The 84064-nt window shown below is 48.0% G+C and carries 67 protein-coding genes, 1 tRNA gene, 1 other RNA gene and 2 riboswitches (1 of these 71 running past the window's edge); of the genes, 55 read left to right on the top strand and 14 right to left on the bottom strand.

Annotated features, from left to right (window positions below; all coding sequences use genetic code 11):
- The 7 genes from grpE to C6Y40_RS09935 all read left to right on the top strand — a co-directional run.
- Nucleotides 1-295 carry the 3' portion of a nucleotide exchange factor GrpE gene (grpE, locus tag C6Y40_RS09905; RefSeq protein WP_105934458.1) on the top strand. 356 nt of this gene lie to the left of the window's left edge, so the window shows 295 of its 651 coding nt (coding positions 357-651); its start codon lies off the left edge, out of view; it ends in the stop codon at nucleotides 293-295.
- A gap of 87 nt (nucleotides 296-382) precedes the next feature.
- Nucleotides 383-2311, top strand: coding sequence for a molecular chaperone DnaK (dnaK, locus tag C6Y40_RS09910; RefSeq protein ID WP_105934459.1), 1929 nt, complete (start codon nucleotides 383-385; stop codon nucleotides 2309-2311).
- A gap of 228 nt (nucleotides 2312-2539) precedes the next feature.
- On the top strand, nucleotides 2540-3673 hold the full coding sequence (dnaJ, locus tag C6Y40_RS09915; protein WP_105934460.1) for a molecular chaperone DnaJ: 1134 nt from the start codon (nucleotides 2540-2542) through the stop codon (nucleotides 3671-3673).
- A 130-nt stretch (nucleotides 3674-3803) separates the two neighbouring features.
- Entirely contained in the window at nucleotides 3804-4274 is a 471-nt protein-coding gene (locus C6Y40_RS09920) for a c-type cytochrome (protein ID WP_105934461.1), read from the top strand.
- A gap of 361 nt (nucleotides 4275-4635) precedes the next feature.
- The gene (locus C6Y40_RS09925) at nucleotides 4636-7179 is read left to right on the top strand and encodes a bifunctional diguanylate cyclase/phosphodiesterase (RefSeq protein ID WP_105934462.1); all 2544 of its coding nucleotides are present in this window, start codon (nucleotides 4636-4638) and stop codon (nucleotides 7177-7179) included.
- A 145-nt stretch (nucleotides 7180-7324) separates the two neighbouring features.
- Entirely contained in the window at nucleotides 7325-9226 is a 1902-nt protein-coding gene (locus C6Y40_RS09930; RefSeq protein WP_105934463.1) for a propionyl-CoA synthetase, read from the top strand.
- A 142-nt stretch (nucleotides 9227-9368) separates the two neighbouring features.
- A complete protein-coding gene (locus tag C6Y40_RS09935; RefSeq protein WP_240621900.1) occupies nucleotides 9369-9695 on the top strand; it encodes a DUF3392 family protein in 327 nt (108 codons plus the stop codon).
- A gap of 93 nt (nucleotides 9696-9788) precedes the next feature.
- On the opposite strand, the gene C6Y40_RS09940 is transcribed toward C6Y40_RS09935, so the two are convergent.
- Nucleotides 9789-10355: a hypothetical protein gene (locus C6Y40_RS09940; RefSeq protein WP_105934464.1), complete on the bottom strand. Its 567-nt coding sequence runs from the start codon at nucleotides 10353-10355 to the stop codon at nucleotides 9789-9791.
- Between the two features lie 116 nt (nucleotides 10356-10471).
- On the bottom strand, nucleotides 10472-11155 hold the full coding sequence (locus C6Y40_RS09945; protein ID WP_105934527.1) for a cytochrome b/b6 domain-containing protein: 684 nt from the start codon (nucleotides 11153-11155) through the stop codon (nucleotides 10472-10474).
- A 219-nt stretch (nucleotides 11156-11374) separates the two neighbouring features.
- Between C6Y40_RS09945 and dapB the strand changes: the two genes are divergently transcribed.
- The 9 genes from dapB to C6Y40_RS09990 all read left to right on the top strand — a co-directional run bounded on the left by dapB (nucleotide 11375) and on the right by C6Y40_RS09990 (nucleotide 22173).
- Nucleotides 11375-12178, top strand: a complete 804-nt coding sequence (gene dapB / locus C6Y40_RS09950; protein ID WP_105934465.1) for a 4-hydroxy-tetrahydrodipicolinate reductase — start codon at nucleotides 11375-11377, stop codon at nucleotides 12176-12178.
- 307 nt (nucleotides 12179-12485) lie between these two features.
- Nucleotides 12486-13616 carry a glutamine-hydrolyzing carbamoyl-phosphate synthase small subunit gene (gene carA / locus C6Y40_RS09955; protein WP_105934466.1) on the top strand — a complete coding sequence of 377 codons (1131 nt, stop codon included), beginning with the start codon at nucleotides 12486-12488 and terminating at the stop codon, nucleotides 13614-13616.
- A gap of 12 nt (nucleotides 13617-13628) precedes the next feature.
- Nucleotides 13629-16850: a carbamoyl-phosphate synthase large subunit gene (carB, locus tag C6Y40_RS09960; protein ID WP_105934467.1), complete on the top strand. Its 3222-nt coding sequence runs from the start codon at nucleotides 13629-13631 to the stop codon at nucleotides 16848-16850.
- A 148-nt stretch (nucleotides 16851-16998) separates the two neighbouring features.
- Complete coding sequence (gene greA / locus C6Y40_RS09965; protein ID WP_105934468.1) at nucleotides 16999-17475, top strand: transcription elongation factor GreA; 477 nt, start codon at nucleotides 16999-17001, stop codon at nucleotides 17473-17475.
- A 74-nt stretch (nucleotides 17476-17549) separates the two neighbouring features.
- Nucleotides 17550-18104, top strand: a complete 555-nt coding sequence (locus tag C6Y40_RS09970; RefSeq protein WP_105934469.1) for an NUDIX domain-containing protein — start codon at nucleotides 17550-17552, stop codon at nucleotides 18102-18104.
- Between the two features lie 2 nt (nucleotides 18105-18106).
- A complete protein-coding gene (locus C6Y40_RS09975; RefSeq protein WP_105934470.1) occupies nucleotides 18107-18577 on the top strand; it encodes a GNAT family N-acetyltransferase in 471 nt (156 codons plus the stop codon).
- A 392-nt stretch (nucleotides 18578-18969) separates the two neighbouring features.
- Nucleotides 18970-19233: an OadG family protein gene (locus tag C6Y40_RS09980; RefSeq protein WP_105934471.1), complete on the top strand. Its 264-nt coding sequence runs from the start codon at nucleotides 18970-18972 to the stop codon at nucleotides 19231-19233.
- An 18-nt stretch (nucleotides 19234-19251) separates the two neighbouring features.
- The gene (gene oadA / locus C6Y40_RS09985) at nucleotides 19252-21036 is read left to right on the top strand and encodes a sodium-extruding oxaloacetate decarboxylase subunit alpha (protein WP_105934472.1); all 1785 of its coding nucleotides are present in this window, start codon (nucleotides 19252-19254) and stop codon (nucleotides 21034-21036) included.
- Between the two features lie 6 nt (nucleotides 21037-21042).
- Nucleotides 21043-22173, top strand: a complete 1131-nt coding sequence (locus C6Y40_RS09990; protein ID WP_105934473.1) for a sodium ion-translocating decarboxylase subunit beta — start codon at nucleotides 21043-21045, stop codon at nucleotides 22171-22173.
- A 4-nt stretch (nucleotides 22174-22177) separates the two neighbouring features.
- On the opposite strand, the gene C6Y40_RS09995 is transcribed toward C6Y40_RS09990, so the two are convergent.
- From C6Y40_RS09995 to pspF, 6 genes are read right to left on the bottom strand one after another with little or no spacing between them, the layout of a single operon-like run.
- Complete coding sequence (locus C6Y40_RS09995; RefSeq protein WP_105934474.1) at nucleotides 22178-22993, bottom strand: ATP-binding cassette domain-containing protein; 816 nt, start codon at nucleotides 22991-22993, stop codon at nucleotides 22178-22180.
- A complete protein-coding gene (locus C6Y40_RS10000) occupies nucleotides 22990-23985 on the bottom strand; it encodes an oligopeptide/dipeptide ABC transporter ATP-binding protein (RefSeq protein ID WP_105934475.1) in 996 nt (331 codons plus the stop codon). The genes C6Y40_RS09995 and C6Y40_RS10000 overlap by 4 nt, the downstream gene beginning before the upstream one ends.
- Nucleotides 23985-24878 (bottom strand): ABC transporter permease subunit, encoded by an 894-nt coding sequence (locus C6Y40_RS10005; protein WP_105934476.1) that lies wholly within the window; start codon nucleotides 24876-24878, stop codon nucleotides 23985-23987. Before C6Y40_RS10005 ends, C6Y40_RS10000 begins: the two co-directional genes overlap by 1 nt.
- Complete coding sequence (locus C6Y40_RS10010) at nucleotides 24865-25896, bottom strand: ABC transporter permease (protein ID WP_105934477.1); 1032 nt, start codon at nucleotides 25894-25896, stop codon at nucleotides 24865-24867. Before C6Y40_RS10010 ends, C6Y40_RS10005 begins: the two co-directional genes overlap by 14 nt.
- Nucleotides 25889-27511: an ABC transporter substrate-binding protein gene (locus C6Y40_RS10015; protein WP_105934478.1), complete on the bottom strand. Its 1623-nt coding sequence runs from the start codon at nucleotides 27509-27511 to the stop codon at nucleotides 25889-25891. The genes C6Y40_RS10010 and C6Y40_RS10015 overlap by 8 nt, the downstream gene beginning before the upstream one ends.
- Before the next feature lie 2 nt (nucleotides 27512-27513).
- Nucleotides 27514-28623, bottom strand: coding sequence for a phage shock protein operon transcriptional activator (gene pspF / locus C6Y40_RS10020; protein WP_105934479.1), 1110 nt, complete (start codon nucleotides 28621-28623; stop codon nucleotides 27514-27516).
- 206 nt (nucleotides 28624-28829) lie between these two features.
- Between pspF and pspA the strand changes: the two genes are divergently transcribed.
- From pspA to pspC, 3 genes are read left to right on the top strand one after another with little or no spacing between them, the layout of a single operon-like run.
- The gene (gene pspA / locus C6Y40_RS10025; protein WP_105934480.1) at nucleotides 28830-29522 is read left to right on the top strand and encodes a phage shock protein PspA; all 693 of its coding nucleotides are present in this window, start codon (nucleotides 28830-28832) and stop codon (nucleotides 29520-29522) included.
- Between the two features lie 55 nt (nucleotides 29523-29577).
- Nucleotides 29578-29817 (top strand): envelope stress response membrane protein PspB, encoded by a 240-nt coding sequence (gene pspB / locus C6Y40_RS10030; protein WP_105934481.1) that lies wholly within the window; start codon nucleotides 29578-29580, stop codon nucleotides 29815-29817.
- A complete protein-coding gene (gene pspC / locus C6Y40_RS10035; RefSeq protein WP_105934482.1) occupies nucleotides 29814-30257 on the top strand; it encodes an envelope stress response membrane protein PspC in 444 nt (147 codons plus the stop codon). Before pspB ends, pspC begins: the two co-directional genes overlap by 4 nt.
- Nucleotides 30258-30373: 116 nt before the next feature.
- Here the strand turns inward: pspC and C6Y40_RS10040 are convergent, their stop codons facing one another.
- Nucleotides 30374-33256 (bottom strand): M16 family metallopeptidase, encoded by a 2883-nt coding sequence (locus C6Y40_RS10040; RefSeq protein ID WP_105934483.1) that lies wholly within the window; start codon nucleotides 33254-33256, stop codon nucleotides 30374-30376.
- Nucleotides 33257-33459: 203 nt separating this feature from the next.
- Here C6Y40_RS10040 and phhA point away from each other — a divergent pair, with 203 nt between their 5' ends.
- The 6 genes from phhA to maiA all read left to right on the top strand — a co-directional run bounded on the left by phhA (nucleotide 33460) and on the right by maiA (nucleotide 40094).
- The gene (gene phhA, locus C6Y40_RS10045; protein ID WP_105934484.1) at nucleotides 33460-34257 is read left to right on the top strand and encodes a phenylalanine 4-monooxygenase; all 798 of its coding nucleotides are present in this window, start codon (nucleotides 33460-33462) and stop codon (nucleotides 34255-34257) included.
- A 144-nt stretch (nucleotides 34258-34401) separates the two neighbouring features.
- Nucleotides 34402-35958, top strand: a complete 1557-nt coding sequence (gene tyrR / locus C6Y40_RS10050) for a transcriptional regulator TyrR (protein ID WP_105934485.1) — start codon at nucleotides 34402-34404, stop codon at nucleotides 35956-35958.
- 203 nt (nucleotides 35959-36161) lie between these two features.
- Nucleotides 36162-37253 carry a 4-hydroxyphenylpyruvate dioxygenase gene (gene hppD / locus C6Y40_RS10055; RefSeq protein ID WP_105934486.1) on the top strand — a complete coding sequence of 364 codons (1092 nt, stop codon included), beginning with the start codon at nucleotides 36162-36164 and terminating at the stop codon, nucleotides 37251-37253.
- Complete coding sequence (locus C6Y40_RS10060) at nucleotides 37246-38376, top strand: homogentisate 1,2-dioxygenase (protein ID WP_105934487.1); 1131 nt, start codon at nucleotides 37246-37248, stop codon at nucleotides 38374-38376. The genes hppD and C6Y40_RS10060 overlap by 8 nt, the downstream gene beginning before the upstream one ends.
- Before the next feature lie 12 nt (nucleotides 38377-38388).
- Complete coding sequence (locus tag C6Y40_RS10065; RefSeq protein ID WP_105934488.1) at nucleotides 38389-39399, top strand: fumarylacetoacetate hydrolase family protein; 1011 nt, start codon at nucleotides 38389-38391, stop codon at nucleotides 39397-39399.
- A gap of 41 nt (nucleotides 39400-39440) precedes the next feature.
- Nucleotides 39441-40094 carry a maleylacetoacetate isomerase gene (gene maiA / locus C6Y40_RS10070; protein ID WP_105934489.1) on the top strand — a complete coding sequence of 218 codons (654 nt, stop codon included), beginning with the start codon at nucleotides 39441-39443 and terminating at the stop codon, nucleotides 40092-40094.
- A 25-nt stretch (nucleotides 40095-40119) separates the two neighbouring features.
- On the opposite strand, the gene C6Y40_RS10075 is transcribed toward maiA, so the two are convergent.
- A complete protein-coding gene (locus C6Y40_RS10075; RefSeq protein ID WP_105934490.1) occupies nucleotides 40120-40587 on the bottom strand; it encodes an Lrp/AsnC family transcriptional regulator in 468 nt (155 codons plus the stop codon).
- A 204-nt stretch (nucleotides 40588-40791) separates the two neighbouring features.
- Here C6Y40_RS10075 and C6Y40_RS10080 point away from each other — a divergent pair, with 204 nt between their 5' ends.
- Both C6Y40_RS10080 and ffs read left to right on the top strand, forming a co-directional pair.
- Nucleotides 40792-41850: a Glu/Leu/Phe/Val dehydrogenase dimerization domain-containing protein gene (locus C6Y40_RS10080; RefSeq protein ID WP_105934491.1), complete on the top strand. Its 1059-nt coding sequence runs from the start codon at nucleotides 40792-40794 to the stop codon at nucleotides 41848-41850.
- Nucleotides 41851-41930: 80 nt separating this feature from the next.
- An RNA gene (gene ffs / locus C6Y40_RS10085) (signal recognition particle sRNA small type) lies at nucleotides 41931-42027 on the top strand.
- A gap of 18 nt (nucleotides 42028-42045) precedes the next feature.
- On the opposite strand, the gene C6Y40_RS10090 is transcribed toward ffs, so the two are convergent.
- Nucleotides 42046-42318: a late competence development ComFB family protein gene (locus C6Y40_RS10090; RefSeq protein ID WP_105934492.1), complete on the bottom strand. Its 273-nt coding sequence runs from the start codon at nucleotides 42316-42318 to the stop codon at nucleotides 42046-42048.
- Between the two features lie 578 nt (nucleotides 42319-42896).
- Here C6Y40_RS10090 and C6Y40_RS10095 point away from each other — a divergent pair.
- The 10 genes from C6Y40_RS10095 (at nucleotide 42897) to C6Y40_RS10140 (ending at nucleotide 57424) form a co-directional block, all read left to right on the top strand.
- Nucleotides 42897-45890 carry a TonB-dependent receptor gene (locus tag C6Y40_RS10095; RefSeq protein ID WP_105934493.1) on the top strand — a complete coding sequence of 998 codons (2994 nt, stop codon included), beginning with the start codon at nucleotides 42897-42899 and terminating at the stop codon, nucleotides 45888-45890.
- A gap of 414 nt (nucleotides 45891-46304) precedes the next feature.
- Nucleotides 46305-49208, top strand: coding sequence for a TonB-dependent receptor domain-containing protein (locus C6Y40_RS10100; protein WP_105934494.1), 2904 nt, complete (start codon nucleotides 46305-46307; stop codon nucleotides 49206-49208).
- Nucleotides 49209-49295: 87 nt separating this feature from the next.
- Nucleotides 49296-50210: a class I SAM-dependent methyltransferase gene (locus tag C6Y40_RS10105; RefSeq protein WP_105934495.1), complete on the top strand. Its 915-nt coding sequence runs from the start codon at nucleotides 49296-49298 to the stop codon at nucleotides 50208-50210.
- Nucleotides 50210-51994, top strand: a complete 1785-nt coding sequence (locus C6Y40_RS10110) for a 2OG-Fe(II) oxygenase family protein (protein WP_105934496.1) — start codon at nucleotides 50210-50212, stop codon at nucleotides 51992-51994. The genes C6Y40_RS10105 and C6Y40_RS10110 overlap by 1 nt, the downstream gene beginning before the upstream one ends.
- 480 nt (nucleotides 51995-52474) lie before the next feature.
- On the top strand, nucleotides 52475-53239 hold the full coding sequence (locus C6Y40_RS10115) for a DUF3450 domain-containing protein (RefSeq protein WP_105934528.1): 765 nt from the start codon (nucleotides 52475-52477) through the stop codon (nucleotides 53237-53239).
- Between the two features lie 6 nt (nucleotides 53240-53245).
- Nucleotides 53246-54604, top strand: coding sequence for a MotA/TolQ/ExbB proton channel family protein (locus C6Y40_RS10120; protein ID WP_105934497.1), 1359 nt, complete (start codon nucleotides 53246-53248; stop codon nucleotides 54602-54604).
- A gap of 1 nt (nucleotide 54605) precedes the next feature.
- Entirely contained in the window at nucleotides 54606-55130 is a 525-nt protein-coding gene (locus tag C6Y40_RS10125; RefSeq protein WP_105934498.1) for a MotA/TolQ/ExbB proton channel family protein, read from the top strand.
- Nucleotides 55131-55141: 11 nt separating this feature from the next.
- Nucleotides 55142-55540 carry an ExbD/TolR family protein gene (locus C6Y40_RS10130; protein WP_105934499.1) on the top strand — a complete coding sequence of 133 codons (399 nt, stop codon included), beginning with the start codon at nucleotides 55142-55144 and terminating at the stop codon, nucleotides 55538-55540.
- Between the two features lies 1 nt (nucleotide 55541).
- On the top strand, nucleotides 55542-56153 hold the full coding sequence (locus C6Y40_RS10135) for an energy transducer TonB (RefSeq protein WP_105934500.1): 612 nt from the start codon (nucleotides 55542-55544) through the stop codon (nucleotides 56151-56153).
- A gap of 2 nt (nucleotides 56154-56155) precedes the next feature.
- Entirely contained in the window at nucleotides 56156-57424 is a 1269-nt protein-coding gene (locus C6Y40_RS10140; RefSeq protein ID WP_105934501.1) for a tetratricopeptide repeat protein, read from the top strand.
- 60 nt (nucleotides 57425-57484) lie between these two features.
- On the opposite strand, the gene C6Y40_RS10145 is transcribed toward C6Y40_RS10140, so the two are convergent.
- Nucleotides 57485-59602, bottom strand: coding sequence for a GNAT family N-acetyltransferase (locus C6Y40_RS10145; protein WP_105934502.1), 2118 nt, complete (start codon nucleotides 59600-59602; stop codon nucleotides 57485-57487).
- An 84-nt stretch (nucleotides 59603-59686) separates the two neighbouring features.
- Nucleotides 59687-61450: a helix-turn-helix domain-containing protein gene (locus C6Y40_RS10150; RefSeq protein ID WP_105934503.1), complete on the bottom strand. Its 1764-nt coding sequence runs from the start codon at nucleotides 61448-61450 to the stop codon at nucleotides 59687-59689.
- 150 nt (nucleotides 61451-61600) lie between these two features.
- Nucleotides 61601-61681: riboswitch (cyclic di-GMP riboswitch) on the top strand.
- A 46-nt stretch (nucleotides 61682-61727) separates the two neighbouring features.
- Here C6Y40_RS10150 and C6Y40_RS10155 point away from each other — a divergent pair.
- The 8 genes from C6Y40_RS10155 to rimI all read left to right on the top strand — a co-directional run bounded on the left by C6Y40_RS10155 (nucleotide 61728) and on the right by rimI (nucleotide 67599).
- Nucleotides 61728-62402 carry a hypothetical protein gene (locus C6Y40_RS10155; protein WP_105934504.1) on the top strand — a complete coding sequence of 225 codons (675 nt, stop codon included), beginning with the start codon at nucleotides 61728-61730 and terminating at the stop codon, nucleotides 62400-62402.
- A gap of 144 nt (nucleotides 62403-62546) precedes the next feature.
- A riboswitch (TPP riboswitch) is annotated at nucleotides 62547-62647 on the top strand.
- Between the two features lie 56 nt (nucleotides 62648-62703).
- Complete coding sequence (locus tag C6Y40_RS10160) at nucleotides 62704-64767, top strand: TonB-dependent receptor (RefSeq protein WP_105934505.1); 2064 nt, start codon at nucleotides 62704-62706, stop codon at nucleotides 64765-64767.
- A gap of 9 nt (nucleotides 64768-64776) precedes the next feature.
- Entirely contained in the window at nucleotides 64777-65031 is a 255-nt protein-coding gene (locus C6Y40_RS10165) for a YkoF family thiamine/hydroxymethylpyrimidine-binding protein (RefSeq protein ID WP_105934506.1), read from the top strand.
- Between the two features lie 6 nt (nucleotides 65032-65037).
- The gene (pnuC, locus tag C6Y40_RS10170; protein WP_105934507.1) at nucleotides 65038-65649 is read left to right on the top strand and encodes a nicotinamide riboside transporter PnuC; all 612 of its coding nucleotides are present in this window, start codon (nucleotides 65038-65040) and stop codon (nucleotides 65647-65649) included.
- A complete protein-coding gene (locus C6Y40_RS10175) occupies nucleotides 65619-66401 on the top strand; it encodes a phosphotransferase (RefSeq protein WP_170308453.1) in 783 nt (260 codons plus the stop codon). Before pnuC ends, C6Y40_RS10175 begins: the two co-directional genes overlap by 31 nt.
- 106 nt (nucleotides 66402-66507) lie before the next feature.
- Nucleotides 66508-66584, top strand: a tRNA-Trp gene (locus C6Y40_RS10180).
- A 65-nt stretch (nucleotides 66585-66649) separates the two neighbouring features.
- A complete protein-coding gene (locus tag C6Y40_RS10185; RefSeq protein ID WP_105934509.1) occupies nucleotides 66650-67120 on the top strand; it encodes a hypothetical protein in 471 nt (156 codons plus the stop codon).
- Nucleotides 67105-67599: a ribosomal protein S18-alanine N-acetyltransferase gene (gene rimI / locus C6Y40_RS10190; protein ID WP_170308454.1), complete on the top strand. Its 495-nt coding sequence runs from the start codon at nucleotides 67105-67107 to the stop codon at nucleotides 67597-67599. Before C6Y40_RS10185 ends, rimI begins: the two co-directional genes overlap by 16 nt.
- Here the strand turns inward: rimI and C6Y40_RS10195 are convergent.
- The gene (locus tag C6Y40_RS10195; protein ID WP_105934511.1) at nucleotides 67596-68909 is read right to left on the bottom strand and encodes an OmpP1/FadL family transporter; all 1314 of its coding nucleotides are present in this window, start codon (nucleotides 68907-68909) and stop codon (nucleotides 67596-67598) included. The genes rimI and C6Y40_RS10195 overlap by 4 nt on opposite strands.
- Nucleotides 68910-69594: 685 nt before the next feature.
- Here C6Y40_RS10195 and C6Y40_RS10200 point away from each other — a divergent pair.
- The 10 genes from C6Y40_RS10200 (at nucleotide 69595) to C6Y40_RS10245 (ending at nucleotide 83337) form a co-directional block, all read left to right on the top strand.
- Nucleotides 69595-70863, top strand: a complete 1269-nt coding sequence (locus tag C6Y40_RS10200) for a hypothetical protein (protein WP_105934512.1) — start codon at nucleotides 69595-69597, stop codon at nucleotides 70861-70863.
- A gap of 74 nt (nucleotides 70864-70937) precedes the next feature.
- On the top strand, nucleotides 70938-71714 hold the full coding sequence (locus tag C6Y40_RS10205) for a hypothetical protein (protein ID WP_105934513.1): 777 nt from the start codon (nucleotides 70938-70940) through the stop codon (nucleotides 71712-71714).
- Between the two features lie 499 nt (nucleotides 71715-72213).
- Nucleotides 72214-74463: a TonB-dependent receptor gene (locus C6Y40_RS10210; RefSeq protein ID WP_105934514.1), complete on the top strand. Its 2250-nt coding sequence runs from the start codon at nucleotides 72214-72216 to the stop codon at nucleotides 74461-74463.
- A gap of 9 nt (nucleotides 74464-74472) precedes the next feature.
- Nucleotides 74473-75423, top strand: a complete 951-nt coding sequence (locus tag C6Y40_RS10215; protein WP_105934515.1) for an alpha/beta hydrolase — start codon at nucleotides 74473-74475, stop codon at nucleotides 75421-75423.
- A 5-nt stretch (nucleotides 75424-75428) separates the two neighbouring features.
- Nucleotides 75429-76784: a prolyl oligopeptidase family serine peptidase gene (locus C6Y40_RS10220; RefSeq protein WP_105934516.1), complete on the top strand. Its 1356-nt coding sequence runs from the start codon at nucleotides 75429-75431 to the stop codon at nucleotides 76782-76784.
- Nucleotides 76785-76915: 131 nt separating this feature from the next.
- Nucleotides 76916-77947, top strand: coding sequence for an AraC family transcriptional regulator (locus C6Y40_RS10225; protein WP_105934517.1), 1032 nt, complete (start codon nucleotides 76916-76918; stop codon nucleotides 77945-77947).
- A gap of 219 nt (nucleotides 77948-78166) precedes the next feature.
- Nucleotides 78167-79519, top strand: coding sequence for an MFS transporter (locus C6Y40_RS10230; protein ID WP_105934518.1), 1353 nt, complete (start codon nucleotides 78167-78169; stop codon nucleotides 79517-79519).
- Nucleotides 79520-79531: 12 nt separating this feature from the next.
- Nucleotides 79532-80929, top strand: a complete 1398-nt coding sequence (locus tag C6Y40_RS10235) for an aldehyde dehydrogenase (RefSeq protein ID WP_105934519.1) — start codon at nucleotides 79532-79534, stop codon at nucleotides 80927-80929.
- Between the two features lie 75 nt (nucleotides 80930-81004).
- Nucleotides 81005-81844, top strand: a complete 840-nt coding sequence (locus C6Y40_RS10240) for a p-hydroxycinnamoyl CoA hydratase/lyase (RefSeq protein WP_240621902.1) — start codon at nucleotides 81005-81007, stop codon at nucleotides 81842-81844.
- A gap of 11 nt (nucleotides 81845-81855) precedes the next feature.
- Entirely contained in the window at nucleotides 81856-83337 is a 1482-nt protein-coding gene (locus tag C6Y40_RS10245; RefSeq protein WP_105934521.1) for an AMP-binding protein, read from the top strand.
- Nucleotides 83338-84064 lie beyond the last annotated feature (727 nt).

An 84064-nucleotide genomic window follows, 5' to 3' on the forward strand; every position in this document is an offset into this window, starting at 1 on the left:
AATGGCAGATACCGAAAACGAAGCTATCAAGCCGATGGTAGAAGGGGTTGAAATGACCCTAAAATCTTTCGTTAGCACAATTGAAAAATTTGGAATGGCCCCTATTGATCCGCAAGGCGAGGCGTTCAATCCAGAACTGCATCAGGCTATGTCGATGCAGGAAAGCGCTGACCATGAACCGAACACGGTAATGGCAGTGATGCAAAAAGGCTACGAATTAAACGGACGTTTGCTGCGTCCGGCCATGGTAATGGTTTCGCGTGCACCAAGTAGCGGTGTGGATACGCAGGCTTAACAGATATTTTTTAATGACAGGTATTGAAATTGGTGGTGAATAACCCCACTAATTTTGCAAGATTACAGAATTATACGGAGACACGTAATGGGTAGAATCATTGGTATCGACTTAGGTACAACGAATTCATGTGTCGCAGTTTTAGACGGCGACAAACCGCGAGTAATTGAGAACGCGGAAGGTGACCGCACCACGCCATCAATTATCGCTTACACTAACGACGGTGAGACCCTGGTTGGTCAGTCTGCGAAACGTCAGGCTGTGACAAACCCGGAAAATACATTATTCGCTATCAAGCGTTTAATTGGTCGTCGTTTTGAAGACAAAGAAGTACAGCGCGACATCGACATCATGCCTTTCAAAATTGCCAAGGCAGACAATGGTGACGCGTGGGTAGAAGTGAAAGGCGACAAAATGGCGCCACCACAGGTATCTGCCGAAGTACTGAAGAAAATGAAAAAGACCGCTGAAGACTATCTGGGTGAAGCGGTAACCGGCGCAGTAATCACTGTACCAGCTTACTTTAACGACTCTCAGCGTCAGGCAACTAAAGATGCCGGTCGTATCGCTGGTCTTGAAGTTAAGCGTATTATCAACGAGCCGACTGCTGCAGCCCTTGCTTATGGCATGGATAAAAAGCAAGGCGATAACGTTGTTGCGGTTTACGACTTAGGTGGTGGTACCTTTGATATCTCTATCATCGAAATCGATGAAGTAGACGGCGAGCACACGTTTGAAGTACTGGCGACTAATGGTGACACGCACTTAGGTGGTGAAGACTTCGATAACCGTGTTATCACTTACCTGGTAGATGAGTTCCATAAAGATCAGGGCATCAACCTGCGTAAAGATCCACTGGCGATGCAACGCTTAAAAGAAGCGGGCGAGAAAGCGAAAATCGAGCTGTCTTCTTCACAGCAAACGGAAGTAAACCTGCCGTACATCACCGCTGATGGTTCTGGTCCTAAGCACTTAGCGATCAAACTGACCCGTGCCAAGCTTGAGTCACTGGTTGAAGACATGGTGAAAGAGTCGCTTGAGCCGGTTAAGAAGGCGCTGGCTGATGCCGATCTTTCAGTAAGCGATGTTAATGACATTATCCTGGTAGGTGGTCAAACCCGTATGCCTCTGGTACAGAAGTACGTAACAGAGTTCTTCGGTAAAGAGCCGCGTAAAGACGTTAACCCTGACGAAGCGGTAGCGGTTGGTGCTGCGATTCAAGGTGGTGTTCTGTCTGGTGACGTGAAAGACGTACTGCTGCTGGACGTTACCCCGTTATCACTGGGTATCGAAACCATGGGCGGTGTAATGACTGCGCTGATTGAGAAGAACACTACGATTCCAACTAAGAAATCGCAAACCTTCTCTACCGCAGAAGACAACCAGTCTGCAGTAACCGTACACGTGCTGCAGGGTGAGCGGAAACAGGCACAGGGTAACAAGTCACTGGGTCAGTTTAATTTAGAAGGTATTCGCCCGGCGGCGCGCGGTGTACCGCAAATCGAAGTTACTTTCGATATCGATGCCGACGGTATCCTGCACGTCTCTGCCAAAGATAAGGACACCGGTAAAGAACAGAAGATCACCATTCAGGCGTCTTCTGGTCTGAACGAAGACGAAATCGAAAAAATGGTTGCCGACGCGGAAGCGAACAAAGAAGCCGATAAGAAGTTCGAAGAACTGATCCAGGCTCGCAACCAGGCTGACGGTATGATACACGCAACCCGTAAGCAAATGGACGAAGTAGGTGACGCACTGAGCGCCGACGATAAAGCGCCTATCGAAGAAGCCCTGAGCGCGCTGGAAACAGCGGCGAAAGGCGAAGATAAAGCGGAAATCGAAGCGAAAACTCAGGAGCTTATTCAGGCATCATCGAAGCTGATGGAAGCGGCTCAGGCACAGCAAGCAGCAGCTGGCGGTGCTGAAGGCGCGGATGCTGGCGCAAGCCAGGGCAAGCCTGACGATGACGTTGTTGACGCTGAGTTTGAAGAAGTCAAAGACGACGATAAAAAATAAGTAACACGAAATACCGGCGGTTCGCCGCCGGTTAGCGTTACCATCAGGCGCAGCAGCACACAGCTTGTTGCGCCTTTTTATGTAATACCCATTCCACAAACTATGTTGAAAGCCGGTATGGCCAACAGTTATTTAAAAGCACATGGTTGCTGAAATGGGTATAGTAACAATTAAGCAATCGGGCAATGCACACTGCGTTGCTGTTAACGGGTAGGAATAGCGAGCGATATGTCGAAACGAGATTACTACGAAGTGCTTGGCGTGGACAAAAGTGCCGGCGAGCGCGAGATAAAAAAAGCATACAAAAAACTGGCTATGAAGTACCACCCTGACCGTACTCAGGGCAACAAGGAACTGGAAGAAAAGTTCAAGGAAATTCAGGAAGCCTATGAGGTACTGACCGACGGCCAGAAACGCGCCGCTTACGATCAGTACGGTCACGCCGGCGTTGATCCAAACCGCGGTGGCGCAGGTTTTGGCGGTGGTGCTGATTTCGGTGACATTTTTGGCGATGTATTTGGCGATATCTTTGGCGGTGGCCGTGGTCGTCAGTCACGTGCACGTCAGGGTGCAGACCTACGCTACAACCTGGAAATGTCTCTGGAAGAAGCCGTACGCGGTAAAGAGGTTGAAATTCGCGTACCTACTTTAGTGGCCTGTGACTCTTGTCATGGCTCCGGTGCGAAGAAAGGCACCAGCCCTAAAACCTGTCCAACCTGTCATGGTCAGGGCCAGGTGCAGATGCGCCAGGGTTTCTTTGCGGTTCAGCAAACCTGTCCTACCTGCTCAGGTCGCGGCAAGATCATCAGCGATCCATGTAATGAGTGTCATGGTCAGGGCCGTAAGGAACAAACTAAAACCTTGTCGGTTAAAGTGCCGGCAGGTGTGGATACCGGAGACCGTATCCGCTTAAGCGGTGAAGGCGAAGCCGGTGAAAGCGGCGCGCCAGCAGGTGACTTATATGTTCAGGTACATGTACGCGATCATGATATCTTTACCCGTGATGGTAATAATCTGTACTGCGAAGTACCACTAAGCTTTACTACGGCGGCGCTGGGCGGCGAACTACAGGTGCCAACGCTAGACGGTAAAGTGAAGCTGAAAGTCAGTCCTGAGACGCAAACTGGTAGAATGTTCCGCCTGCGTGGCAAAGGCGTGAAGTCGGTACGCAGTGGCGCGATTGGTGACTTGTTGTGTAAGGTAGTGGTGGAAACCCCGGTGAATCTGTCATCCAAGCAGAAAGAATTGCTTAAGGAGCTGGATGAATCAATGGGCAAGGGCACAGACGCTGCCAAGCACCGCCCTAAAGAGCAGGGCTTCTTTGACGGCGTTAAAAAGTTCTTTGATGACCTGACTAATTAGTCATCCGGCTTTTAAAATTAAACATTTAACGGATCAACCCTTGTTGATCCGTTTTTGTTTGTCCAGTATAAAAAACAGTAATAACAATTTCGCTTACCAAGGCGAGCCTTTAATAACCGGAGACCAGGAAATGAAATCAGTAAAGGTATTTACAGTGGGACTAATGGCTGCAGGCATGTTAACTGCAGCTAATGCAGCAACCGTTGCAAAGTCAGAAAAACAGGCAGAAGCTGCAGTGGAGTATCGTCAGTCACTGTTTCAACTGGTAAAGAGCAACGCATCACCTATGTTTGGTATGGCTAAAGGCGCACTACCTTTCGATACCGAGGTTATGCAAACCAATGCCACGCGTCTGGAGCAACTGGCCGATATGATGGCTGACTACCTGCTGGTGGATACCACCGGTTTTGACGTGGATACCGAAGCCAAACCAGCTCTGTTTAGCAATGAGTCAGACGTTATGGCTAAGATTGCTAAATTTAAAGAAGCGGCCACGGGCATCAAAAAAGCCGCATTGTCAGGTGATGAAGGCAGCTATGGCAAGGCGATAGGCGCACTGGGCGGTGGCTGTAAGTCATGCCACGATGATTACAAAGAGTAATATAAGCTCATAGACGTGTTATTCAGGAAGCCGGCATCAGCCGGCTTTTTATATTCTGCAGTAAAGAACTCCTGCCTGAGTATTAATCTGCCTATTCAGTTTGAATAGCCGAGCTGTCGGTCAAAAAATACTGAGGCTTATTGAATTGCTAACCAGAGTGGAAATTTAGATAAATCGATACTTTCGTTTAGTATTTATGATTGGTAGTATTCTTAAAAGGTTCGAAATTTAGTGTGGCCGGCCGTTTTATAACGTCTATATTTGTTGTAATTCAGGGATAGTTTTCTAAGCTTAGTACCGGGCTCGATTATTAGCGACTGAATAGTAACCGTAAATTTTAGCAGGACGCATCAGACTCCTCATGTTGGAAAAGGTATCCGAACTCGATTTTTTCACCATTGCTGAGCAGGCAGTTTCTAAGTCTGAGTGCTCAGGCGTTGCCGTGTTTACCCTGAATGAGCAGGGCGAACCTGCTAATCTTATATTCTTAATGAATAACGGTGAAACCGTTGATGTGACAGATTTTGAGCTGTCGTTTAAGCGGTTTGACCGTCGCAATCAGGGAACACAAAAGGTTGAGCAGTTCAGCGTAAACGGCAGCAACCTTCTGAGCGATGTTGAGGGCGTGGCAAAAGTCCTACTGTTGGAGGATTTCAGTGCGGTAGGGGGCCTGGTATTTCTACTCGATAAACAAGGCGGTTCGGCCACTCAGGCTGAGCTGGCTATGGAGCTGGCCGTTGAACGGCTAAAGCTGGCCCTGGAGCGGACTCACACCTATAAATGCCCGGTTATCAGCACCAATACGCAGCTTAATCAGAAACTCGAACTCCTCAATGAAATTGGTTCCATTTCCAAAACCGGTGGCTGGGAAGTCGATTTGGCCAGTGGCGTAATTACCTGGACAGATGAAATGTTCCGGATTTACGGCCTACCCCACGGCTCACCAGTTTCTATTTCGACGGCCATGGCATACTTTCCACCGGAAACCAAAAAAGCCATCATGACATCCTTTGACAAGGTGGTAAGTGAGGGCAAGGAATATTGCCTCGAGGGCTTTCTGCGCCGCGCTGATGGTAAGGTCTTGCGCATTAAAGCCACCGGTAAGCCGCGCTACACCGGGAAAAAGGTTACACAGGTATTTGGCGCGCTGGAGGACATCACCGAACAGTACCGGCTACTGGAAACCGAATACAACTATGCAGCCTACCTTACCGCTATCCTCGACAACTTAAATGACGTGGTTGTCACTATCGATACCAGCGGCACTATCATTACCGCTAATAAAACAATGTCGACAATCTTTGGTTATGAACCCGAGGATATAATGGGCCAGGATGTCAGTATTCTGATGCCTGATCCGTATGCAAAATACCACAGCGAATTTCTTAAACATTACCTTGAAACCGGCCGGGCAAAAATCATTGGTGTGGGACGGGAGCTGCCTGGTTTACATAAATCCGGCCGGGTGTTTCCCATCGAGCTTTCCCTGTCAGAAGTGGTGCAGGACGGGCAGCGCCAGTTTATCGGTATTGTCAAAGATATTACCGAGCGTAAAAAAGCCATGGAAGAAATCTATAAGACGGCGTATTTCGATGATCTCACCGAACTGCCGAATATGCGTTCTTTTGAAATGGATCTGGCACGGGTACTCAATCAGGCGTCCTCACAGTTCAACGCCCTGGACATTTATTGCTGCCTGATCGATATGGATAATTTCACTCAGTACAACCTGAGCTTTGGCAAGCATGTGGGCGACAGAATCCTGGCCACCATCGGGCAGCGCATAAATGCGGCGATTGATGGGGATTTAAAAGTGTATCGCGGTATAGGTGATAACTTCCTGATCCTGTCTACCGCACCGGTTGACGGTGAGAATCGGGAAAACGAGAATATCATCAATACCCTGGAATGGGAGATCCACAAAGCCATTGTGACGCCCATCGCGGTGGATGATTTAATTCACTCAGTTACCGCCGCCATTTCCTCCTGCCGCCTAGAGGCCTCTAAAGCCAGTTACGAAAAGGTCAACGGTGTGCTGTCCTTTGGTAAAAAACGCGCCAAGAAGCAAGGGCCGGGCAGTGTGTTAACCCTCGACAACGCTGCGTTTGAGGATTACAACCGCTATAACACCATCACCCACTCTTTTCAGCGGGCATTGCAGAACAACGAATTTTATCTGATGTTGCAGCCGCAGTTTAACGCGTCTAATGAGGTTATCGGCTCCGAGGCGCTGATCCGCTGGGAGCACCCTGAATTAGGTATGGTCAGTCCGGTCGAGTTTATCCCGGTAGCGGAAGAAAGTGATACTATCATCGATATAGGCAACTGGGTAATAAACGAAGCCTGTCGCTTACTCCATGAATGCGAGCAGCTGGGTAAGCATACCCGCATCGCTGTGAATATCAGCGGCCGCCATATTGTGCGCGCAGACTTTGCCGAAACCATTACACAACTTATCGAGAAATGGGGGCTCGCGCCCGATACGCTGATGCTGGAGATTACCGAAACTACGCTGGTATCGAGCATTGATTTAGTGCGCGAGCGCATGGAAAAGCTGGGGGAACTCGGTTTCTCATTCTCTATCGATGACTTTGGTACCGGTTACTCCAGCCTGAGTTATCTGAAAGAATTGCCCATTTCAGAGCTTAAGATAGACCGCTATTTTGTGGATGAAATTAACTTTCATGATGACGAAGTGCCGATTGTGAATTCCATCATCGATCTGGCCCATGCACTGGGGGTGAGTAGTGTGGCCGAAGGTATCGAAAACGAGTTCCAGCGAAAGTATTTGCGCCAACGTGGCTGCGAGTATTTTCAGGGCTATTTTTATTCTCGCCCGCTGCCGGAGAAAGCCTGGCGCGACTTTATTATGAACAGCTCACTGAGTAAAATTGATTTAGATTAAAAAAAGCGCAATTAGTCTAAAGTTGTCGACATATAAGCCAATGGTCGTATGCGCAAACGGCCCGTTTTCTATTACTGTAATAGCATGTAGAAGCTTTCAGCGAAGATTTCAAACCGCATAATAATAGTGTAGGAAGTGAATTTGTATGTCATACCAAGCAGAATATCAGCGTTCAATAGAGCAACCCGCCGAATTTTGGGCAGAGCAAGCCAAAGCGCTGCCCTGGTTTAAAGCACCACAGGACATTCTTACCCAGGACAACGAGGGTATTTACCACTGGTTTGACGACGGTGAAATGAATACTGCCTACATGGCCGTTGATTATCACGTTGAAAACGGCCGCGGCGACCAGCCAGCTATTATCTATGATTCTCCGGTTTCTAACAGTAAGTCTGTACTCACCTACGCACAGCTGCAGGAACAAGTTTCGCTGTTTGCCGGGGTGCTAAAAGCCCAGGGCGTAGAGAAGGGCGATCGTGTTGTAGTATACATGCCAATGATTACTGAGGCCGTAGTGGCCATGCTGGCGATTGCCCGCCTTGGTGCCATCCACTCAGTGGTATTTGGTGGTTTTGCGCCGCATGAATTAGCGGTGCGTATTGAAGATGCTGAGCCAAAACTGATAGTAACCGCGTCATGCGGTATCGAAGTGGCCAAGGTGATTGAATACAAGCCGCTTGTCGACAAAGCCATTGAGCTATCGGCCCACAAACCAGAGTGTTGTGTGGTACTGCAGCGGCCACAAGCCAAAGCGGCGATGCATGAAGGCATGGATATCGACTGGGCAGAGGCAATGGCGAAAGCCACTCCAGCAGATTGTGTAGCAGTTAAAGGTACAGATCCACTGTATATTTTGTATACATCTGGCACCACCGGTAAACCAAAAGGTGTTGTGCGTGAAAACGGCGGCCATGCCGTGGCATTAAAATATTCCATGACGGCGGTTTACGATATGCAACCGGGCGAAGTGTTCTGGGCCGCATCCGATGTGGGTTGGGTTGTGGGTCACTCCTATATCGTTTACGGCCCGCTTCTGCATGGTTGCACTACCGTTGTTTATGAAGGTAAGCCTGTACGCACACCCGATGCCGGCGCATTCTGGCGAATGGTAGATGAATACAAAATTAAAGCATTATTCGCAGCGCCTACTGCGTTTCGGGCTATTCGTAAGGAAGACCCGGAAGCGGCGGAAATTAACAAGTATGATATCTCTTCCCTGAAAACTATCTTTATGGCAGGTGAGAGACTCGATCCGCCTACCTACCTGTGGACGGTAGATAAAACCGGCAAGCCTGTGGTTGATCACTGGTGGCAAACCGAAACCGGCTGGGCTATCTGCGCCAACCTGATGGGTATTGAACCCAAACCGGCCAAGCCAGGCTCATCAACCTTGCCAACGCCTGGGTTCAATGTGCAGGTTCTTGATGCCCGGGGGAATGAGTTGCCCGCTGGTGAGCAGGGCGCTATCGCGATTAAGTTACCTTTACCACCAAGCTGTCTGGCAACCATTTGGGGCGATTTTGAACGCTTTAAGTCAGGTTACCTCAGCGACTTCCCCGGTTATTACTGTTCTGGTGATGGCGGTTACAAGGATGATGAAGGCTATGTATTTATTATGGGTCGTACCGATGACGTAATTAACGTAGCCGGCCACCGTCTATCCACCGGTGAAATGGAAGAAATCCTGGCGGCTCACGATGCCGTTGCCGAATGCAGTGTTATTGGCGTTCATGATGCCTTAAAAGGGCAGGAGCCCGTTGGTCTGGTATTGCTCAAAGATGGTTACGACATCGACGAGGATGACCTGCAAAAAGAGCTGGTAGCCATGGTCCGAAAAGAAATTGGTCCGATTGCCTGTTTTAAGCGAGCAGTAGTGGTACCAAGGCTGCCTAAAACCCGGTCTGGCAAAATACTCCGTAAGCTATTACGTCAGATTGCCTCGAATCAGGAGGTGGCAGTGCCATCCACCATTGACGATCCGGCCAGTGTGCCCGAAATCGAAGCGATCATGAAAGAGCAGGGGCTGGTTAAGGAAGGTACTGATTAATCATAAAGTTTCAACATCAAAGTTGCTCTTGTACGTTCTTCGGGAGCAACTTTTTAGCCGGTGAAAGCCGGCTTTTTTCTTTGACTTCCCCGCAGCCCGCTTGCAAAATGCGGTCAGATCCATATCCGATAATGAGTAGTACGTGATTGCGTCTTTCACCACGCCTGCCAGTGATTTGCTGGCGAGTTATTTTAATGAAATGAGCCTGATGTTAATGGCAACCCTGCTGGTTGTTTATGGCGACATCATCAACAAGCAGGTTAAACGCAGCCTGAGCGGCCTGCACTTTATATTGCGCAGCGGCCTGTTTGTGTTGCTGTGTGCGTTTGGATATGGTGCGCTTACCTTATATGGTGCGCCACTGCTCCATCATATCTTTAAATTTGTGGCCTACGAATATCGCGGTGTGGCATTTATTGTCGCCTTTGTTGCGCTTGGTGTGGCCGCTGAACGCAGGCGGTACATCTGATAGAATGGCGGTAGTCCGGGTCTGCTGATCTCTGTGTTTATGTGAAACAACATTTCTGCACTACCGTTCAACAGCTCCTGATAGTGCGATAGATTAATCTGCGTTGCATTCCCCTTGGGAATTATCTTCAACGTCGTATTCTCGCGCTTCTTCAATAATGTCGATATCTTCGAAAAACAGCATGAAGCCATCGTCTTCTTTTGTTTGCAAAAACAAATCAACTTCAAGTTCATCAAATTGGTAAAGATTGCTAAAGCAACTACTCTCGAAGCCAATGGAAAATTCACTATATACTTTCGCGCCTTTTTCGCGATAACGTTTTACCTGTGCCAGTACATCTTTCATAGTGGCTGCATCTTTGTCATAAAACGTCAGAATGGTTATTTTTTCATTATCCTCAATGTCATCTTTAAGAATGGCCGGGATATTACTTGCTGAAGCTGATAGTACCTGTTCCTGTGGCTTGAACTCATACTCATGGTTGAAAGGGGGGAAGTTTTCGGCTTCATTGGTAAGCACGGCAACCTGAATTTCATCAGGATTCAGACTCAGAATAGATAATTGGGACACCTTGTACATGGTAGTAACAGGGATACTCATACACCCACTAAGTAGCGTAGATGTCGCCATCATTAAGAGGGCTAACACTTTAATATTCATAACACTCCTTGTAGAGAACAATTATTTTGCAATATATCGACTAAGCAACCCCGTGTAAGTTCAATGGCGTTTATTAAATTAAAAAGACCGCATCCATTAGCAGGCTTAGAGCAGTACTAGTAATACATATCCGCATCCACAGCCGGGGCGGGTGGGGCAATTTCAATGGCGTAGTACATTGCTGCAATCACTATAATGACCAGTATGAGTGCCAGTAATAGCCGCGAAGAAGATATACCCGCTTCGTTGGTGGGTTTCTTACCATGCAGCATAGCCGGTACCAGCATCTGCTTTTTAAAACGGGCATAAAATACTACTGCGATAATATGCAGCGCAATTGCTGCCAGCAGAATATTAAAGGCCGTATGGTGAATAGAATTCATGGTGTCGCGGGTGGCGTCGGACACGGCATCGTAATAAGGGCCGTTATTGATAATATCGTCGCCGATAAATAAGCCGCTGATACCTTGTAGCGCCACTAACAACAGCAGGGCGATAACCATCCAGCCGCCCATAGGGTTGTGCCCGGCATGTTCTGGCGAATTTGGGTTAGTCATGGTTTTCGCATAGGAAAGCACTTTGCCGGGGCCGGCTAAAAACTGGCTGAAACGGGCGTAGGTGGTACCTGCAAATCCCCACAGTAAGCGGAACAAAATAAGGCCCAGCGTGAAATAGCCAATTTTAAAATGCCAGTCAATGGCGTCGAGTACCTCAGCAGTTAAGTATTGTGCCACGATGCAGGCTACTAACAGCCAGTGGAAGAGGCGGGTCGGAATATCCCAGATAAGACGTTTTTCCATTTCTATAAGTCCTGTAACAAACCTTTTGGTGTTAAGTGTGATTAATTTTATGCGGCGCAATGGGTTCTCATTGAAGCCGGACAGGTATAAAAGTTCAACCATTTGTGGGTTTTCATCTGCACGGCTATCAGGCACAATTCGCCCATCAACAGTCACATTGCCCGGAAAACTGTCCCTACAGTCAACCAAGGGCACCTTAAATAAGCAAGCAGGTTTTCGATGAAAGTAGGTCTTTTTGGCGCCAATGGTCGGATGGGACGGGTATTGATTGAAGCGCTCAATGAACATGATACCGCCTCATTAAGTGTTGCATCGGTACGAGATGACTCTCCGTGGGTCGGTATGGACGTAGGTGAACTGGCGGGCATAGGAAAGCTGGAAACTGCATGTAGTGCTTTGTCTTCCATTGACCCGGCAGACGTCGATGTGATGATCGACTTTACTCTGCCTGCCGCGTTCGATAGTAACCTCAAGTGGTGTGTGACCAATAACAAGCCTGTAGTCATTGGCACTACCGGTTTGTCAGCCGCACAGCTGGACTTACTGGCTGATGCAGCAACCAAAATTCCGGTGGTATTTGCCGCAAATTACAGTGTTGGGGTGAATTTAATGTTATCCCTGGTAAAACAGGCTGCCCGTGCATTGGGCGCAACTGCGGATATCGAGATTTTAGAGGCGCACCACCGCTTTAAACAGGATGCGCCGTCGGGTACCGCCATGGCGATTGGTGAAGCTATTGCTGACGAGCTGGGTCGCGACCTCTCAACCTGCGCTGTGTATGGCCGCGAGGGCAAAACACCGCCGCGAGACCACAACACTATTGGCTTTGCCACTGTTCGCGCCGGTGACGTAGTGGGTGAGCATACGGCTTTGTTCGCGGATATTGGTGAACGCCTGGAGATTACCCATAAGGCTTCCAGTCGCCTAACTTTTGCCCGTGGTGCGGTGCAGGCTGCCATGTGGCTGTCGCAGCAGGATGCCGGCCAGTACGGCATGAATGACGTATTGTCTTTAAATCAATAATAAATAGAAACGGCAGAAAATGGCCCAATGAATTGCTTTTTTGGCATCTTTGCGTGAATTTATAGCTTTATGGGTTATTTTAATGATTTTTCCAGATCGGAATAGACCTTTAAAGTCTCTTAAGCTATAATCCACGGAATTTGCCAAAAATTAGTGTTGAAACCGCTGCTGCATTAGCTTTAGCGGCAGTTTGAGCACATATTCATTAGCTGCAAATTCTAGTAAACGGGATGTAAATTGAATATTACCTCCCGTTTTTTGTGAGTGTTATTTAAAACTCTCGGTTATCCTTAATTTGGAGGTTGACTTGGCTAATTCCGCCCTTCTGGTCTTAGAAGATGGTTCTGTGTTTAAGGGTACTGCTATTGGTGCTCAAGGTATGTCAGTTGGTGAAGTAGTATTTAATACATCAATGACGGGCTACCAGGAAATTCTGACCGACCCTTCTTACGCTGAACAAATTGTTACTCTTACTTATCCCCATATCGGCAATACCGGTACCAACCAGGAAGATGTTGAATCAAATAAAATCTGGTCAAAAGGTCTGGTTATAAGAGATCTCCCTCTCGTTGCCAGCAATTTTCGAAATGAACAAACGCTGTCTGATTATCTCAAAGCCAACAATGTAGTGGGCATTGCAGATATCGACACTCGTCGCTTAACGCGCATTCTGCGCGACAAAGGCGCGCAAAACGGTTGCATCATCTGCACCGACGCGCTGGATGAAGCGGCGGCGCTGGAAAACGCCAAAGCGTTCCCCGGCCTCAAAGGAATGGATTTAGCTAAAGTGGTTTCGACCACAGAAATCACCGAATGGACCAGCGGTGTATGGGAGCTTGAAGGCGGCTATAAAGACGGTGCGGATTATAAATACCATGTAGTGGCCTACGACTACGGTGCCAAACACAACATCCTGCGTATGTTGGTTGACCGCGGCTGTAAGTTAACGCTGGTACCTGCACAAACCTCAGCCGAAGACGTCCTGGCGATGAATCCGGACGGTGTGTTCCTGTCAAACGGCCCGGGCGACCCTGAGCCGTGTGACTACGCTATCGAAGCGATTAAAACCCTCGTCGACACAGGTTTACCGGTATTCGGTATCTGTTTAGGCCACCAGTTACTGGCTCTGGCCAGCGGTGCTAAAACGGTCAAGATGAAGTTTGGTCACCATGGTGCCAACCACCCGGTGAAAGACCTGGAGCGTGATGTGGTGATGATCACCAGTCAAAACCACGGTTTTGCGGTTGATGAAGCAAATCTGCCAGACAATCTTAAAGTGACGCACGTGTCGTTGTTTGATAAATCCCTGCAGGGTATTCATCGTATCGACAAACCGGCGTTCAGCTTCCAGGGTCACCCTGAAGCGAGCCCTGGTCCGCACGATGCAGCTGCATTATTTGATCACTTTATCGACTTAATCGAACAGTCAAAGCAGTAGGAACTTGCCCCAATGCCAAAACGTACCGACCTAAAAAGTATCCTAATCCTCGGCGCCGGGCCTATCGTTATCGGTCAGGCCTGTGAATTTGACTATTCAGGTGCCCAGGCGTGTAAAGCCCTTCGTGAAGAAGGCTACCGCGTAATTCTGGTTAACTCTAACCCTGCCACCATCATGACCGACCCGGAAATGGCCGATGCCACGTACATTGAGCCGATTCACTGGGAAGTGGTGCGCAAAATTATCGAGAAAGAACGTCCTGATGCGATCCTGCCTACCATGGGCGGCCAGACTGCTCTGAACTGTGCGCTGGATCTGAACCGCGAAGGCGTACTGGACGAATTTAACGTAGAACTTATTGGCGCCACGGCTGATGCTATCGACAAAGCGGAAGACCGCGAACGTTTCGATAAAGCCATGAAGTCTATTGGCCTTGAGTGCCCGCGTGCAGAAATTGCCCACTCGATGGAGCAGGCTCACGATGTGTTAAGCCGTATTGGCTTCCCATGTATCATCCGTCCATCATTTACTATGGGTGGTTCCGGCGGTGGTATCGCGTATAACATCGATGAGTTTAATGAAATCTGTAACCGCGGTCTGGATTTATCACCGACCAACGAATTGTTGATTGATGAATCACTGATTGGCTGGAAAGAGTACGAGATGGAAGTGGTCCGCGATAAAGCCGACAACTGTATCATCGTTTGTACCATTGAAAACTTCGACCCGATGGGCGTGCACACCGGTGACTCGATTACCGTAGCACCTGCGCAAACCCTGACCGACAAAGAATTCCAGATTATGCGTAATGCAGCAATGGCTGTACTGCGTGAAATCGGCGTGGAAACCGGTGGCTCAAACGTACAGTTTGGCGTCGATCCGAAAACCGGCCGTCTGGTAATCATTGAGATGAATCCACGGGTATCCCGCTCTTCTGCGCTGGCTTCTAAAGCAACCGGTTTCCCGATTGCTAAAGTAGCAGCTAAGTTGGCTGTAGGTTACACCCTGGACGAACTAGCAAACGATATTACCGGCGGTTTAACGCCTGCATCGTTTGAGCCGGCCATCGACTACGTAGTCACTAAGATCCCACGCTTTAACTTTGAGAAGTTTGCGGGTTCTAATGACCGTCTGACTACTCAGATGAAGTCAGTTGGTGAAGTGATGGCGATTGGTCGTAACCAGCAGGAATCACTGCAAAAAGCCCTGCGCGGCCTGGAAGTGGGCGCGACGGGTCTTGACCCAATGCTTGACCTTGACGATCCGGAAGCACAGAACAAGCTGGTTTACGAACTGCGTCAACCGGGTGCAGAGCGTATCTGGTACATCGGCGATGCTTTCCGTTCCGGCATGAGTGTAGAAGAAGTCTTTAAACTGACTAACATTGACCGCTGGTTCCTGGTGCAGTTAGAAGAACTGGTGCTGCTTGAACAAAAAGTGGCTGAGCTGGGTGTGGCCAATATCGATGACAATCTGATGACCACCCTCAAGCGCAAAGGTTTCTCTGATGCCCGTCTGGCAGACCTTACGGCAGTAGCCGAAAGCGACGTCCGCGACCTGCGTTTAGGCATGGGCATTAAGCCGGTGTACAAGCGCGTTGATACCTGTGCCGCTGAGTTTGCTACCAGCACAGCCTACATGTATTCAACTTATGATGAAGAGTGTGAAGCTGCGCCTTCTGACAAAGAAAAGATCATGGTATTGGGCGGTGGTCCAAACCGTATCGGTCAGGGTATCGAATTCGATTACTGCTGCGTACACGCGGCGCTGTCGATGCGTGAAGACGGTTATGAAACCATTATGGTTAACTGTAACCCGGAAACCGTGTCTACCGACTACGACACCTCAGATCGCCTCTACTTCGAACCGGTAACGCTGGAAGATGTACTGGAAATCGTTGCCGTTGAACAGCCTAAAGGCGTTATCGTGCAGTACGGCGGTCAGACCCCGCTCAAACTGGCCCGTGCCCTGGAAGCTAACGGTGTACCCATTATCGGTACTTCACCAGAAGCCATCGACCGCGCTGAAGACCGTGAGCGTTTCCAGCAAATGGTTAATAAACTGGCCCTGAAGCAGCCTGCTAACGCAACTGTTAGCAACATGGAACAGGCGCTTGAGAAAGGCAAGGAAATTGGCTTCCCGCTGGTGGTTCGCCCTTCTTACGTATTAGGTGGTCGTGCGATGGAAATCGTCTACGACTTAAAAGACCTGAAACGTTATCTGAACGAAGCGGTGAAAGTGTCTAACGACTCACCGGTATTGCTGGACCGCTTCCTGGACGACGCTATCGAAGTTGATATCGATGCAGTATGCGACGGTACCGACGTAGTGATTGGCGGTATCATGGAGCACATCGAACAAGCCGGTGTTCACTCTGGTGACTCTGCCTGTTCACTGCCTCCGCACTCACTGCCAAAAGACATTCAGGACGTAATGCGCGAGCAGGTTAAGGCAATGGCTCTTGAGCTTGGCGTAGTTGGCCTGATGAATACCCAGTTTGCGATTAAAGATGGCGAAGTCTACCTGATTGAGGTAAACCCTCGTGCTGCGCGTACCATTCCGTTTGTATCAAAAGCCACAGGCGTGCCTCTGGCCAAGATTGCAGCGCGGGTAATGGCGGGTAAATCTCTCAAAGAACAAGGCTTTACTGAAGAAGTTATTCCACCGTTCTACTCGGTGAAAGAAGTGGTACTGCCATTTGCTAAGTTCCAGGGTGTGGATCCGCTGTTAGGCCCTGAAATGCGCTCAACCGGTGAGGTAATGGGCGTAGGTGATACCTTTGAGGAAGCCTATGCTAAGGCAAACCTTGGTGCTGGTGCACCGCTGCCTGCTTCAGGTAAAGCGTTGTTATCCGTGCGTCAAACCGATAAGCCTAAACTGGCAGAACTCTCCAAAGCGTTAATCGCGAAAGGCTTTACCATTGAGTGTACCAGCGGTACCGCAGAATCTCTGCGTGCGCAGGGTATTGAGGTGTCAGTGGTGAATAAGCTTTCTGAAGGTCGTCCGAATATTGTGGATGCGATTAAGAATGGTGAATATTCTTACATTGTAAACACAACGGAAGGGCGTCAGGCGATTACCGATTCGGTCTACATTCGCCGTGAAGCGTTGCTAAATAAGGTGACCTACACCACGACTATGAATGCTGCGTTTGCCACTGTTCAGGCAAAATCGGCTGACGATCGCGGTAAAGTCACCTCGGTGCAGGAGTTGCACGCCAGAATAAACGGATAATGACAAAAAGCAGGATTCTGTGTATTCTTCTTTAACGCATTAATTCGTTATTAACTATTGAAAAAAAAGGGGTCAGAGTACATTAATGCTATTCATTAATGTACTCTGACCCCTTTTTATTAATTTACAGGTAAGTGAGAATAACAACATGACTCAATATCCTATGACTGCACGTGGTGCTGAGATGCTTCGCGAGGAGTTGAATCAACTTAAATCGGTCGAGCGTCCTAAAATTATCGCCTCCATTGCGGAAGCCCGTGAACATGGCGACTTAAAAGAGAATGCCGAATACCACGCCGCTCGTGAACAGCAAAGCTTCTGTGAAGGCCGCATTCAGGACATCGAAGGTAAACTGTCTAATGCACAAATCATTGATGTCACCAAAATGCCTAACAACGGCAAGGTTATTTTTGGTGCTACGGTGACCATTCTTAACGTTGATAACGATAAAGAAACCACTTATCGCATTGTGGGTGACGATGAAGCCGACATTAAACAAAACCTGATTTCTGTTAACTCGCCCATCGCCCGCGGCCTGATTGGTAAAGAGCTCGACGATATGGTTAACATTCAAACGCCGGCTGGCACCGTTGAATACGAAATCATAGAAGTCGAATATATTTAAACATTTATAAGAGCTGCTTTCGCAGCTCTTATTTTTTGCCCCTTTGATTTACGCCCTGTATTAAACGGATTTATATGAAAGACACCAACACCGACGAAATTCAAACCCTCGGCTCCAAAGTGGTTTATCAGAATCGCTGGATGACCGTGCGTGAAGATACTATTGGCCGTGATGACGGTTACCGGGGGATTTATGGGGTTGTTGATAAGCCTGACTTTGTCGTGGTGATCGCCATTGATGGCGACGATGTTTACCTTGTCGAACAATATCGTTATCCGGTAAAAGGCCGTCATCTTGAATTTCCACAAGGGGCTAAAGAGGGCGCAGAAACCTTTGACGCACTGAGCGTTGCTAAGGCCGAATTAAGAGAAGAATGCGGTTTGCTGGCAGCCGACTGGCAATACGTTGGCGAACAGTTCCTGGCCTATGGTATGTGTTCCCAGCGTTATCATATTTTTGTGGCGAAAAATCTTACCAAAACGGCTCAGGAACTCGAAGAAGAAGAGCAGGGACTTACCGTGCATAAGTTGCCGCTGGCAGAAGTTAAAGCTCGCATCATTAACGGTGAAATGATGGATTCAACCACCTGTAATGCGTTTGGACTGGCAACGCTTAAAGGCTATCTTTAATCATGCCAGCCGAGTCGCTGCAAATCAGGGTAGATGATTTATCCGGTGGTGATGTGATTGCGTTGCTCGAGGAACATCTGGCTGATATGTATGCCACATCGCCACCTGAGTGCGTGCATGCTCTCGACGTTGATAAACTTAAAGCGCCGGACATTACCTTTTTTGCGGCCCGTTGTGGGCATAAACTGCTGGGCTGCATCGCACTAAAACATCTTAACGCCGCTCAGGCCGAAATAAAATCCATGCGAACACCAGCCAGTGCACGGCGTACCGGTACTGGCAAAAGATTGCTTGAGCATGTTATTGATTATGCAGCGAATACTGGTTATCAAAGCTTGTGGCTGGAAACTGGCAGCATGGACTTTTTTGCCCCGGCCAGGCAGTTATATCAGCGCTATGGATTTCAATTTTGTGGGCCATTTGCTGACTATCAGGCCGATCCTAACAGTTGTTTTATGTGTAAAACTTTATAATCGCCTGCCGCTATAGATTTAACCGGACGGCCTCACAGAGCCCTTAAACTCTTTTTCCATTAATTCAGATCAAGCATTGCTGAACTTTACCTTGTGTTCGTCAATGCCCTCCAGCACACTCATTTACAGGCGATATATTAATCACTTATACGAGCTATAAACACAGTTTATGGGTAATGAGGTGATAATAGAATGTTAATTTAATGTGATATAAGCATTCATGAGATTTATAGGTTACATAAATAAAGCTTAATTTTATGCAAAAAATAGAATATATATTGATATTTAGTCGTAAAAATTGATTTTTTATGCAATTCAAACAGTTGTTTATATTGTCTTTTAGCAACTGCCGTGATACTAATCTGTTTCCAAAATAATGCCCGGGAAAAGCAATGACTACACCGATTTCAGAATTACTAATGGAAGCTGGCAATTTACTGCTGGTGGGAATGGGCTTTGTTTTTGTGTTTCTGACAATCCTTATTTTCGCGGTAAACGCGCTCAAGGCTTTTTGTGAGCGTTTCCCTGGTCAGGAGCCGCAGTCGCCGGTAAGAGCGTCGGGCACGAAAGCCACTTCAACAGCCGCCGCCGATAACAATGTTATCGCTGCCATTTCTGCTGCTGTGCACGCGCACAGAAACGCAAAGAATAAATAACACACTTTAGGAGAACACATGTCTAAGCCACTGGCGATTACCGAACTGGTGCTTCGGGATGCGCACCAATCATTGCTAGCAACCAGAATGCGTCTGGACGATATGCTACCCATCGCTGAAAAGCTTGATAACGCGGGTTATTGGTCGATTGAGTCCTGGGGTGGTGCCACCTTCGATTCGTGTATTCGTTATCTGGGTGAAGATCCCTGGGAACGTATCCGTGAGCTGAAAAAAGCCATGCCAAAGACCCCGCAGCAAATGTTACTGCGCGGTCAGAACCTGCTCGGTTATCGCCATTATGCCGATGACGTGGTTACCCGCTTTGTTGAGCGTGCGCACGACAACGGTGTAGACGTATTCCGTATTTTCGATGCCATGAATGATGTACGTAACCTTGAAACGGCCATCAAAGCCGCAGTAAATTGCGGTGCGCATGCTCAGGGTACTATCTCTTACACCGTGAGCCCTGTACATAACCTCGAGTTGTGGCTGGACATGGCGAAAAAGCTCGAAGATATGGGTGTTCACTCTATTTGTATTAAAGATATGGCCGGTCTGCTCAAGCCTTATGAGTGTGAAACACTGATTACCGAACTGAAGAAAACCGTAGATGTGCCGATTGCCATGCAGTGTCACGCCACTACCGGCCTGAGCACCGCCACTTACCAAAAAGCCATAGACGCTGGTATCGACATTCTGGATACCGCAATCTCGTCAATGAGTATGACGTATGGTCACTCTGCCACCGAAACCATTGTGTCGATTCTGGAAAGTACCGAGCGCGATACCGGCCTCGACTTACCGGAGCTGGCCGAAATTGCCGCATATTTCCGTGATGTGCGTAAGAAGTATGCTAAGTTTGAAGGCAGCCTGAAAGGCGTTGATGCACGTATTCTGCTGGCTCAGGTGCCTGGTGGTATGCTTACCAACATGGAAAGCCAGCTCAAAGAGCAGGGCGCAGCCGATAAATTTGATGAAGTACTGCAGGAAATCCCGCGCGTTCGTGAAGATCTTGGCTTTATTCCTCTGGTTACACCCACCTCGCAAATCGTTGGCACTCAGGCGGTACTCAACGTACTGACCGGCGAACGTTATAAGAGTATCTCTAAAGAAACTGCTGGCGTCCTGAAAGGCGAATACGGCGCTACTGCTGCACCGGTTAACAGTGAACTGCAAGCACGCGTGCTGGATGGCGGCGAAGCAATCACCTGTCGTCCTGCCGATCTGATTGAAGCTGAACTGGAAAAACTTGAAACTGAACTCGATAGTCTGGCTAAAGAAAAATCCATCTCTCTGGCTAAAGACAAAATCGACGACGTGCTGACCTATGCGCTGTTCCCGCAAATTGGCCTTAAGTTCCTTGAAAACCGCAATAATCCGGAGGCTTTTGAACCGGTACCGACTGGTGAAGAAGCCGCATCTGCTGCACCGGCAGTCAGTGCTCCTGCCCCAGCATCAGAAGCGGCGGTTTATGATGTACGTGTTGATGGCAAGTTGTATAGCGTGGAAGTGGGCGCACAAGGCGAGTTAGGCGCTATTACTCCGGCGCCCTCTGCGCCGGCTCAGGCTCAGGCCGCGCCTGCACCATCCGGTCAGACCATTAATGCTCCACTGGCAGGCAACGTCTTTAAGATCCTGGTATCGCCGGGCGACCAGGTGGCCAATGGTGACGTGGTGATCATTCTTGAAGCTATGAAAATGGAAACAGAGATCCGCAGTGCCTTTGACGGCACCGTGTCTTCAATTCAGGTAAAAGATGGTGACAGCGTTTCCAGCGGTCAACCTCTCATCAGTTTAGGTTAACCGGCCATGGAACAATTAGCCATATTATGGGACAGCACCGCGCTAGCCCATTTTCAATCCGGCCAGTTAATTATGATGGCAGTAGGCGGACTACTGCTGTATCTGGCCATTGTTAAAAAGTTTGAGCCACTGCTGTTATTTCCGATTGGTTTTGGTGCCTTACTGACCAACATTCCTCTGGCCGGTTTTACCGAACCTGGCGGCATGTTGTATTACATCTACGAAGTGGGGATCCACTCCGGCGTTTTCCCTCTGCTCATTTTTATGGGCGTGGGGGCAATGACGGATTTTGGCGCGTTAATCGCCAACCCGCGAATGTTGTTACTCGGCGCGGCTGCTCAGTTTGGTATTTTTGCTACGCTGTTCGGTGCGATTGCGCTTAACTTTATTCCGGGCTTTGATTTTACCCTTAAAGATGCCTCTGCAATTGCCATCATCGGTGGTGCCGATGGCCCTACGGCTATCTTCCTGGCTTCGCGACTGGCGCCTGACTTACTCGGTGCTATAGCGGTTGCTGCCTATTCTTATATGGCACTGGTACCTATTATTCAGCCGCCTATTATGAAGGCACTTACCACACCGGAAGAACGCAAGATTGAGATGGCCCAGTTACGTCACGTTTCTGCCAAGGAGAAGGTGTTATTCCCACTGGCAGTGCTGTTCCTGACCATTTTGTTTTTGCCTTCAGCAACGCCGCTGGTGGGGATGTTCTGCTTTGGTAACCTGATGAAAGAATGTGGTGTGGTAGACCGCTTAAGCAAAACTGCGCAAAACGAGTTGATTAACATTGTGACTATCTTCCTGGGGTTAGCCGTTGGTTCTAAGCTGTCAGCGGATAAATTCCTGACGGTTGAAACGCTGGGTATTCTGGGGCTGGGCGCCATTGCCTTTGCGATCGGTACTGCAACAGGTGTGATCATGGCCAAAATCATGAGTAAGGCCAGTGGCGGTACTATTAACCCGCTAATTGGTGCCGCCGGGGTATCAGCTGTGCCTATGGCTGCCCGGGTTGTTAACAAGGTTGGTCTGGAAGCTAACCCGCACAACTTCCTGTTAATGCATGCTATGGGGCCAAACGTTGCCGGTGTGCTCGGGTCTGCTGTGGCCGCAGGTGTGCTGTTAGCTTTGGTGGGCTAATTTATTAATCGGCTTCCCGCATGGTTTGTTGCGGGATCAACGACTGATAAGACATCACCAGTTTCTTGGTCATTTCCTGCTGAGGCCATCGAAAGATGGTCTCGGTTTTACCACTCTCAATAATCTGCCCCTTATCCATCACAATCACCCGGTCGGCGATGTGCCGGACAATCCCCAGGTTGTGCGAAATAAAGATAAACGCCAGCCCCATCTCTTTTTGCAACTGCAGGATCAGGTTGACCGTCTGGGAGCGGATGGTGGGATCCAACGCGGCAAACGGTTCATCGGCAATCAGTACCTTGGGGTCGGGTAATATGGCTCTCGCCAGTGAAACACGCTGTTGCTGGCCGTCAGAAAGCATATGACGGTAAAAATAAATATGTTCCCGTAACAACCCTACTTTAACCAATGTATCGCCTATGAGGGCTTTACGCTCGTCCTCGGCCATGGAGGAATTTAAGCGCAGGGGTTCATCGAGGATTTGACCCACCGTAATCCCCGGATTAATCGACTCACTGTTATGCTGAAAAATCATGCGGATGCCGGTTATGTCGGCTTTTTTACGCGCCACCCGGTGTTTTACCGACCAGTATCTTTCTTCCTGCAACTGAATATGGCCTTCATCGGGTTCCACTGCACCGGCCAGCATTTTTGCCAGTAACGATTTACCCGAACGGTTCTGACCAATAATGGCAATGGTTTCGCCTTTGGTCACCTGCATATCAATCGGGCCGAGAGAAAACACCTCCGGCTTTTTCAGCCAGCGCTTTTTACTGCTGTGGCGAAAGGTTAAGCCGCTGACATTGAGAATTTGCGTCATACTTTCTCCCGATGTAGTGGGAAATGGCAGCTATAGCTATGGTCATGAATTTTACGCACCGCCGGTACATTTACGCAGGCGCGCTGGGCGCGCGGGCAACGAGGCCCCAAACGGCAGCCGATAGGCAGATGCTGCAGAGTAGGGATGGTACCGGCCAGGGTGGGTAACTGTGACTTGGGCGGTAAATCCTTACTGAAACTAGGCGCGCTGTCCATTAACGCCTTGGTATAAGGATGCAGCGGTCGTTTACGGATATGCTTCATTTTGCCGGACTCAACGGTCTGACCGCAATAAAGCACCGTCATGGTATGCGACATACTGGCAATGGCCAGCAAATCGTGACTGACAAATAAAATCCCTAATGAGCGGGTCTGGTTCAGACGTGACAATAACTTTAGTACCTGCACTTTGGTGGTGGTTTCCATGCCCCGGGTCGGGTCATCGGCAATCAGCATTTTCGGCTGGCTGATGAGTGCCATGGCCAGCATCAGTTTCTGACCAATATCGGTCGGGATTTGATGAGGATAAGCACGCAGATACTGTTCGTGGTCTTTGATGCCCACTTTGTGCACGGTGTTAATCACCACCTTGCGTCGCGACTGTGCCCGCTGCCAGAACCAGTTACCTTCAATTAGCTGATCCGGCAGGGATTCTTCCAGTTGTTCACCGAGAGTGACCGACGGGTCGAGCGAGGCAATGGAATGTTGAAATACCACCCCGATATCCTTACGCAGGATTTGACGGCGCTTTTGCTCAGACATCGACAGCAGGTTATTACCGTTCCAGCTCATGCGGTCGGCGGTGATGCTCCAGTTTGGCGGTGTTGCCCCGGATATCGCCTGTACAATCAGACTTTTGCCTGAGCCAGACTCGCCTACTAACGCGCGAATTTCGCCCGAGTTAACGGTCAGGTTAATTTTGTCGAGGGCTTTAATTACCTGGGTACCGGTATCGATTTCCAGGGTCAGGTTTTTAATATCCAGTAAAGGCATTAGCGATTCACCCGTTTGCGCAGTGCAGAGCGTAGTCCGTCACCTACTATGGTAATTGACAATACCATCAGAAAAATCGACACACCAGGAATAGCAATATTCCAGGGAGCCAGATAACCGGCGTCCAGGCCTGTGGCCAGAATAGCCCCCAGTTCTGGTAGCGGCGCTTGTGCGCCAAGATTTAAAAAGCCCAGTGCGCTGATATCGATTACTGCAATAGACAGGGCCAGAGTGCCCTGTACCACCAGCATTTCAATCATATTGGGTAAGATGGAGTAGTAGAAAAGCTGCAAGTTGCTGGCGCCATCCAGCGTAGATGACTGGATGTAGTCTTTTTTCATTTCGCCCCGCACAAAGGAGCGGGTATGGTGCACAAACTGCGGGATCAGCGCCAGCGTAATCGCCCACATGCTGTTAACCAGACCACTACCCAGAATGCCAACAATAATAATCGCAATTAGCAGGGTAGGGATGGCCATCAGCGCATCCAGCAGGTGGTTAACTACGCTGGAGCGGACTCCGCTTAGCATGCCGGCGATGGTGCCAATAGTGACGCCAACCAGCATGGCAATAATGACAACCAGCAAACTGGTACCGAAGGTAACCCGGCAGCCATACATAATACGTGAGAATAAGTCCCGGCCCAGCGCGTCGGTACCAAACAGATGAGCAATCGAACCGTTAGGTGCCCAGCTCGGTGGGATCAGTAATGCTTCGGTATTCTGGTAAGTAGGATTATAAGGCGCAACCAGTGGTGCAAAGAAGGCGAAAAATACAAATAACAACAAGACGGCCAGCCCGACCAAAGCAATATGACTGGATTTAAACGCCCGCCAGGTGTGTTGCCACGGCGACGGATGGGCTTCATCATCGTAGAGGCTAAATCGTGACACTTTCGTATTTTTCCCTGCTTGGATCGATTAAACGGTTAAATAAATCTATGGCAATGGTGATCATTACTACCAGCGTCGAAACGGCCAGCATGCCCATACGTAATGCAGAATAATCCCGCTGATAAATGGCCTGAATCAGCCAGTTGCCAATGCCGGGCCAGGAAAACAAGGTTTCCACAATCATTGCATTGGTGATTAGGGTGGTGATCTGCATGGCCATCAGCGGCAGAATGGGTAGCAGAGCATTTCTAAGTACATGGCGGAAAAATATCTGCTTGCTGGATAATCCTTTGGAGCGTGCGGCAATGATAAAGGGCTTGTTCAGTACATCAATAATAGAGCGTCGGGTGATTCTGATCATTGAAGCGGTAGAAATAAACGCAATCGATAATACGGGTAGGATCATATGTAACAGAGCATCGCTGAATGCCGCTGCTTTATCAACGTTTTCGGCCAGCAAAATATCAATCATCAGGAAGCCGGTTTTCGGCGGAATATCAAATAACAGGTTAATTCGCCCGGACAGCGGTAACCATCCGAATTGCAGGCTAAAGGTGAGTATAAACAGCACTGCAAGCCAGAATACCGGCACTGAGTATGCCGTTACACTAATAGAGTTAATGGTAAAATCAGTGGCGCTGTAGGCACGCAAACCGCTGTAGCAACCCAGTGGTATGCCCACCACAATAACAATAAACATGGCACAGGCACTGAGCTCGATGGTGGCGGGTAAGGCCAGCATAATTTCTTCTGACAGAGGCTGCCCGGAAATCAGACTGACCCCCCAGTTACCGGCAAACAACTCGCTGAGATAGTCGGCGAACTGCACAATAATGCTGTTATTCAGATGATACTGATTCATCAGCGCTTCGTGCTGTATCAGGTTTTGTGGCGTGATACCGGTTAAGGTAGTCACCGGCTCTGCCGGGAACAAATAGATCAGTGAAAACGACAGGGCACTCAGTGACAGTAAAGTCAGACTGAATAAAATAGAGTAGCGAAACAGGATCCTAATCACGTTGTTTGGTTACTCCGCCCAGTCTGACTCCGCCGTAAGGATTGATAACCATGCCATTCAGCTCTTCCCGATAAGCCTGATACCGCAAAGCATGGGCGATTGGCACCATTGGCAGTTTATCAAACAGCAGTTCGTTGGCCTGAAAATATAATGCTTTGCGGATATCTACGTCTTCGGTCTGTAATGCCCGGTCGAGGATCTCATCATAGGCCGGATTACACCAGCGTGCGCGATTGGTTCCCGAGGGAATGGCATCACAACTTAATAATGGCCGGTAAAAATTATCCGGATCGCCGTTATCTGCCGACCAGCCAATCAATACCGAGTCGTGATTGCCCTGACGCAGTTGGCGGCGGAAGGTAGACCAGTCGTAACTGACAATATTCACCTCCACCTCAATATCGGCCAGGTAACGCTGAATCAGCTCTGCCATCTTCTGCGCATTGGGATTATAGGCCCGCTCCACCGGAATTGCCCAGACAGACATGGTGAAGCCGGGCTCTATGCCAGCTTCATCCAGCAGTTGCCGGGCCAGTACCGGGTTATAGCCGGTATCCTGGGCATCGGCCTGGTAAGCCCAGCTGGCAGCTGGTAATAGCGATTTAGCCCGGGTTGCACTGTCAAAATAGACCGCTTCAATCAGGGTGTTTTTATCGATCGCGTAGGCGAGGGCTTTACGGACAGAAGGGTTATCAAACGGCGGACGCTCGGTATTGAAAGCCCAAAAACCAATGTTCAGGCCAGGTTTTTCGGCCAGCACCAAATCTTCCCTCTCACGGATGATTTGGTGATCAACCCGGGCCGGAAAGGCCACCGCGTCGCATTCGCCGGTCATTAGTTTTGCCAGGCGCAATGAACTCTTGGGAGTAATATCAAATATCAGCGCCTTGCTAGCTGGCGTGCCTTGCCAGTAATTATTATTTACATCATATCGAATATAGTGGTTTTTCTGATAATCGGCATACTGATACGGGCCGGTGCCAATGGGGAGTCGGTCGATTTTTTCCGGGATGCCCTGGGACATCAGCACATCGGCATATTCGGCAGACAGGATCACTGAGAAATCACTGGCAATGTTAGCCAGGAATGAACTGTCCCGTTGTTTTAGGCTAATTTCCACTTCGTAGGGAGAGATGGCTTTAATATCGGCAATATTGTCGGCCAGTCCCAGTGATTCAAAGTAGGGGTAGTAGCCGCCTGAGACATTATGAAAGCTGTGCTCGGGTAACCGCCAGCGATTAAACGAAAACAGCACATCACTGGCATCGAAAGGGCGATTTGGCGTGAAGTAATCGGTGGTGTGGAATTTAACATCCCGGCGCAGTGAAAAACGGTATAGCAGCCCGTCATCGCTAACCGACCAGCTGGAAGCCAGCGACGGGCGAATGCGACCGCTCTCGGTATCAAATTCAAGTAATCGGTCGTAAATCTGATGGGCAGTGGCATCGGCGGTTGTGGTTGAGGTATCGAGTTGCGGATTCATCGAAATGGGATCGCTTTCTGAACAATACACCAGGCCATTAGTATAGTTAGCGCTGTATTTTTGCGGCGAGCAGCCACCCAGTAATGTAATCAAAGCTGTTGAAATCACCGGCCAGACCAACCACTTTTGCATGATTACTCTTCCTCAGCGGCCGCGGAGTCGAGCAGGTTGTACTTTTTAAGGTAGCCCCGCAACTGGTGATAAGTCAGGCTGAGTTTTTCAGCGGTTTTCTTTTGATTGTACTGACTGTCAGCCAGGGCTTGCTGAATCAGTTCGATCTCATACTGCTGAGACAGATTTTTCAGATCCACCGGATACTCCGAGGCAGGTTTTACCGGTGCCGCCGGCGCCACTGGTTCAGCAGCAACCACAGCGTCGCTGGCGGCGCTGATCGATTTCGCTTCTGTCTGCTCGGCAGGCGCAGAGATTCGGTCCTGGGTTTTAACTCGCCCTTTTGGCCGAAAAGCCGATTCAAAAGGGTCGAGAATAATTTCGTGGACCGGTAAATGGGGGTTGTTACAGCGATATACGGCGCGCTCCACGACATTTTTAAGCTCACGGATATTACCGGGCCAGTCATATTCAAGCAGGGTTCGTTTGGCTTTTTCGGTAAAGCCGCTGAACAGCTCCATTTCGAGTTCCCGCGCCATATTAATGGCAAAGGTTTCAGCCAGTAACATAATGTCTTCCTGGCGCTCACGCAGTGGTGGAATGGTAATTACATCAAATGCCAGCCGGTCGAGCAGGTCGGCCCGAAACTCGCCGCTGTCGGCCAGCGCCGGGAGGTCTTCGTTAGTGGCGGCAACTAAGCGCACATCTACCTTGAGAGTTTTGTTACCCCCCACACGCTCAAATTCACCGTATTCGATAACTCGCAGGAGTTTTTCCTGAATCAAACCAGACGTATTGGCCAGTTCATCAAGAAACAGGGTGCCGGTGTGGGCCAGCTCGAACCGACCTTCACGGCGTTTACCCGCGCCGGTAAAGGCACCGGCCTCGTAACCAAAGAGCTCGCTTTCCAGCAAATTCTCATTCAATGCGGCACAGTTTAGTTTTACATAGTTTTGATCCCAGCGCTGCGACAAAAAGTGCAAACGCGCTGCAATCAGCTCTTTACCGGTACCACGTTCACCGATAATGAGCACCGGTTTATTGAGCGGGGCAATTTGTGAAACCTGCTCTAAAACCTCTAAAAAACTGTTAGCCTGGCCAAGTAAATTATCTTGCTGGCGAAAACGACTCATTAATTCCCTCAAAAAGTAGCCAAATCGACCAATTAATAGTGTAGATTAAAAACATTATTGATTACAGCGTTTATTGGTATTAAATATTCGCCAATAAATTCAATGCTTTAGTTTATTTTTGTGAGTTGGCGCGGTATTTGTATGTGTTAGTACAAGTTGAAACCAAGTTAATCCACATGTTTAACACGCGCTAGAGGTAAATAATTATGGGTATCTTCTCTCGTTTCACAGACATTGTGAACTCAAATATTAACGCGTTACTGGATAAAGCCGAAGATCCTGAAAAAATGGTTCGTCTGATTATTCAGGAAATGGAAGACACACTCGTTGAGGTTCGTTCTGCGTCTGCTAAGACCATCGCGAACAAAAAGGAAATAGCTTCTCAAATCAGCAAAATGGAAGCGGACGCTGCCGACTGGCAGAACAAAGCGGAGTTTGCTCTAAGCAAAGACCGCGAAGATCTGGCCCGTTCAGCGTTGCAGGAAAAGAAAAAGAGTCAGGAAGCTGCTGATGTGCTTACCGCTGAGTTAAGTGCGGTAGAAGAGCAAATTAGCAAACTGCAGGACGAAATCGTTCAGTTGCAGGAAAAGCTGGCTGATGCCAAAGCCCGTCAGAAAACTATTCTGATGCGCCAGAAAACCGCATCATCACGCCTTGAGGTTCGTAAAACCCTCGACAGCGGTAAGATTGATGAGGCAATGGGTCGCTTTGATCAGTATGAGCGCAAAATAGATGATATTGAATCGCAGGTTGAAGCCTATGATCTGGGCAAGAAAACGCTGCAGGACGAATTTGCCGAGCTGGAAGCCGGCGACAAAATTAATGATGAGTTAGAAGCGCTGAAGGCGAAGATGAAAAAGGCTGATAAGCCTGCTGCAAAGACAGCAAAATCTAAATAACTGATTATAATTTATTGGCTGGGGGAACTCAGCACTTCTGACCGGAGGTATTAAAATGGACGGAGATATTGTTGCACTCATACTGGCACCACTGATCATCTTTTTGATTTTTGTGGCCCCTATCTGGCTAATCCTGCATTACCGCAGTAAAAAGCAAGTCAGTCAGGGACTGTCAGCCGAAGAGCAGGTTGCATTGCAGGAACTAGCGGGCAAAGCGGAAGCGATGTCAGAGCGAATTCAAACGCTGGAGGCTATTTTAGACTCAGAAGCACCTGAATGGAGGAACCGGGCATGAACAGTAAGAAAACCATTTACCGTGACGCCAAGCACGGTCGTATAGCCGGCGTTTGCGCCGGCATCGCAGAGTACTTCGGTTTGGAAGTGTGGCTGGTACGAATTTTAACGGTAACCGCGTTTTTCCTACTGGCTGGCCCATTTGTTTTAGTAAGTTATGTAGCGTGCTGGTTCATTTTTGACAAGAAGCCGCAAAACCCGGAAGCGATGAATTACAGTCAACCGGTTGAAGTAAGTGGTAAAGGCTGGAGAAATTCCGGTTCTGGTAATAACGACAAAGTGGAAGTGAAAACCCGTGTGTGGCAGGCAGGAGAGCCGCCTCGTCAGGCCTTTCACGATATTACCAACCGCTTTCAAACCATTGAATCGCGGTTACGCAAAATGGAAACCTACGTGACATCACGTGAGTATCAGCTAAATCGCGAAATTAGCCGCTTGTAAAGCTAACCCAGATCAAGGGGGCAGGAAATAAAGGGGTCAGAGTACATTATTGGTAGCCAATAATGTACTCTGACCCCTTTATTGTAATTGACTCTGACCCCTTGATTTTTATTTTTTTAGATGGGGTTTACCGGCTCCCCGTGAATATCCAGTTCTACCGGCACACCGTAGCCAAGCTCTTTGATTCGCTCAAGCTGTGTTTCGGCATCACCTACCACCAGATAAATCATTTGTTGCTCATTAAGGTGTTGTTTAATGACATGATGAATATCCTTAAGCGATGCGTTCTGCACAAACTCCTGCTGGGTAGCGATGTAATTATCCTCTAATCCCAGACGGCTGATCTCCTCAAGCATGTTGAGCTGACTATCCAGCGTCTCAAAGCGTCTCGAGTTAGCTTTGATGACCATATTTTTGGCGGTGGCCAAGTCTTCTTCCAGATAGGTGGGCTGATACTGACCAATCAGACTTTTGAAAATTTGCAGTGATTCCAACGTCACATTTGTTCGCACCTGAGAGGCTGCAATAAAGGGCACCTGATATTGTGCGGCTGGTAAATAAGAATACGCGCCATAGGTATAACCCTTCTGGATACGCAGTGTCTGACCGAGGCGTGCACTCATTCCGCCGCCGAGTCGCTCATTAGCAAAGTCAATGGCAAAAAAGTCACGATCGGAAGCTGGTAATACCGGCTTGCCAACATAAATCACCGATTGTTTGGCATCTGGTACATCAACAAAGTAAACCACTGGTTTATCTACCGTTGAAACTTCAGGTTGTGCTGGCAGTGATACGGCTTCCCCCTGCCATTGCTTCACAGGTGCTGCTGCCGTTACAGCTTCCTCCGGGCTCAGCGCGCCTACCACATGCAATGTAGCCTGCATCGGTGACATCACCTTCTCGTAATAGGCCTTAACATCAGCCAGAGTAATGCTCTCAACACTGGCCTGAGTGCCACCCATAGGCTGCCCGGCAACATGGTTATCGCCATACAGCAGGTGAGCAAACACGTTGCTGGCAATCCGCGCGGCATTTCCTTCATCCCGTTTAATCCTGGTTAAGCTGGCCGATTTAAGGCGTTCAAATTCATTCTCATCCCAACGTGGTGATAACAACATTTCTGCTGCCAGATCCATCAGGGCGGGGTAATGTTTGGCTAAAACACGGCCGGATAACTCAATGCTTTCTCGATCGGCAGAGATGGAAAGTTGTGCGCCTAACTGGCCAATTGCCTGTTCCAATTCCTGTGGCGTTTTATTCGCCGTGCCTTCGTTAAGTAATTGCGCCATCAGCGATGCAGTACCGGCTTTCCCTTTGGGATCCAGCCACTGTCCGCCATCGATTGTCAGGGAGAAGTTAACCACTGGCAGCTCGTTGCTGGTAATACCAATCACCTTCACGCCATTATCCATTGACTGATGCCAGATATCTGGTGTGGTAAGGGTCGGCAGCTCAGTCAGAGCCGGCTCTGAGCGGTCGTGTTCGGTAGGCGTTTTAGTATACTCGACCGGTTTTTCCTCAAATTCCGGTTCGCTGCCCGCAACAATTTCTTCTTCTTCCACCGGTGCTTTGTTGGAACCAGTGAGAACCAGGTCTGGCTGTTCCTTAGGTACAAAAGATGCCACGATGGCTGGCTGGTTATAAACGTACTGAGTAAACACGCGCATGATGTCTTCGCGGGTCACCGCCTGAATATTGGCAATGTCCTGCTCGATAAAGCCTGGTGAACCGGCGTATTCGTTGTAAATACCCAGTTGCAGTGCTTTATCCAGAATACTTTCAATATTGTAATAGAATGCGGTTTCCTGTTCCGCCTTGATGCGCTGCAGCTGAGCGTCAGTAAAGCCGTTTTCAGCAAAGTCATCAAGGGCCTGCTGGATCCCGGCATATACCTTATCGAGAGGCACATCGGCATTAGCCTGCACGTTAATCGCAAAACTGCCGGCGATCTCATTGGTGTCAGACCAGGCGCTTGGACGTGGCGCCAGTTTTAGCTCTTCTACCAGAGTTTTATAAAGCACGGCATTTTTGCCATCGCTGAGCAGGCGGCCCAGGGCATCCAGTGCATAAGCATCATCGGTATATTGTTCAATAGTAGGATAGGTAAGACGTAGTAGTGGAAGTTTGGCAAAATTGTCTAAATGATAGAGTTTTTTGTCGGCTTCAAGGCTTACCGGTTGTGGCTCAAGGGCAGGGCTCGGCTCGCCTGATTTGATTTCACCAAACCACTTAGCCACTTTTTCTTTAGTTTGTGCAATATCAATGTCACCGGCGATAACTAAAGTGGCATTGGCTGGCATATAAAACTGATTGTAAAACTCACGAACGTCGTCCAGCGTGGCCGCCTGCAGGTCTTCCAGGTCGCCAATAACTGTCCAGTTATAGGGATGGCCGGTTGGGTACAGGGCTTTTCTGACCACATGGCCCATATGACCATAGGGGCGATTGTCTACCCGTTGGCGCTTCTCATTTTTAACTACCTGTTTTTCGCGTTCCAGAGTGCCCTGATCTACCGTATTTATCATATAACCCAGGCGGTCAGAATCTATCCACAAAAGCTTATCAAAGGCGTCTTTTGGTACCACTTCGTAGTAAATAGTGCCGTCACTCCAGGTGCCGCCGTTGCGAGTACCGCCGAGCTCGGGGATCATTTTACGGTTAGCCCCTTTAGGCACATTTTCTGAGTCGTTAAATGACATATGCTCAAAGAAGTGGGCAAAGCCGGTGCGGCCTGGCTTTTCCCGGTTGGAGCCGACATGCACCACGGTGGCCATGGCCACAATAGGATCAGACTTATCGACGTGTAGCACTACCGTCAGGCCGTTATCCAGTTCATAACTTTCATAATCCACACTCAGTGATGCTGATTCGTTATCAACAGCCTGTGTAGCGGCTGCTTCCGGGGCCGTAGTGCTTTGCTGCGTCGTCACGGTACTGTCGCTGCAGCCGAGCACCGTCATTATGCTCATGGCCAGTAAAGTCGTTTTTATTTTTAACATTGTTTTTTCTGATATTTCCGTCGTTATGGATAAGGCAGCATAAACAACCTGTTGGGACGTTTCAAATGCCGTGATAAGCGCTCTGTGAATTCTCATTTGTAAAATTAATGTTACATGTTGGAGCGGTGTAACCTCATCCTAAAGGTTTAGTGTGACGTTTAAAGGGGTAAACTTGAGCGGTCTTTAATAACCAAATTTGGTCTATGTCTAAACAATCAAAATATAATTCAAAAAATCCAGACATTAACGGAATGATTCAATGGAGTGATGAGGAAAACGCCATTTGGGGCGAGTTGTATCAACGCCAGATGGCCCTGTTACCCGGGCGCGCATGTAAAGAATACTTTGATGGCCTGGACATGTTGGGGCTCTCTCCTCAGGCTATCCCTCAGTTACCGGATATCGACCGTGTGCTAAAGGCGTCTACCGGATGGCAGACCGCCGCAGTGCCGGCTTTAATCAGTTTTGGAGAATTTTTTGAGCTGTTGGCCAGTAAACGATTTCCGGTAGCGACCTTTATTCGCAGCCGGGAAGAGTTCCACTATCTTCAGGAACCGGATATTTTCCACGAGGTAATGGGCCATTGCCCACTGCTTACCAATCCATCCTTTGCTGCATTTACCGAGACCTACGGCAAACTGGGGCTGAATGCCAGTAAAGAGGAAAGGGTGTTTCTGGCACGCTTGTACTGGTTTACCGTGGAGTTTGGTCTGGTAAAAGAAAATGGTGAGTTGCGTATTGTCGGCGGCGGTATCCTCAGTTCACCGAAAGAAACCTGCTATGCGCTTGAGAGTGATGTGGCAGTACGGCATCCGCTGCAAGTGCTGGATGCGCTGCGAACCCCTTACCGTATTGATATATTACAACCGCTTTACTACGTGCTTGAAAACTTCAGCCAGTTAATGGAAATCTCCAGAATGGACATTATGCCGCTGGTTAAACAGGCACAGCAACAGGGCCTTTTTGAACCGCTTTTTACCCCTAAACAACGGGCTGGCTAGACGCCACCTATTCGTATCCAAGTGCTGTATTTTGCGCTAATTGTTGGGTAATTGAACAATTAGCGCCGGTTTCGCGTATTAAACTTTAAAAGTAACCATTTTGTGATATCTTGTAAAATATAGTTTACAGTTATTGAGTGTTCAATGCGTTTAGAAATCAGCTGTCAGGACCGTCTTGGGATCACCCAGGATGTGTTAGATATTTTAGTGACCCATAATATTGATCTCAGAGGTATCGAGATTGATGAGGGTGGCAAAATATTTCTTAACTTCCCCAATATTAAATTTGAAGATTTTCAGCATTTAATGCCTAAAATACGTCGTATTGAGGGTATCGAAGACGTAAAAACCACTTTATTTATGCCCGGTGAGCGGGAACGCAATCAGCTCTCCGCGATTGTGCAAACCCTGCCGGATCCGGTGTTCTCCATTGATAACAAAGGCAAGCTTCTGTTGTGTAACGACGCCGTTACCAGTGGCCTGGAAATGGATATTAGTGAACTGCTGAACACTGAAATCAGTGAGTATGTGAAAGGCTTTAATTTTGGTCGTTGGCTGGAGGGCAAAGCGCCCGGTCATAAAAGCACCAAAGTAAAATTTATTCAGCAGGATTTTGTTGCCGATATTTTACCTATCACGGTTCCCGATGCGGCCGATACCACCATTCTTGCCGGCGCCGTGGTGATGCTCAAATCCGAAGTCAGGCTGGGTCAGCAGATCAACGTGTTCCATCAGCACGGTACTGACAGCTTTGATAAGCTGGTGACCCAGTCACCGGTTATGCAACAAACTATCAGTGAGGCAAAACGTATTGCCGACCTGGACGCCCCCATTCTTATTTTTGGCGAAACCGGTACCGGTAAAGAAATGCTGGCCAAAGCCTGTCACCAAAGTAGCCGCCGCGCAGATAAGGCGTTCCTGGCGCTTAATTGTGGCGCGCTGCCCGATAATGTGGCCGAAACAGAGTTATTTGGTTACGCCGCCGGAACCTTTAATCAGACCGAAGGTAAAGCTGGCCTGCTGGAACTGGCTGCGGGCGGTACTTTATTGCTGGATGAAATTGCCGATATGTCGGTGCATCTACAAGCAAAGTTATTGCGCGTATTGGAAGACGGGGAGTTTCGCCGGGTAGGGGACGTAAATCCGGTTGCGGTTGACGTGCGCTTTATTTGTACCACCTGCCAGGATCTGGGCCAGTTAGTTGATGAGGGTAAGTTCCGTAAGGAATTGTATTACCGCCTTAACGTGCTCGGGTTGGTGGTGCCGGCGCTGCGTGAACGTCGTTCAGACATTGTACCGCTGTCAGAATCCTTTATTTTGCAGCACAGCGCCAAGCTGGGTCGCAGACCAGCCAAACTGAGCAAATCCTGCGTTGAGTTTCTCCAGCAGTATCCCTGGCCAGGTAACGTCAGGCAGTTGCAGAATGCCCTGTTCCGAGCGTTGTCATTGCTGGATGGTAACGAAATCACCAAAGAAGATATTCAGTTACCCAGCTGTACGCCGAGCATGACCTACGTTGATGAGAATTTTGAGGGTACGCTCGACGAAGAGGTGAAAAAATTTGAACGGGATTTGCTGCGTAAGCTTTATCCTTCTTACCCAAGTACCCGACAACTGGCCAAAAAGCTGGGCTTGAGTCATACCGCGATTGCCAACAAACTGCGCGAATATGGTATAAATAAGGCCACTGTAAAGCTTTAATTACATTCTATTCCAACCAGGACGGGCTGCCAGAGGCAGCCCGTCTGCGTTTCTGTCTCCTGATTTTTGCAGCCTCGCTTGCGTCATGTTTTATTTACAAAAAGTGTAAACGCCACGGTTTGAGTCTGTCTCCGCGTAAGCTATCCGCCAGCCCATTTCTCTGATTATATATGTTGCATAATTGTTAAATGGAGAAAGTGAACATGGCGAATAGCAATAATTATAATCCTCTGGGTACCGATGGCTTTGAGTTTGTTGAATATACAGCGGCAGATGAAGAAGGTATTGAGGCGCTAAAACACTTATTCAGCTCGTTAGGCTTTGCCGAGGTAGCTGAACACAAATCGAAACGCGTGTGGTTGTATCGTCAGGGCGATATTAACTTTATCGTCAATGCCGAACCCGCCTCCCAGGCAGAGGAGTTCGCTCGTCTACGCGGCCCAAGCGTTTGTGGCATGGCTTTCAGGGTTAAGGATGCCCGCGCGGCTATTGAACATGCCAAACAGCATGGCGGCAAAGAATTCCACGGCAACTTAGGGCCTATGGAACTCAATATCCCGGCCATCTATGGGATCGGTGAGAGCACGCTGTACTTTGTTGATTTATACGGTAAGCACAGCATTTATGATGTGGATTTTCGTTTTTATCCGGACTGGCAGGAACGTATGGACAGCGCTGGCGCTGGCCTTAAGCTGGTGGACCACCTTACCCACAACGTAAAACGCGGCAACATGGCTGTGTGGGCGGAGTTTTACGAGAACATTGGTAACTTCCGCGAAATCCGCTACTTCGATATCGAAGGCAAGCTGACTGGTCTGGTGAGTAAAGCCATGACGTCTCCCTGCGGTAAAATCCGTATTCCGATTAATGAGTCGGTGGACGATCATTCACAAATCGAAGAGTTCATTAAAGCGTATAACGGCGAGGGCATTCAGCACATAGCGCTGGCTACCGATGATATCTACCAAACAGTTACCGATTTGAAGAATCGAGGCCTGGCGTTTATGGATACGCCGGATACTTACTATGAAGCGGTTAACGACAGAGTAAAAGGGCACGGTGAGTCCATTGAGCAATTAAAGGATTTGCGGATCCTGATTGACGGGGCACCAGAAAAGGACGGTATTTTACTGCAAATTTTCACCGACACGGTAATCGGTCCGGTGTTCTTTGAAATCATCCAGCGCAAAGGCAATGAAGGCTTCGGCGAGGGTAACTTTAAAGCCCTGTTTGAAAGTATCGAACAGGATCAAATTCGCCGTGGCGTGCTGAATGTTGAGGACGGCAATGCGTAACCCGGCGCGTTTTCCGCTTAAGGAAGGCCTGCATTCCCGGCAGGCCCATGCGGACTTACCTGAGCAGGCGATCTACGAACGGGAAGTGGGCCGCGAGGGCTTTTTCGGTCCGGCCTCACATATTCACCACAAACATCCGCCTACGGGCTGGGTGGAGTGGGAAGGTGAGCTGCGCCCCAGAGCCATGGATCTGAACCAGCTTAATGAGCTTGCCATGGCCCGGTCGCCATTTTCGGCGCCGGTGATCCTGCACAATGCCCACTGTCAGTATCGCTTCTGGCATTGCAATGAACCTATGACCGAACTGGCGCGCAACGCCGACGGTGATGATTTGCTGTTTGTCCATCGTGGTCAGGGTGAGCTGTTTTGTGACTATGGCCATATGTCCGTAAGCGAAGGTGATTACATTGTTATTCCACGCGCAACAATGTGGCGGCTAACGCCAGAAACTCCGATGCAACTGCTTATGATAGAAGCCACCGACGACAGCTACCAGTTGCCGGAAAAAGGCATGGTAGGCCAGCACGCGGTGTTCGATCCGGCAATGCTTGAGTATCCACGCATCAATGACACCTTTCTGGCCCAGCAGGATGAAAATACCTGGCGGGTAGACGTTAAGCGACACCAGCGTTTATCTCGCATTACCTATCCGTTTAACCCGCTGGATGCACAGGGGTGGCACGGTGATTTAACCGTGATGAAGATTAACTGGCGCGATATCCGGCCGTTAATGAGTCATCGCTATCATTTGCCACCCTCTGCGCACACCACCTTTGTGGCCAAACGGTTTGTTATCTGTACGTTTGTACCGCGCCCGATTGAAAGCGATCCCGGCGCGCTGAAGGTGCCGTTTTATCACAGCAATGACGACTTTGATGAGGTGCTTTTTTACCATGCCGGTGACTTTTTCAGTCGCGATAATATTGAAGCAGGGATGGTCACTTTCCATCCTGCCGGCTTTACTCATGGTCCGCACCCCAAGGCATTTGCCGCCGGCCAGGCACATGCCAAAACCTTTACCGACGAAGTCGCTGTAATGCTGGACACCCGCGATGCGTTGCAGGCAACGGCAGCGGCTGAATCGGTGGAAAACCCCGACTATGTATACAGCTGGCGGGGCTAGGAGGAGAGCAGTATGAAATTAGCAACTTATAAAAACGATTCCCGGGACGGGCAGTTAATGCTGGTCAGCCGGGATTTAAAACTCACCTGTAGCGCCGCACCGGTGGTAAAGACTATGCAGCAGTTACTGGATAACTGGGATGAACTGTTTGAACCGCTGAATGAAAGATATCAGGCGCTATGTTCAGGTGAACTGCTAGCTGAAAAATTTGATGCGCAAAAATGCCATTCACCACTACCCAGAGCCTATCACTGGGCCGATGGCAGCGCCTATGTGAACCACGTTGAGCTGGTCAGGCGCGCCCGCGGTGCAGAGGTGCCTGAAAGCTTCTGGCACGATCCGCTGATGTATCAGGGGGGCAGCGACGACTTTATCGGCCCTTATGATGATATCGAAGTGCCTGATGAAAGTATGGGCATCGATTTTGAGGCTGAAATAGCGGTTGTCACGGCAGATGTGCCAATGGGCACCGCAGATGACCACGCGGGTAACTTCATTAAGTTGCTGATGCTGGTAAATGATGTGTCGCTGAGGGGCCTGATCCCTGGTGAACTGGCTAAAGGCTTTGGATTTTATCAGTCCAAGCCGGCCAGCAGCTTTGCACCGGTAGCGGTTACGCCCGATGAGCTAGGCGACAGCTGGTTTGACAGTAAGGTGCATTTAGCATTGTTAACTCACTATAACAATGAACTGTTTGGTAAGCCCAATGCCGGGGTCGATATGACCTTTAATTTTAATCTGCTGGTGGCGCATGCGGCGCGCACCCGCAACCTTGGTGCCGGTACCATTATTGGCTCAGGTACGGTATCGAATAAACAAGGTACCGATCACGGGTCGGCCATCGTGCATGGCGGAGTTGGGTATTCCTGTATTGCCGAAGTCAGAATGATTGAAACGATCCGGGATGGACAACCTTCTACCGCTTTTATGAGTAATGGCGACACCGTTCGTATCGAAATGGCAGATAATGACGGCAGCAGTATTTTTGGTGCCATTGAGCAGCGCGTAAAAATTAAAAAATGAGTTATGCTTAAACATACAACAATGACAATAAGGTTGCGCATATGAGCTTAAAACTCTACGGCTACTGGCGTTCCTCGGCGACATACCGGGTCCGCATTGCTTTAAATCTGAAGGGTCTCGACTACGAATATGTGCCGGTGCACCTGGTAATGGAAGGAGGGCAGCAACATCAGGAAGCTTACGACCGGCTTAACCCGGCACACCTGGTGCCTACCTTTGTAGATGATGACGAAGACATCATTCTCAATCAGTCACTGAGTATCATAGAGTACCTTGATGAACGCTATCGCGAACCTTGTCCGCTATTGCCCTCCCACGCAGTGGAAAGGGCGCGGGTACGCTCGCTGGCTCAGGATATTGCCTGTGATATTCAGCCGCTGGCGAATCTGCGGGTGCTGAATAAATTGCAGGATGACTGCGGTTTATCCAGCGAACAGTCTGCAGACTGGGCCAGACAGTGGATAACCCGTGGCCTCACAGCCATCGAAAGACGGTTACAAACTCAGGCGGGACGCTACTGTTTTGATTTTGATGTCACACTGGCTGATGTTTGTTTGATCCCGCAGGTATTTAACGGCAAACGCTTTAATGTGGATATCAGTCAGTTTCCATTGATAAGCAAAATTTACGATCAGTGTTTATCGCTGGAGGCGTTTCAGAAGGCGCAGCCGGAAAACCAGCCGGATGCCCCCTAAACCTGCAATCAGTGAAGCGTTTGCTTCACTGGTTTTTTATCGGTAACGAGGTGGTATTTTTCACCTGCTTTAAGGCAAAAGTTGAACTGAGGTGATCAACACAGGGCAGGTGAGTAAGTTTGGTTTTTAATAAATATTCGTATTCTTCAATACTTTCCACAATCACTTTCAGCAGATAATCTTTTTCGCCGCTGGTGGTGTGGCACTCGACAATTTCTTCAATCGATTGCACTGCATTTTCAAAGTCGGTGAGTGAATCGCCATCATGATTTTTCAATGACACATAAATAAATACCGATACGCCCAAATTGAGCTTTTTACCGTTTAATAATGTGACTTTGCGAAGAATGATCCCCTCTGCTTCAAGGCGTTTAACCCGACGCCAGCAGGGCGTGTGAGAAAGGCCTACCTGTTGGCTTAAATCCGCCATGGAGATAGTCGCATTTTGTTGCAGCACGCGCAGAATTTCGCGGTCAAATTTATCCAGTTTCATTGAAGGGTGCCTGTGCCGGAAATGCTTCCGGTGATTATGATAGTTATTGTGCGTTACATTATAATACTAGGATAACCATCCTAGAAAGCGGTGTAGTAAAAAAAAGCGCTTGCGAGGTGTAAATTTAATGCCTGAAAGACGCAACGCTTGTCCTCACAAGGCTGCGCTACTATACACTTTTACTCTTAAGGAACTGTGAAGATAATGTCTGTGTTTGAACATTCAGAATTTGATGCCCATGAGCATGTTGCGTTTTACTCCGATCCAGTTACCGGACTGAAAGCGATTATTGCGATTCACAACACCAATCTCGGGCCATCGCTGGGTGGCTGTCGAATGTGGCCTTATCTTAACAGCAGCGAAGCACTTACTGATGTACTGCGCTTATCAAAAGGCATGACCTACAAAGCAGCAATGGCCAACCTGCAGCAAGGCGGTGGCAAAGCGGTGATCATCGGCGACCCGCGTAAAGACAAAAGTGAAGCCTTTATGCAGTCGATGGGGCGTTTTGTGGAGAGCCTGAACGGCCGGTATATTACGGCTGAAGACTCAGGCATCACTGTTGACGATTTGAAAGCTGTGGCTACTCAAACAAGCCATGTGGCGGGGACGTCTGCGCAGTACAATGCACTGGGTGAAACCCCTACCGGCAATCCTGCACCATCAACTGCTTATGGCGTTTTTGTCGGGCTCAGGCAAACGGTGAAACATGTGCTTGGTAGTGATCTGCAAGGCGTGAAAGTAGCCATTCAGGGCATGGGGCATGTGGGGTACCGGCTGGCTAAACAGCTGCATGCTGAAGGCGCTGAGCTTTATGTAGCGGATATTTTTCCCGAAGGATTGGAGCGTGCCGAACAAGAACTGGGTGCTACAGTGGTTGCACCAGAAGAAATCTTAACCCTGCCGGTAGACGTGCTGGCGCCTTGTGCCATGGGGTCGTCGATTAATGATGAGTCGGTGCCGGATATCCGCGCCAAAATCATTGCCGGTGCGGCAAATAATCAGTTAGCCCGGGAAGAGCTGGGAACGGTCTTACATAAAAAAGGCATTTGCTACGCGCCGGATTATGTTATCAACGCTGGTGGCATTATCGATATCTATCACCAGAAGCAGGCGGATAGTTCAGACCAGGCCATGCGTGAACATCTGGCGAAAATTGGCGATACGCTGATTGAGGTTTATGAGCGCGCTGAAGCTGAAAATGCACCCACCAATCTGGTGGCTAATCGTATAGCAGAAGAACGATTTGCAAAGCGGGGTTGAACTTTAGCTAACAAGTCGTCATAATGCGCCGCGCTCGTGACTTGTAACCAGGTCACGGCGCACAAGTTTCTATGGTGGGCTTTTGGTCCTCCCGCAATGATACTCTGTGAACCCGGTCAGGCCCGGAAGGGAGCAGCCGCAGCAGACGACTCATGTGCCGGGATGTGGCTGGAAGCCTGCCACCCAAATTCCTCTCTATTCTTTACGTGTTTTTGGCTGGTCGAGAAATTTAATTGCTTTTTCGATAGCATACTCAACGTTCATTTCCATTTGCTGACGTTCGCTTTGTGGCAGGTAAAATGCCATATCAACTTCATAACGAATGTAACGCGGTGGCACCTGATTTAGCGCCAGACAGCACAGATCTGCCAGATAATCACCAGACTTGGTTTGATCCAGTCCTAGTTGAGTGATGCGTTCCAGTACCAGATGTTCGTAATAATTATGAATATCGTCATCTAATTTCACGGTAATTTCCTATTTTCAACAACCTATCAGTATTCAGTTATAGCTATTCTGGCTCAGTTGTCGAGCATCTTTAAGACAAAAAAGTCAATTGGGCGCTGTATCACGACCGAGTGTTCTCTTAATTTCCGAATAACGACAATCTACCGTACATTTTGCTGCCAATAGCCTTGCAACAAACTGAAAAAATTCGCGACGGGTATATGGTGGAGATTTAGCCTTTCAGGCAAAAGTTTCATCATACAATTGGGTTATTTCGCTCGATGCGATTAATGACTGATTAGCGAGGGTAAACTGCCGGAACCCGTTTCCCTGTTTGGCCTTTCTGTTGTCCGTGTAAAATAAAAGCGTCTTCAATGTAATAAAAGTGTAATGCGGCGGAATAAATATAGTACAAATTATACTTTTTGATTAATTTTTAACCTCGACTATCCCCTCCTGAACCTGCGCAAAATTGTCTGCAGATAGGTTTGCTGCTTAGTATGACTTCGGGAAAATTCCCATTCTAATGTCATAAGTCGTTATAAAAACGGCAGTTCTTCCAACCGCTTTGGTTAGCAGGTTGGTCCAGGGAGATAGAAATGTTTAATATGAAAAAAAGCATTGCTGCAGTAGCAGTTGCTGCATCACTTGGCATGGGCGCAAGCGCTTATGCAGGGAACAACGATGGTGGTATCGTTGTAAGTGTCAGCGATGGCAGCGAAGCACCACTTTCCAACGTATCCATTGTTATTCGTAATTCAAACACCGGTTTTCGACGCTCGGTAACTACCGACAGTGACGGTAACCTTCGGGTAGGTCTGTTACCCGTAGGCGTTTACGAGGTTGTGGCCGAAAAAGACGGTTACGATACCGTATCGCTCGGTGAAGTTACGGTCAGAATCGGTCAGAACACCAACGTAAATCTGACTCTTTATCCGGACAACGTAGAAACCATCTCAGTAACCGGTTCTGCTATTGCCAGTATCGATTTCACTTCTACTGAATCAGCGCTTAACATCAGCGCCGTTGAGCTTGACCGCTTACCAGTGCCACGGAGCGTAACCTCTGTAGCTCTTTTAGCGCCGGGTACCACTCAGGGTGATAACCGTTTCGGTGGTGTGTCTTTCGGTGGTTCATCGGTAGCAGAAAACCAGGTATATATTAATGGCCTTAACGTTACCAACTTCCGAAACGGTCTGGGCTTCAGTAATCCCCCGTACGAATTTTATGACCAGTTCCAGGTTAAAACCGGTGGCTACTCTGCTGAATTCGGTCGTTCAACCGGTGGTGTGATCAACGCTGTAGTAAAATCTGGTACTAATGAATTCCATGCTGGTGCCAGTGCTTACGTAGTGCCTTCTGATTTGCGCGAACAGGCGCCTTCAGTGTTTGAGGAAGACGGCTCTTACTACACGTATCGTGACAACGATAAAAGTAGCACCATTAACTACAACATTTGGGCATCTGGCGCACTGATTGAAGATACTCTGTTTTTCTACGCGCTGTATAACCCGCGTGATGTTGAATCACGAAGCGACCGTACATTATCAGACGGTAACCTGAATGAAAGCAACGATGACAACGCGTTTTGGGGTGTTAAGCTTGACTGGAACATTACCGATAACCACCGTCTGGAATTACTCACGTTTTCTGATGACTCAGAAGACGTAACAGAAATCTCTAACGTCACTGAAGAAGGCGAAAAAATTCGTATTGGTTCTTCAACCTCTTACAGCGGTGGTACAAACTGGTCACTCAAGTATATCGGATATCTGACAGATGATTTAACTGTCTCTGCCATGTATGGTGAAAACAAATATGATCTGACTACAGAAACAGATTCTTCAGCAGATTGTGAGTTAGCGCTTGATTATCGTTATTACTATGGGTTTGCCACAGATATTCCGGGTACCGGTGTGGTAAGCAATGGTTGTGCGACAACCAGCAACTATTATCTGGAAGAAGGTGAAGATACCCGTGAAGCCATGCGGATCGATTTTGACTGGGCGGTTAGCGATGACCATTTACTGCGTTTCGGTATGGATAACGAGACAAATACCTCTTATGGCAATGAGTTTTATGCCGGACCGCGCGGCACGTATTGGTTAATTTACGGCGGCTTTGATGGAGAGACCGTCAACGATGTAGTGCTGGACGCTGATACTGACTACGCCATGGGTCGTACCCGAACAGTGGGTGGTAACTTTGAAACAGAAGCGTCTGCTTTCTACATCGAAGATACCTGGACGGTAACCGACGAAATTACGCTGACCTTAGGTTTACGTAACGAACAATTCGATAACAAAAACGCATCGGGTGAAACCTTTGCGAAAATCGATAACATGTGGGCACCTCGTTTAGGTTTTGCCTGGGATATCGGCGGTGTCGGCGAGCATAAAGTGTTTGCCAGTGTTGGTCGTTACTTCCTGCCTGTAGCAAACAACACTAACGTGCGCCTGGCTGGTAACGAAGCCGACCAGCGTAACTACTATGTGTTTACCGGATGGGAAGAGTTTACTTATAACGGCGGCACCTACTATGCGCCAGGACTGGGCGAGCAAATCGGTACTACCCGCGTAACTTCGACCGGTGAAGTACCTGATACCCGTTCAATCGTTTCGAATAACCTCGACGCCATGTATCAGGACGAAATCATCATTGGTTACCAGGGTATGATCAACGAAGACTGGAGCTGGGGAGTCAAGGGTACGCAGCGTAAGTTAAACGGTGCTATTGACGATATGATCATCGACCATGCTATTGCCGAGCGTTTTGGTTGTGGTGATGACTATCACCCGAACCAGTACGTTCTGGGTAACCCGGGTGAAAGCATGGAAGTATATACCGATACCGACTGTGACGGCAGCGTTGATGATTGGGCTACCTTTACGGCAGAAGAGCTGGTGTACCCGGAAGCAGAACGGACCTACTATGCCGTTGACCTGAACATCGCCAAAGCCTGGGATGGGGTATGGAGCCTAGATGCAACTTATACCTGGTCACACAGCTATGGTAACTCAGAAGGTCTGGTTAAATCAGATAATGGCCAGGACGATGCCGGTCTGACGACTGACTTCGACTTCCCTGAACTAATGGATGGTGCTTACGGTAACCTGCCTAATGACCGTCGCCATATGCTGAAAGTCTTTGGTTCATACGCTATCAGTGAAAACTTCACTGTAGGTATTAACTACTCACTGCAATCTGGTCGTCCGATTAATGCCTTTGGTGTTGCTCACCCGGGTCCAGATGGTGAAGTTGATTACGGCAATACCTATTATCTGTCTACTGACAGCGGTGCGGTAAATGATGAAGGTGCAATCATCTATGATTACGAACAGGTCACCCGAGGTTCTCAGGGGCGCACTCCATGGGTATCACGTGTCGACGTGAACCTGGCATACAGCACAGAGATCGCCGGACTGGATACGCGTTTCAAAATCGATGTATTTAATTTGCTCGACGCAGATAATGTTACTCGAATTAACGAAATTGCCGAAAGTGCCCAGGGTCAGGCAAGCCCGCGCTACGGACTTGCTCAGGCTTTCCAAACCCCTCGTTACGTACAAATTAGTGCTAACGTCACTTTCTAAATATAATAAGCCCCTGTTTTAAAGGGGCTTTTCTCTTTGAGTTAATAATGCTGTAGTAATAACCCAAAAGCACGATTTTGCGCAACAAGCAAACAAGTGTTTGAATAAAACGTTATTAAAGGCATAGGAGCTTGTGAATTTTTGTTAACACGCCGTAAGGAATTATTTACGATAAGAATTATTTATTAGGAAACTACTGGAACTTTTTGGAATACAAGTTCACCACCTAGTTGACCCTTCCTGCGCTATCTGGTTATTATCCACTGAGACGCGTTGCGTTTGTCGCTAATTATCGGCAAGTCGTCTGCTTTTCTTAAAGTAGCGTAGCGTCTGTAACAGGGTGCCGCGTCTATTAAAAAAGTCGTTATAAAGCGATAACCATATAAGTAAAATAGTGGTCCAGGGAGACAATTAATGTTTACAAATAATAAACTGGCTAAGTCAGTTAAGCTGGCTTTTGCCCTTAGTGCTGCGTCCGCAGCACTGATTGCACCTAACACAGTCTTGGCACAGGAATCATCAGAAGTCGACGAAGCTTCGGTTGAAAAAATTCAGGTAACTGGTTCAAGAATTCGCAAAATCGAATTTGCTTCAAATGCGCCAATTGCTACTGTGGGTGAGCAAGAATTCGAAATGACTGCAACGGTAAACACCGAGTCACTTCTAAACACAATGCCTCAGGTTGTTCCAGGCCTGGACAGAACTTCTAACAACCCAGGTAATGGTACTGCAACTGCCGACCTTCGGGGGTTAGGTGCAAACAGAACGTTGGTGCTTGTTAATGGTAAGCGTGTAACGCCAACAACCGCATCTGGTGTGGTTGATATCAACGCCATTCCTACCGCTATGATTGAGAACGTTGAAGTTCTGACCGGTGGTGCTTCAGCGGTATACGGTTCTGATGCGATTTCCGGCGTAATCAACTTTATCCTTAAAGACGACTTTGAAGGCGTTGATGCTTCTGTAGGTTATGAATCCACAGAAGAAGGCGATGCTGGTATCTGGAATGCTGACCTGACTATCGGTGGTAACTTCGATGATGGTAAAGGTAACGTTGTATTCAACATGGCCTACACTAGTCGTGAAGACCTTTTCCAAGGCGACCGTAGCTTCGCAAACACCGCATTATTTGATGATGGTGCCGGTGGTTTAGAGCCTGGTGGTTCTTCTGGTGTTCCTCAAACTGCTATTTTTGCTGGTGGTTTCTCAGATTTTTCTGATAGCTCAGGCATCATTTTTGGGCAAGACGGCAGCGTTCGCCCATTTGTAACCTCAGGTCAGGTTAACGATTATTATAACTACGCGCCGGTTAACTACATTCAGTTACCTCAGGAACGTCACCAGTTTTCTGCATTAGGTCACTATGAAGTTACTGATAACATGGAAGTTTACGGTAGTGCGATGTTTACCGACAGTAACGTTCCTTCTCAGTTAGCTCCGACTCCGATTTTCCAGACCAGCACGTTTACACTGGATGGTAACCCATTCATTTCACCAGAGGCGCAACAAATCATTTCTGGTGCGATTGGTTTAGGCGTTGATACTGATGGTGATGGTATTGACGATGAAGGTCGTGCACTGTTAAGACGCCGTCTTGAAGAGGTGGGTCCTCGTCGTTCTGAAGATACTTTTACCTCATTCCAGGTTATGGGTGGAGTACGAGGCTTCTTTGGCGATTCAAGCTGGAGCTACGATGTTTATTATCAAACTGGCCGTGTTCGTAATGCTAATGCCCAGTTAGGTAACGTTAACCGTGGTCGTTTCGATCAGGCCTTATTACTGGCCACTGACGAAAATGGTCAGGTCATCCTTGACGCAAACGGTAATCCTTCATGTGCTGACACTTCAAACAATGGTTCTACCGTGGGTTGTACGCCACTGAACATTTTCGGTGAAGGTAATATTTCTGAGAGTTCTGCAGCATTCTTGCGTACTGCGGTTTCTGCAACTTCAACCTTCGAGCAGCGCTTATTCGGTGCTAACATCACGGGTGATACAGAAGGTTTCTTCGAACTTCCTGGTGGTCCAATCGGGTTATCATTTACCTATGAACACCGTGAAGATGACTTCGAATTCTTGCCATCTCAGGACTTAGCAGCCAGTACTATTGCCGGATTTAACGGTTCTCCTGCGGTTGCAGGTGGTTTTAACGTTAGCAGTTATGCGGTTGAAGCTTATTTACCAATCCTGGTAGGCGCGCCTTTTGCTGAACTGTTAGATTTAGAACTTGCTTACCGTGCAGAAGATTACACTACTGCAGGTTCAGTAAGTGCATATAAAATTGCTGGTAGCTGGGCGCCGGTTGATAGTTTCCGTCTACGAGCTGGTTTCAACACGGCGGTAAGAGCGCCAAACATTTCTGAACTGTTTAGCCCTCAGGGTGAAAACTTCCCGGGTGCAACCGATCCTTGTGCGGGTAACGCTCCGGATGCATTTAAAACGGCAGAAGTGGCTGATCTGTGTGTTCAGACTGGTGTTCCTGCTGACGTAGTTCATACTGCGGCAATCAACCCTGCATCTGGTCAGGTTCGTGCGCTTAGTGGTGGTAACCCTAACCTGGTTGAAGAAGAAGCAGAAACCTTAACTGTTGGTTTCGTGTTCGATGCAACAGACGAGATATCTTTAAGTCTTGATTACTTCGACATTGAAATTGATGATGCGGTATCTTCTTTCGGTGGTGGTGCTAACAATATTCTTGATACGTGTTATGACTCATCTAAAGCCGGTTCTGGTTTAGGTGGTGCTTTCTGTAATGCGATTAATCGTCGTTCTGACGGTACTATCGACTACGTAGAAGCGGGTACTCAAAACGTTGCGTCAATCACTCTTAAAGGTTACGACTTAATTGCTTCTTACGAAACTGAAGTAATGGGCGGTGATTTATCTGTTCGTTACTTAGGTACATACACCACAGAAAGCGACTTCCTGCCATTTGACGGTTCTCCAGACCTGATTGAGTGTGCTGGAAACTTTGGCGCAAACTGCGGTGAGCCAGTGCCTGAGTACAAGCACAGAACTACAATGACTTACTCTGCTGACGACTATACTCTGCAATTATTATGGCGTTATGTAGGCGAAGTAAGTGATGACGATGATTCACAGGATTACACTGTTGAAAAAATCGATGGATTCAACTACTTCGATGTTGCCGGAACTTACTTCTTAACAGAGAACTTCCGCGTAACTGCAGGTGTCGACAACATGTTTGATAAAACGCCACCAATCATCGGTGGTAACGACGAACAGTCAAACACCTACCCGGCTACCTATGATGTATTCGGCCGTACTTACTACGTGAACTTCCGCGTATCGTACTAAGAATCATTATGTAATAAGATAAAAAAGCCTCCTTCGGGAGGCTTTCTTGTTGGTGAAGTGCTCGAAAAATAAGAGAGTTGATACAGAATGAATAAAAAGAAAAAATGGAATGAGTTCTGGGCAACGGAATCTGATTTTCATGAGGTCTTCGTTTGTGGAGGCGATGATAATAACAATGCCTTAAAAAAACTATGGCACTCTGTTTTTGCACAGTTTAGTAGCCAGGCAAGAATAATCGATATGGCCAGTGGAGCTGGTTCTATATACCGCTCGATAGAGGCTAAAAGTTTTTCAAATTTAGTTGCAGTCGATGGCTCAACTGCTGCGTTAAGCGCCTTATCTAAAGGTTTACCGGATGTCACCACGATTGAGCAGGATATTACAATATACAATCCTGAAGTAGAGCGTGCTGATCATGTTGTGAGTCAGTTCGGTATTGAATATGGTGGCATCGCAGCTTTCAAAGTTGCGCTTGCTATGCTCTCCTCAGGAGGCTCAGTACACTGCTTATGTCATGGGCAAAATAGTTCAATTCCGCTTCAACAACGACAACAACTGGAAGGAATTGAGTTGATAAGAACCACTGAGTTTTTATCGTTAGCGATGCACTGTATAGCAGCCATGTATAGAAATGATGTGCCCATGATCGAGAAGTATGTGGAGCAATTCAGGAAGGTTGAACCCTTACTTGCCAGGTTTGCCTCTGAATACCCACAAACGTTTGCTGCGCATATTCACGCGTCACTCAAAAAAATGATACTGCAGCTCAAAAGTTACAATGAAAAGGATGTGTTAGAGTGGTGCGAAAGCGCTATGGCCCAGTGTGATGAATTAGAATCAAGAGCCCGGGATATTGTGAATATTGCGCTTGATACCGATAAAATCCAACAGTTAGAACAGTTATTCGCACTGAAAAAAATGGAAAATTTCCAGGTCGAAGACGTTATAAATGAAAACAATGCCAGTGTAATTGGACTTCTTATTTCAGCAAGAAAACCTTAATGAATCCTCTGCAAACCATATTTACATTAATTAATCAAAAGCAGTACCCCGAGGGTAAGCAAGCCGCTACTTCATTGCTCAAGCGAAATAAAGACAGGCGCCATCAACCCATACTCTTGCGTTTAAGAGCTACGTGCTGTTTTGCCTTGCAAGAATATAAACAGGCGATCGATGATCTGCAACAAGCCTGTAAGCTGGGAATGGAAGACGGCGAAATTTATGTAAACCTGGCCAAAGCTTATTTTTTCATTGATGAAATTCCTAAGGCCTTTAACAATATCTCTAAGGCCCTATCGTATAAAGATCGTTTTTATTCTCAGGCAGTAATATTCCTGAATAAATCTCTTTTAAACCAACTTCATGAATCAGAACTCAGTGTTCTCTCAGGCTTTTTAAGTGCAGAATTGGTGATTGGCGACCAAGCTAAAAATGCATTAGCAAATATATTTTTAACGCAGGAAAAAGTAGATGAGGCCATGCAGGTATTGAGTTCTGTAGAATCTACTGGCTCCGCCGATATTGAAATGACCCTGGCCGTAGCGCAAAGGCTAAAAGGGGATAGCCAAAAGGCAGTGGCAAGGTTACTTTCTGTTAAAGACCAATTTGGCAGTCACCATGCAATTTTCCATCAACTTGGTAATTGTTATTCAGACTTAGGCGAACTTCGTACTGCCTGTCAGTATTATGAGGCAGCAATTGCGTTAAATGACCAGTACAGGTTTAGTCATTTTAATCTTGCCGAATTATTATATCAGCAGGGTTTGGCAGACAGTATGCTGACCAGCTATGATCTTCTGGATACAAAAAATCGATTTAATATTTACACATTTAAAGACTATCTGCAGTTTTTACTGAGGTTGAATGCTTATGACAAGGTCTTAAATGCCCTGGAACAGTATAAAGTACAATTTAAGAGCCGCTCGTTGCTGTATTACAGAGCTGAGGCGGAAAGGCTTAACGGAAACGAACAAAAAGCATTGCAAACCATTAAAGCTATAGAACCTGAATTACTCACTCACGACGAGTTATGCCAGCTGGCTCAGCACTTGATATCCACTAAAGAATACGTGTTAGCTCAAGCGTTTTTAGAGCGGGTTCTGTCATTGGACAAATTCAACCAGTGGGCTTTTTCGCTGTATTTTTTGTTGTCAAAAAATTCGGTAGTGCCTGCTCCTCAGGCACTAAGATATGAAGATTATATTTTTGAGTACCAGATAAAGGCTCCTGAGAGTTATGACAGTACTGAGGACTATCTCATAGCGCTCTCTACGCGACTGAATCGGATGCACTCTGTCTCAAAAAATAGCCCACTCAACCTGACAATTCAGGGGGGAACACAAACCCAGGCAAACCTATTTGCAGTAAAAGACCCTCTGATAACGCATTTAAGCTCTGAGTTTCATCGTTGTGTGAGCCAAACTTTAACGGAGATGACTAAACAAAAAGTACTCCACGAAGGCTTTTACCAGCAAGGTCAAACCTACTGTAGTGGTTCCTGGTCGATTAATACTAAGGAAGAAGGAAACCATTCGAATCATATACACCCAATGGGTTTAGTGAGCTCTGTTTGTTATATTTCGCTTCCTGAATGCATATCAGAGGATAATGGCGCAATACAATTTGGCGTACCGCCATTTTTAACATCATTCGTTCCTCAAAGCCTAACGTACAGGCCTCGCACTGGTGTCTTATTGGTTTTCCCTTCCTGTTTCTGGCACGGCACTCTGCCATTAAAAGGCGGAGACAACAGACTAACAGTGGCCGCTGACTTTGTTGTGAAATAACAAACTGAACAAATTGTTTACTCAGCTGTAGAATGCTGGGGCAAGATAATTCAACCCCCGAAGTTAATGTATCAGTTTCGATTTAATATGGTTGCTTACAAAGGTTCCATCAGAAATACCGTATGCAAAAAGGCTCCACAGGCTGGTCGGACTTTACTGATTAAATTGAATAACTGTTCACGAGATGTTGTGTATATTTTGTAATTTATTTACACTTTGAGAAGTTTTATAACATACCGCGAACAGCTGATTTGTATAATCACTGACCAAACAAAAGGGGATCCCTCAGGTGCAGGAGCTTGTTACTTGACTCCCTTATTGTTCTCGTGTGACTATAAGACGTTCGTAGTATTGGTGTCAGTCTGGCAAATACTACCTTCCTAAATATATTTATAAATTTTATACGCCCCTTGCGAAGCAGTATTTTTATTACAAGTCGCAAGGATTCAAATAAGAAATTGGTTGGGAACTATGTCCAAAATGAGCAAGAGAACTCTTATTGCTTCTACTATGATGGGTGCATTCGCACTGACTGGTAGCGCAGTCGTCTCTGCAACGGATCTGAAAGATCTTCACAATGAAGAAGCGAAGATTCATGCGGCTGCAGCGAAATCTCAAGAAAAGATCAACGCGCTTTTCGAACAGTCACAAGAACTGTTAGTAGAATACCGTGGTGTTGTTGATGAAACTGAAAACCTGAAGATCTACAACGATTATCTGGCAAGTCTGGTTGCTGACCAGCAGCGTGGTATCGACTCTTTACAAAAGCAAATCGACAGCATCGAAGATACCAAACAAGGTATCGTTCCTCTGATGTTCCGTATGATCGACAGCCTTGAGAAATTCATCGAGCTGGACGTTCCAATTCGTCTTGAAGAGCGTAAAGAGCGTATTGAAAGACTGCGCGACCTGATGGCTAACTCGAATGTAACCGTTTCCGAGCAGTTCCGTCAGGTGCTTGATGCATACCTAATCGAAACTGAATACGGCACGCGCATCGCGTCTTACCAGGGTACTCTGGATGATAACGGTACTGAAGTAACCGTTGACTTCTTTAACCTGGGCCGTACTGCAATGCTTGCTCTGTCTCTGGACCAAAAACACGCTTGGGTTTGGAACAATGACACCCGTTCTTGGGAAGCACTTGGTGACGAATATCTGGGCTCTGTAAACGAAGCTGTGAAAATGGCTAATGGTTTGGTCCCAGCAGAACTTATCAAACTTCCAATTAAAGCAGCGGAGTAAGCGTTAATGAAACCAGTATTTAAATCTCTACTCGCCGCTGCGACGGTAGCGGTTATGTCTTCTACTGCGGTAGCTCAGGAGCCTGCAACTCTGCAAGACCTGCTGAACTCTGTGAAAGAAAACCGTGCTTCTGAAGCAAAAATCAACGCACAGCGCGAAGCAGAATTCCAATCTGCCCGTGCCGACAAGCAAGCATTACTGCGTAAAGCTCAGTCTGAATTAAAAGCTGAAGAAGACCGTGGTGATCGTCTGCAACAACAATTTTCTGACAACGAAGTAACGTTGAACGAAAAAGCTGCAGAACTGGAACAGGCTACCGGTACTCTAGGTGAGATGTTTGGTGTGGTACGTCAAGCATCTTCTGAAGCTTACGGCCGTATCGCAACGTCAATCGTAAGTGCTCAGTATCCTGGCCGTGACGAATTCCTGGCTCGTATGTCTGAAGAATCTAAAGGTCTTCCTAACATCGACGAACTGGAAGAGCTGTGGATTTCATTGCAAACTGAAATGACTGAACAGGGTTCAGTAGTTAAATTTACTACTGACGTAATTAACCTGGACGGTGGTACTAACTCACAAGAAGTTCTGCGTGTTGGTACATTTAACTTAGTAGGTGACGAAGGTTACCTGACTTACGACGACGAGAACGACATCGTTCAGCCTCTTGGTCGTCAGCCAGACGGCTACCTGGTTTCTGCTGCTAAAGATGCACGCGAAGCAACTTCAGGTTTCGTACCTTTTTATGCTGACCCTTCACGCGGCCAAATCTTAGGTCTGTTGAAGCAGAAAGCAACTATGTCTGAGCGTTATCACGCTGGTGGCGTAGTAGGTTACGTAATCACTGGTATGCTGGCAATTGGCCTGTTAATCGGTCTGTACAAACTGATCACCCTGACTCTGATTGGTGGTAAGATCCGTTCACAGCTTAAAAATCCTTCAGCTCCTTCAGACAAAAACCCTCTGGGTCGAATCCTGAAAGTTTACAGTGAAAACAAAAACGTTGACGCTGAGAACCTGGAACTGAAACTGGATGAAGCTATACTGCGTGAACTGCCAAGCATCGACTCTGGCATTAACGTAATCAAAATCTTTGCGGCAATTGCACCTCTGCTGGGTCTGTTAGGTACAGTACTAGGTATGATCGCTACCTTCCAAACCATCACACTGTTCGGTACTGGTGACCCACGTATGATGGCAGGAAGTATCTCTATGGCACTTGTAACTACCGCGCAAGGTATTATTGCAGCGCTGCCATTAATCTTGACGCACAGCATCGTTGCCTCTAAGAGCAAGTCAATCGTTCATATCCTGGACGAGCAGACTGCAGGCATCATTGCTGCTCACGCAGAGTCGGAGAAAGCATAATATGGTTTACCTGATTGGATTATGGGAATCGGTCAGGGACTTTATCGCTACCGGCGGTGACGTGTTATACGCTGTTGCTGCCGCGCTCTTTCTCATGTGGGTATTAATGATTGAGCGCTACTGGTATTTGACGTCAGTGTTTCCAAAAATGAAAAAGCAAATTATTCAGGATTGGAACGCTCGTGCAGATACTAAGTCATGGTATGCGCATAGAATCCGTGAAGCGTGGATCTCCGAGGCTTCAGATAACCTGAACGCCAGAATGCTTATCATTCGAACCCTGGTAGCTATGTGTCCGCTAATCGGACTACTGGGTACTGTAACTGGGATGATCAGCGTGTTTGAGACTATGGCAACGCAAGGTACGAGTAACGCACGTCTTATGGCGGGTGGTATCTCGATGGCAACTATCCCGACAATGGCGGGAATGGTCGCGGCGCTGTCAGGGCTGTTTATCAGTACTCGTCTCGAGGCGAAGGTTAAGATTGCGCGGGAAAAGCTAGTTGATAGCTTGCCGTATCATTAGAGAGAGAGATTATGGCTCGAAAAGTCAGAACCGAAGAGGAAGATGCAGCGATTGATATGACGCCTATGCTGGACATCGTATTCATCATGCTGATCTTCTTTATCGTGACAACGGTTTTCGTTAAGGAAGCCGGTATAGAAGTTAACAAGCCCGATGCGAGCCGAGCGTTCTTACATAAAAATGCTAACATTTTCATTGCGATCACCGAAGATGGCGATGTCTGGTTAGATAAACGCGAGGTGTCTGTTGACAGCGTCAGGGCAAACTTAGAGCGATTACTTACGGAGCAACCAACTGATTATGTGTTTATACAGGCTGATATTAAGGCTAAACACGGGGTGGTTGTTGAAGTTATGGACCAGGTTAAAGCCGCAGGCATTGACCGTATTGCAGTAGCAGCGAGGAACTAGTATGGGTAGAATTATCGCCTCTATAGTCATCGGTGCAGCCGTAGCATTTGGTCTGTTCGTAGTAATGGCTAAACTTATTGAAAACTCAGCGCGTCCGGTTGATGAAATTCCGGATGCACCGGTTATCGATATCGTTATGCAGCCGCCAGAAGAGGATACGCAAACACGTACCCGTGTTCCGCCACCTCCTCCTCCTCCGCCACAACAGCCACCTAAAATGGAGCCTGTTGAGCCGGAAGAAGCTGAGCCGGATGCAGACGGATTCAGCCTGGATATACCAGGTGTCGATACCGGTGGTGTTGGTGTAAACATTGGTGGTGTTGGTGCGATGCAGAGTGATGGTGATGCGACACCTATCGTTCGTATCGATCCTAAGTACCCGCCACAGGCAGCACGTGATGGTAAAGAAGGCTGGGTTAAGCTTCAGTTTACTATCATGGAAGATGGCTCTGTTGATGACATCGATGTAATCGATGCGAATCCAAAGCGTATCTTCGACCGTGAAGCCCGTCGAGCTCTGGCGAAGTGGAAATACAAGCCGAAGATCGTTGACGGTAAGCCTGTTAAGCAACCAAATATGTTTGTACAACTAGACTTTAAACTGGAGCAATAATCATGTTGAAATCCACAATGTTTAAAAAGTCACTGGTAGTAGCGGCATTTACTCTGGGCTCAGCGATTGCGTTGCCAGCCGCAGCGCAAAGCTCGGCACCGGTAGTGTGCCCAGGCTACGAGAAAGGTACAACCAACCTGGTTGGTGAGCGTGTAGGTAAAAAAGTACAGAAGGCTTTTGAGGCTTATAACGAAGACCTGATTGATGACGCGATCACAATCCTGTCTGAAATTGAAGCGAAAGAAGACTTTGATAAAGCTTATGTAAACCGTTTCCTCGGTAATATCATGGCGACTAAAGACGGCATGGGGCCAAAAGCTCTGGAACTGTTAGTGTCGTCGGTAGAGACTAAGGTGTTAAACGACCTTGAGCACTCGCAAACGCTCAAGCTTGTTGCTGACCTTAGTCTGCAGGAAAAGGAATACGAGCAAGCGGTTAAGTACTATCAGGCATATCTCGACTTTACTTGTAAAGAAGACCCTGAAGTTTATACCCGTATGGCCAACGCTTTTTATGAGCTCAAGCAATACGACAAGCTTATCGATCCAGCTAACAAAGCTATCGCGTTATATGAAGAGCCAAACAAAAACCCGTATGTACTGAAGTTATCTTCGTACTATGAGCGTAAGATGTATAAAGAAACCGTTGGGGTTGCTGAGGACATCGTTAACACGTTCCCTGAAGAAGGTAAGTGGTGGGTTCAGTTAGGTCAGTTTTATCTGATGATCGAAGACTATAAAAAGTCTTTAGCGACATTAGAAATTGCATATAACCAGGGCTTTTTAGAAAAACCTAATCTGGTAAAAATGTTGTCTCAGTTGTACGCAACAAACAATATGCCTTATCGCTCAGCCAAGGTGCTGGCAGAGAATATTGCGAACGGCAAGATTGAGAAAACAGCAGATAATCTGGCGTCTGTAGCGAACAGCTATCACCAGGCGATGGAGTACGAAACTGCTGCACAGTATTATCAGCAAGCGGCAGAAATGTCGTCTGATCCAGAATTTTACCGTAAGCAGGGTGTACTGCTGCTGGTTGCAGAGGATTACAAAGGTGCTATTACAGCTCTTTCTAAAGCTCTGGAACGTGGCGTAGAAGACCCGGGCAAAGTTCACTTTAGCTTAATGGAAGCTAACTTCTATGCCGGAGACTTTAAACAAGCCTACGAGCATATTAAGGAAGCGAAAAAGGACAAGACATTACGCAGAAATGCGAATGCCTGGGAACCTTACATCAAGCAAAAAGCGAAAAACCGCGGTATTAATATCTAATAGAAAAAAGCGCCTTAAGGGCGCTTTTTTTATCTCTGTCATCCTCATTCTTTATTGTTCTTACCGGGTAAGTACACGACCAATATGGCTGGAGATGAAACGCTCCGTTTCACGTTTGCCGCTGAGCCTGTACCGCTCAGTAAGGGTATTGAGTTTGTTACTGTTTGCCACAAAGTCCTCTAGCACAGCCTTGCTCTCGTTGTCCGTAATTGCCTCTGATTGTGTTTCAAGCAGCCACGCAACACTGCCACGGGCATGCTGAAGACTTCTGCTGCCGTTAATAACCTGCTCCAGTATGGTTAAAGTGCACGCTCGAATACTTTCGTTCACCGCAAAAGGTGAAAAAGGAGCCTGACAGCCAAAACTCTCCGGTGCAGGGTGGAGCAATAACTCCTGGCTAAAACGCTGTGTAATAAGCGCCTGAACATCAAGCATTAACTGACTCAATGGCAGAAACATGAGTAAACTGTATTCACCACTTGAGGCGTCACGTTTTAATCCCGGTTTGGCGGGCACAAAGTCATTTGTGTTCCAAAAGGCTGTCAAAGAAGGCGTTGCACCATAAGAAGTAGTCAGTGCGTCCACTCCCGCAGTTTTTGCCTGTTGCAGCAACCTGTTAATTAATGTGGTGGCGATACCTTTGCGTCTGAACCGGGGTAGAACTGCGATTCGGTTAATACGCCAGTAGGTTGCAGTCGCCATAGCTGAAGATGCTAAAAGCATGCTTAAACCCTGGGCTGACAGGTGTCCGTTTACCCGTCTGGCGCCGCAGGCAATATCATTTGCAACGTCTCTGAGCAATGCTCCGCCTTCCTGCTGATAATTTAGTACACCAATTACTTCATTGTCGCGAATTGCCAGTAACGTATTATTTGCAGGCGAGTCGTAGAGGCGTACCAACTCATCGGCAGTGGTCTGATAGTGAGCTTGCATGAGCAGGGGGAGCAACTGGCGATTAGTGGAGCTATCGAACTGTCCCTTATCAAGCGCCTCATAGCAGATAGTGCTGCTGCAGAGAGTTTCTTCAGGTTCGACTTCACCATTAGCTAAAACAGTTGTGTCCATACATAGCGCGCGATACCAGAATCGCTCCAGCGGGTCGCCTTCATACCAGCGAATCGGAGTCTGCAATTCGTAATGGTGAATATCCGGCCGGTGTTGCTTAAGCCAGGGGATAAAGCGGGTGATAAAGCCTCTTCCAGACCCTTCATAGCCTCGTACTGTAGTACTAAGCAACAGGTGCTTTGCCTGATTGCAAAGTGCGGTGAGCTGCGGCACCGGAATGCTAGCGGCTTCGTCAATAAGTAATAATGTTGAATCGGTGATATTGGTCAGCAAAGGGTGGTCAAGGGGGAGCCATCGGCATGTCAGTTCATTAAATGAAACCTGATGCCGATCGATCTGTGTCACCTGAGGGCAGGTTAACAGAACCCCGGTAAACACCTGATTTACTGACTCTGCATAACGACTGGTGATAATCACAGACTGTGCTTGTGTGGCCATATAGTGCCCGGCAATTATGCCCAACAGGGTTGATTTACCTCTGCCACGGTCGGCAGTGAGCAATGCGCTTCCTATAGGTTGGCCGCCGGTTATAAGGTTGAACAGGCGCTGTTGTTCTTCCGATTTGAATGGAGAAGGGGGAGCCACCGGTGGTTGTGCAGAATTTAGTTCAGGCAACTCCGGCGCGTAATTCTCGCGTAATATGGCAACGTTTGACGTATCTCCGAACTGCATCAGAATAGCAGCCCGCAGTTGACTGAATTGCAGTTGTTCCCCGTAACTTAAATAGTGGCCGGTAGATGCCTCGCGGTAAACGGGCCATTGGTTAAAGTCCGGACAGCATATAACCATCAGACCACCCTGAGTAACCGTCCCGGCAACGGCCAGAACAGCATTAGGACGAAAGGCATCAAAGGTATCAACAATTGCCAGACTGTATTCGGCACCAAGAACGTGTCGGTAGGCGGCGATATTTAGTGAGTTATTGCCTGGGTAAAGAAATGTACCCAGAAGCAGGGTTTCCTGGTCACGATATTGTTGTGTTAATTGGTCGACAACGTCTTTGCAGTAATGCGCAGAACCGCTCACTACCAGCAGTTGGCGGTGAGCATTGAGAGTCTGTACGAGCGCAGTATTCCAGTTGGATAGTGCGGTTAACGTTTTCGCGGTGGGCATAGGAGCAAAAAGTCATCACGTAAAATCGCTATTGTACCTGTTTGTGGAGTGGCCACCAATGCAGCCACAATCATTAGTAGTACATTACCAATTTGCCAGGAGCTCTATGGCCTCGGTTAGCTGCTGTTCTGACAGTACGTCAGCGAGTTGTTCGTCGTGAATTTGGGCCTGATTAAAACACAAACTGTTAAAGGCCAGTTCATGACAACAGCGGATCCGTTGATTCACTTTTGCATCCGGTTCCTGACACAACCGCCACAAAGTTTGATTTACCTTACTGGTAAAGCCCCATCTGACCAACAACAGCGACGAGGCGCCATACAGGCACAGGTTATGTTCTGCAGCCAGTGCAGACTGGAATTCGTCAAAACTGGAAGCGTTCTGCCACTGTTCAAAAAACAATGAGGCATCCAAATGTTCGGTATGAAATATCAACAATAAGGCCAGCGGACCAAACAGGGTGAGCTGGGCTATAAGGGCTTTATCGTCGCTGCTGTATTCGCTGGCAAATAAAGTTTCAAATAAGGCATTGCTTAACAGCATAGCGTCAATCAGCCGCTCGATATTCGGGTGTACACTTTGTACTGTGAGATATTGCTGGGCGGCAAATAACACCGCGAGGTTTCTCACGTTGTTAACGCCGAGGTTGCGGCCAATAGCTTGTTCAAGAGACTGCGGCACGGATCCGTAGAGCGCTTTGCTGGCTTTACCAATGATGTGAGCCAGAAATACCGGGTCTGGCTCGATGAGCTTTACCAGTCGGCTCACGGTAAGTTGTTCATCAGACAGATTCACGATATGGCTGATGGTTTCCGGCAAGGGTGGCAGATTTTCGGTTACTTCGATCAGTGCCTGGTTACCCCGCTGGAATCTCAGTCGGCTTCCGACCTGACGTAACTGTCCAGGGCTTATGCCGGTAAACTCCTTAAAACTGCGGTCGAAGGAACGGCGATCGGAAAAGCCCAGTGACTCAGCCAGCACATCCACTTTCTCGCCGCTCAGTAAACCATTTATGCTGCGTTCGTGAATATGCGATTTTAGCAGGGCGCTGAAAGACAGCTTCTCCTGTTTGAGTTTGCGCCGAAACACCGACTCAGACATGCCCAACAGTTCGCCAACCGCTTCAGAGCGAATTCTGGCAGGGGTATCAAACTGTTTAAACGCATCGACTAAATCTTGTTTAAAGCCCCCTTCACCGGCAGGTTGCAGGTTTTTGACCAGTACCAGTTGCAGTTTTGGGCTGTAAAAAAACGATGGGCTGGCTAACCAGCGGGCATCAAAAGTAACAGCCAGTGCAGGATGGTGGTGGCTGCAGTGAGCCTCACTCACCGAGGCTAATAACCACCCGGGATGTTCGTGAACGAGTTCAACCTGGTTAAAATCGAAATTTCGACCGGCCAGGTGACGAAACAGGGCTAGCAGGAAAGCTACTACAAAGGGCTCCATATCCGCCAGAATGCCAGCATTGATGGTGAGGGTTACCTCGTCGTCTGTTTTATTGATTTGTATCTCTTCTGAGGCTTCAAATAAAGGCGACTCAAAAGTATGCAAAGCATCCAGTGCGGCATTGATATCGCGGGCCATGGATAAAAAACAATGAAAGGTGCCCATCTTGTTAAAATCAAGATAGCCTAATAAAGACTGGCCAATCCGTTGTGGTGAATCATTCTTGCTCAGGAATGCTAATTTTTCATTCAGGGCGGTAACCGGGTAGTCACCACTTTCAATGTCTCCAAGTGCCAATAAAGCCGTAGACTCGTCTTCCGTGCTCAGGCTCTTATCCCGGCGTAATGATAATAACGCCCGTGTAACGGCTGACCAAAACGTTCCTGTATAGGTAACAGACATATCAAATTTTATATCCCTTGCGATTCTCCCACCATAATAACGACTTTTGTCCGGCTGTTAAGTGAGGACGGACAAAATTGTCCTATAGTTCGATAAAATGTGTCCTATTTTGATTTTTCTTCTGCGTTACCATTAATCCCGAAGTTTGATGATGCACAAAGCCAAACTTGTTGTGAAGCAAGGACGGAAAGCCACGGGCCTTTGAGTTTCAAAGGTGGCCGGGTTACTCAGAGTCAGTACAGTTTTTACGTATTGATTAGTAGTTAAGGATTAAAACATGAAGTTGGCCAGTAAATTATGTTCAGTAATCGTCGCCTGCGGTATGGCAGCCTCTGCCAACGCTGGTGTTATCAATTACGATGTGGACTTTGATACCGCTACCTTTGAAGGCATGAGCCGTCAGAACAACGTCGACAGTGATTATTTCGTACAAAACAATGGCGCGATTCGAATCTACTCAGATTCCTGGTTTGCCATTGATTTGGAAGATACGTTTGGTATTGATTCAGTTAATCTGGACGATCCGCTGACCAACTACACGCTGGATTTTAAATTCCGTTTATTCCAGCGCATTGGCGATGGCGGTGAAGCCCGGGGCGTGCCTACGTCACTACCTGAAATTGGTGGTTTGTTCTTCGCTGATTTCTCCGGCGGTCAGACTGACGCGGTTTCCAGCCAGTCGTTTAACCTGGTTGGCACGCAGAACTGGGGACTGGACGATTTTTCTTATACCAACGATCGCTGGCAGCGTTTCTCAATTGATCTGGATAACTACCTGAGTGGCAGTTTTACCCATATCGTACTGGTAAACGACTGTGATATTGAGTGTGGCAACACACAAGTACGTTTTAGGGATATGACGTTGTCTGAGGTTAGCGCGCCAACCGCATTGTCGCTGGCAGTACTCGGACTCGGCATAACAGGCTGGCGTCGTCACCGCCGGTCTGTATAAAGCTCTTTATCCGGGAGCAATTAAGTAACGCCCACCACGTCACGGTGGGCGTTCTCATTTCTGCTGAAAAATCCTCTTCGTAACAATCTGTTCAACAGTTGCAAATCTCTAAAGTCTTGGTAGACTCCATCGCGCATTCATAATGCATTCACCAAGGGGTGCCGGAAACGGCTGAGATCCATGATATGGGAACCCTTAAACCTGATCCGGATAATACCGGCGTAGGGATGGTTACAATCAAGCCTTATCACCTGCCGTTAAAAGCCGGATCTTTTGGTCATCATTGCACAAGAGATCCAGTATGAAATTACCTAAAACTCTGTTTTCTTTATCTTTACTGAGTTTATCTGTCGGCGCTTTAGCTGCTGAACAACAAGACATCGAAAAAGTCACCGTATACGGCGACTTCCATCAGCGGGCCCTCGCTCAACTGAGCGCCAGTGCGTCAATCATCGATAATGCACGTATTCAAAGCCGTCAGGCTATGCACATCGAAGACTTACTACGCATTGCGCCAAACGTAAATTTTGCAACAGGTGCCTCGCGGGGACGCTTTGTGCAGATTCGCGGCATTGGCGAGCGAAGCCAGTACGCCGAACCGATTAATCCATCGGTGAGCATTATGGTGGACGATTTTGACTTTACCGGACTTGGCGCTGCTGCACTGCTGTTTGATTCCCAGCAGGTTGAGATTTTCAGAGGCCCTCAGGCTACGGTGTTTGGTACCGGAGCACTGGCAGGCGCAGTGTTAATTAAATCCACTCAGGCCAAGGAGCTAGACGCCGATTACGTTCAGCTCACTGCGGCGACTAAGAGTAGCTATCGGGTGGAAGCCGGTAAGAGTGTTGAGGTCGCAGATAACCTGGCCATACGCGGTGCATTAGTGCACAACCAGAGCGATGGTTTTGTACGCAATACTTTCCTTAACCGCGACGACACCAACAATATTGACGAAAGTGCTATTCGGTTAGCGGCGAGCTACGACTACAGCGATGAAGTATCGTTAACCGTTAATTACCGCTGGTACGACATCGACAACGGGTTTGATGCCTTTTCTTTGGATAACACTCGCGAAACACTGTCTGACGAGCCCGGGTTTGACCGCCAGCAAACCCATGCTATCAGCGCTAACCTGCTAACCCGGCTGGATGGCGGCGACCTGCACTTTATCGTTACCCACGCCAGCCACAATATTGGTTATGCCTATGACGAAGACTGGACCTATGATGGCTTTCATCCGTGGGGTTACACTTCTTTCGATGCTTATTACCGCGATGTCGATACCAATACTGTGGAGTTACGCTTCGTCAGTGGCGATCAATGGCGTTTATTTAACGACACGACCTCCTGGGTTATCGGCTCGCGGGTTAAGAACAATAAAGAAGATCTACTTCGTCAGTACACCTATGCTGATGGCGATTTCGTGAGTCAGTATCAGCCCATCACACAGGCTGTTTACGGTCAGTTGGAAAGCCAGTTAACCAATGACTTATTGCTGACCTTTGCATTACGTGCGGAGAACTATGATTTTTCTTACGGCGACAATGCCGGCCTCAGCGGTGAGCAAGATTCCACAATGCTGGGCGGCAAGCTGGCACTGAGTTATCAACTTGGGCAGCAACTGGTTTATGCCAGTGTTTCCCGTGGTTATAAAGGCGCCGGCATTAATCCCGATCAGAACGTGTCTACCGACAACCGCTTCTACGACGAAGAGTACAACTGGAACTATGAAATCGGCATGAAAGGGCGACTGGCTGACCAGTTAACCTCCCGCGTGGCATTTTTTGTCATGAAACGGGAAGATACGCAGGTCAGTGACTACGAACTGCAGTATCGTGATGACGGCTCAGCGGAGTTTATTGATATTATCAGTAACGCCGATTTAGGTACCAACCAGGGCGTTGAGGTTGAGCTTAGCTGGCAGGCAACTAACAACTGGAACCTGAGCTTCTCGGGTGGGTACCTGGATGCCTATTTTGAAGATTATACCCGCGCTGACGGCACTACTGTGACCGAGCAGCAGCAGGCTCAGGCGCCCGAGTTTACTGCCAATTTACTCAGCCAGCTGGATATCAACGAGTCAATTCGCTGGAATGTTGAAGTGGATTTTGCCGATCGCTATCGCTTTTCTGATGGCCATGATGTGACGGCACCTTCGCGTACATTGGTGCATACTCAGCTAAGCTGGCGAATAGAGAACTGGGAAACACAGCTGTGGATCAACAACGCGTTTGATGAAACTTACTATACCCGCGGTTTTGGCGGATTCAGTAACGATCCCCGCGATTTTTACGAATTTGATGAACCCTATTATCAGTTGGGTAACGGTCGTCAGACCGGTGTTACTGTTCGTTATCAATTCTAGGAGCGCATTATGCAGGTGATGGTTGAGTTATCGTTGTACCCATTGGTGAATGACTATATCGGGCCAATCAAGGCCTTTATTGAACGGCTGAATAGTTATAGCAACCTTACAGTCATCACCTGTTCTACCAGCACTCAGGTGCATGGCGACTACACCGAGGTGATGCAGGTGCTGGGCGCAGAAATGCAGCGAACCCATGAAGAAGTCGGGCAGGCGGTGTTTGTGGCCAAGTTTCTTAACTTTGATGCCATGAGCAGTAAGTAGGGCAGAATGGAACAGATCCTTTCTCAATTGGTTGAGCAAATCGTAGCGACATCACTGGCCGAATGGCTGGCCGTAGTGCTGGCCATTGCCTATGTGTTGCTTGCTGCCCGGCAAAGTGCCTGGTGCTGGCTGGCAGCCCTCACCAGCACTGCCATTTACACCTGGCTGTTCTGGCAGGTGGCGTTACCGTTTCAATCGGCGCTTAACCTGTTTTACATGGTAATGGCGGTTTACGGTTACTGGCAGTGGCATCATAAACCGGGAGAAGATAAATCAGTGCAGTCCCGGTCCTTGAGCTGGCATGTGCTGGCGGTGTTCGGTTTAACGGCCGTGGCCGTGGGGTTAGGTAAATTAGCGGCAACGCAGTTTAACAGTGAGTACCTTTGGCTTGATGCGGCCATTAATGTTTTCAGTGTGGCTACTACTTTTATGGTAGCGCACAAGATACTACAAAACTGGATCTATTGGTTTGTCATCAATACCGCCGCCGTGTTCCTGTACTGGCAAAGCGGATTAATTCTGTCTGCCTGCCTGTTTTTAGGGTATGTTGGCTTTTCAGTTTATGGATATAACCAATGGAAACAGGAATGGTCAGAAAGGTATCTGACAAACAGTTAAGCGACTTTATTGCAGGGGCCTGTGGCGCATCGCAATTAACGTTCGAGCCGGTTCGTCAGGGCCTGGCTAACAGTGTATTCCGCGCAAGCAGCGGCGGCCAAAGCTGGGCGGTCAAATTGCTGGGGCCGGCCACTTTCAGTGCCGTTAACTACACTGTTGTCGCTAAATTGCAGCAGCAACTGGCGGTTTGTGGTCTGGCACCGGTGGTTACCGCTTATGATCCGGCATTACGTGTCTGGATTGAGGAGTGGGTCGATACGCCAGAGCAACCATCTCTGGATATTGAGCGGCTGGCACATTCACTGGCCAACATCCATCAAAGTGATATTAACGCGCCAACCTTAGCTCTGCTGCCATGCTGGCAACATTACCTCGAACAATTACCTACCAAAACCGCGCGTTCCTACTCGGCACAAAGAGATAAGCTGGTGCCGGTGATTTCCCAGTTCAGCCATTACCAGGATTTCTGCTTTTGCCATAACGATCTGTCGTTTGCGCACCTGGTTGGCGCGTCACGCAATAAGGTGGTCGATTGGGAGTATGCGGCTACCGGTAACCGTTATTTTGATATTGCCGCCTGTGTTCTTATTAATGAGCTTGACGGTGAGCAACAACAACAGTTATGTGACGAGTACGCGCAGCAGGCAGGTAAGTCGGCTGACCTGGTGGAAAGGAGCGTGGCTGCTTTTTTACCCGTGGTAGATTTTACCAACCGTTTGTGGACGGCGGCGGCCGAGCGGAATTCGGGCTAATAATTCGCCGTAGCGTTTAATATTTGCGCGCTTAAACGCGATTTTAGTCATTTATTGTAAAAATACTTTACCTTTGAAGGCGCATACGTATAATTCACAGCGCGCTAGGGGTGTAGTTCGAATTGGTAGAACAGCGGTCTCCAAAACCGATGGTTGGGGGTTCGAGTCCCTCCACCCCTGCCACTTTCCTCTTTGTTCTGATAGACTCCTGTAACTCATTTCATTACACAGAAAAATCATCGCTTACCATGGCATTTGCGTTAACTGATTATCAAATTGCTGCATTGCAAGAAATGCAAATTCCGGTTTGGCAGCCGCAAGGCAAACTGGCAGAACCAGCTGGTGAAGCGCCTGACATTACTGAAAAAGTTAAATCAGAACCCGTATCGCAGGATACCGCGCGCTCGCATCTGCAGCGCATAAAAGACAGCGTTTCCGCTAAGCCAGCGCCATCTCAAACGGCTAAAAAAGCTGATGAACCGGTAGCACCACAGCTAGCCCCTGCAGCACTAAAGGAAATCCAAGCAAAGCAGGCGCCACAATTTTTTGCCGATCTGCTTATTGCGGTGCAAGGTCTGGCTATGGAAACCGTTCCACCAGTTAGAGTGGGCGCCCCAATATCAGTCTCGCAAGCGGCGATCACATTGCCGGTAGCGCCGGATAAACTAACCTATCAGCATAAAAAGCAGCTCTGGCAGGCATTGTGCGCACTGAACTAGATTTATCACAGTTAAAAATTACTCAGGCCGATGAAGCGCTCGCCTTAGCAGCCCATTCCATTCATTGTGAAGCCCAGTATGCGCCGTGGTCTGAGGCCACTTTTCTGGATTGCACCACAGCACCTTACGAATGTTGGGTGATGCTCTGTGACGGGCAGGTTATTGGATTTGTCATTCTACTGGTGGTGCTGGACGAAGTAACCCTGATGGACATCGCTATCAGTGAAGAGCTGAGAGGACAAGGTGCCGGTAAACGAATGCTGGATTTTGTCATTAATCGCTGTAAACAACTGAATGCGTCAAGCTGTTTTCTGGAAGTGCGCGAGTCAAATCTGGCCGCCCACACACTTTATGTAAATAGCGGCTTTGAATTACTGGAACGGCGTAAAGGCTATTATCCTACCAAAGATGGCAGGGAAGACGCGCTTATGATGTCCCTATCAATAAGTGCTGACAGTCACCACGCCAATCCCGTTTAAAAGTCCATACTAGCGAAAATTACCACCGAGGATTTTTCCGCTGACTGGACGTCATTTGAATCATTTTCAGGGTAAAGGCTAACGCCGGTGATCGCTTCCACATAACGCACATCAGCATATCGCACCTTTCCGTCCCCCTGTTTGGCATACAGACCAAGAGTTAACGGGTAGCCCATTAACTTTGTTTCATAGGCCACACTGATCCCCCGGGTATCGATAGCCTCCACGCGCTGAAAGGGAATGTCAAAGTCGATAACGCCGTTGCTGTTATCGGTGAAAAAACCAATTTGCAGAGCGGTATCGGTAGAGAGCGGAATACGAAGTCCCAGAGAGTAATTGGTTACCTGTTTCAGCTCACGGGTTAAGTCGATATCATCGAGTACCAGATCCTGTTTTTCAACATGGCTGTAGTAATCAACCTGACTCGATACGACCCAGCCGCGATGATGATATGCAGCGCCTAAAGACAGCAGGGAGGGTTGCTCCTGCTCTTTATCTGTACGGATAAAGTCCGGGAAAGTGGTGTCTGGCGAACCGTTTAACAGGGTGATGATGGGCGCGACAATCAGATTATTAGAGCGGTAATTCCGATTGATAGACTCGCTATGAACGTAATGTGCTCCAACATTTAACGCGTCATCTTTGTAGAGCACACTCAGGGATGGCTCAATCAGGTACTGCTTTTCATTTATGCGTCGCCTGGCATCAAATCCGGAGGTAAAAGAACCGGTTGGCGTATACATGGTAATTGCTGCCCCGGAGGTTTGAGACAAAACCTGTTCAATGTATTTTAGCGACAAAGAGAAACCCAGCGCCCAGTGGTCATTAAGACGGTAGGACAAGGCGCCACCGAACTTGTAAGCGGCATTGTCGAAATCGTAAGTGACGGTTTCAATAACACTCTGCCCGGGCGTAGTCGCGGTAGCCGGTAACTCATAATTGGAACTACTATCATTCCTTTCCTGAGAATAATCGGTGACAGTAAAGTAGCTGCCGTAACTCCATTGACCAGAACTGGTGCTGATGCCAAGAAATCCGGGCACAACAGAGAAGGAGGTTCGGGCAAAGTCAGAGCCGTCTGTGTAGACGTTCTTAAACTCGGTATCCTCAAATGCCAGGGTGTTTACGGAAGCCGATTTTGCACTGGTCTGAAAAGAAAGACCGGCAGGATTGTAGTGCATTGCTGACTGATCGTCTGCCAGTGCCACATAGGCACCACCATAACCGATGGCTTTACCGCCTACCAGCAGATTGCCGTAATGGTACTGGTCTGCCAGTACTGTTGAAGGGAGCGCAACCAAAGCACTCAATAATCACACTGACGAACACAACTTCATAGAACACTTCCCTGAAACCAGCTATTACCAATATGAACCAAAAGTGGTGCATTGTGGCTAGATTATAAAATGACCAGTGGTATTGCCACATTTAATTTCAATTAGTTAATACGTTTTATAACTGATGATGAGCACCAGACGATTGGTCGTAAAAATGTATTAGATACGCTTCAGTGATATGTTGAGTATGCATAATTCCTCTTTTGACAGTTTTTGTATAGTATTTCGTCAGCAAATGTCATTAACCTTTAGTGAACAAAAAGTTAACTTTTAAGTGCGTTAGGTTTTTGCAGTTGCTGTCCGGATTTCTACCCTGAGCGATTTTTCGGCACACTCATTTTTGTCTACATCATCGTCAGATTTTTCAGAGGCTTATATTTCAATGTACAACAAGTATCTAGAGAGACTAACTAAGACATGCACAGTAATGTTGGCGTGTTTTAGTGTTTTCCTTGTTGACGCCGCAGAGCAGAGTAGTAGCTGGTGGTCTCCGGGTGACGACAGGGTTTTTCCGAGATTCAGTGAATATCAAAATGCCTCTGGGCGGTTCGGCATTATTAACACCGCAGGCCCCATAGATACCAGTAAACACCCTTTCTTCGCAGCCAAAGGACCCAACGGGCGAGCGTGTGTCACCTGTCATCAGCCGAGTGATGCAATGAGTTTGTCGGTCTCAACTATTCAGCAACGCTGGCGAGACACCAAGGGTACAGATCCGCTCTTCGCTGCTATTGACGGGTCAAATTGTCCGAGCTTACCTCAAGGGAAGCCAGAATCTCATTCACTGCTTTTAGAAAAAGGGCTGATTCGTATTGCAATGCCTTGGCCGCCAAGGCCTTTTAACGGAAAGCCAATAGATCCTGAGTTTTCCATTGAAGTGGTGCGCGATCCGACTGGCTGTAATCTTGATCCCGAGTGGGGAATTGACAGTCCTTCCTCTGCTATTTCCGTATTTCGTCGGCCTAGGCCGGTGATTAATATTGCCCATTTGATGGAATTGCCACATGGTGTACCCCCTTTCAATAATTTCTTTTTTAATGATGCTATGCCCTTACCAAAAGGGCCCGATACTGGCTTAACGGTACCTCAACAGCTCATGGCTGACGGGCGTGGACTCACGCCTAAATTCCAGGCAACTGATGCAGCTTTGACCCACTTACAGTTGTTTGATGCGCTAAGTGATGATGATTTAGAGGAAATTGAAGCATTTGAGCGCCAGATTTATGGTGCTCAGAGTTTTGATAACCTGGCAGGCGATTTAACCAGTCCGGAATCCCCTCCGGGGTTGGGGCCACAAGCTTTGGTTATCTCACCTAAAGCGAGGCTGGGCAATAACCCACTCAATAAGATTTTTGGTGAGTTTTCTATGTGGGCAAGTACTGCTGATGAATCTCAGGAAGTTCAACAAGATAAGGTTAAGGCTTTTAAAGCTTCTGTTGCCAGGGGCTCTGAAATTTTTCGCGAAGTGCGTTTTTATATCAGCGATGTGGGGATGTATAACGATAAAGGCTTAGGTAATCCGTTTAAACGCTCTTGTGGATCAGGATGTCATAATACTTTATCGATGGGCATGGATCTGTCTCCCGGATTCATGGACTTAGGTCTGAATAACTTTCCCTGGCAAAACCGTCGCAACGACCTGCCACTGTTTAAAATTACCTGCCGGGATGATGTGCTGCCACAGTCATTCCTGGGCCGGGAAATTTATACCCACGATCCGGGCCGGGCGCTTATTACCGGTAAATGTACTGATGTTGGCGCCACTATGACTCAACAGTTAAGAGGGTTAGCAGCCCGGGCACCTTACTTTGCCGGCGGTGCGGCTGCAAACTTGCGTGAGCTGGTCGATTTTTACGACCGCCGCTTCAACATTGGTTATACCGAACAAGAAAAAGCAGATTTAGTTAACTTTATGAGGACGCTGTAATGCGAGTATATTCGCCGAGTACAACACTACGCATAGCGATTATCATATGGACTTGCCTGACATCCGGGAAGATATTGGCGAATGAGCACACAGCATTTGTAACCTGTCCTATTGCCCGGGATATTGGTCCTCAAAGTGATGTGTGTTTCATTGCTGAATATAACGGTAAAACTTATGGTTTATTTGATCCCAATGGCTACAACCGTCCCATGCTTAAACATAAAGTAATGGTAGAAGGTGAAGTGATAGATGGAGAAATGATCTGTGGAGCCACCCGAATTAAAGGTGTGCTGTCTGTGATGAGAGAAGAAGTCAGCCCGGAGTGTAACCAGATCCTGCCGGATGATGGTTCAGTGCAGACTAAAAATAATAATTTGTTTTTACGAATGCCTGAAGAGCATCGCCAGCGAGCATTTAAGTTAATGGCACAAGTAGCCGATAATCCTGAAGCTTCGTTACAAGAAGCGATTTATGATCCTGCGCCTTTCCCACCAGTGAAGCCTCCGTATGTGAGACAGAAGCTGAATTTGCATTACCCGTTCAATAGCAAGCGCTCGTCTGGCCCTGAATTACGCAAACTCTTGTACCTGATACATTATGCTAAGTTTTCAGGTGGTCATTTCGTTGTAAAGAGTTATCAGGGAGCTACTCGCCTGGATAATGGAGAAGTGATGGAAGAAAAAAGCGGCATGGCTGAGGAAAGGGCTGATATGTTTGCCGAATTGCTCACTGAATTAGGTATAAATAAAAAAGACTACAGCATAGAAGTACAACCTGAATCAGTGGCGGCAACCGGCGTTGGGGATTGGAAAAACCGGCGTATCAGTGTTGAGTTAAATCCCGCGGAATAGAAAAGCAGATTCCCACGTGCGATAAGCGTTCTTGTGTTTATCTTCTGCGGTGCTCTTATCTAAAAGTGCCGCCTTTTCATGATTTGAAAATATACCTCGAGTCGCTCGTTCAGCGATTAACTGTAGAAAAATAGTTTTTGTTCACTCGATTTTTGAGTTATCGCTAACAGATAAAGTTGCCGGTATTTATATTTTAAGTATTTGATAAATAAAGTTAAAAATGCTCAATTGGTCCGAAGAAAACCCCCAGGGCAAGCCTGTTACCCATTACATAATCAAAACGCAAGTCCTTCTCCGGCAACGATAGAGAGTCTGACGCGAGCATGCAATGCACTTAACTAAATTAAATCGCTGTCAGTTTGTGCCTATTTTTTCGTCATCATATGTCATTAACCTTTAGCCTACATAAAGTTAACATTTGAGCCGTCGAATTAATCCGTTTTTTAACGGATAACCGGTTGAAATTAAATAAAGTGCGGCTCACAGGAACGCGAATATAATGAACAACAAGTACTCTACACAGTTTAAACGCAGTCACTTAGCTGGTTTAATTGCCTTGACTTTAACTGGCTCTTCTCTGTCACTCGGTGCTTATGCTCAGGAAACTGATGCAGATGAAAAAGACCTTGAGCGAGTGTTAATTACCGCAGAGCGGCGATCCGTTAGTGAAAATGAGATGCCTTTGTCTGTCATTGGTTTTTCCGGTGAGTCTTTGCAGAATCGGAACATCACGGATATGGATCGTCTGCAAACGCAGGTACCCAATCTACAGTTTAACGATAATGGCAACTCAAAGTTTATTAATATCCGGGGGGTTGGCTTATCAGAAGCTGCGCCAAACCAGACAAACGGCGTTGCTGTGCACCTTGACGGGGCATATGTTGCGCGTGAATTTGTTTACGGCGATGCATTTTTTGACCTGGCCAGCATTGAGGTGTTACGAGGTCCGCAAGGTACTTACTCCGGTCAGAATGCAAGTGGCGGAGCAATATTTATTAATTCGAAACGTCCCGAACTTGGCGTTACCGAAGGTTTCGCCAGCGCTGAAAAAGGCAACTATGATCTGACAAAATTTAGTGCCGGCGTATCATTTCCATTAACTGATAATCTTGCAATGCGCATAGCCGCTAACTCTGAGCGCCGCGATAGTTTTTACAGTAACCATGGACCTGATCCAGAGGACGATGCGAAACTTATCAACAATCAACCAGGCAACCTCAACCGCTCTTTGTCGCGCTTCCAACTGCTGTATTCACCTTCTGCAGACCTTGAAGTCAGGTTGATTCATGAGAACAGTAATAATTTTACAGACGGTGTACCTACCCAAAACTTTCCTGAATATGGCAATACCAAATTACCGGAATCGCCTTGGGATCTGAATTACGACATGGATACGTACCGGGACGTAACCTATAAGAGAAACACGCTGACTTTCGACTGGCAAGCCAGCGACGCGTTTAAAGTGCTGGGTAATTTTTCGATATTTGACAGTGTACAGAATATCCAAACGGACGGAGATTTTGAGTCACACCTGACTACCGATGAATCACAAGAAGGACGAAACTTTCATATAGTAGACAATTACTGGACGGGGGAATTGTCATTGGTATCTACCCTGGATGGGCCTTTCGAATGGACGGCAGGCGCTAGTTATATTGACTACAGACAGGAAAATTATCTCAATTTGCTTCGCTACAACACAGAACAATTCCCTGGTACTTCCTTAGATGTTGAGAACCATACGCGCCTGTACATGTATCTGGATAACAGACGGAAAAATAGCGCCGTTTTTGGTGAGATTGGATATTCCTTAACCGACGACCTGAATGTTAAGTTTGGCCTCCGTTATAATAAGGATGAGGTGGGCTTCTCTCCCGATTCTTACCTTACGCCAGGAGCAGGCTCTTATAACGCTACCAGTGGCTTCCCGTTACCGCAGCAGGATATGTTTGACTTTTCAGCGGTTACCGGACGTTTTGTCGTGAATTACATGGTAACAGACGATTCAATGATCTACGCAACGGTAGGCCGGGGATATAAACCAGGTGGGACGTCGCCGATGGGACCAACGTATGACGAAGAGGAAGTACTGAATAAGGAAATTGGCTGGAAAGGCACATTAACAGACGGCATTGATGGTTCTGTAGCGATTTTTCATATGGATTATGATGCGTTTCAACGAACTTACTCACCCACTGATAATCCGGCAGATTCAATTACCCGTAACGTAGACGGCACCACGATTGCCGGCATCGAATTTCAGGTTAAAGGGATTACCGGTGACTTTATGTGGGATATTTCAGGAGCATACAACGATGGTCAGTATGGCGATCTGGAATTCTACATGAGGCCTGGTGCCTATGATGGGGTTAATCCAACTCAGCCAGAGCCTATAAATCTAAAAGGACGACCAGTTGACTTCTTGTCCGATCGCTCTATGAGTGCGGGGATTGAATATATGGGGATTATGCTGGATGAAGCCGCATTGTTGCCATCGGTCAGGGTTTCATATCAATCTGAATTTTATACTTCGTTTTATCAACTGGACTATCACCTGACACCGTCACGAACGTTATGGGAGGCTAATCTGGCTTATGAGCACGACAGTGGATGGAGAGCCGATTTATACGTACAGAATTTGTTTGACGAAACCTATATCACCCAGGCTGGAGGTGCAGCAGATGGGCGGGGTAGTTTCCTGTTGGGTGCTCCGCGTCAGGCAGGCGTAAAAATCCGTTACACGTTTTAAGGAGAAATTATGCAAAACATCGTTATTGTATTTGCATTGTGTATAAGTCTGGCAAGTATTGCTGCTTGCCAGGCTCAGTCCACTGAACAGCTATCTGCAGTATCATTGACCAGTGGAACAGGAAAATATCCGGCTACAGCTGTTTCCGTAAGTGAAATGCCGCAAAATACACTGTTCTTACCGGTTCGATTACCTGCAGATAAATTACCGGTAGTCTTGTGGGGTAACGGCGGATGTATGGACAATGCGCTTGCTTATGGAGCATTCTTACGAGAAATAGCCTCTCATGGTTATATTGCCCTGGCGGCTGGTCAGCCTCTTGCAGAAGGTAAAACAGCAATAGAACAAGCTCGCGCAAAGCTTGCTGGTGAGCAACGCTCAGGAAGTCATCAGGTTGGCGATCCGGATAAAACAACCGCCACTCAGTTGTTACAGGGATTGACCTGGCTACAAAATGTCAATTCTCAACAAGATCATCCACTGTTCGGTCGAATAAATACCCGGAAGGTCGCGGTTATGGGCCATAGTTGTGGTGGCTTACAGGCAATTGAAGTGGCTACCGACAGCCGACTGGATACTGCCATTATTTTTAACAGTGGTGTAATTAATGAGCCGATGTCGGTGCAGAGTACGGCTTTAAAGGTTCGCCATGAGATGTTAGATAAAATCAATATTCCGTTAGCCTACATTAATGGTGGCCCTTCTGATATTGCATATTTTAATGCGATTGATGACTTTGAAAAAATAAACCATATTCCGGTGCTATTCGCCGAAAACGGCGTTGGTCATGGCGGTACATTTCGGGAGCCGAACGGAGGAGCCTATGCCAGGATCGCGCTTTTCTGGCTTAACTGGCAATTAAAAGGTGAGGCTGAGCAGGGGCGTTGGTTCACTGGCAAAGAATGTCTGCTATGTGAAGACTTTGACTGGCAGGTGAAGCGCAAGCAGTTGGGGGAGTGAATTAAATGCGAAGTTTGCTGATACCAATACTAGCCGGTTGTTTTTTTCTGCAATCCTGTGCCATTGAGCCCCCGGTGCCGGAAGATGCTAATACTCATGCTGACGTGAGGAAAACAGAAGGAATGCTGGCCGATGGCGCAATGTGGCGTGCCAGCGTGCCAAAAAACTGGAACGGAACTTTATTGCTCTATGCTCGTGGCTATTCCTCAAAATTGTCACCACCCAAGCTGGCCCCTGGCGACAGTGAAAAAATGTTACTCGACGCTGGTTATGCTCTGGTGGCGTCGCAATATCCTCAGGCTGGCTGGTCGGTAGAACAGGCAATTCCAAGTCAGGTTCTGGCGCTTGAAGCGTTTTCTAATGTATACACTAAACCTGATCGAATCATTGCTTGGGGCTCTTCGATGGGCGGACTGGTAACAGCGGCGTTGGCCGAACGCCATAGCGATAGGCTTGACGGAGCTATCACACTCTGCGCTTCAGCTTTTGGAGCTGTTCCGATGATGAATATGGCATTTGATGGCGCTTTTACCCTTGCAACGTTAATAGCCCCTGAGGAAGCGTTTTCACCAGTTGGAAAGGGGGATAACTTTGCCGCGGTTCGCAAGTTGATGGACAAGGTTAAGATAGCCAGAGAAACACCTTTAGGTCGAGCCCGTGTGGCATTGGCTGGAGTGTTGGGCGGTATTCCATCCTGGACGCAAAAACACACACCGCGACCAGACGCCACAGATTACAATCTACAGGAAGCCAATATAGCCAAAGCTATCGGAATGGGAGTGTTCTTGCCAAGAGGCGATCAGGAACGTCGTGCTCAGGGAGTATTTTCAGGAAATAGCGATATTGATTATCACAAGTTGCTTGCCGCCAGTGGTAGGTCGGATTTTGTTGAAGCAATGTATAAAATGGCAGGGGCATCGCTGGATGATGATCTGGCTACTTTAGCGCGCCAGGACAGAGTTAAGCCAGACCCGGATGCTGTTGAGTATATGCGCGAAAACTTTACGCCTTCTGGGCACGTCACTATCCCGGTACTCAATGCTCATACCATAGGTGATGGTATGACTTCCCCCGCGTTGCAGGCCGGCTATACCGAATTGATTATGCAACGAAGTGGACGTCATATGGTCGCTGCAGCCTGGCTTGAACGGGCGGGTCACTGTACTGAAACCTATGCTGAACACAAAGCGCTACTTTCTGTTCTGGAAGAACGACTGGACTCGGGTCAATGGCCAGATTTGTCTTCGTATTTCCAGAGTACGCATGACGATTTGAGCGAACTGTCCTTTACCGACTATGAGCCTTATCCTTTGCCTCGTGCGTGTATTCAAAGTCATTTGTGTGGACAGTCCTTACGTTAAAATATCCACTTTAATCTCTTGGACTGCGGTAAAGTCGTACACCCGTAGCTCCATATGTCAGTTGTAAATTGCAATTTTTTTACATAGCATTTACGACTCCGATTGTTCGTCTAGTCATTCAGGGAGAAGTCATGCAGGATGATAAAAGTAAGTATGGTAGTGCTTCTAATCATTACCTGACTGCCCTGTGTGAGGTTGCCGCCAATAATCAATTACATGTAGAGAGACTTTTACGGCGATGCAAAATCGAACCGAGTGCGATAAATAAACCAGGCTTAAGAATTCCAACCGAAAAATTATCCCGACTGCAACTTTTAGTGTGGAGATTATTGCGGGATGAGTCCGCCTGTCTTTGTGGAATCCCGATGAAGCCAGGCACCTATGAGATGATGGGAGAGTTAACTGTCCATCAGCCAACGCTCAGACAGGCGATTACGAAAGGAATTGCGTTTTATAATCTTGTTGTGGCTGATAATTTCATCGAAATTTCAGCGCAAGAAGACCGCGCTGAACTTATTTTTCGTTTGCCTGTACCGCATGCAGATCATAAGTATCTGTTTGCTGAAATGGTGCTTTTGGCCTGGCACCGTTATTCTTCCTGGCTTATTGCCAGCAGTATTCCACTGACCAAAGTAAAGTTTAATTATGCTCCGCCGCCACATATCCATGAGTATCACTATCTCTTTCCCGGTGAGCACGAATTTAACTGCAGCCATTTATCCATTTCTTTTCCCGATCATTATTTGTCTAAACCTGTAAAGCAAAGTGAGGGCTCGCTAAGTTCTTTCATGAAACGTTGTCCGCTTGAGTTGTTCCGGCAATATAAATCGGATTACTCGTTAACTTCAGAAATCAGACATTTGCTGATCAGCGATATAGAAAATGGCTTGCTCACCATTAATTTAGTTGCGTCAGCGCTGCACATGACTAGCCGAACACTAATGCGGCGATTGAAAGATGAAGGCACCTGCTTTCAGCAGATAAAAGACGTTGTACGACGAGATAGGGCCGTACTCTTATTAACGCAGCGCTCGACACCAATTAATCTTATTGCAGAGTTAGTCGGTTTCACCGACCCTGCTGCTTTTACCCGTGCTTTTCGCGCCTGGACTGGCGAAACGCCAAGGAAATTCAGGGCCATGCACAAAGATGAACTTGCCTGAACAGGAAACATCTTAAAGCAAAATTAGCTTCATCAAGCTTTTTTCTTTTAAGAAAGCCCTCCATATACATGCAAAAAGTACTCATTGTCATTATTTGACAATTATTTCGTCACTTTCTGCTATTTTACAATCAGGTACATAATATTAACATCTGGGAAAAGATTGGGTGGTCACGTTAACATCAACCTGGCCGTCCATTAATAAAACAGAGTGAATGTTATGAATCAGCACCCGTCCGAAATCCTCGACAACAGCAAGATGAGCCGGCAACAGGTTATTGCTGTTATTTTGTGCATTGCGTTAAATGCACTGGATGGATTTGATGTACTGGCAATCAGTTTTGCCTCTCCGGGCATCGCCGCCGAGTGGGCAATCAATCGCACCGAGTTAGGTGTAGTGCTGGCCATGGAGCTACTCGGAATGGCCTTTGGCTCAATCTTTCTGGGCGGTTTTGCCGATAAAATTGGCCGCAAACCTACTATTCAAACCTGCCTGGTGGTGATGACTGCCGGTATGTGTTTCTCGGCGTTTGCTAATTCGGTAACTACCTTACTGGTAGTGCGGTTTATTACCGGTCTTGGTATTGGCGGTATGCTGGCATCAACTAATGCCATGGTCGCTGAATACTCCAACCAAAAATTTCGTCACCTGTGCGTCATTCTGATGGCTACCGGTTACCCGGTTGGTGCGATTATTGGCGGTTCTATCAGTTCAGTATTGCTGGAAACCTACAGCTGGCGCTCAGTGTTTATTTTTGGCGGTGTGGTAACCGGTGCCTTTCTGATTATTGTTCAGTTATTCCTTGCTGAGTCAGTGGTGTACCTGGCCTCCAAACAACCTGCTAACGCGCTGGAGCGAATTAACCGTTCTTTACTGGCCATGCAAAAGCCGCTGCTCACGGCATTACCACCGCTTGCGCCTAACGCGGGGAAGAGCTCTTTTGTAGCCTTATTTACGCCGCAACTGCGGGCTACCACGCTGTTACTAATCGTGGCCTATTTTGCGCAGATCATGACTTTTTACTTCATTTTAAAGTGGATCCCTAAAATTGTGGTTGATATGGGTTTCCATCCTTCTCAGGCCGGACAGGTATTGGTATGGGCTAATGTGGGCGGCGCTATCGGTGCCACATTGCTGGGCCTGTTCGCCTCCAAATTACCGCTCAAACAGTTGCTGATTGGTGTATTGCTCGCCGGGTTTGTAATGGTCTCAGTATTTGGTATCGGCTATGAGTCACTGAGTCAACTGGCGTTGATTTCTGCGGCAACCGGGTTTTTTACCAACTCGGGAGTGGTTGGTCTTTATGCCTTAATGGCGCAGGCATTCCCGCCTCAGGTCCGTGGTTCCGGTACTGGAATTGTGATTGGTGTAGGACGTGGTGGCGCAGCATTAAGCCCGGTTGTGGCCGGTATTCTATTTACTCAGGGCGTGTCACTACAGGGCGTGGCCATGGTAATGGGAGCGGGAGCCGTGGTTGCCGCTATTACAGTCTTTCTGCTTGGTCGAGTGCAGCAACGTAAGTCTGCGCAAGATGCGAGTCCGATTTTAACAAAGCAAACTTGCGATAATTAAGGGGATTGAGGAATGAAATTCACCCGATTAAACCCAGTGACTGGTGAAGTTGCCAGCGAAGCAGAAGCCATGCAGGCAGCTGATATGGCGGCGGTTGCTGAAAAAGCCCAACAAGGGTTTGAAGCATGGTCGAAGGTCGGCCCTAATGCCCGCCGGGCGGTGCTGCAAAAAGCGGCAACCGCGCTGGAAAGCAAACAGGACGCCTTTGTTGCTGCCATGATGGGCGAGACCGGCGCAACGGCGGGTTGGGCAATGTTTAACCTGATGCTGGCGGCTTCAATGTTACGTGAGGCCAGCGCGCTGACAACACAAATTAGTGGTGAGGTTATTCCCTCAGATAAACCCGGTTGCATGGCTATGGCGCTGCGCGAGCCGGTGGGCGTTATCCTGGGCATTGCCCCCTGGAATGCACCGATTATTCTGGGTACCCGGGCGGTGTCTACCGCACTGGCGTGCGGCAATGCGGTAATCCTGAAAGCCTCTGAGATTTGCCCGCTCACACACTCGTTAATTATCGAAGCGCTGGCGGAAGCTGGCTTCCCGGAAGGCACGGTTAATATTGTGATGAACTCTCAGGATGATGCTGCTGACGTAGTGGGAGCGCTGATAGATGCTAAACCGGTGAAACGGATCAACTTTACCGGTTCTACTGCAGTAGGACGGATTATCGCTCGCCGCGCTGCCGACAACCTGAAACCCTGTTTACTTGAGCTGGGAGGCAAAGCGCCTTTACTGGTGCTGGAAGACGCAAACCTTGACGAAGCTGTGAAAGCGGCCGCCTTTGGAGCGTATATGAATCAGGGCCAAATTTGCATGTCCACCGAACGACTGGTGGTGGTCGACAGCATTGCCGATGACTTTGTTGCCGCGTTTAAAGCGAAAGTTTCCACCATGGAAACCGGCGATCCGCGCGAGGGTAACACCCCACTTGGTGCGGTTATCGACATGAAAACCGTTGAAAAAGTGAATGCTTTGATTGATGACGCAGTGAGTAAGGGAGCCACTCTGGTAACAGGTGGTAAAGCTGACTCTGTACTCATGCCCGCCACCATTTTAGATGGTGTCACCGAAGACATGGCGATTTATTCAGATGAAAGTTTTGGCCCTGTAGTCGCGGTGATCCGCGCCAAAGACGAAGCCGACGCCATTCGCATCGCCAACGACAGCGAATATGGCCTCAGTGCGGCGGTATTTTCTACCGATATTGCCAATGCACTGAAAGTCGCTAAACAAATCAAATCCGGTATTTGTCATGTCAATGGCCCAACGGTACACGATGAGGCGCAGATGCCATTTGGTGGTGTAGGTGACTCTGGTTACGGCCGTTTTGGTGGCAAGGCCGGTATCGACCAGTTTACCGAATTGCGCTGGATTACAGTGGAAACCGAACCTGGTCATTACCCGATTTAACTGCCCGGATGCATTGCCTTCTGCGATGCAGAGCATCGAATGCATCCCAATACTATTTTGCAAGAGGATTTAAACGTGTCAGTAGAAAGAAGTGAAGAAGAAACAGTAAAGGTAATTGTTGAGAACAAGATTGCCTGGGTGTACTACAACCGCCCGGAAAAACGCAATTGCATGAGCCCCAAACTAAATCGCCAGATGATGCGCGTGCTGGAAGATCTCGAGTATCGTGACGATGTGGGTGTGTTGGTGTTGTCTGGTGAAGGTACAGCCTGGACGGCAGGAATGGATTTAAAAGAGTACTTCCGCGAAAACGAAGCAAAAGGTCTGGGCGCAACCCGTAAGGCCCAGCGTGAAGCTTACGGCTGGTGGCGTGCACTACGCTGGTATCACAAGCCCACTATCGCCATGATTAATGGCTGGTGCTTTGGCGGTGGTTACGGGCCGTTGTTCAGCTGTGATCTGGCGGTTTCTGCAGAAGATGCCACCTTTGGCCTGAGCGAAATTAACTGGGGAATCCTACCCGGCGGCGGTGCCAGTAAAGTGGTGGCCGACCTGATGCCCCTGCGCAAAGCCATGTATCACGCCATGATGGGCGAAAATATCGACGGTAAAACCGCAGTAGAGTGGGGCCTTATCAACGAAGCGGTGCCGGCCGATCAGCTCAAAGCTCGGGTCACCGAAATGTGTAATGTGTTGCTGGAGAAAAATCCGGTTGCGCTCAAGGCCACTAAAGACGCTATTCGCCGCGTGAAAGAAATGACCTACGACAATGCCGAAGACTACCTGGTGCGCGCTCAGGAAGCGGCTAACAGCTTCGATAATGATGGCCGTAAGGAAGGTATTAAACAGTTTATAGACGATAAAACCTATAAGCCTGGATTAGGGGCTTATGACAAATCCAAGCAACAAAACTAAACGAGGCTGACATGGATTTTGTGACCCTGCAGGCGCGATTACGGCCAGGAAGTATTGCTGTTAACGATGTCACTCACTGTCGAACCTGGTCTTACACCGAGTTCGATAACACCATTAACCGGCTGGTTAGCTGGTGTCAGGTTAATGGCCTGAAGCAGGGTGACAGAGTGGCTTGTCTGTCTAAAAACCGGGCCGAGCTGGTGGCGCTGCACCTGGCTTGTGCCCGGGCCGGTTTGTTGTTTGTACCGTTAAACTGGCGGCTGGCCAAAGAAGAGCTGGAAGCGCTCATGAGTGACTGCACACCTGCGATTCTGATTGGCGATGAAACCGCCGCGGCCATGCAGTTCAACTACTATGACATTAATCAGTTGCTGAGCGACAGTCAGAGCTTAAGTGCAGCAGAGCCCGACTACGATGAGCATACGCCATCGCTCATTTTGTACACCTCCGGGACCACGGGTAAACCTAAGGGCATTATGCACAGCGAAGCCACGCTGATGGAAACCACTCTTAATATGACCCAGCTTGGCCACGTGAATGAGCACAGTGTGTTTTTATGTGAAACGCCGATGTTTCATGTTATTGGCCTGGTATCCTGCGTTCGCCCGGCACTTTACTGTGGTGGCAGCCTGGTGATTTCGGATGCCTTTGAGCCGGGTCGTACACTAAGCAGACTGGCCGATGAATCACTGAGAATAAGCCATTATTTTTGTGTGCCGCAAATGGCCAATATGCTGCGACAACACGACCAGTTTGATGTCAGCAACCTGAAAAATCTTAAAGCGCTGCTGACCGGCGGCGCTCCCCATCCTGAAGTGCAAATCCGTGCCTGGCTCAATGATGGTATCCCCATTGTGGATGGCTACGGCATGAGCGAAGCCGGCACGGTATTTGGCATGCCGTTTGACGTGCAACTGCTGGATGAAAACGCCGGTTGCGTTGGGTTAGCCACTCCAAGAGTCAGGGTGCGTCTTACCGATGAGCATGGTAAAGAGGTAGCCGAGGGGGAAGCCGGCGAAGTGGAAATTAAAGGCGGTAACCTGTTTGTTGGTATCTGGCAGCAAGAAGCCATGTACAAACAATGCTTTACTGCAGAAGGCTGGTTTAAAACCGGGGATATGGCGGTATGCAACCAGGCCGGTTTCTATCGGATTGTGGATCGCAAAAAGGATATGTTTATTTCCGGAGGCGAAAATGTTTATCCGGTAGAAGTTGAAGGGGTGGTGCTTAAGCATCCCGCGGTGAAAGATTGCGCTTTGATAGGCGTACCTGATGAGCGATGGGGCGAGGTTGGCCACCTGTTCGTGGTACCCTTTAACGAGCGCGACTTTGCTGATGAGGAGCAATTCCTGGCCGGCCTGAATGACCATCTTGCCCGTTATAAAGTGCCTAAATATGTCACCCTCACTGACGCTATTCCCCGCAACGGCGCAGGGAAAATCTTGCGTACAGTGTTGCGCGAACAGGTTGTTCATTTGCTGGCACAGCACTAACTGTCTTCTCATACCTTTCAGTACCGGATAAACCGCTAAATCCGGTGCTGACCTCCCGGCTTTACTACCATTAAAAAGCAAAAGTCCGTATAATCCCGCGAAAACGTAAGGCCTGGGTTTTGCCAGCAAGGCAAGGATTACTGTAATCACGCTCAGGGCCAGCACCCCCGAATAAAAATCAGGTTTAGTGAATGACCCAGCTGTTAGAAGAAATTAAGCGTCGCCGGACGTTTGCGATCATTTCGCACCCTGATGCCACCCAGCCTTTCAACGCTTAAAACCACCTTTCATTGCACACCACAATCACATCTCTACGTACTGAATTTAAAGGCTTTTTGTCTTTTTCTCGTTTCTTTGCTTTTCAATGATGTTCAAGCGTAACCTCGGAAAGTGTGTACAAACTTGAGTACAAATCGCCATATTTACCGTTTTTAGCCAAATTCCATGACACAAACCTAGCTGTAGGCCTTGTGCCTACTGGGTTTTAGCCAAAACTTGCCTATATTTTTTATGCCAAAAATCGAGAAATGATGGTAAGACGTTCGCGATTATCTCTAATTGTTTGCCGGTTGAGTTGGTTACCGGTTTTTTTTCTGCTGTCCTAAAAGTTCATTTGTATGGACCTGATCTTCTGAACAAATCATGCACCTTTCTGACCATCAACAAGTGATGAATCAGGCGATGATAGCTTTACATTGATTTTCAGGAGAATGCAGATGACAGCAGT

This window comes from Marisediminitalea alba, assembly GCF_002993365.1.
In the GTDB taxonomy this organism is placed as follows: Bacteria; Pseudomonadota; Gammaproteobacteria; order Enterobacterales; family Alteromonadaceae; genus Alteromonas; species Alteromonas alba.

Excerpts from the sequence above, each read along its gene's own strand:
- dnaK (WP_105934459.1), top strand. The coding sequence starts at position 383 with ATGGGTAGAATCATTGGTATCGACTTAGGTACAACGAATTCATGTGTC.
- dnaJ (WP_105934460.1), top strand. The coding sequence starts at position 2,540 with ATGTCGAAACGAGATTACTACGAAGTGCTTGGCGTGGACAAAAGTGCC.
- C6Y40_RS09920 (WP_105934461.1), top strand. The coding sequence starts at position 3,804 with ATGAAATCAGTAAAGGTATTTACAGTGGGACTAATGGCTGCAGGCATG.
- C6Y40_RS09925 (WP_105934462.1), top strand. The coding sequence starts at position 4,636 with ATGTTGGAAAAGGTATCCGAACTCGATTTTTTCACCATTGCTGAGCAG.
- C6Y40_RS09930 (WP_105934463.1), top strand. The coding sequence starts at position 7,325 with ATGTCATACCAAGCAGAATATCAGCGTTCAATAGAGCAACCCGCCGAA.
- C6Y40_RS09940 (WP_105934464.1), bottom strand. The coding sequence starts at position 10,355 with ATGAATATTAAAGTGTTAGCCCTCTTAATGATGGCGACATCTACGCTA.
- C6Y40_RS09945 (WP_105934527.1), bottom strand. The coding sequence starts at position 11,155 with ATGGAAAAACGTCTTATCTGGGATATTCCGACCCGCCTCTTCCACTGG.
- dapB (WP_105934465.1), top strand. The coding sequence starts at position 11,375 with ATGAAAGTAGGTCTTTTTGGCGCCAATGGTCGGATGGGACGGGTATTG.
- carB (WP_105934467.1), top strand. The coding sequence starts at position 13,629 with ATGCCAAAACGTACCGACCTAAAAAGTATCCTAATCCTCGGCGCCGGG.
- greA (WP_105934468.1), top strand. The coding sequence starts at position 16,999 with ATGACTCAATATCCTATGACTGCACGTGGTGCTGAGATGCTTCGCGAG.
- C6Y40_RS09970 (WP_105934469.1), top strand. The coding sequence starts at position 17,550 with ATGAAAGACACCAACACCGACGAAATTCAAACCCTCGGCTCCAAAGTG.
- C6Y40_RS09975 (WP_105934470.1), top strand. The coding sequence starts at position 18,107 with ATGCCAGCCGAGTCGCTGCAAATCAGGGTAGATGATTTATCCGGTGGT.
- C6Y40_RS09980 (WP_105934471.1), top strand. The coding sequence starts at position 18,970 with ATGACTACACCGATTTCAGAATTACTAATGGAAGCTGGCAATTTACTG.
- oadA (WP_105934472.1), top strand. The coding sequence starts at position 19,252 with ATGTCTAAGCCACTGGCGATTACCGAACTGGTGCTTCGGGATGCGCAC.
- C6Y40_RS09990 (WP_105934473.1), top strand. The coding sequence starts at position 21,043 with ATGGAACAATTAGCCATATTATGGGACAGCACCGCGCTAGCCCATTTT.
- C6Y40_RS09995 (WP_105934474.1), bottom strand. The coding sequence starts at position 22,993 with ATGACGCAAATTCTCAATGTCAGCGGCTTAACCTTTCGCCACAGCAGT.
- C6Y40_RS10000 (WP_105934475.1), bottom strand. The coding sequence starts at position 23,985 with ATGCCTTTACTGGATATTAAAAACCTGACCCTGGAAATCGATACCGGT.
- C6Y40_RS10015 (WP_105934478.1), bottom strand. The coding sequence starts at position 27,511 with ATGCAAAAGTGGTTGGTCTGGCCGGTGATTTCAACAGCTTTGATTACA.
- pspF (WP_105934479.1), bottom strand. The coding sequence starts at position 28,623 with ATGAGTCGTTTTCGCCAGCAAGATAATTTACTTGGCCAGGCTAACAGT.
- pspA (WP_105934480.1), top strand. The coding sequence starts at position 28,830 with ATGGGTATCTTCTCTCGTTTCACAGACATTGTGAACTCAAATATTAAC.
- pspB (WP_105934481.1), top strand. The coding sequence starts at position 29,578 with ATGGACGGAGATATTGTTGCACTCATACTGGCACCACTGATCATCTTT.
- pspC (WP_105934482.1), top strand. The coding sequence starts at position 29,814 with ATGAACAGTAAGAAAACCATTTACCGTGACGCCAAGCACGGTCGTATA.
- C6Y40_RS10040 (WP_105934483.1), bottom strand. The coding sequence starts at position 33,256 with ATGTTAAAAATAAAAACGACTTTACTGGCCATGAGCATAATGACGGTG.
- phhA (WP_105934484.1), top strand. The coding sequence starts at position 33,460 with ATGTCTAAACAATCAAAATATAATTCAAAAAATCCAGACATTAACGGA.
- tyrR (WP_105934485.1), top strand. The coding sequence starts at position 34,402 with ATGCGTTTAGAAATCAGCTGTCAGGACCGTCTTGGGATCACCCAGGAT.
- hppD (WP_105934486.1), top strand. The coding sequence starts at position 36,162 with ATGGCGAATAGCAATAATTATAATCCTCTGGGTACCGATGGCTTTGAG.
- C6Y40_RS10060 (WP_105934487.1), top strand. The coding sequence starts at position 37,246 with ATGCGTAACCCGGCGCGTTTTCCGCTTAAGGAAGGCCTGCATTCCCGG.
- C6Y40_RS10065 (WP_105934488.1), top strand. The coding sequence starts at position 38,389 with ATGAAATTAGCAACTTATAAAAACGATTCCCGGGACGGGCAGTTAATG.
- maiA (WP_105934489.1), top strand. The coding sequence starts at position 39,441 with ATGAGCTTAAAACTCTACGGCTACTGGCGTTCCTCGGCGACATACCGG.
- C6Y40_RS10075 (WP_105934490.1), bottom strand. The coding sequence starts at position 40,587 with ATGAAACTGGATAAATTTGACCGCGAAATTCTGCGCGTGCTGCAACAA.
- C6Y40_RS10080 (WP_105934491.1), top strand. The coding sequence starts at position 40,792 with ATGTCTGTGTTTGAACATTCAGAATTTGATGCCCATGAGCATGTTGCG.
- C6Y40_RS10095 (WP_105934493.1), top strand. The coding sequence starts at position 42,897 with ATGTTTAATATGAAAAAAAGCATTGCTGCAGTAGCAGTTGCTGCATCA.
- C6Y40_RS10100 (WP_105934494.1), top strand. The coding sequence starts at position 46,305 with ATGTTTACAAATAATAAACTGGCTAAGTCAGTTAAGCTGGCTTTTGCC.
- C6Y40_RS10105 (WP_105934495.1), top strand. The coding sequence starts at position 49,296 with ATGAATAAAAAGAAAAAATGGAATGAGTTCTGGGCAACGGAATCTGAT.
- C6Y40_RS10110 (WP_105934496.1), top strand. The coding sequence starts at position 50,210 with ATGAATCCTCTGCAAACCATATTTACATTAATTAATCAAAAGCAGTAC.
- C6Y40_RS10115 (WP_105934528.1), top strand. The coding sequence starts at position 52,475 with ATGAGCAAGAGAACTCTTATTGCTTCTACTATGATGGGTGCATTCGCA.
- C6Y40_RS10120 (WP_105934497.1), top strand. The coding sequence starts at position 53,246 with ATGAAACCAGTATTTAAATCTCTACTCGCCGCTGCGACGGTAGCGGTT.
- C6Y40_RS10125 (WP_105934498.1), top strand. The coding sequence starts at position 54,606 with ATGGTTTACCTGATTGGATTATGGGAATCGGTCAGGGACTTTATCGCT.
- C6Y40_RS10130 (WP_105934499.1), top strand. The coding sequence starts at position 55,142 with ATGGCTCGAAAAGTCAGAACCGAAGAGGAAGATGCAGCGATTGATATG.
- C6Y40_RS10135 (WP_105934500.1), top strand. The coding sequence starts at position 55,542 with ATGGGTAGAATTATCGCCTCTATAGTCATCGGTGCAGCCGTAGCATTT.
- C6Y40_RS10140 (WP_105934501.1), top strand. The coding sequence starts at position 56,156 with ATGTTGAAATCCACAATGTTTAAAAAGTCACTGGTAGTAGCGGCATTT.
- C6Y40_RS10145 (WP_105934502.1), bottom strand. The coding sequence starts at position 59,602 with ATGCCCACCGCGAAAACGTTAACCGCACTATCCAACTGGAATACTGCG.
- C6Y40_RS10150 (WP_105934503.1), bottom strand. The coding sequence starts at position 61,450 with ATGTCTGTTACCTATACAGGAACGTTTTGGTCAGCCGTTACACGGGCG.
- C6Y40_RS10155 (WP_105934504.1), top strand. The coding sequence starts at position 61,728 with ATGAAGTTGGCCAGTAAATTATGTTCAGTAATCGTCGCCTGCGGTATG.
- C6Y40_RS10160 (WP_105934505.1), top strand. The coding sequence starts at position 62,704 with ATGAAATTACCTAAAACTCTGTTTTCTTTATCTTTACTGAGTTTATCT.
- C6Y40_RS10165 (WP_105934506.1), top strand. The coding sequence starts at position 64,777 with ATGCAGGTGATGGTTGAGTTATCGTTGTACCCATTGGTGAATGACTAT.
- pnuC (WP_105934507.1), top strand. The coding sequence starts at position 65,038 with ATGGAACAGATCCTTTCTCAATTGGTTGAGCAAATCGTAGCGACATCA.
- C6Y40_RS10175 (WP_170308453.1), top strand. The coding sequence starts at position 65,619 with ATGGTCAGAAAGGTATCTGACAAACAGTTAAGCGACTTTATTGCAGGG.
- C6Y40_RS10185 (WP_105934509.1), top strand. The coding sequence starts at position 66,650 with ATGGCATTTGCGTTAACTGATTATCAAATTGCTGCATTGCAAGAAATG.
- C6Y40_RS10200 (WP_105934512.1), top strand. The coding sequence starts at position 69,595 with ATGAGTTTGTCGGTCTCAACTATTCAGCAACGCTGGCGAGACACCAAG.
- C6Y40_RS10210 (WP_105934514.1), top strand. The coding sequence starts at position 72,214 with ATGAACAACAAGTACTCTACACAGTTTAAACGCAGTCACTTAGCTGGT.
- C6Y40_RS10215 (WP_105934515.1), top strand. The coding sequence starts at position 74,473 with ATGCAAAACATCGTTATTGTATTTGCATTGTGTATAAGTCTGGCAAGT.
- C6Y40_RS10220 (WP_105934516.1), top strand. The coding sequence starts at position 75,429 with ATGCGAAGTTTGCTGATACCAATACTAGCCGGTTGTTTTTTTCTGCAA.
- C6Y40_RS10225 (WP_105934517.1), top strand. The coding sequence starts at position 76,916 with ATGCAGGATGATAAAAGTAAGTATGGTAGTGCTTCTAATCATTACCTG.
- C6Y40_RS10230 (WP_105934518.1), top strand. The coding sequence starts at position 78,167 with ATGAATCAGCACCCGTCCGAAATCCTCGACAACAGCAAGATGAGCCGG.
- C6Y40_RS10235 (WP_105934519.1), top strand. The coding sequence starts at position 79,532 with ATGAAATTCACCCGATTAAACCCAGTGACTGGTGAAGTTGCCAGCGAA.
- C6Y40_RS10245 (WP_105934521.1), top strand. The coding sequence starts at position 81,856 with ATGGATTTTGTGACCCTGCAGGCGCGATTACGGCCAGGAAGTATTGCT.